The sequence below is a fragment of the Pseudomonas sp. B10 genome (genome assembly GCF_900156235.1).
GTDB classification, from domain to species: domain Bacteria; phylum Pseudomonadota; class Gammaproteobacteria; order Pseudomonadales; family Pseudomonadaceae; genus Aquipseudomonas; species Aquipseudomonas siliginis.
Genome location: NZ_LT707063.1, coordinates 2,672,485 through 2,785,985, shown reverse-complemented (window position 1 = coordinate 2,785,985; position 113,501 = coordinate 2,672,485). Strand labels below are relative to the sequence as shown.

Here is a 113,501-nt window from a genome sequence, read left to right as displayed (position 1 = left end):
TTCCTACGCCGACGCCACGTACCAGAAGTCGTGCAGAGCTTAGTCGTGCGCCTGATAGACCGGGTCTGTGGCCTGAAGTTGCCGCAGTCTGCCCAACGGATCCTGCCGGTAGAAAAGCTGCAGTTGCAAGTAGACCTGTGGATAAGCCTCATGCAGCAGATCCGGGGCGCTGAAGAAGTATTCGCTGGTGACGGCGAAGAACTCCGCCGGGTTCTCGGCGGCATAGGGATCGATGGCGGTTTCGGTGTCGGGATTATGGTCGAGCTGGCGATTGAGGTCGTCGTAAGCGGCCTGCATCACCGTGGCCCAGTCGCTGACGCGCATGTCGGTGTGCAGTGGCGGCAGGCCGTTGGCGTCGCCGTTGAGCATATCGAGCTTGTGCGCCAGTTCGTGGATCACCAGGTTGTAGCCTTCCCAGCCACCGCTGGCCTGTACGCCGGGCCAGGCGAGAATCACCGGCCCCTGTTGCCAGGCTTCGCCGCTGTGTTCGCCGTCCCACTCATGCTCGACGCCGCTGGCATCGCGATGACGTTGCGGGCTGAGGAAGTCATCCGGGTACAGCACGATCTCGTGGAAACCCTGGTACCAGTTCAGATCACCGAGATGCAGCAACGGCAACTGTGCTTGCGCGGCGAGCAGCAGGCGCTGTTCCTGATGCAGTTCGACGCCGGGCAGGGCGGTCAGGTGTTTGTCGTCGAGAAACAGCACACAGGCTTCGCGCAACCACTGGTCTTCAGCAGCGCTGATGCCATCGAGGAAGGAGAGTTGATGGCGCACCCGTTGCCACAGGTCGTCGGCAATCGGGTGCCTGGCCAGGAGGCGCCGGCGTCGCCAGGCGCTCAGTGACCACATCGGATCAGTGCGATTGCACTTTGGTGCCGCCGAAACGGCTGCGCACCACGCCGATGATCATCGGCACCAGCGACAGCAGGATGATTGCCACCACCAGCAGCGAGAGGTTTTTCTTGATGAACGGCACGTTGCCGAAGAAGTAACCCAGAGTGACCAGACCGCCGACCCAGAGGATGGTGCCGAGCACGCTGAAGCCGAAGAAACGCGGGTACGGCATCCGCGCCACGCCCGCGACGAACGGCGCGAAGGTGCGGATGATCGGCAGGAAACGCGCCATGGTCACGGTCTTGCCGCCGTGCTTGTCGTAGAAGTCGTGGGTTTTTTGCAGGTAGTCGCGACGGAAGATTTTCGAGTTCGGGTTGCTGAACAGCTTCTCCCCGGCCGTGCGTCCGATCACGTAGTTGGTACTGTCGCCCATGATCGCCGCCAGCATCAGCAGGCCACCGAGCAGCACCGGATCCATGCCGCCGCCGGCCGCCACTGCGCCAGCGATGAACAGCAGCGAGTCACCCGGCAGGAACGGCATCACCACCAGACCGGTTTCACAGAAGATCACCAGAAACAGGATGGCGTAGATCCATGGCCCATAGTTGTTCACCAGCAAATCGAGATACACATCGAGATGCAGGATAAGGTCGAGCGGGTTGAAATCCATGGGGGCACCTGTATGACGGCCCGACTCGGCAGGCCTGTGCGGATGACTTCGTGTAAGCCTACAGCGGGGTGTAGTTTTTCTTACAAGCCGGAAAGATCGGGATTATACGGTCTGACCGTTGAAAAGCGCGCCGGTTTTGTAGCGGGGAGTGTCGCGAAGTGAGCAATTGTCAGGGAAGGGGCGGCCGTGGCGAGGGAGCGAACTCCCTCATCACCGAAGCCGTTGGAGTCAGAGCTCGTCGCTGATTGGCAGTACGTAGTTCTTGAACTCGGTGTCTTCCTTGAAGCCGATCGATTCGTAAGTTTTCTGCGCCACTTCGTTGTTCGCGCTGGTCGAGACGCGCATGCGCACGGCCTGGGTTTCCTTGGCCATTTTCTTTGCGGTGCGGATCAGGTTGTCGGCGACCAGTTGCCGGCGCGCATCTTCGGCGACGTAGATGTCGTTGAGAATCCACACGCGTTTGAGCGACAGCGACGAAAAGCTCGGATAGAGCTGGCAGAAGCCCATGAGTTTCTTGTCGTCATCGTCGGCCAGGGCCAGATAGATCACCGACTCTTTGCGGCGCAGGCGTTTTTCGAGAAACGCGCGAGAGGAATCCGGGTAAGGCAGGGAGCCGTAGAACTCGCGATATTTGACGAACAAAGGAGTCAGCAAATCCAGATGTTCGAGGGTCGCTTGAATAATCCGCATGATAGGTCTCGTCTTCAAGTGGCTGTCTTCAACTGCTCTGACGGCGATGGGAAACCCGGGCGGCCGTGCGTCGATCCTGCCTGAAAGCAGCGCAGAAAGGCAATGCGGAAACGGTTCAGGCTGGCGGTGGATCGAGCAGGAAATTGCCTTTCATGTCGACAGCGTCGTCCGCCTCCAATGTGTGCAACTGAGCTTCATCCTTCAGATTGACCCCCGACAGTTGCCGCCGACAGGCCTCGCGCATCAGATACAGCAAGCGATGCGCCGCCATGCCGTAGCTCAAACCTTCAAGCCGGACATTGGAAATGCAGTTGCGATACGCGTCGGTGAGGCCGACCTTCGGCGCGTAGGTGAAATACAGCCCGAGGCTGTCCGGTGAACTCAAGCCCGGGCGCTCGCCGATCAGCATCACCACCATTTTCGCCGCGAGCAACTGGCCGATTTCGTCTCCGATGGCCACTCGGCCCTGCTCGACCAGCACCACCGGCGCCACGGACCAGCCGTCGCCGCTCATCTGCTCTTCCAGGCGCGTTAGGAACGGCAGGGTGTGGCGGTGCACCGCCAGTGCCGACAGGCCATCAGCGACGACCATCACCAGATCGACGCCGCCCGGGTGTTTGCTGGCGTAGTCGCGCAAGGTCTGCGCCGATTCATCGCTGAGCTTGCGCCCCAGGTCCGGGCGTTGCAGGTAGGTGTGTCGGTCCGGCGCGGCGCTTTGCAGCGCCAGGGTTTCCCGCCCGCGCTCGCTCAGTTGTGCGCGGATTTCGCTGTGATCGAAGGCCAGGTGCACAGCATCGCGGGCCTGGGCGTGGGCAAACTGAAAATCCAGCTGCGCCCGCGTCGGCAGACTGGTGCCGGTGCGGCCCAGGGCAATGCGTGCCGGGGTCAGGCGGCGCAGTTCCAGCCAGGGGTTTTGCGGATCGACCGGTGGTTTTTCCATAAGACTCATCCCAAGTGCGCCAAGGCTTGGCGGAAGGCCGGCGGCAGGTTGTTGCCGAAGCGAACCTTGCCGTCCGCCTGGGTGAAGATGCCCATGTTGGCCAGCCATTGCTCGAACTCCGGTGCCGGTTTCAGGCCCAGGGTCTGGCGTGCGTACAAAGCGTCGTGAAACGAAGTGGTCTGGTAATTGAGCATGATGTCGTCGGAGCCGGGGATGCCCATGATGAAGTTGATCCCGGCGACGCCGAGCAACGTCAGCAGGGTGTCCATGTCATCCTGATCGGCTTCGGCGTGGTTGGTGTAGCAGATGTCGCAGCCCATCGGCACGCCGAGCAACTTGCCGCAGAAATGATCTTCAAGGCCGGCGCGGATGATCTGTTTGCCGTTGTAGAGGTATTCCGGGCCGATAAATCCTACGACGGTGTTCACCAGGAATGGCTTGAAATGTCGCGCCACGGCGTAGGCCCTTGTCTCGCAAGTCTGTTGATCGACGCCGTGGTGGGCGTTGGCCGATAGCGCGCTGCCCTGACCGGTTTCGAAATACATCAGGTTCTGCCCGAGGGTGCCGCGCTTGAGACTGAGCCCGGCGTCGTAACCTTCCTGCAGCACGTTGAGGTTGATGCCGAAACTGGCATTGGCAGCCTCAGTGCCGGCAATCGACTGGAACACCAGATCCAGCGGCACGCCACGGTTGATCGCCTCGATCGAGGTGGTGACGTGGGTCAGCACGCAGGCTTGGGTCGGGATGTCATAGCGCTGGATGATCGCGTCGAGCATCTCCAGCATCGCGCAGATCGAAGCAATGCTGTCAGTGGCCGGGTTGACGCCGATCATCGCATCGCCGTTGCCGTAGAGCAGACCGTCGAGAATGCTTGCGGCAATGCCGGACGGCTCGTCAGTCGGGTGGTTGGGTTGCAGGCGGGTCGACAGGCGGCCGCGTAAACCGAGGGTGCCGCGAAATCGGGTGACCACGCGGATTTTCTGCGCGACCAGCACCAGATCCTGCACGCGCATGATCTTCGACACAGCAGCGACCATTTCCGGGGTCAAACCCGGGGCGAGGGCGCGCAGGCTGGTTTCGTCCGCCGCATCACTGAGCAGCCAGTCGCGAAAGCCGCCAACGGTGAGGTGGCTGACCACGGCGAAGGCTTGCTTGTCGTGGGTGTCGATGATCAGTCGAGTGACTTCATCGGCTTCGTAGGGAATCAGCGCTTCTTGCAGGAAGTGGGTGAGCGGGATGTCCGCCAGGGCCATTTGCGCGGCCACCCGTTCGCCGTCGTTGAGCGCGGCGATCTCGGCGAGAAAGTCCCCCGAGCGGGCGGGGCTGGCCTTGGCCATGACGTCTTTGAGGCTGTCGAAGCGGTAAGTCTGCGCGCCGACCGTGTGAGCAAAACTGGCCATTCAGCGTTCTCCATGACGGCGCAGAATGCGTCTGCGCCGTGGTTTTCGACAATCAGTGCAAGGCTTGTTCAGCTTTTTGAATCGCCGCGAATTCTTCTTCCGGCGTGCCTGCTACCAAGTGATGCCGACTGTAGAAAGCAAAGTAAGCAATTAACACTCCATAGATGATCGCCGCGCCGATCACCACCCGTGGATCGACGAGGAAGCCCGCCACCACGGCGATGCACGCCAATACCAGCGCCACACCCGAGGTGAAAATGCCGCCCGGCGTGCGGTACGGCCGGTCCATTTTGGGGCGACGGATGCGCAGGGTGATGTGCGCGGCCATCATCAGCACATAAGAAATGGTCGCGCCGAACACCGCGACCAGAATCAGCAAATCGCCCTGGCCGGTCAGCGACAGACCAAAGCCGATGATGCCGGGAATCACCAGGGCCAGCACCGGCGCCTTGCTTTTGTTGGTCTGCGACAGTTTGCGCGGCAGGTAACCGGCCCGCGACAGCGCGAAGATCTGGCGCGAGTAGGCGTAGATGATCGAGAAGAAACTGGCAATCAGTCCAGCCAGACCGACAAGGTTGACGAAGCTGCCCATCCAGGTCGAGCCACCGTAGGCCTTGCTCAGTGCTTCGACCAGCGGGTTACCCGACGTCAGCAGCGAATTCGCACCGGCGCCGCCGGGACCGACGATCAGAATCAGCAGAGCGAACATCAGCAGCACCAGCATTGCCCCGATCAGGCCACGCGGCAGATCGCGCTTGGGGTTTTTGGTTTCTTCGGCGGCCAGCGGCACGCCTTCGACGGCGAGGAAAAACCAGATCGCATAGGGAATCGCCGCCCATACGCCGACATAGCCGAACGGCAGAAACGCACTGGCGCCGACCGCAGTGGTCACCGGGATGTCGAGCAGGTTGGCAACGTCGAAGTGCGGCACCATCGCCACCAGAAACACGCCCAGCGCCAGCGCGGCGACGGCGGTAATGATGAACATCAGCTTGAGCGCTTCGCCGACCCCGAAAATATGGATGGCGATGAAGATGATGTAGAACGCCAGATAGATCATCCAGCCGCCAATACCGAACAGCGACTCGCAGTAGGCGCCGATGAACACCGCGATGGCAGCGGGGGCAATGGCGTACTCGATGAGGATCGCGGTGCCGGTGAGAAACCCGCCCCACGGCCCGAACGCACTGCGGGCGAAACCGTAGCCGCCGCCGGCGGTGGGAATCATCGAGGACAATTCGGCCAGGGAAAAACACATGCACAGGTACATGGTCGCCATCAGCAGTGTGGCGAGAAACATCCCGCCCCAGCCACCCTGGGCGAGGCCGAAGTTCCAGCCGGCGTAATCTCCGGAAATCACATAAGCGACGCCGAGGCCCACCAGCAGTACCCAGCCGGCGGCGCCTTTTTTCAGTTCGCGTTGTTGGAAGTAGTCGGAGCCGACTTTTTCGAAGTCGACGGAGGAGCCGGTCGCCGGAGCGCCGGCCGGGGATTCGCTTGGCATAGGGTTCACCATTTTTATTGTTTTATTGGCCCGGCTACAGCCAGGAACCTGATCGTTCCCACGCTCTGCGTGGGAATGCAGCCAGGGACGCTCCGCGTCCCTTCGAAACCGAACGCGGAGCGTCCGTTGAGGCATTCCTTTGCTGCGCGTGGGAACGATCAGCGATCAACTCATGCAGAGTCAGAAAAAACCCAACGGATTGATGTCGTAGCTCACCAGCAGGTTCTTGGTCTGCTGGTAATGGTCGAGCATCATTTTGTGGGTTTCACGCCCGACGCCGGACTTCTTGTAACCGCCGAATGCTGCATGCGCCGGATACAGGTGGTAGCAGTTGGTCCACACGCGACCGGCCTTGATCGCCCGGCCCATGCGGTAGGCGCGGTTGATGTCGCGGGTCCACAGGCCGGCGCCGAGACCGAACTCGGTGTCGTTGGCAATCGCCAGGGCTTCGGCTTCGTCCTTGAAAGTGGTGATGCTCACCACCGGGCCGAAGATTTCTTCCTGGAACACGCGCATCTTGTTGGTGCCCTTGAGCAGGGTCGGCTGGATGTAATATCCGGTGGCCAGGCTGCCCTCGAGTTTTTCCACCTTGCCGCCGGTCAGCAGTTCCGCGCCTTCGCCCTTGGCGATTTCCAGGTACGAGAGGATCTTGTCGAATTGCTGCTCCGACGCCTGAGCGCCGACCATGGTATCGGTGTCCAGCGGGTCGCCGCGTTTGATCTGGCTGACTTTCTTCATCACTGCCTGCATGAATTCGTCGTAGATCGACTCCTGTACCAGTGCGCGGGAAGGGCAGGTGCACACTTCGCCCTGGTTGAAGAACGCCAGCACCAGGCCTTCGGCGGCTTTTTCGATGAAGCTCGGCTCAGCCTGCATGATGTCTTCGAAGAAGATGTTCGGCGACTTGCCGCCCAGTTCCACGGTGGATGGGATGATGTTTTCCGCCGCGCATTTCATGATGTGCGAGCCGACCGGGGTCGAGCCGGTGAAGGCAATTTTGGCGATGCGCTTGCTGGTCGCCAGCGCTTCGCCGGCTTCTTTGCCGAAGCCTTGCACGACGTTGAGCACGCCCGGCGGCAGCAGGTCGCCGATCAGTTCCATCAGCACGCAGATGCCCAGCGGGGTTTGCTCGGCAGGCTTGAGCACCACGCAGTTACCGGCGGCCAGCGCTGGCGCGAGTTTCCACGCGGCCATCAGCAGCGGGAAGTTCCACGGAATGATCTGGCCGACCACGCCCAGCGGTTCATGGATGTGATAGGCCACGGTGTTGCCGTCGATTTCCGCAGCACTGCCTTCCTGAGCGCGCAGGCAACCGGCGAAATAACGGAAATGGTCGGCGGCGAGCGGGATGTCGGCGTTGAGGGTTTCGCGGATGGCTTTACCGTTGTCCCAGGTTTCGGTGATTGCCAGCAGTTCGAGATTCTCTTCGATGCGGTCGGCGATTTTCAGCAGGATCAGCGAGCGCGCCTGCACGGAAGTGGCGCCCCACGCATCGGCGGCGGCGTGGGCAGCGTCCAGCGCCTTGTCGATGTCTTCGGCGGTGGAGCGGGGGAATTCGGCAATTGGCTGGCCATTGACTGGCGAGGTATTGGTGAAGTACTGACCTTTGACCGGCGCGACGAACTCGCCGCCGATGTAGTTGCCGTACTTGCTCTTGAACGAGACTTTGGCGCCGTCAGTACCGGGGTGGGCGTAACGCATGATGATATTCTCCTTGGCTTTGTACTTATTAGAGAAACGCGCAAGTGCGCTTGCTATAAGCGTAGAGCAAGGCTCGGGCCACTGCCGTGCAGGTCAGGCAAATCAAGGGCTTGGCCGGTTTGTCTCGGACGAATGGATGGGCGCTGTGACGGTTTCGGTACAGCACGGGTGACAGTTTGTACCGCTTGCGGCACAGCCCGTGACCGGACGGTCTTGCCAGCATTGCAATGCCGGAGCCGCTGGAGGATGCTGGGCGTCACCTCATGCTTTGGGCCGTCGCGCCCCGGGGAGAACAATAAGAAATGCACGACAACCATTTGAGTCGCCATGCCCGCCAGGTTCTCACCGTCACCCAGGGCAAGCCGCACCTGCACGGCCCCGGCGCCGATCCGTCGATCGCCCGTTCGTGGCTGCGTTGCCTTGAGGACTATCACCTCGATCCTTCTGTGACCATGGCGCCGACCGTGCTCGAGCATGGCCGAGTGCTGGAAAGTCGCGAACGTCTGCAACAGGTGCTGCAAATCGCCGGCACCGAGATGAGCAGCCTGCATCAGCAACTGTCCGGCGCCGGCCATGCGGTGCTGCTGACTGACGCGCGCGGTGTGATCCTCAATTGCGTCACCGCGCCGGCCGAACGGAAGATTTTCGAGCGTGCCGGGCTCTGGCTCGGTGCTGACTGGAGCGAAGCCTGCGAAGGCACCAACGGCATCGGCACCTGTCTGGTCGAGCGTCAGGCGCTGACCATTCACCAGGACGAACACTTTCGCGGCCGCCACACCGGGCTGACCTGCTCGGCGAGCCCGGTGTTCGATCCCCATGGTGAATTGCTGGCGGTACTCGATGTGTCCTCGGCAAGGCCAGACGTTTCACGGCAAAGTCAGTTCCACACCATGGCGCTGGTCAATCTGTCGGCGAAGATGATCGAGAGCTGCTACTTCCTGCGCTGTTTCGATAATCAATGGTTGCTGCGTTTTCATCTGCAGGCCGAGTCCGTGGGCCTGTTCAGCGAAGGGCTGCTGGCGTTTGACGGCGAAGGGCGGATCAGCGCAGTCAACCAGAGCGCGCTGAACCTGCTCGGGCATGTTCGCGGTGGTTTGCTCGGTAAACCGGTGGAAGCGTTTTTCGATTGTTCGCTGGATGACCTGCTAGGGCGGGCGAGTGCCAACGCCAGCGCCAGTTGGCCGCTGCGCACCCGTGATGGCCGGCATCTGTTTGCCGTGTTGCGCGGCGAATCGCGCAAGCCGATGGCCATCGTTCCAACGCCAATCGCTGCTCCAGCGCCACGCCTGTCCGGCATCTGCCTCGGCGATGAAGCGTTGCAGGCGGAATTTCGCAAAGCCCTGCGCGTGTTCGAGCGCGACGTGCCGCTGTTGATCAACGGCGAAACCGGCTCGGGCAAAGAGGCGTTCGCCAAGGCTGTGCACCAGGCCAGCCAGCGCTGCGGCAATGCTTTCGTCGCACTCAATTGCGCGGCCATTCCGGAAAGCCTGATCGAGAGCGAACTGTTCGGCTATCGCGGCGGCAGCTTCACCGGCGCGCGCAAGGACGGCATGCGCGGCAAGCTGCAACAGGCCGATGGCGGCACCTTGTTCCTCGACGAAATCGGCGACATGCCACTGGCGTTGCAAACGCGTTTGCTGCGAGTGCTGGAGGATCGGCAAGTAGTGCCGATTGGCGGTGAACCGCAAGCGGTAGACGTGCGCATCATCAGTGCGACGCACCGCAATTTGCTCGAACGAGTCGAGGACGGCAGTTTCCGTGAAGACCTGTATTACCGCTTGAACGGGCTGGAAGTGGCGTTGCCGGCGTTGCGTGAGCGCAGTGATAAATCGCAGTTGCTGGATTTTCTCCTGGCCGAGGAGGCGGGAGGCGAAACGATTCTGATCGACGAAGCGGCGCGGCAGGCGTTGTTGGCATTCAACTGGCCGGGCAATGTGCGGCAGTTGCGCAATGTCCTGCGCACCCTGGCGGCGTTGTGTGATGGCGGCCGGATCGGGGTTGAGGATTTGCCGGTGATGATTCGGCAGGCGCGGCCGGTGGTTGTGGCGGCGCAGCCATTGGAAGATGCCGAACGACTGGCCTTGCTCAGTGCGCTTGAGCAGACGCGCTGGCATATGACCCATACCGCTGAACAGCTGGGCGTCAGCCGCAATACGCTGTACAGAAAGCTTCGCAAGCACGGCATCGCCCGCTCTGCCTGACCGACCTGATCGTTCCCAGCTCCGCGTGGTAACGCCTCCCCGGACGCTCCGCGTCCGCTTTGGGACGCAGAGCGTCCCGAGCTGCATTCCCACGCAGAGCGTGGGAACGATCAGGTCGAACAGGCCCGCCCCTCAGCTAAAGAGTGCCATTTCCCCCTCCCTACGCTAACCTGCGGCCATGTTTTACGAGGTCGACTATGCACATTCATATTCTGGGTATCTGCGGGACTTTCATGGGCTCGATGGCGGTGTTGGCCAAAGAGCTGGGCCATCACGTCACCGGCTCCGACGCCAACGTCTATCCGCCGATGAGCACGCAGCTCGAGGCCCAGGGCATTCAGCTGACGCAGGGTTATGACCCGGCGCAGCTCGATCCGGCGCCGGATCTGGTGGTAATCGGCAATGCCATGTCCCGTGGCAACCCGGCGGTGGAATATGTGCTGAACAAAGGCCTGCCGTACGTCTCCGGCCCGCAGTGGCTGGCTGACCACGTGCTGCAAGGTCGCTGGGTATTGGCCGTGGCCGGTACGCATGGCAAAACCACCACGAGCAGCATGCTTGCCTGGGTGCTGGAACATGCCGGCATGAGCCCGGGTTTCCTCATCGGCGGCGTGCCGCAGAATTTCTCGGTGTCGGCACGCCTGGGCGGTACGCCGTTTTTTGTGATCGAGGCTGACGAATACGACAGCGCGTTCTTCGACAAGCGCTCGAAGTTCGTCCACTACCGTCCGCGCACCGCGATCCTGAACAACCTTGAATTCGATCACGCAGACATCTTCCCCGATCTGCCGGCCATCGAACGTCAGTTCCACCACTTGGTGCGAACCATCCCGAGCGAAGGGCTGGTCATCCACCCGACCACCGAGCCAGCGTTGCAGCGCGTGATCGAAATGGGCTGCTGGACGCCGGTGCAAACCACCGGCGCCGGCGGTCAGTGGCAGGTCAAGCTGCTGAGCGAGGACGGCTCGGCGTTCGAAGTGATGTTCGAAGGCGTGTCCCAGGGCACCGTCGAGTGGGAATTGACCGGTCAACACAACGTCGCCAATGCCTTGGCTGCTCTGGCCGCAGCGCGTCACGTTGGCGTGGTGCCGTCCATGGGCATCGCCGGTTTGAGCGCGTTCAAGAACGTCAAACGACGCATGGAGAAAGTCGCCGAGGTGCGCGGCATCACCATTTACGACGACTTCGCTCACCACCCGACCGCCATCGCCACCACGCTTGATGGCCTGCGCAAACGCATCGGCGACGCGCCACTGATTGCGATCATCGAGCCGCGCTCCAATTCGATGAAGCTCGGCGCCCACCGTGACGGTTTGCCGGACAGCGTGGTCGATGCCGATCAGGTGATCTGGTACGCCCCGGCCAACCTCGGTTGGGACCTCGGCGCCACCGCCGCATTGTGCACGGTGCCGTCGATTGTCAGCGATTCCCTGGAAGGCATCATCGAACGCGTGAAGAGCCAGGCGCAGCCCGGCACTCACGTGGTGATCATGAGCAACGGCGGCTTCGGCGGCCTGCACGGCAAGCTCGCCGAGGCACTGCAATGAACACTTTTTCCCAGGCCGGCGGACCGGAACGCATCACCCTGGCGATGACCGGCGCCTCGGGCGCGCAGTACGGTTTGCGCCTGCTCGATTGCCTGGTGCGCGAGGATCGCGAAGTGCACTTCCTGATCTCCAAGGCGGCGCAACTGGTAATGGCCACCGAGACCGACGTGTCCCTGCCGAACAAGCCGCAGATGATGCAGGCGTTTCTGACCGAATACACCGGCGCCGCTGCCGGGCAGATTCGCGTGTATGGCAAGGAAGACTGGATGTCGCCGGTGGCTTCGGGCTCCGGCTCGCCGGCAGCCATGGTGGTGGTGCCGTGCTCGACCGGCACGCTGTCGGCGATTGCCACCGGCGCCTGCAACAACCTGATCGAACGCGCGGCGGACGTTACGCTGAAAGAGCGCCGCCAGTTGATTCTGGTGCCGCGCGAGGCGCCGTACTCGAGCATTCATCTGGAGCACATGCTCAAGCTGTCGAATCTGGGCGTGACGATTCTGCCGGCCTCCCCGGGCTTCTATCACCAGCCGCAGACCATCGATGATCTGATCGACTTCGTTGTGGCGCGGATTCTCAATCTGCTCGGCATCCCGCAGGACATGCTGCCGCGTTGGGGCGAGCATCACCTGAGCAGCGATGAATAAGCTGCTGGTGCTGGTGCTGGTGCTGGTGCTGGTGCTGGTGCTTGTGCTGGCGCTGCAATTGGGCGGATGCGCTACCGTACGCACGCTGGATGCGGCCAAACCCGGCGCGCCGGTGGTGTATGCCGGGACGCGGCTGGATTTATATGCGTTGAACGGCGGGTGTTGTGCGATGGACCGGTTCGGTGCCGAGGCGCCGAGCTATCCGGGAGTGGACCTGCCGGCCAGCGCGTTGCTCGATACGCTGTTGTTGCCGTTGTCATTGCTCACCGTGATTGGCGTAGGTTTTCAAGCGACTGGTGGATTGTAGCGACTGATCGTTCCCACGCTCTGCGTGGTAACGCATCCTGTGACGCTCCGCGTCACGCTTTTTAGGACGCAGAGCGTCCATAGCTGCATTCCCACGCAGAGCGTGGGAACGATCATCATGGGCGGATGGATTATTTGCCTAACTTGCGCAGTTCATCCGACTCGATCACCCGCACCCCATCCTGTTCTTCCAGCGCCAGGCGCCACATCGCTCGGGCCAACTGGCACGCTTCGATGCCGTGGTATTTCCCCGGAATCAGCTTCGATAACGGCCCGGCGAGTTGCTCGACCAGACGCGGTTCGGTGCGTTCGCCAAGCAACAGCGAAGGTCGGCAAATGGTCAGCTGCGGCCAGTTCTGTGCGCGCAGGGCCTGTTCCATTTCACCTTTGACCCGGTTGTAGAACACCGAGGAATTCGGATCGGCGCCAATCGCACTGATCACGATCAGATGCCGCGCGCCCATCTCCCGCGCGCGCTTGGCAAACGCCACGACCATGTCCAGATCCACAGCGCGAAAGGCTTCTTCGGAGCCGGCCTGCTTGATCGTGGTGCCGAGGCAGCAGTAGGCGATATCGACCCGGCCACTGAGTTGCGGCAGAAACGCTTGCGGGTCGCCGACCGGGTTTTCCAGATGGGGATGCTCGGCCAGCGGCCGGCGCGAAGGGGCGAGGACACGGGTAATGGTTGGTTCGTTGAGCAAACGGTCGAGCAGATGTTCACCGGTCAGTCCGGTGGCTCCGGCAAGCAATACGTGCTGAGGCGTCAAGTACATAGTGTCTCTCCCTTGATACTGTTCAGCTTAGTTGCCTTTTTTCGCCGCGTCGTTCAATGCGCTGCTTTGCAAAGCTTTGCGCGCTTGCTGTTTGCGTAGCAGTTGCCAGTGCGACAGCACGGTTTTCGGCGCCCAGATCTGCGGCTCCGAGGCTTCGAAACCGTCGGCCAGCTCACGTTCGGCGACGGTGGCCTTGGCCAGTTTGAATGCCTGCTCAAGGTCGTCGGTCTGGTTCAGTGCCTGGGCAAACAGCGCATCGCCGAAATAAGTGAAGTTGGCTTCTTCCGAGCAACCGAACGACACCCGATCGGCGCGCGAGGCAGTCATGATCAGCGTGCGTTCGTCTTTGAGCGCCGGGATGAAGCCGCCGGAATAGCACGAAGAAATCACGATGACCTTGTCGCGATGCTTCAGCGGCGCGAGCACAGCGGCGAGCTCATCGGCGGGCAGGTCGGCCAGTTCCATGCGCGGCTGATCGAGCACCAGTTCATGCTCGGCGGTGCCGTGGCTGGTCAGATAAATGAACAGCAGATCTTCCGGCCCGCTGCGTTCGGCAAGGGCTTGCGCGGCGCGGCGCAGATTTTCGCGGGTGGCCATCGGCCGGTCACCGAGATGATCGCGATGATTGACCAGGCGGATCTGGCCGAAGGCGCCGAAGCGCGTGTTGAGCATGTTGGCGACGTAGTCGGATTCACGCAGGAACACGCTTTGCTTGCCGTCGCCACCTAGGGTCAGGGTGTACAACTCGACTGCCGGAGTCGAAGCGGGGATCGCCGCCAGTGCGTCGTCCAGCAACCGGCCTTGGGCGAGCAAACCGAGTTCGAGGGTGTCGGGGAGCAATTTGCCGTCGGCGTCGCGCACGCGTTGGCCGTTGATCCAGGTGCCGCTGAGCACGCTGCCATCGGTCAGCACCAGAGTACCGCGTCCTGAATAGCTGTCGTTGTCGAAGCCGCCGATGTAGAAGCTGCCATCGGCGAGGTTCAAACGGCCCTGGCCGGTGAAGCGCCAGTCATTGAATACACCGATGTAATGGCTGCCATCAGCGCCGATCAATTCGCCCTTGCCGGTCAGCGCGCCTTCCTTGAACTGGCCGAGCCAGACGTCGCCGTCGGCGTTCTCGTAGCGGCCTTTGCCGTGCAGTTGATTGTTCTTGAAACCGCCGACGTAGATATCGCCGTCGGCGCTGTTGTAGGTGCCGTTGCCTTCCAGTTGGCCGTTGACGAAATGCCCGCTGAACGAATTGCCGCTGGCATCGCCGCGCTGGCCTTCGCCGTTGGGTTTGCCGTGGGCGAACTGGCCTTGATAGGAGCTGCCGTCGTCCATTTCCAGACGGCCGAGGCCGGAATACTGGTCAGCCTTGAACTCGCCGCGATAGGTCATGCCGTTTTCTTTCAGCGTGCCTTCGCCATCGCGCCGGCCCTGCTTGAAGCCACCGGTGTAACTGCTGGCATTGGTGCTCAGGCTGCCCTGACCATCGAACAGCCCTTGCTGAAACTGGCCGCGATAGACCTCGCCGTTGCTGCCATGCCATTCGCCTTGCCCGTGCCACTGACCCTTGTCGAACTCTCCGGCGTACCAGCTGCCGTTAGGGTAGTCGACGCGGCCCTGACCTTGCAGCAAGCCGTCGACCAGTTCACCGCGATAGCGACCGCCATCGGGCAGGCGCGCATCCGGCGGCAACAGCGATTCGCCGTCGCCGCAAGCGGTGAGCATCAGGGTCAGGGCAAGGGGTGCAAGTCGAGCGATTGAGCGCATAGCGGGATCCGGGCAATTAGGCGACCGAGTATGCCGCAGCTATGCGTCGCATATATACAGACGTGACGCGAAACAGCGTGCGCTGCTTCGCATCCGGGATGATCAGACGAAGCAGAGTGACAGCGGCTCGGCGATGTAGGCCGGTTTGTCCGAGCCTTCTATCTCCAGTGTCGCGGTAGCCTTGAGCAACCACTGGCCGGGTTTTTTCTCGGTGACTTCGACCATGTCGACCTTCAGTCGGACTTTCGAGTTGACCTTGACCGGCTGGATGAAACGCACGCTGTCCAGGCCATAGTTGACGACCATCTTCACGCCTTCGGGCAGCACGAGGATGTCTTCCATCAATTTCGGCATCAGCGACAGCGACAGGAAACCATGGGCAATCGTGCTGCCAAACGGCGTTTGCGCAGCCTTGACCGGATCGACGTGAATGAACTGAAAATCACCGGTGGCTTCGGCGAACAGGTTGATGCGCTCCTGATCGATGGTGAGCCATTCGGAACGTCCAAGTTCCTTGCCGACATAATCTTTGAGCTCTGCAACGGGAACATAGGGCATTGAGACTCTCCTTGGGTTCATCGGTTTTATAGTTTTTCAGGGGGCGGATTTGACCGGCCTGCGAACCACTGTAGATCATCATGGCGATTTGCTCAGGTCAACCGACCATGCTTTTGGCGAATGCCGGTCCATAGCGCCGGCATGCTTATAATGCCGAGCCCCTGCTGGGTGAAATAGAAGACGGAGATGTCAGATGTTGTTACGTGGCCTGACCCTGCTGGTGCTGTTCCAATTGCTCGGCACCGCGCTCAATCATTTGCTGTTGCCGATATTGCCGGGGCCGATCATCGGGCTGCTGCTGTTGCTGGTGTTCCTGATCATTCGCGGTGAAGTCGGCGAGCCGCTGAATCAGGCAGCGGGCAGCCTGCTGCGTTATCTGCCGTTGCTGCTAGTGCCGCCAGCGGTGGGCGTGATGGTGTACGCCACGGCGATTGCCGCCGATTTCTGGGCGATTGTCGGCGCGCTGGTGGTCTCGCTGATCCTGTCGATGGCCTTTGCCGGCGTGCTCATGCAGCGGCTGGTCAAACGTCACGCGCCGCCGGCGGAGGAATCCTGATGCTGTTCGACTGGCAAGGCGCGTGGGCGTCGGTGATTCATCATCCGCTGTTCGGCATCGGCATCACCCTCGGCGCCTATCAACTGGTGCTGGCGGCGTTCGAGAAAACCCGCTGGATCTTTCTGCAACCGGTGCTGGTCTCCATGTTGTTGGTGATCGGTGTGCTGGTCGGCTGCGGCCTGACCTACGCGGAGTACCGCAAGAGCACCGAAATCCTCAGCATTCTGCTGGGACCGGCCACGGTGGCGCTGGCGGTGCCGCTCTACCTGAATCTGCGGCGCATCCGCCAATTGTTCTGGCCGATTTTTACTACGCTGGTGATAGGCGGGGTGGTCGCAACGGGCATGGGCGTGGCGCTGGGCTGGTGGTTCGGTGCCGATCACATGATCCTGATGACCATGGCGCCTAAATCGGTGACCTCGCCGATCGCCATGCTGGTCGCCGAGCAGATCGGTGGCGTGGCGGCGCTGGCCGCGGTGTTCGTGCTGATCACCGGGGTGATTGGCGCGATCTTCGGCCCGGCGCTGCTGACCCGCCTCGGCGTGCACAGCCCCGAAGCGCGCGGCATGGCGCTGGGCATGACCGCGCATGCGGTCGGCACGGCGGTGGCGATGCAGGAAAACGAAGAGTGCGGCGCGTTCGCCGCGCTGGCAATGAGTCTGATGGGCGTGGCCACGGCGGTGTTCCTGCCGTTGGCGGTGTCGATGGTGGTGTAAGGAAATGTCTATGAGTCTGCCGCTTTTTCCGCTGAACACGGTGCTGTTCCCTGGCTGCAACCTCGATCTGCAGATCTTCGAGGCGCGCTACCTCGACATGATCGGCCGCTGCATGAAACAGGGCGTCGGCTTCGGGGTGGTGTGCATCCTTGAGGGCAGCGAAGTCGGCGTCGCGCCGGAAGGTTTTGCGCTGGTTGGCTGCGAAGCGCGGATCACCGATTTCCAGCAACAGGACAACGGCCTGCTCGGCATTCGCGTCCAGGGCGGGCGGCGTTTCACGGTGTTGCGCACCGAAGTGCAGCGCGATCAGTTGATTGTCGCCGACGTCGAATGGCTGGACGATGAGCCCGAGCAACCGTTGCAGGACGAGGACGCCGATCTGGTCGCGCTGCTCAAGGCGCTGGCCGAACACCCGATGGTCGAAGCGTTGGACATGGGCACTGGAGCCGCCGGGCAACAGGCGCTGGCCAATCAGCTTGCCTACCTGTTGCCCTTCGCCGAGGAAGACAAGATCGATCTGCTGCAACTCGACGACCCACAGCAACGGCTGGATGCGATCCAGGCGTTACTCGACGAGTTGCAGGGCGAACTGTTCGCCTAGTTTCACTTGGAAAACGCATGACTCAACGCGCAAACGAAGATCAGCACAGGCCCACCCTGGCACGATGTTGAAACCGGCAGCGCACCGTCAGCTCATGTTGACCGGGATGAACAGACCTTCGCGGTCGACGCGCTCTTGCAGATCATTCAGCAGGCTCCATTGATTGCTCACCGAGTTGTAAACCAGCGTGCCCGCTGTGTCGGGTTTGTAACCGATGTGGGTGACGTAGACCCGTGCGGCCAGTTCGTGGCGTTGTTTGTGCTTGTCGATATCTGCCAGCAATGCCTCGACACTGGCGTAGCCACGAGCATCGATCACATACAGCTGCAACACCTCAAACAGCAGCGAGACTTCATAAATGTTGCCGGCTGACGTCACCACACAGATGGACTCCACCGGGGTGTCATCCAAGATGTCCGGCAACTCCACCGTGACGCTGGCAATGCGCAGGCGGTTGCCCTGGAGCTGAATGTCGGCGCGCGTGACGGTTTCTGTCAGGGCACGGGTGAACAGATTCCATCTCGATGCATTGGCCGTTTTTGCCGCAGCGCCCGGTGTGGCCAGACGCAGGATGCTGTTGCTGGCGAGATAAACGTCGTAGGTCGCGCTTTTGCCTTCGAGCAGATAAATCCCGGTGTGCGGCCGCGATTCGATGACCACTTTGCTGTTCTGGGCGCCCAGTGATGGTCTCTCGCTGACCAGCGGACGGATGAATGGATATTTTCCGTTGCGCCGCTTCAACCAGCTCCGCGAGCTGAGCACACGGATGCCGGGATTTCTGGCGTCGTCCCGGTAATCGAACGCGGGCACCTGCACGCGGTATGAAACGTCATTCTGCATGACCAGCACGATGTCCCGGGCCAGAAGCGGTGTCGTGACCTTCAGGCTGTTTTGGCCGCTGTAGCCCGTCGCGGCGGCAATCGTCTGGATCACGCCTTTGAAGGCCAGCACTCTGGAGGGCAGCAGAATCGACAGGCTGATGTAGTTGTAGGTCAGGTGCGTATTGCCCGAAACACCTCGGCGCACTTCCACGCCATAGCTGACCACCACGTCGACAATCTCGCTGTCCTGGTAATCCAGGTAAATGGTACGGGCGCCGGTAGCGTTGCCTGTGGCGACGAATTCGACCCTGTGCTCGGTACGTGCGACGAAGTGGCGCTGCACGCCCTGACCGTCCAGCGCCACGGTGCCACCGTTGACGATTGCCGGGGCGGGTGCTGGCCGTCCGCTGACAGTGACGGCAACCTCGATGTCCTGACTCAATGCTTCACCAGGTCGAGTGGGCAGTTGCGCGCGCAGTTCATAGCCATCGAGAGTGCGGAACACCCACCGAGCATTGTTCAATTGGCGCTGACCGTTGACTGTCTGGTAAACGTTTTCGAGGGTCAGCACATGGTCGGGGTCGCTGCCGTCCCTGCCGCGCAAAGAATTGACCACCAGTGAGGTGCCGATGATTTGCCAGCGTTGAATGACCGCCATCGACCAGCCGAATTCGATCAGGCTCGAATGGTCGCCACACTCGATGATCGTTGTACGTGCATTGGTGTCGGCGATGTAATAGCGATCTTCGCCGCCGCCGCCCTCCACCGTGCACTCGGTACCAGAGATTGCGATCGTGTCGTTGCCGTCGCCGGCGCTGATGCGGTCGTAACCGTTGGCGGAAATCTGGTTGGGCTGGTCATTGCCCGTGATAGTGCTCGTGCCTTTGCGCAAGGTCGCAACGTTTTCAATGGAGGTCAGATGGGCGACTTCTAGGGTGTCGCTGGCAGAGTCCGGGCCGCGAAGTGAGACCTTGCCGGTCTGCAGGTTGACGTCGTGACCGATGTAACGCGTGTCGGTAATCGGGCGGACGCCTTCGAACGCCACCAGGTCGTTGCCCGAGCCGCCATCCAGCACATTGATGTGCGGCGGTGTGCTCGATCGATCCAGTTCCTGATCAGAGACTTCCTGATAGAACGCATCATTTGTGTCGCCGCCCGTCAGTGCCTTATGGCCGTCGCGGTAGGTGAAGAGGTTGGGCCGCGCCTTGACGCCAACCACGCGGTCGTTGCCATCACCCAGACGCCAGAACACGCCTTTGCCTTTGCCTTCGCCTGGGCTGCCACTGACCATGCCCTTGAGGTTGTCGGGTAATCCGAGGCTTGCGTCGACTGCATCGTCGCCGCCGACGATCACCGCCTGGCTGTCGAGTCTGAACGGCAACTGCCCGGCGCTTTCGTCCCACTGGTAACGCCACAGTTCGACAGGGCGTAGTTCAGCGCGAAACGCGCCATTGACGACCTGTGCGATGGAGTCCTTGTAAGCACCGGCCAGCATGTCTTGCGCCGACAGTTCGAGCTGTTTTCCATAGTCACTGTAAAGCCTGGACAGTTTGAAGCGATCCATCACCTCGGTGTCCAGTTCCTTGCCGGTGAAGGCGAACCATCCCGAGCGCAGACGCTCGAGTGTCGTCAGTTCGATGTAGTCGTCGATATCGTCGACGACCCTTGCGGCCTGATAAATCATCGATCCGCCGATGAGCAGCGCAGCGGCCGCAAGGCCGAGCGGGCCGGCAACGCTGCCGAAGCCGGCCAGCGCGGCGGCGCCCAGCACGAGGCTGATGCCTGCGCCCGCTACACTCAGGGCACCGCTGAAATAATGATCCTGAGCTTGTTTGCCCGATGTCGCGGCGGCGGCGTTGAAGGATTTGATCGCGTCAACGATGTCGAACGGCAAGGTAATCGCGCTGGCGAACAGTCCCGCACCACGGCTCATGTATTTGCCGATTGAGGTCAGCGCAAAACCCTTCAGTACGTTGCTGCCCTGAGTGAGCATCGCCTGGCCTGTTCTGGTCAGGCCCTGCTCGATGATCAGCGAGCCGAGTTCTGCAGCGATGGATCCGCCGTAGTACAGCATTTCCAGTGCCTCGCCTTTCTTGATCGCATCGGTCAGCGCCATGTAGCTGCTGTAGATGCCGAAGGCTTGCATGCCGACGCCTGCGCCGCTCATCAGATAGCTTTTGCTCTTGTTGATCCAGCCCGGTGTGTTTTCAAACGCGTCCGCACGGTGGATTTCCAGCTTTTGCGCAGCCTTGCCCAGCTTGTTGAGACGATCCATGGCGCTGCCGGAAACCAGTGGTGTATCACTGATGAACAGTGGGCCGGCATCAATCGAGCGCTTGCAGGCAATTTCGTAGAACAGCATTGCCGCTATGTCATTGGCGGGGAAATCCACGGCCTGCAAGCGCGACTGCACCTGCGCCGATTGAAAATTGAGTCCGTCGAGAAATGCCTGATCCACGCTCTTCATGTGGGCGTTCGCCGCACTGACCGGTTGACCGTCAATGGTCGCCCCCAGTGCCTGCAATTCGACCCGACTGATCATGATCTCACCGATGCGTAGCGGGCCAAGGTGCTTGTCCAGGGCTTTGAGGGTCTTGCGAAGCGACGGATCAATGTCAGGCGCCTGCGTCTGATTGCGCATATGGGTGGGCGGCGCATGGGGATTCGCCGAGACGTCGATGGGGGTAACTTCAAGTGCGCGAACGTGGGCGATATGGGTCGCAGGGACGATGAGTTTCGACACGTATTAATCCTTTAATGGTGTGCATGAGGGTGCCGGTCTCCTGTCCGGCGTTGTATGGCGTGCCCGGTTCAGGGCCAGGCGATGTCGTATGCAAACTCGTTTTTATTGCCCGACAGCTTGAGGATTGGCAGTCCTGCCGCTTCCACTTTGTCGATCAGTCGGTCGTATTGGAATTTGTTGGCGTGCCCGGCATGGGTCGCCGCCTCAATGCGCTCAGCGTCCGCGCCGGCCTGTTCTTTGATGTCTGCGACCCTGGCGCCTTTGCTCAGGTCTGTGTTCAGTAACCAGATACGCTCGGCTGGAACTCCGCTGCGGGTGACCGAAATCAGCCCCTCGAAATCGTCGGAGGGAAACCAGGTCGGCGGGTTCTCACGCGCAGCGGAATTGAACGCCATGTTCTCTTCGTGCGGGACGACTTCCAGATTGCGCGTGTCGAGGGCGTACATGAACATTTCTGTCTGCCGCGTGCGCGAGGACCGATAACCCCGCTCGTGATCCCAGGCGACGGGACTCTCAGGATCAGACCAGTCGGATGAGGAACTGCTTGAATGATCGGCGTCGCTTGCGCCGCTGTCTGAGCTGCTGCCACCCGCGTCGCGCCCCGGATATTTGTGGGTCTGGCTGTTGAAGCGCAGATATGCGGGATCGGGGGCGCTGGCATACATCTGGCCCTGCTCGAGACTGAACGTCGCGCTGATCGGCTTGTGCGTGGTGGCGCCGGGTTCGTGGTGGTAGCGGGGCAGCATGGTGCCGTCATTCGCCAGCTCGAACGGCGTGCGCTCGTCACCGCGAAACAGTGCCGGGATGTCCGTGCGATACAGGCAATTGTGTTTGTTGCGCAGGTAACCGAGCTGTTTCAACAGCGCCTCGCGGACCTCGGGGGTCAGGCCTTGTTCTGCGTCGTACCAGTCGTGGCGGGCATTGCGCTTGAGGTTGAGCTGCTCGACCGCATCCTTGGCCAATTGCTCGAAGCGTCGCGGGTGGGTAACGTCATCCAACAGGCGCTTGTGCGCCAGTACCCATGCTGGAATCGCCAGATGGCCGCGCATTTCCTGCTGCAAGCGGGTCAATTGCCTGGGCAGCAGATTGAACGATTGCAGAAAGGCTTCGCGCTCTGCACGGCTCATCTGCGGATGCAGCCAGCGCAGTGAGTCGCGCAGCAGATCGGTCAGCGGATTTCCGGTGGTTGTGGGATGTGCCCACTGTGGCGGCATGCCGCTGGCCTGGGCTTCGACACGAAAGCGCGCGATGTCCTGGCCCTGCAAGCCATATAGCTGCCAGATCTCATGATCGGTCCACTGTTTGAGGTGGGTCGGCGACGCCGCGAATCCCTCCGACGGAGGATCTACCGGAATGAAATTGCCAAATGAATCCCTGAAGGCGAACAGGGGGGTGTCTGTGCGCGCTGCAAAAAGCGGATGCATTTCGTAGTAACCCTGAGCATCCGGCGAACGCCCCGATGGACTGTAACGGCTTCGATTGATGGGCGTTGTCACGGGGGCGAGCCGCGCTCGCTTCGGCGTTGGATGTTCGGTCAGGCGCCAGGTGGGGCTGTCTGCGTTTTTATACAAAAGCGGTCCGGAGGGCACGCGCTCGGTCAGCAACTTGCTGCGCCATGTGCCGGTTTCATCCACCCCGACGTGAGTGGTTTGCAAAACGCCCTGATATTCGACGTCGACGAACTTTCTGCCAACGACCCAGCGAAATCCATCGGGGTCAGCGGGCTTCATCCCACGCAGAAAAGCTTCCGACAACCAGTAATCGTTTATTGAAGTGGAATGTTCCGAACGATAAGCGCCATGTGCCGGTAACTGGAAGATTTCGATCGCCGGAAGTCTCGGGTTTGCATCGGCGAGGGGGCTGCCGGAAGTTGTTGGGGGCAGCGTCTGATCGTGGCTACCGGTCCTTCTCGATATTTCAACGGCGCTGGCATCGATCAAGGGGCGATGTGGTGTCGGTGCGTGCGGATCAGTTTGATGCGGCGTTGTAACAGGCGTCTTGCGGGGTATCTTTGGACTCATGAATAACTCGACAAAAAATGAATTGATAAATGCCTCGGCAGAACTTCAATGCCGGGTCCGGATAAATATTGATTGTTGGCAAGTGCTCAAGCCGGGCGGATTGAACTCACGGTTTTTTCATAGCGCGAAATACTTCGCGACCGTGTTCCGGCTGGACTATATAACGCTAGTTTCGCGTTGGTTGGGAATGCGGAAATGTCGGTTTTATAACCAGGAAAGTTAACCGCAGGAGGGGAAGTTTGCGTAGGTTATCAACGCCGCTCTTGTCGGAATATTCCGAAAGAGCGACGTATAAAACATCTGGCTTGTAAGTTGTCTGGTTTAGTAGGCGTAACGCAACAATGTATGTGGCAAGTGGCGCAGTACGAAGAAGCCGAACAGAGCAACCATCGATGGCAGGATCAGCCACCAGATCTTGAACGGCATCGCATTAAGGGACGCCTGCCGTTGGCTCAACCACAGCATCGCAGCACACACGCAACTGGCGAGCATCGCCCCGGCCAATATGTCGGTTGGCCAGTGCGCGCCGAGATAGACCCGCGACAGGGCGATAGAGAGTGCCGGGATGCAGGCAATCAGCAGCCAGGTCAGGCGCATGCGCGGCGGCTGACCGCGCCCGGCCAGCACGCCCAGCGTCAGGAACAGAGCGAACGCGCCAGAAGCGTGGCCGCTGGGCATGCTGTAGGTGGTCAATGGATCGCTGAGCACTTCCGGGCGCACCCGGGCGAAAAAATACTTGGTTCCGGTATTGGCCATTGCGGTGACCAACATGGTGGCGCCCGCGAACATTGCCTGGCGCCACTGCTTGCACAGCACCAGCAGAATGACGAGCAGGGCACTGAACAGCAGCATGTTGCGGAATTCGCCGATCAGGGTCAGCGTCACGGCGATTTCGTCCAGCGCTGGCTGGCGGTGCTCCTGCACCAGGGTCATCACGCCGTTGTCGAGCGCGGTGAGGTATGGATAGCCGATGAACAGACCGATCAGGATCAGCAGGCTCATGCTGCCAATCCAGATCGTCGCGCGACGATGGCGGCGCACGCTGCTGTTGACGCTCAGGCCGACCATCACCGCGATGCTGGCGGCGACAATCCCGGCCTCCAGCCAGAACCCTTCAGGCAATGGCAGACGGAACGCCGCGCCGGTGGCCCAGCCCGGCAGCAGATAAGCCAGGCTCCAGCCAGCAGCGGCCAGCAGACTGACGGCGAAGAAACGCGGGAAGGGCATGTCGCACATCCCGGCGACCATCGGCAGCATGGGTCGTAGCGGGCCGATGAAACGCCCGACCAGCAAGCTGGCGATGCCATAGCGCTGGAAGTACGACTCGGCGCCGGCCATCCATTCCGGGTGATGGCGCAGCCCGGGAAGGCGGCGGATGTTCTGGTGAAAATGGCGTCCGAGGAAATACGACATCAGATCGCCAAGAATGCCGCCAAGAAAGCCCAGCAACAGTGTTTCGCTCAATGACAGCGCGCCACTGCCGGCCAATACCGCCACGCCGAACAACAGCACCGTGCCCGGCACGATCAGCCCGGCAATCGCCAGACATTCCACGCACGCAACGATGAACACCGCTGCGGCCAGCCACTGCGGATTGGCGCCGAGCCATCCGGTGATGCTATCGAGCCATGGGCCCATACAGAAAAACTCCATTCATTCTTTAAGTAATTGTTACGCGTTTCACTGCTGATCCGTGGGAGCGAGCCTGCTCGCGAACGCGCTGTGTCAGGCGGTAGAAGCGTTGGCTGGCACAACCTCTTCGCGAGCAGGCTCGCTCCCACAGGGGGACATCATTTATTTGCGGATTCGGCTTCAGCGCCGGGAAGCAGGCAATAATCCCGGCCTTCGACCTGACCCCGTCGCAGCGGGTTCCGTGTGCACCATTGCGCATACGCAGCGTCAACGAAGCGATACATCAAGTGTTCATCGCGGCCCAGCGGGATGCCCAGCCGAGTGGTTTGAATGATCTGCGCGGGTGGCGGTCCCGGGTCCTCGACCAGCAACAGTTCATGATCGAAACGCTTGGCGTCCCACATCGGCACTTTCAAACCCAGCGCCTTGCACAGCAGGGTCTGTCCGGCGCAGAGCTTCTGTGTCGGACGCGGTCGGCCCTGGGCATCGGGATTGTTCAGCAGCATCTGCGCCAGGCTCGCCGGGCCGCTGACTTCGTCGACCCACGGATAGGCGGATTTGATCAGCACCGCGTTGCCCGGCCCCTGCGCACTGAAGTTCAGCGAATCACCGCCGCGTGCGTAGTACATATAGATGTGGCCGCCATCCAGAAACAAAGCCTTACGCTTTTCTGTATAGCCGAGCGAGGCGTGGCTGCCTTTTTCCGCGCAGTAATAGGCTTCGGTTTCGATGATTCGCGCACTCAGCCACAGATCGCCGACGCGATGGCGGATGACTTTGCCGAGCAGCGCCTGCGCCAGAACCTGGGCGTCGCGGTCGAAAAAACTGTCCGGCAGGCCCACGGGCAGGCGCGCGGACTCGGGGCAAAGGGGCACGTTGGTCATGATGGGCAAGGTTGATCCAGGCTCAAGAGGTCGTGATGATAACAACGCTGAGCTTAATTACGTCTGAACGACGGGCAAACGCCGCTCATTTCGACCATCCGCCCGTCACCGCTGTTAGTCCCGGGACGCGGCAGCTATAATCTGCCGCTTTCCTCTTTGCCAAGACCCCAGCAGACCATGACTGAGTCCGTTCTTGACTACATGACCCGATTGGGTCGCGCCGCCCGCGCTGCCTCCAAGGTCATCGGTCGCGCCAGCACCGCGCAGAAAAACCGCGCCTTGCAGGCTGCCGCCAATGCTCTGGACGCTGCGCGCGCCGAGCTGGCCGCAGCCAATGAGCTGGATTTGGCTGCCGGTCGCGCCAGCGGTCTTGAGCCGGCGCTGCTGGAGCGTCTGGAACTGACCCCGGCACGCATCGACGGCATGATCGTCGGCTTGCGTCAGGTTGCTGCACTGGCGGATCCGGTGGGCGCGATCCGCGACATGAGCTTCCGTCCGTCGGGCATTCAGGTCGGCAAGATGCGCGTGCCGCTGGGCGTGATCGGGATCATCTACGAATCCCGTCCGAACGTGACCATCGATGCCGCCAGCCTGTGCCTGAAATCGGGTAACGCGACCATTCTGCGCGGTGGCTCCGAGGCGATTCATTCCAATCGCGCGATTGCCGCGTGCATCCAGCGCGGTCTGGCCGAGGCCGAACTGCCCGCCGCCGTGGTGCAAGTGGTCGAAACCACCGACCGTGCCGCCGTCGGCGCGCTGATCAGCATGCCGGAATACGTCGACGTCATCGTACCCCGTGGCGGTCGTGGCCTGATTGAACGCATCAGCCGCGATGCCCGCGTGCCGGTGATCAAGCATCTGGACGGCATCTGCCACGTTTACGTCAGCGAACACGCCGATCTGGCCAAAGCCCAGCGCATCGCCTTCAACGCCAAGACCTATCGTTATGGCATCTGCGGCGCGATGGAAACCCTGCTGGTCGATCAGGCTGTTGCCAGGGATTTTCTGCCGTCGATGGCCGCGCAGTTCCGCGACAAAGGCGTCGAACTGCGCGGTTGCGAGCGCACCCGGGCGATCATCGAAGCGGTCGCGGCCAGCGAAGACGACTGGCACACCGAGTACCTGGCGCCGATTCTGTCGATCCGCGTGGTCGACGGTCTGGAGCAGGCGATCGAACACATCAACCATTACGGCTCCCATCACACCGACTCGATTGTCAGCGAAAACCTCGCTGACACCCGCCGGTTCGTGGCGGAAGTCGACTCGGCCTCGGTGATGATCAACACGCCGACCTGCTTTGCCGATGGATTTGAATACGGATTGGGTGCCGAGATCGGCATTTCTACTGATAAGCTGCACGCCCGCGGCCCGGTCGGGCTCGAGGGGCTGACCTGCGAGAAGTACATCGTGGTCGGCGATGGCCAGTTGCGCGGCCAGGCGACGGTCTGACTTGACCGACCTCGACCTGACAGCGCCGCACACCGGCAGCGAGTCGCGCCCGCAACGCATTGGCGTGCTGGGCGGTACGTTCGACCCGGTGCACATCGGCCATTTGCGTGGCGCGCTGGAAGTCGTCGAAGCGCTGGCGCTGGACGAGTTGCGCCTGATGCCGAACGCGCGCCCGCCACATCGCGGGACGCCGCAGGTATCGGCGCAGGACCGGCTGGCGATGGTCGAGTGCGCGGTGGCCGGATTGCCGCCGCTGGTGGTGGACGCCCGCGAATTGCAGCGGGACAAACCGTCCTGGACCATCGATACCCTGGAGTCGCTGCGCGCAGAGATGCCCGCCGAGACCCAGGTTTTTCTGCTTTTGGGCTGGGACGCATTTTGCGGCCTGCCCACTTGGCACCGCTGGGAAGAGTTGCTCCAGCATTGCCACATCCTGGTGCTACAGCGCCCGGACGCCGACAGCGAACCGCCGGATGCCTTGCGCAACCTGCTGGCAGCGCGTTCGGTGAGCGACCCGCTGGCCCTGAAAGGGCCGAGCGGACAGATTGCATTCGTCTGGCAGACACCGCTCGCGGTTTCCGCCACCCAGATCCGTCAACTGCTGGCCAGCGGTAAGTCGGTACGTTTCCTGGTGCCCGACGCGGTCCTGGCCTACATCGATGCGCACGGTCTGTACCGTGCGTCGAACTGAACAAGGCGCGCTTCACCGATACGGATCACCGTATCCCCAAGCCGCCGAATACATGAGCAAAACGAGTTACATATGACTGATAAAGATCTACCGAAAGTAAAGCGCAAAGGCACGTTCAAGAGCGCACCACTGCCGGAAGCCGTCAACACCAACGAGCCGCTCAAGGGCGACGAACTGGTCAAGATTGCCGTCGCTGCGCTGGAAGACGTCAAGGCCCAGGATATCCAGATCATCGATGTGCGCGACAAGCAGAGCATCACTGACTACATGATCATCGCCACCGGTACCTCCAATCGCCAGATCAACGCGATGCTGGACAAGGTCCGTGAGGAAGTGAAGAAGCAGGGCGCCAAGCCGCTGGGCGAAGAAGGCAAGGGCGACAGCGACTGGGTACTGCTCGACCTCGATCTGGTGATCGTGCATATGATGACTGCCTCGGCGCGTCAGTTCTACGACCTGGAGCGCCTGTGGGCCGGTGCCGAGCAAAGCCGTGCGGCCGATGCAAAGCACCACAGCCCGGAAAACACTCACGAGCATTTCACCAAGCTCAACAAAGACCAGTTCTAAGGGATTGCTGTGCGACTGCGCCTGATCGCCGTCGGTTCACGCATGCCCAAGTGGGTGGAAGAAGGCTGGCATGAATATGCCAAGCGTCTTCCGTCCGAGCTGGCGCTGGAACTGGTGGAAATTCCGCTCAACACCCGTGGCAAGAATGCCGACGTGGCCCGTTTCATCCGCCAGGAAGGCGAAGCCATGCTGGCCAAGGTCGGGCACAACGAGCGGATCGTCACGCTGGAGGTTCACGGCAAGCCGTGGAGCACCGAGCAACTGGCGGTCGAACTCGATCGCTGGCGCCTGGATTCGCGCACGGTCAACTTCATGGTCGGCGGCCCGGAAGGGCTGGCACCGGAAGTCTGTGCCCGCGCTGACCAGCGCTGGTCGTTGTCGCCGCTGACCTTGCCGCACCCGCTGGTGCGGATCCTGATCGGCGAACAGTTGTACCGTGCCTGGACCGTGTTGTCCGGCCACCCTTACCACAAGTAAGCCTGCCCTCATGTCTCAGCCGATCCGCATCAAAGACCACGAAAAGGACGCCCGTCTGGTGCGCAGCCGTGTCGTGTTCGGTGCGATCGTAATCGTGGCGCTAATCTGTGTGCTGATCGCGCGTCTGTATTACCTGCAGGTCATCCAGTACGAGTACCACTCGACCCTGTCGGAAAACAACCGCGTCCACGTGCAGCCGATTCCGCCGACGCGCGGGCTGATTTTCGACCGCAACGGCGTGGTCGTGGCCGACAACCGGCCGAGCTTCAGCCTGAGCATGACCCGCGAGCGCTCCGGCGACTGGCAACAGGTGCTCGACGTCATCGTCGAGGTGCTGGAGCTGACGCCCGAGGACCGGGTGATCTTCGAGAAACGCATGCGGCAGGGGCGTCGGCCGTTCGAGCCGGTGCCGATCCTGTTCGAGCTGACCGAAGAGCAGATCGCCCGCATCGCGGTGAATCAGTTCCGCCTGCCCGGGGTGGAAGTGGTCGCGCAACTGGTCCGGCATTACCCGCAGGGCGCGCACTTTGCGCACTCGGTGGGCTACATGGGGCGGATCAACGAGAAAGAGCTGAAGTCGCTGGATCCGGTCAACTACAGCGGCACCCACCATATCGGCAAGACTGGCATCGAGCGTTTCTACGAGCCGGAATTGCACGGTCAGGTCGGTTACGAGGAAGTCGAGACCAACGCCCGTGGCCGCGTATTGCGCGTGCTCAAGCGCACCGATCCGATTCCCGGCAAGGACATCGTCCTGAGCCTCGATATCAAGTTGCAGGAAGCCGCCGAGGCCGCGCTGGGCGGGCGACGTGGCGCGGTGGTGGCGCTCGATCCGAAAACCGGCGAAGTGCTGGCGATGGTCAGTCAGCCGAGTTTCGACCCTAACCTGTTCGTCACCGGGATCAGCTTCAAGGCCTACGCCGAGTTGCGTGATTCCATCGACCGGCCGCTGTTCAACCGCGTGCTGCGCGGTCTGTATCCGCCGGGCTCGACGATCAAACCGGCGGTGGCAATTGCCGGTCTCGACGCTGGCGTAGTCACGGCTTCGAGCCGGGTGTTCGACCCGGGCTATTACATGCTGCCCAACTACGACCACAAGTATCGCAACTGGAACCGCACTGGTGACGGCTTCGTCGACCTCGACACGGCAATCATGCGTTCCAACGACACCTACTTCTATGACCTGGCGCACAAGCTCGGCATCGATCGGCTGTCGACCTATATGAACAAGTTCGGCATCGGCCAGAAGGTCTCGCTGGACATGTTCGAAGAATCCCCGGGCCTGATGCCGTCTCGCGAATGGAAACGGGCGACGCGTAAACAGGCGTGGTTCCCCGGCGAAACCCTGATTCTCGGGATCGGCCAAGGCTACATGCAGTCGACGCCGCTGCAACTGGCCCAGGCCACGGCGCTGGTGGCCAACAAAGGCATCTGGAACCGTCCGCACCTGGCCAAGTCCCTCGACGGGGTGAAGCCGGTGGATGAAAACCCGATGCCGAACATCGTCCTGCGCGACCCGTCCGACTGGAACAAGGTCAACCACGGCATGCAGCAGGTGATGCACGGTGCCCGTGGTACCGCGCGCAAAGCGGCGATCGGCGCGCAATACCGCATCGCCGGCAAGTCCGGTACTGCGCAGGTGGTGGCGATCAAGCAGGGCGAGAAATACGACCGCTCCAAGGTCCAGGAACGCCACCGCGACCACGCCTTGTTCGTCGGCTTCGCCCCGGCCGATGATCCGAAAATCGTCGTGTCGGTGATGGTCGAGAACGGTGAGTCCGGCTCCGGCGTTGCCGCGCCGGTGGTGCGCCAGGTCATGGACGCCTGGTTGCTCGACCAGGACGGCCACCTGAAAGCCGAGTACGCCAGCCCTAACACTGCGGAGGCCCCGGCCCGTGATGAATAACTTCGATCGCATGCTCTCCAGCGAGGATGTGATGCGTCGCCGCGCGACGTTGCTGCAAAGACTGCATATCGATGGCCCGCTGTTGATCCTGCTGCTGATACTCGCCGCCGGCAGCCTGTTCGTGCTGTATTCGGCCAGCGGCAAGAGCTGGGACCTGCTCGGCAAGCAGGCCACGTCGTTCGGCATCGGCCTGGTGGCGATGATTGTCATCGCCCAGTTCGAACCGCGTTTCATGGCGCGCTGGGTGCCGCTCGGTTACGTGATCGGCGTGATATTGCTGATCGTCGTCGACATCATGGGCCACAACGCCATGGGCGCCACGCGCTGGATCAACATCCCCGGGGTGATCCGCTTCCAGCCCTCGGAGTTCATGAAAATCCTCATGCCGGCGACCATCGCCTGGTATCTGTCCAAACGCACCTTGCCGCCGCAGCTCAAGCACGTCGGCATCAGCCTGATGCTGATTGGCGTGCCGTTCATTCTGATCGTGCGCCAGCCGGATCTCGGTACCTCGTTGCTGATTCTCGCGGGTGGCGCCTTCGTCCTGTTCATGGGCGGCCTGCGCTGGCGCTGGATTCTCAGCGTATTGGCGGCGGCGGTGCCGGTGTCGGTGGCGATGTGGTTCTTCGTCATGCACGACTATCAGAAGCAACGGGTCCTGACCTTTCTCGACCCGGAAAGCGATCCGCTCGGCACCGGCTGGAACATCATCCAGTCCAAAGCCGCGATCGGTTCCGGTGGCGTATTCGGCAAAGGCTGGCTGCTCGGCACCCAGTCACACCTGGACTTTCTCCCGGAAAGCCACACCGACTTCATCATTGCCGTGCTTGGCGAAGAGTTCGGTCTGGTGGGGATTTGCGCGCTGCTGCTGATCTATCTGTTGTTGATCGGTCGCGGGCTGGTGATCACCGCTCAGGCGCAAACGCTGTTCGGCAAATTGCTCGCCGGCGCGTTGACCATGACTTTTTTTGTTTACGTTTTCGTCAACATCGGTATGGTCAGTGGCCTGTTGCCGGTCGTGGGGGTGCCGTTGCCGTTCATTAGCTACGGAGGAACTTCGCTGGTGACACTGCTGTCAGCGTTTGGGGTTTTGATGTCGATCCATACCCATCGCAAGTGGATCGCACAGGTTTGAATAAGGTGAAGAGTGCAATGCAAGTAATGCGTGGCTGGGCGACTCGATGCGCGCCGCTGGTTGGCCTGGTGGGCCTGCTGGGGAGCGTGCAGGAAGCGCTGGCCGGCGACTATGAAGGCTCGCCGCAGGTGGCCGAATTCGTCGGCGAAATGACCCGCGACTACGGTTTCGCCGGTGAACAACTGATGGGTGTGTTCCGCGAGGCGCAACGCAAGCAGTCGATTCTCGACGCCATCTCCAGACCCGCCGAACGGGTCAAGCAGTGGAACGAATATCGTCCGATGTTCATCACCGACGCGCGCATCGCCCGTGGTGTCGACTTCTGGCGTCAGCACGAGGCGACCCTGGCCCGTGCCGAGCAGGAATACGGCGTGCCGGCACAAGTGATCGTGTCGATCATCGGGGTCGAGACCTTTTTCGGACGTAATACCGGTAATTTCCGGGTGATCGACGCATTGTCGACCCTCGGCTTCGACTATCCTCCCCGTGCCGAATTTTTCCGCAAGGAACTGCGTGAGTTCCTGCTGCTGGCCCGTGAAGAGCAGGTCGACCCGCTGACCCTGAAAGGCTCGTACGCCGGGGCCATGGGCCTGCCGCAGTTCATGCCGAGCAGCTTTCGCGCCTACGCGGTGGATTTCGACGGTGATGGCCACATCAATATCTGGAACAATCCGGACGATGCCATTGGCAGCGTCGCCAGTTATTTCAAGCGCCACGGCTGGGTCGCCGGCGAACCGGTGGTCAGCCGTGCCGATGTACGCGGCGAGCAGGTTGATGAAGGCCTGACTACTGGTATCGAGCCGGTGAAGACGGTCGCAGAGTTGCGGGCGCTGGGCTGGTCAAGTCATGATGCGCTGCGCGATGATATGCCGGTTACCGCATTTCGCCTCGAAGGCGACAACGGCCCTGAATACTGGATGGGCCTGCAGAATTTCTACGCGATCACGCGTTATAACCGCAGCGTGATGTACGCCATGGCCGTACATCAACTGTCTGAACAGCTGGTACAAGCACGGGGCGTCAAGTAATGCAGGCATTGCCTAACAATAAACCCCTGAAGCTGGTGGCTTTCGCTGCGTTGGCAGTCCTGGTCGCCAGTTGCACGACCAGCCGTACGCCGACGCAGAAAACCCCGTCCACCGCTGTCCGCGCCCAACCGGGCCTGGACATCAACCGCGCGCACAAAGACGGCGCGCCGTGGTGGGATGTCGATGTTTCGCGCATCCCTGATGCGACACCGACCCTGCACACCGGCCCGTACAAGGCCAACCCGTACACCGTGCTGGGCAAGACCTACTTTCCGTTGCAGGAATCCAAGACCTACGTGGCTTCGGGTACAGCGTCCTGGTACGGCACCAAGTTCCATGGCCAGAACACCGCCAACGGCGAAGTGTATGACCTGTACGGCATGAGTGCCGCGCACAAGACCTTGCCGCTGCCAAGTTACGTCCGGGTGACCAACCTGGACAACAACAAGACCGTGATCCTGCGCGTCAACGACCGTGGGCCGTTCTACTCCGATCGCATCATCGACTTGTCCTACGCAGCGGCGAAGAAGCTCGGCTATGCCGAAACCGGCACCGCGCGGGTCAAGGTCGAAGGCATCGATCCGCAGCAGTGGTGGGCGGCCAAGGGCCGTCCGGCGCCGCTGATGCTCAACGAGCCGCAAGTGGCGCAGAATAGCGCGCCAGTGATTACGGCCTCGGCCGGCACCGTCGAGCAATGGACGCCGCCGCCGCAGCAACACGCCGCGGCCGTGGTGCCCGTGCAGATCGATGCAAAAAAAAACGCTTCTGCACCAGCGTCTGGCCAGTATCTGCAGGTGGGCGCGTTCGCCAACCCGGACGCTGCCGAACTGCTGAGGTCGAAGCTCAGCGGGATGGTGAGCGCGCCGGTGTTCATCAGCTCGATCGTGCGCAATCAGCAGACCCTGCACCGGGTACGCCTGGGGCCGATCGGCTCGCCGGGTGAGATCGCCCAGGTGCAGAACAGTGTGCGGCTGGCCAATCTGGGTTCGCCCAGCGTGGTCACCGAGTAACACGTAGACCTTGATTGACGGTTCACTTGCGGTATTCGGGGGGTGAACCAGGTTGTTGGCTCGTCGAAGAACAAAAGCCCGGCAATGGTGACTGGAGTGAGCAACTGAACACGCGATGGCCCGTTAGAAGGCTGTCTGAATAAGTTTTGCCTTCGGGCAAGTTTCCATTAGCGATTTCGAGAGACGGATGAACATCACCACCTTTGCCAAACGCCTGTGTCTGCTAGTCCCGCTGCTCCTCTCGCCAGCCGCCTTCGCGGCCGAGATGATGCCGTCGCCACCACAACTGGCCGCCAAGGCCTACGTTCTGATGGACGCCAGCAGCGGCAACGTGCTGGTCGAAAACAACGGCGACCAGCGTCTGCCACCGGCCAGCCTGACCAAGCTGATGACCGCCTATATCGCGACCCTGGAAATCCGTCGCGGCCAGATCGGTGAAAACGACCCGGTGACCGTCAGCGAAAACGCTTGGCGCACCGGCGGTTCGCGGATGTTCATCAAGGTCGGTTCGCAGGTGACTGTCAGCGACCTGCTGCACGGCATCATCATCCAGTCGGGTAACGACGCCAGTGTCGCCCTGGCCGAGCACATCGCCGGCAGCGAAGACGCCTTCGCCGACCTGATGAACAAGACCGTCACCGAACTGGGCATGACCAATACCCACTTCATGAACCCGACCGGTCTGCCAAACCCTGAGCACTACTCGTCGGCGCACGACATGGCGATTCTGGCCCGTGCGATCATCCACGAAGACCCGGCTCACTATGCGATCTACTCGCAGAAAGAGTTCTTCTGGAACGGCATCAAGCAGCCTAACCGCAACCTGCTGCTGTGGCGCGACAAGACCGTTGACGGTCTGAAAACCGGCCACACCGATGAAGCCGGCTACTGCATGGTGTCCTCGGCGGTACGTGACGGCCAGCGCCTGATCGCCGTGGTGTTCGGCACCAACAGCGAAGTGGCTCGCGCCGCTGAAACCCAGAAGTTGCTGACCTATGGTTTCCGCTTCTTCGAAACCCAGACCTTCTACCAGAAGGGCACCGAACTGGCGCAGGCGCCGGTATGGAAAGGCACCACCAGCCAGGTCAAGGCCGGTCTGGCGCAAGACCTGACCATGACTCTGCCAAAAGGCCAGCTGAAGAAGCTCGCTGCCAGCATGACCATGAACCCGCAACTGGTTGCGCCAATTGCCAAGGGCGACGTGATCGGTAAAGTCGAAGTCAAACTGGAAGACAAGGTGGTGCACAGCGCCGACCTGATCGCTCTGGATGGCGTCGAGGAGGGTGGTATCTTCCGCCGCATGTGGGATAGCATCCGTCTATTCTTCTACGGCTTGTTCAACTGATTTTGTGTTGACCTGCATGGCCCCGCCCCGATCCGGTGCGGGGCCATGTGCGTTACCACGGCTTGCGCTATAGAGGCCGTTACGCCATGACCGATACCGAAGTACAGGCGCCAAAGATCGAATTTCCCCAGACTGATTATCCGATCAAAGTAATTAGTGATACGGGCGTCGGCCGCAAGGACGAGATCATCGAGATCGTCAAGAAACATGCGACCATCAATGACGAGCGCATCGACGAGCGTCAGAGCAGCACCGGCAAATACACCACCATCCAGCTTCACATCGTCGCTACCGACCAGGATCAGCTGTACAACATTAACAGCGAACTGCGGGCGACCGGCTTCGTGCACATGGTGTTGTGATGCACGGCACGCTGGGCTTTCGCGAGCTGGGCCAGATGGCTTACGAGCCGGTCTGGCATGCCATGCAGCGCTTTACCAACGAACGCGGCAATGCTGCCGCCGACGAAATCTGGCTCGTCGAACACCCGCCGGTGTTCACTCAGGGCCAGGCCGGCAAGGCCGAACACCTGTTGCTGCCGGGAGATATTCCGGTGGTGCAGGTCGATCGTGGCGGCCAAGTGACTTATCATGGCCCCGGGCAACTGGTGGCTTATCTGTTACTGGATGTGCGCAAGCTGGGTTTCGGCGTGCGTGATCTGGTCAGCCGCATGGAAGCCTGCCTGATCGAACTGCTGGCCAGCTACGGCGTTAGCGCCGCCGCCAAGCCAGATGCTCCCGGCGTATACGTCGATGGAGCGAAAATCGCTTCTCTGGGTTTGCGCATTCGCCACGGTTGTTCCTTTCATGGCCTGGCCCTGAACGTGGATATGAACCTGGAACCGTTTCGACGGATTAATCCCTGCGGCTACGCCGGGCTGGCCATGACCCAGCTGAGCGATCATGCAGGATCGATTGAATTTGCCGAGGTAAGTGCCCGGCTGCGCGCGCAGCTCGTCAAACACCTCGACTATGCTGAGCAGACGACCCTCACGGGCGGAATCGACTGATATGACTACTGATGCAGTGCAAACCATGATCCCGACGCTCGACGTGACCGAGCGCCCGGCCCCGCGTCCCAAGGTTGAAGCCGGCGTCAAGCTGCGCGGCGCCGAGAAGGTTGCACGCATCCCGGTCAAGATCATCCCGACCACCGAACTGCCGAAGAAACCCGACTGGATCCGCGTGCGCATCCCGGTTTCGCCGGAAGTCGACCGCATCAAGAGCCTGCTGCGCAAGCACAAGCTGCACAGTGTCTGCGAAGAAGCGTCCTGCCCGAACCTCGGCGAATGCTTCTCCGGCGGCACTGCAACCTTCATGATCATGGGCGACATCTGCACCCGTCGCTGCCCGTTCTGCGACGTTGGCCACGGTCGTCCGAAGCCATTGGACGTCAACGAGCCGGAAAGCCTGGCCATCGCCATCGCCGACCTCAAGCTAAAATACGTGGTGATCACGTCGGTTGACCGCGATGACCTGCGTGACGGCGGTGCCCAGCACTTCGCCGACTGCATCCGCGAAATCCGCAAACTGTCGCCGAACGTTCAGCTCGAGACCCTGGTCCCGGACTACCGTGGCCGCATGGACATCGCCCTGGAAATCACCGCTGCCGAGCCGCCGGATGTGTTCAACCACAACCTGGAAACCGTGCCGCGTCTGTACAAGGCTGCGCGTCCGGGCTCGGATTACCAGTGGTCGCTGACCCTGCTGCAACGCTTCAAGCAGATGATGCCGCATATCCCGACCAAGTCCGGCCTGATGCTGGGTCTGGGCGAGACCGACGAGGAAGTCATCGAAGTCATGAAGCGCATGCGCGAACACGACATCGACATGCTGACCCTCGGTCAATACCTGCAACCGTCGCGTAGCCACTTGCCGGTGCAGCGTTTCGTGCACCCGGACACCTTCGCCTGGTTCGCCGAAGAAGGTTACAAGATGGGCTTCAAGAACGTTGCGTCTGGGCCGCTGGTACGTTCCTCGTACCACGCCGACGAGCAAGCGAAGCTGGTCAAGGCCGAGCTGCTGGGTTCCTGATTCACTGCTGATGTAAAAATGCCCGCCGAGGACGGTTCCTCGGCGGGCATTTTTTTGCCTGAGACAAGGGGCTTTTGTTTGTCTCTACAGCTGACTACTGTGTGCGCATGACTTTACCGCTGGAGCCCAAGGATGACCGTTCGACCGAGCCACACCCTGATTGCCCACCGAGCCGTACCGGCGCTGCCCTCCGAAGGGACGATCGGCGTCATCGCGCCTGCCGGTCCCGGCGCCCTCGACACTGAAAAAGCGCTGCAATGGATGCGCGCGCGCGGCTATGGGCTGAAGGTGTTTCCGGGTGTCTATGAGAAGGACGGCTATCTGGCTGGCAGTGACGACGTACGCCTGCGCGATCTGCACGCGGCATTCGCTGATCCTGAAGTCGACGCGATCATTTGCCTGCGCGGCGGCTACGGCACGCCGCGCCTGCTCGACCGAATCGATTACGACCTGCTCAGTCGGCATGCCAAGCCGTTTGTCGGCTACAGCGATATTACCGCGCTGCACCTGGCCATCAGTCGCTACGCCGGGTTTGTGACCTTTCACGGCCCGCTGCTCAATGCCGACCTGCTAGGCGACAAGGAGCCGCCGACCGTCACGTCATTCTTCGCCATGCTGCGCGGGCAAATGAAGTCAGGGAGTGTGCTGAGCCATCCGGCGGCTTATCCATTATCAACCGTCGAACCGGGCATCGCTCACGGGCGGTTGCTTGGCGGCAACCTGGCGATGATTGCTGCAACCCTCGGCACGCCCTACGAGATTGATATCGAAGGGCTGATTCTGTTTATCGAAGACATCAACGAGCCGTTGTATCGGATTGATCGGCTGCTGACCCAGATGCGTCTGGCCGGCAAGCTGGCCAGACTGCGCGGTGTGCTGGTCGGTGATATCGCCGGGGTGGATGTCGACGCGCTGAATCGCCTGCTCAAGCAAACCTTTGAGCCGTTGCGAATTCCGGTGTTGTCGGGTTGGCGCAGTGGCCATTGCGACCCGAACCTGACACTGCCGTTGGGCGCGCTGGTGCGCCTGGATGCAGGGAAGCAGGAGTTGCTGCTGGAGCAGGATGTGGTAATCAAGGCTGAAACGGTTATTGCCTGACAGTCAGTTTTCGCGAGCAGGCTCGCTCCCACATTGGAATACGGTCAACTGTGGGAGCGAGCCTGCTCGCGAAAGCGATACCCGCCATACGGCAGTCTTTCTATTGGGCGCGCAGGCTCTCAAGCAACTTGTGCGTCGGATAACCATCCGCCGGCCAGCCCAGCGCCTGCTGGGCACTGCGAATGGCCTTGCGCGTGTTGGCGCCGATAATTCCGTCGGCCGTGCCGGCGTCATAATTACGCGCGCTCAATAGCGTCTGCAGTTCGATGCGCTCGGTGCGGCTCAGCGGCAGATCATCTTTCGGCCAGTCGCCATTGATCAGGCCCGCGCCTTCAAAGCGCTCGGACAACAGGCTCACCGCCAGCGCATACGACGACGAATTGTTGTACTTGAGAATCGCCCGGAAGTTGTCGAGGATCAGGAACGCCGGGCCGCGATAACCGGCCGGCAGCAGCAGGGCGGCGGACAGTTGTTCGGAACCGGCTGGCACCTGCGCGCCATTGGGCAGGTTCACGCCCAGTTGCCGCCATTCGGCGACGCTTTTGCGAATCGCGCCATCGGCCAGCGTGTAGTTGAAACCGCTCGGCAATTGCACTTCGAAACCCCACGGCTGGCCGCGTTGCCAGCCCGAGCTTTGCAGGTAATGCGCGGTCGAGGCCAGCGCATCGGCCGGGCTGCCCCAGATGTCGCGGCGACCGTCACCGTCAAAATCCACGGCGTGAGTGTTGTAAGTGGTCGGAATGAACTGGGTCTGGCCCATCGCGCCGGCCCAGGAACCAAGCATTTTCTCCGGGGTGATATCGCCCTGTTGCAGAATCTGCAGGGCGGCGATCAGTTGCGCGTGAGCAAAGCCCGGACGACGCCCCTCGTAGGCGAGGGTGGCCAGCGAATTGATCACCGACTTGCTGCCCTGGAACTGGCCGAAATTGCTTTCCATGCCCCACACCGACACCAGCGCCTGGCGATCAACGCCATAGCGCTGCTCGATGCTTTGCAGAATGTCAGCGTACTGGTTGATCAACGCCTGGCCCCTGCGGACGCGCAGTGGTGACAGCGCACCATCGAGGTATTCCCACACCGGGCGGGAAAACTCCGGCTGACTGCGATCGGCACGGATCACGCTGGCGTCGAAGCTGATGTTGGCAAATGCCTGATCGAACAGCTCGGGGCGAATCCCGGCGGCGAGAGCGTCCTTGCGGAAGCCCGCCTGCCATTCGGCAAAGGTCTGGGTCGGTTGAATATCGAGCGGATCAGCGGACGGCACTACCGGCGGAATGATCGCTGGGGCCGTGGTCACCGGGGCGGCTTGAAGCGGTTGTGCATCGGCGGCGGTGGGTTTTTCCGCGCAGGCGACAAGCAGAATGAAGCTGGAGGCAGCGATCAATTGGCGCACGGGCCAACGACGGGAAAGACTTGGGGGCATGCACAGTTCCAGGGGAAACGAATCAGGTGCAGACCTTAACATGAGCGAGGGGTAGTGCGCTTCAGGCAGCCAGAAAGTAAAAAGCCTCCCGGTTGTCAGACCGGAAGGCTTCGCGGCGGTAGCTGCCTTTGCCCTTGGCGGGTCGTTCCTGGCGGCTGCGGAACAAGGGCTGGGCGACGATGGATTTGGCCTTGTTGGGGCCATGCTTTGCTGGCTTTTTGCTCATGAGGGTTCTCTCGGTGTGGTGGTTTTGCGCCGGGAATAATCTGCCGATGTGGCGCATCTGTCCAGCAGCTCATGCGTAGGAATATTCTGGCGCTTTCGCGAGCAGGCTCGCTCCCACATGGGTACGCGGTCACCTGTGGGAGCGAGCCTGCCCGCGAATGGACGCTGCGCGGTCGACTGCCTTATTCGGCAGGCAAGGACAATCGCTGGCCAGCCATCAACAACGCCAGACGACTCAAGCTCATCCACGGCGAACCCGCCGCCTGGCCCTTGATCTGCGCATCGATACGCTGCGCTTCGAGCAGCAATTGCGCCCAGCGTTGCGCCGAGTAGCGTTGCAGCGCCTTGCTCATCAGCGGCTTGCGCTTGTCCCAGACCGGCGGTTTCGACTGGCTGAAGCATTTGTCCAGTGGCGTGCCTTGGCTGTATTGCAGGGAGATGTTGGCCAGCAGGCGCAACTCTCGCGCCAATGCCCAGAGGATCACCGGCGGCTCGACGCCTTCGCCGCGCAAACCCTCAAGCATGCGCAAGGCGTGGGCCGGTTCGCCGTTGAGTACCGCGTCGGTCAGGCCGAATACGTCGAACCGGGCACTGTCGGCCACAGCGGCCTGCACGGTTTCAACGGTGATCTGCCCACCTTCGGCCATCAACTTGAGCTTTTCGATTTCCTGGGCGGCGGCGAGCAGGTTGCCTTCGACACGCGCGGCAATCAATTCGACCGCGTCCTGACTGGCCGACAGACCGGCTTGGGACAGGCGCTGACGAATCCAGCTCGGCAGCTGATTGGCATCCACCGGCCAGATCTGCACAAACTGGGTCTGTTGGCCTTCGACCAGTGCCTTGCCCCACTTGGTTTTCTGCGCGCTGCCATCGAGCTTCGGCAAGCTGATCAGCAGGACCGTGTCTTCAGCGGGGCGTGAGCAGTATTCGATCAGCGCGGCGGCGCCTTTGTCGCCAGGTTTACCGGACGGCAGGCGCAGTTCCAGCAGGCGTTTTTCGGCGAACAGCGACATGCTTGCGCCGGCCTGCAACAACGTACCCCAATCGAAATTGGCGTCGGCGGCGAACACCTGGCGTTCGTCGAAACCTTGCTGGCGGGCAGCGGTGCGGATGGCGTCGGCGGCTTCCTGACACAGCAACGGATCATCGCCGCTGATGATGTAGACCGGCGCAAGTGCGCCTTGCAGGTGTTTACCGAGTTGCGCGGGAGCGAGCTTCATAAGGAGGGCGAGCGGGGCGCTTGGGCGCCCCGGCCGTCTTACTGCTGCGGGATTTCGAGCGGCGACTGACGCGGGGTTTCCGCTTCAGCCTTTTGCGCCGCTTCCAGCGCATCGGCTTCAGCCTTGGCGCGGTCATTGGCGGTTTGCTGCAGTTGCTGCAACTGGCCCGGGGTCAGCTGCGACAGGCGCAGCATCATGCGCTGCACCAGCTCGCGACGGATTTCATGACGGGCGTCGTTGGCTTCCTGATCGGAGCCGACGAGGTTGTTGCCGTCGTGAATGAACACCTTCTGAACTTCGAGCTTGTCGCTGATCAGCGACAGGTTTTTCTCGCCGCGAATGTCATAGCTCAGCACAGTGTTGACCTGATACTCGCCTGTGCGCCCGGCCCCGGCATAGCTGAGGATGCGCTGGCTTTCCTGCTCGTCAGCCAGATACAGCTTGTACGGCGCGCCGCTGTAAACCTTGACGCCGCTGGACTCCAGCGTCTGACGCAGCTGTGTCACGGTTTCGCCGTAAGCGTTACGCGCGCTCAGGTCGATTTCCTTGATCGACAGTTCGTTGGTGCCGGTACCACGCAACTGGAAACCGCAGGCGCTCAGCAGAACGGCGAGGCCCATCACCAGCAGATTGCGTTTGATCATTGTGTTGCTCCCCTTGAAACCAGGTGAGCCGACTCTGCGGCCCGAAAGGTTTTACTGGCTGCCAGGCGAGCCTGGCAGCCGATCCAATTTAGCTGGCGACGATGTTGACCAGTTTGCCCGGTACCACGATCACTTTGCGAATGGTCAGGCCGTCGACGAAACGCAGCACGTTTTCGTTGACGCGCGCGGCGGCTTCGATCTCTTCGCGGGTGGCGCTGGCCGGCATTTCGATCTGCCCGCGCAGCTTGCCGTTGACCTGAATGACCAGGGTCAGGTTGTCCTGCACCAAGGCACTTTCGTCCACGGCCGGCCAGCCTGCATCGATCACCGCATCGGCGTGACCCAACTGCTTCCACAGTTCGTGGCTGATGTGCGGGGTGATCGGCGCCAGCAGCAGGGTCACCGCTTCCAGACCCTCGTGCAGCAGCGCGCGCTCCTGTTCGGTGCCTTGGGCGGCTTTTTCCAGCACGTTCATCAGTGTCATCACCTGAGCGATGGCGGTGTTGAATTTGTGGTTCTGGCCGACGTCATGGCTGGCCTGCTTGATCGCCAGGTGAATCGCACGACGCACGGTTTTCTGCTCGTCGTTCAGGGCGGCGATATCCAGTTTGCCCGGCAGGCCCTGGGTCACGTGGGCTTGCGCCAGACGCCAGACGCGCTTGAGGAAACGGTGCGAACCTTCAACGCCGGAATCGGACCATTCCGCGCTCATGTCAGGCGGCGAGGCGAACATCATGAACAGACGGCAGGTGTCGGCACCGAACTGGTCGATCATCGACTGCGGGTCGACGCCGTTGTTCTTCGACTTGGCCATCTTCTCGGTACCGCCGATTTCCACCGGCAGGCCGTCGGATTTCAGCTTGGCGCTGATGACCTTGGCTTTGCTGTCACGCTCAAGCTCCACGTCCGCCGGGTTGAACCAGGTGTAGGCACCATTGGCTTCGCGACGATAGTAAGTCTCGGCGATCACCATGCCCTGGGTCAGCAGGTTCTTGAACGGCTCATTGGAGCTGACCAGACCTTCGTCACGCATCAGCTTGTGGAAGAAGCGCGCGTAAAGCAGGTGGAGAATGGCGTGTTCGATACCACCGATGTACTGATCCACCGGCAGCCAGTGATCGGCTGCGGATTTTTCTACCAGGCCACCTTCAAAATGCGGCGAGGCGTAACGGGCGTAGTACCACGACGACTCGACGAAGGTGTCCATCGTGTCGGTTTCACGCTTGGCCGGCGCGCCGCATTTCGGGCAGCTGCATTCGTAGAACTCGGGCATGCGCGCCAGCGGCGAACCGGCGCCGTCCGGCACCACGTCTTCCGGCAACACAACCGGCAGTTGATCTTCCGGCACTGGCACGTCACCGCACGCCGCGCAGTGGATGATCGGGATCGGGCAGCCCCAGTAGCGCTGGCGGCTGATGCCCCAGTCGCGCAGGCGGAACTGGGTGCGCGAGGCGCCGAGTTCTTTCTTGATAAGCGCCACTTCCATGGCGTCGAACGCGCCGGCGAAGTCGAGGCCGTCGAACTCACCGGAGTTGATCAGCGTGCCGTGCTCGCCGTAAGCGTCTTGCCACGGCGCCGGGTTGGTGTCACCGGAGCTGGTGCGCACCACCGATTTCACCGGCAGGTTGTATTTGTGAGCGAACTCGAAATCGCGCTCGTCGTGCGCCGGAACAGCCATGACCGCGCCGTCGCCGTAGTGCATCAGCACGTAGTTGGCGACCCACACCGGCAGTTTCTCGCCGGTCAGCGGGTGCTCGACGAACAGGCCGGTCGGCAGGCCTTTCTTTTCCTGGGTGGCGACATCGGCTTCAGCGACGCTGCCGCCCTTGCATTCAGCGATGAACGCTTGCAGCTCAGGATTGTTCTGCGCGGCCAGGGTGGCCAGCGGGTGCTCGGCAGCGACGGCGACATAGGTCGCGCCCATCAGGGTATCCGGACGGGTAGTGAAGACTTTCAGGGTGCCGGCTTCGCCGATCGAGTCGACGTTGTACGGGAACTGCACTTCCATGCCACGGGACTTGCCGATCCAGTTGCGCTGCATGGTCTTGACCTGTTCCGGCCAGCCAGTCAGTTCGTCGAGGCTTTCCAGCAGCTCATCGGCGTAAGCGGTGATCTTGAAGTAGTACATCGGGATTTCGCGCTTTTCGATCAGCGCCCCGGAGCGCCAGCCACGGCCGTCGATGACTTGCTCGTTAGCCAGAACGGTCTGGTCGACCGGGTCCCAGTTCACGGTGCCGTTCTTGCGGTATATCACGCCTTTTTCGAACAGGCGCGTGAACAGCCATTGTTCCCAGCGGTAGTAGTCCGGCTTGCAGGTGGTCACTTCACGGGACCAGTCCACCGCGAGGCCGAGGCTGCGCAGCTGCGACTTCATGTAGGCGATGTTCTCGTAGGTCCACTTGGCGGGCGCTACGTTGTTTTTCATTGCGGCGTTTTCCGCCGGCATGCCGAACGCATCCCAACCCATTGGCTGCAGAACATTCTTGCCCTGCATGCGCTGGTAGCGCGAGATCACATCGCCAATGGTGTAGTTGCGCACGTGGCCCATGTGCAGCTTGCCGCTGGGGTAAGGGAACATCGACAGGCAGTAGTAGGTTTCCTTGCCTGGCTGTTCACTGACTTCAAAGGACTTTTGCTCATCCCAGAACGACTGGGCGGCGGCTTCGATCTCACGTGGCTGATATTGTTCGTGCATGGCTACTTTTGTACTGGATAGGGGTGGCCTAATCCTCTTCGACGGCAGCATCCGGGATGGCCCGGGTGCGCTGGAAGTGGAATGACAGGAAGCGCCGTAGCATACATGACCGCGCTTGGCCGAGGGAAACCCTGATTACAGCTGTTTGCCAGAGCTTTTGGGCGACGAGGGCCGTTGGTCGCGGCGTGTAGCCGGTTCGTGCAGCGAAGCTAAGCTCTAATTGGGGAGTGAGTCTTATCTTCAATGAGGTGAGGGATGGTGGAGCAACGGAAAAAGAACGTAACGAAACCCGAGTTGTATGAAAGGTTGATCGATCGTCTGGGCATGGCGCTGGACGCCGTGAAAACCGCTGACCGGCTGCGCGACGAGCGCCCCCTGGAACTGGAATTGCGTGGCTTGAGTCCCGCCGAGTTCAAACTGGTCAAGGCCTATCTGGATCGCAGTGAACGTGAAACGCAGGGATGCCTGTCTCAAGCAGTGAAGCAGCTCGATGCAGCACATTCGGCCAAGGTCATCTGGCTCAAGGACAAGGCGCCGCGCAGAGACACCGGCAAGGTGCGTTCTGTGCAGGCCAAGTAAGCGCATGGCAGGTCATGAAACGGATCTTTTGCAACCGGATCCGGCCTACTGGTTGTAACGCGTAATCAACACTCTTAGGCTTCGGGCATCTTTGGAGATGCCCGATGCCCTTTCGCTATTTCATCAAACAACTTTTACTGCCGCCCGGCATTCTTTTGCTGCTGTTGCTGGCGGCCTGGTGGCTGCGCCGCTCGCGGCCGCGTCTGGCGGGTGTGTGTTTTGCCCTCGGCTTTGGCGGCCTGTGGTTGATGAGCCTGCCGGTGGTCGTGCAGTGGAGCGCCAAGGCGCTGGAACGAGAGCCGCCGCTGGCGCGGTCAGAGTGGACGAACCTGGCGCAACGCGCCGATGCGATTGTGGTGCTGGGCTCGGGACGCGAGCGCGGTGATCTGGCCTGGGGCGAAGACCAGCCGACCGGCATCGGGCTCGAGCGGCAGCGTTACGCGGCGCGCCTGGCCAAGGCCTCGGGCCTGCCGATTCTGACCAGCGGTGGCCTGCATTACGGCACGCCGCCGACCGAAGCGAAGTTGATGGCAGATTCGTTGCGTGATGATTTCGACGTAACGGTGCGCTGGCAGGAAGGCGAGAGTCGCACCACATGGGAGAACGCGAAGATGACGGCAGATATCCTCTTGCCGCAGGAGATCAAGCGGGTCGTCGTGGTGACGCAGGCGTGGCACATGCCGCGCGCGGTGTGGAGCTTTGAGCAGGCCGGATTCGAAGTGGTGCCGGCACCGGTGGGCTTTTTAGGTACTGACAACGCCCGGCCTTTTGGCGGCTGGTTGCCGGAATTCAAGTCGATCTGGCAGAGCGGGCAATTGCTCAATGAAGCGGTGGGGCAGGTGGGGTATTCGTTGTTTTACCGCTGAAAATCATTTTGGCGAGGGGATTTATCCCCGATGGGGCGTGTAGCGGCCCCTCTCTTACCTTCAGAAGAGGGGACTGCTGCGCACTCCAGCGGGGATAAATCCCCTCGCCACATTTCTCAGAGGGTCTTCGACATCCGGCTCGCCATCAACGCCCAGCCAAACAGCAGCAGGCACAACACGATCAGCGGCCACGAGCGCCATTGCAGGTACGGCGTGAGGTCGTGCATCGGTACCACTTCGCCATACAACACGCCTTGTTCGAACTGCGGAATCTGCTCGGTGATCTGCCCGAACGGATTGATCAGGCCGGTGACGCCGTTGTTGGTCGCGCGGATCATCCAGCGTCCGGCCTCCAGCGCGCGCATCTGCGCCATCTGCAAATGCTGCAGCGGGCCGATCGACGTGCCGAACCAGGTGTCGTTGCTGATCGTCAGCAGCAGATCACTGCGTGCCGACAGGCCGGCGGCGAATTCCGGATAGACCACTTCGTAGCAGATAAACGGTGCGATCTGGTAACCCTTGGCCTGTAGCAGTGCCTGATCAGACGGGCCGCGAGCGAAGTCCGACATCGGCAGGTCGAAGAACGCGATCAAACCGCGCAACACATCCTGCAACGGCACGTATTCGCCGAACGGCACCAGTTTCTGCTTCAGGTAAGTGCCGTCGCCTTCGCCGACCACGGTGATGCCGTTGAAGAAGCGCCGTTCGTGATGCACGGTCTGGCGGATCGGCACGCCGGTGATCAACGCTGATTTACGCTCGGCGGCGAAGTTGCCCATCATCGTCAGGTAGCCCTCGGCGGACTCCTTCAACACCGGCACGGCGGTTTCCGGCCAGATCAGCAGATCGACCGGTTTCGAGCGGAAGCTCAGATCACGGTACAGCGCCAGTTGCGCGTCGAGCTCGGCCGGGTCCCATTTCATGCTTTGCGCGACATTGCCCTGAATCGCGGCGACCGTCAGCGGTGCGCCGGACGGGCTGGTCCACGCGTGGCCCTTGAGGGCAATGCCCGCCACCCAAGGCCCCGCCAGAAGTACCAGACCGGCCGCGATGAAAACCTTGCGACGAGCGTGCAACAAGCGCGGCGCGTTGTAGATCAGCGCTGCTGTAAGTGCCAGGACAAACGACACCAGCCACATGCCGCCCACCGGCGCGAGCCCGGCCAGCGGGCCGTCGAGCTGGCTGTAACCGGAATAAAGCCATGGGAAACCGGTGAGGAACCAGCCGCGAAAGGCTTCCTGGCCGACCCACAACGCCGCAAACGCCAAGGCATCCGCCAACGGTGCTTCGTTACGCCGCAACCAGCGTGCCCACAGCCACGCGGGCAGGGCGAAGAACCAGGCAATCGCCGCGGTGAACAGCAGCATCAGGAACCCGGCGAGCAACACCGAAGCGCCACCAAAGTGGTGGATGCTGTAATAGATCCAACTGGTGCCGGCACCGAACAGGCCGAAGCCGAAGCACCAGCCACGGCCGAGCGCCTGACGCGGGCTCAGCTCACGCAAACCGGCATAGAACAGACCAACCGCCAGCAATGCCAGCGGCCAGATGTCGAACGGTGCGAGAGCGAATGTGGTGATTGCACCGGCCGCCACGGCCAGCAGGTTACCGGGCCAGCCGGGGCGGGTTGTCCAGCGCATTTCAGTCCTTAGAATTAACGAGCGATAGGCGTCAGTCGCAGCAAGTGAATCCGACGGCTGTCGGCGTTCAGGATGCGGAAACGATAAGCGCCGATTTCAGTGGTTTCGTTGCGTTTTGGCAAGTGCCCGAACGCGCTCATCACCAGGCCGCCGACGGTGTCGAACTCGTCGTCGGAGAACTCGCTGTCGAAGAACTCGTTGAAGTTCTCGATCGGCGTCAGCGCCTTGATCAGGAAATCACCGCTGGGCAGCGGCTTGATGTAGCTGTCTTCTTCGACGTCGTGCTCGTCCTCGATGTCGCCGACGATCTGCTCGAGCACGTCTTCGATGGTCACCAGACCGGCCACACCGCCGTATTCGTCGATGACGATGGCCATGTGGTTGTGGTTGGCGCGGAACTCACGCAGCAACACGTTCAGACGCTTGGACTCCGGCACGAAGGTGGCCGGGCGCAGCAGGTCCTTGATGTTGAAGCTGTCGCCGTTCTCCTTGAGGATCAGCGGCAGCAGATCCTTGGCCAGCAGCACGCCCATCACGTCGTCATGGCTTTCGCCGATGACCGGATAGCGCGAGTGGGCCGAGTCGACCACGGCGGGGAGGAATTCGCGGGGTGTCTGGGTCGCCTTGATGCTGACCATCTGCGAGCGCGGCACCATGATGTCGCGCACTTGCAGGTCAGCCACCTGGATGGCGCCTTCGACGATGGCCAGCGCTTCGCTGTCCAGCAGTTTGTTCTGATGTGCATCACGCAGCAGCTCGAGGAGCTCCTGACGGTTCTTCGGCTCGTGGGCAAAAGCCTGGGTCAGCTTACCCAGCCATGACTTCTGCCCGTTGCTCGATCGATCTTCGCTCATAGCGATTACTCTGAATCCTTTGTTGTAACGATGGGGGAGTGTTCGGTTTCGTCGTCCGCGTACGGATCGGGATAGCCCAGTTCAGCAAGCAACTCGCGTTCCAGTGCTTCCATTTCTTCGGCTTCGTCGTCATCTATATGGTCGTAACCCAGCAGATGCAAGCAGCCGTGAATGACCAGATGTGCCCAGTGGGCCTTTAGTTCCTTGCCCTGCTCGGCGGCTTCGCGTTCGACTACGGCCACGCAGATGACCAGATCGCCGAGCAGCGGGATATCGAGAAACTCGTCAGGCACTTCCGCCGGGAACGACAACACGTTGGTCGCGTAGTCCTTGTGGCGCCAGGTGTGATTGAGCTCGCGGCCTTCTTCCTCGTCGACCAGACGAATGGTCATTTCCGAATCAGCGCTGCGCTGGCGCAGGGCCAGTTCGCACCACTGGCGGAACTCGGCTTCACTCGGCGCGCTGGCCTCGGTGGCGATTTGCAGATCCAGCTCAAGCATCGCGCGAGGCTTCCTTCGCGGCTTCGGCACGGGTTTCGAAGCGCTCGTAGGCCTCGACGATCCGCTGCACCAACGGGTGGCGCACGACGTCTTTGGGCTGGAAGTGGGTGAAGCTGATGCCCGGCACGTCTTTGAGCACTTCTATCACATGGTGCAAGCCGGACTTGGTGCCGCGCGGCAGGTCGACCTGGGTGATGTCGCCGGTGATCACGGCGGTGGAGCCGAAGCCGATCCGCGTGAGGAACATCTTCATCTGCTCGACGGTGGTGTTCTGGCTTTCGTCGAGAATGATGAAGCTGTTGTTCAGCGTACGACCGCGCATGTAGGCCAGCGGCGCGACTTCGATCACCTGTTTCTCGATCAGCTTGGCGACGTATTCGAAACCGAGCATTTCGTACAGCGCGTCGTAGAGCGGGCGCAGGTACGGGTCGATCTTCTGCGACAGGTCGCCGGGCAGGAAACCGAGTTTTTCCCCCGCTTCGACCGCCGGACGCACCAGCAGGATGCGGCGGATCTGCTCGCGCTCCAGCGCATCCACCGCGCAGGCCACGGCCAGATAGGTCTTGCCGGTACCGGCCGGGCCGATGCCGAAGTTGATGTCGTTGCCGAGGATTTCCTTCACGTAGCGTTGCTGATTCAAGCCGCGCGGGCGAATCATGCCTTTCTTGGTGCGCAGCGCGACGGTCGCTTCGGCGGGGGCCGGGTTGTCGATATCTGCTGATTCCTGAATGAACAGGTGCACCAGGTCTGGCGACAGCTCGGTACCCTTGGTTTCCCGGTACAGGCGGCGCAGCAGGTTTTCCGCGGACGTGGTGAGTTTTGGATCGCCAATCAACTCGAACTGGTTTCCGCGGTTGCGGATCTCGATGGCCAGGCGCTGTTCGATCAAGCGCAAATGCTCGTCGAATTGCCCGCACAGATTGGCGAAGCGGCGAGCCTCAAAAGGCTCGAGGAGAAAACGATGTGGTTCGATGGGTGCGTTCAAGGTCGTATTTAGCCGCCCTGGGGCAATTAGGATGAAATCAAGGATAACGCCAGTGGCGTGGGTGCGAAAGCTCTTAAATGAGCCCGCCCGATTCATGCCTCTGACGCTGTACCTGTGGGAGCGAGCCTGCTCGCGAAGGCGGCGACACATTCAACATTGATGTGTCTGACAGGCCGCCTTCGCGAGCAGGCTCGCTCCCACAGGAGAAATGCAGTGTTATTGAACCAGCGAACCACGCAGTGAGTGCGGTTGCGCGGCGTCGATGTGCACGTCGGCGAACTGGCCGATCAGCGTGGGATTGTCGCAGCGGAAGTTGACGATACGGTTATTCTCGGTACGGCCCTGCAGTTCGCCCGGGTCTTTCTTCGAATAATCGGTCACCAGAATCCGCTGGATCGAACCGACCATTTGTCGGCTGATCTCGAAGCCCTGCTGATTCAAACGATGTTGCAGCGCGTTCAGACGTTCTTTCTTCAATTCTTCCGGGGTGTCGTCGGCCAGATCGGCAGCGGGCGTGCCCGGGCGCTGGCTGTAAACGAACGAGTAGGAGAAATCGAAGCCGACATCGGCAATCAGCTTCATGGTCTGTTCGAAGTCCTTCTCGGTTTCGCCGGGGAAACCGACGATAAAGTCCGAGCTGATGCAGATTCCTGGCACCGCAGCGCGCAGTTTGCGCAGTTTGGATTTGTACTCCAGTGCCGTGTGGTTGCGCTTCATCGCCGCGAGAATCCGGTCGGAGCCCGACTGCACCGGCAAGTGCAGGTGCTTGACCAGTTCCGGCACTTCGGCGTGGGCCTGGATCAGGCTGTCGGAGAACTCCAGCGGGTGCGACGTGGTGTAGCGGATGCGGTCGATGCCATCGACAGCGGCGACCACGCGGATCAGTTCGGCCAGGTCGGCCAGGCGACCGTCGTGGGTCTGGCCGCGATAGCCGTTGACGTTCTGCCCGAGCAACGTCACTTCACGCACGCCGTGTTCGGCGAGGTGAATGATTTCCGCGATCACGTCGTCGAACGGTCGGCTGACCTCTTCGCCACGGGTGTACGGCACCACGCAGAACGTGCAGTACTTGCTGCAACCTTCCATCACTGACACATAAGCGCTCGGACCGTCGATGCGCGGCTCGGGCAGGTGGTCGAATTTTTCGATTTCCGGGAACGAGACGTCGACTTGCGGCAGCTTGCTGCTGCGCGCGGCGTCGATCATTTCCGGCAGACGGTGCAGGGTCTGCGGGCCGAACACCACGTCGACGTACGGAGCGCGATCACGGATCGCTGCGCCTTCCTGACTGGCCACGCAACCGCCGACGGCGATGACCATGTCCGGGTTGGCCAGCTTCAGTTCGCGCCAGCGGCCGAGCTGCGAATACACGCGGTCTTGCGCGCGCTCGCGGATCGAGCAGGTGTTGAGCAGAATCACGTCGGCGTCTTCCGCGCGAGCGGTGACTTCCAGGGCCTGATGTTCGCCCAGCAGATCGACCATGCGCGAGCTGTCGTACTCGTTCATCTGGCAACCGTGGGTTTCGATGTAAAGCTTCTTGGCCATGGATTCGGGTCGTCACGTGATTCAAAGAACCGCGCATTATAGGGAACAAGCCGTCAGGTTCCTACCGCTGTGCGTCCGGTGGCTATGCTATAGTTCGCGCCCTCATTTTTACCCCGATGTTATCCGCCCGCCATGACCAAACGCGAAGCTCCAATCTACAAGGTGATTTTCCTCAACCAGGGCCAGGTGTTCGAAATGTACGCCAAGCAGATCTATCAAAGTGATCTGTGGGGTTTCCTGGAAGTTGAAGAATTCGTCTTTGGCGAGCGTACGCAAATGGTCGTCGATCCGAGCGAAGAAAAGCTCAAGGCGCAGTTCGAAGGCGTGGTGCGCAGTTTTGTGCCGATGCATTCGATCGTGCGCATCGACGAAGTGGAACGTCTGGGCACGCCGAAAATCAGCGAGGCCCGGGGCGCGGTCGGCAATGTCATGCCGTTTCCGATGCCGATGCCTGAAAAGTAACAGCAGATTCTGGATTGGAATGAGTTTGTGGTGAGGGGATTTATCCCCGCTGGGCTGCGAAGCGGCCCTAGACACTACAATCCGGTTCTGTCTGACACATCTCGCTGAATGGATTTGCGTCTGCTTCGCAGCCGAACGGGGATAAATCCCCTCGCCACAGGTAATCTCCACAGCCTTTAGGGCAGTGGTGAAAACGGCGTACGCCCATCGGCGTTCTGCAGTTCCATCAGGTATTTGCGGAAAATTTGCCCGAGCACCTGAGTGGCGGTTTCGAGATCTTCGCGGGACATCTTTTCCGAGACTTCGTCGGCCGTGTCCAGCGCCTCTTCGGCACCGTTGACCGCTGCCATCTTCAGCACGATGTAGGCCTGGATATTGTTGGCCTGCACACCTTCACCGTGGAAGAACATGCTGCCGAGCTTGTATTGCGCCTGGGCGTGGCCTTGCAACGAGGCCTTTTCGAAATAGCTCAGGGCTTGATTGAGGTCGCGCGGCGCGTTCTTGCCGTCGTAGTAGAACTCACCCAACTCGTATTGCGCTTGCGCGTCCCCTTCGTCCGCCGCTTTCTGGCAGGCGGCCAGTGCCTGCGTGACGTCTTGCGGCTGAGTATTGAGGGTGCAACGACCCATCGCCGGGATCAACAACGAGTTGCCGCCTGCTTGTGCATGCGCGAGCAGGGGCTGAAGGAGCAACAGGCAGCCCAATGCAAGGGTGCGGCCGGTGCGGTTCATGGGAATCGACTTACCTCTGAAGGGCACGCGGACCCGTCGAGGGATCCAATAAGCGCGCATTATGAAATAAGCAGGGCCAACCTTACAAAGTCTTTACTCGTTTTTCTGCTGCGTGGGGAATATATCGCCCGATTCGGGCAGGATTTTCGCAGGCACGTCGGAAAAACCGAGCGGATGTAGGCGAAAGCTGACGCTGGCCATAGCCAACGTCAGCGGTACGGCGATTATTTCAATGCGGCGAAGGCGCGCTCGGCAGCGTCCAGCGTCAGTTGCAACTCGGCTTCGCCGTGGGCGATCGAGGTGAAACCGGCTTCGAAAGCGCTCGGCGCCAGGTACACGCCACCTTCCAGCATCAGGTGGAAGAAGCGACCGAACATTGCTGCGTCGCTGGCCATCACGTCGTCGAAGGTGACGATGTCGTCGGCGCCGCTGAAGTACAGACCGAACATGCCACCGGCCTGAGTGGTCACGAACGGGATGCCCGCAGCATCGGCACGCTGCTGCAGACCGTCGAGCATGCGCGCGGTGTAGTCGGTCAATTCGGCGTGGAAACCCGGGCGGCTGATCAGACGCAAGGTCGTCAGGCCGGCAGCCATCGCCAGCGGATTACCCGACAACGTACCTGCCTGATACACCGGACCGAGCGGGGCGATGCGCTGCATGATCTCGCGCTTGCCACCGAAGCAGCCCACCGGCATGCCGCCGCCGATGATCTTGCCGAACGTGGTCAGGTCCGGCGTCACGCCGTAGTGCGCTTGGGCACCGCCGAGGGCGACGCGGAAACCGGTCATCACTTCGTCGAAAATCAACACCACGCCGTGCTTGTCACACAGCGAACGCAGGCCTTCGAGGAAGCCCGGCGCTGGCGGCACGCAGTTCATGTTGCCGGCCACCGGTTCGACGATGATGCACGCCACCTCTTCGCCCACTTCGGCGAGCATCGCTTCAACCGCGTCGATGTCGTTGAACGGCAGGGTCAGGGTGTGTTTGGCGAACGCTGCCGGCACGCCGGCCGAGCTTGGTACGCCCTGGGTCAGAGCGCCGGAACCGGCCTTGACCAGCAGGCTGTCGGAGTGGCCGTGGTAGCAGCCTTCGAATTTGATGATGCTGTCGCGACCGGTGTAACCACGGGCCAGACGGATCGCGCTCATGGTGGCTTCGGTGCCGGAGCTGACCATGCGCACCATGTCTATCGACGGCACCAGCGAGCAGACCAGATCGGCCATCTCGGTTTCCATCGACGTCGGTGCGCCGTAGGACAGGCCGTGTTGCAGTTGATTGCGCACCGCGTCGAGCACGTCCGGATGGCTGTGGCCAAGGATCATCGGACCCCACGAACCCACGTAATCGACATAACGCTTGTCATCTTCGTCGGTGACGTAAGCGCCTTCGGCGTGTTTGAAGAACAGCGGGGTGCCGCCGACGCTCTTGAACGCGCGCACCGGCGAGTTGACGCCGCCGGGGATGTGTTTCTGAGCATTGGCAAACAGGGTTTCGGAACGAGACATGATCGGGCTCTCAAATCAGATTTTCAGAAGTTCGTTGAAGGCGCGGGCGCGGCGGGTCACTTCGGCGCTGCTCTCGGCGCCGAACAAACCGTGGATCACGGCGAGCAGATCGACACCGTGCTCGACCAGTGGCGCGGCGTTATCGAGGGTGATGCCGCCGATCGCGCAGATCGGCAAGTGCAGCGTGCGTTTGGCTTCGTCGAGCAAGTCGAGGCTGCAACTCGGCGCACCGGGTTTGGTGGTGGAATTGAAGAAGCGGCCGAAGGCGACATAGCTCGCACCTTCTTTGGCGGCTTGTTCGGCCAGAGCTATTTGCCCGTGACAAGTGGAACCGATGATCGCTTTCGAACCGAGCAGGGCGCGGGTCGGCGACAGCGGGCCGTCGGTCTGGCCCAAGTGCACGCCGACGTTGAGGCGCGCGGCCAGTTCGGCGTCATCGTTGATGATCAGCTGCGTCTTGTAGCGCTCGCACAGGTTGCGCAACGCCTCGGCCTCGCGCAGACGGCGGGCCTCGTCGCTGCTCTTGTCGCGGTATTGCAGCAGGGTGACGCCGCCGTCGAGCGCCGCCTCCACGTAAGACAGAAACTTGCCGGCCAGCAACTGGCTGTCGGTAATGGCATACAGGCCACGTAGTTTCATCGGGCAGACCTCACGACGTTACGAGCAGAAATCCAGCGGCAGGCGACGCGGCACGAACTGGCCTTTGCCCAGTTGTTCGGCATCGCGCAAAGTGCGCCAGGTGTAATCCAGCGCACTGCGCACGGCACTGGCCAGGTGTTCGCCCTGAGCCAAGCGACCGGCGAGGGCGCTGGCCAGCGTACAACCGGAGCCGTGATAGCTGCCCGGCAGGCGCTGGCAGATGAAGGTTTCGCGCAGGCCGTCGCGGCTGTAAACGCGGTTGTGGATTTCAGTTTCGTCGCCATGGCCGCCGGTGATCAGCAGGTTTTTGACGAATGGCAGGAGTTTTTCTGCGCACTCGTCGGCCGTGCCTTCGGGCAGTTCGGCGAGGATGCGCGCTTCAGGAAGATTGGGCGTGGCGATAATCGACAGCGGCAGCAGACGCTCGCGCATCGCGTAGCCGACCTCGTCCTTGCCCAGGCGTCCGCCGCCGCCGGCACGCAGCACCGGGTCGCAGACCACTGGCAGGTGCGGGTGCGCCGAGAGCAGTTCGACGACCGTGTCGACCATCTCCAGCGACCCGAGCATGCCCAGTTTCACTGCGGCGACTTCGGAGTCGTTGAGCACGGCGTTGGCCTGGGCCAATACCCACTCACGGTCGAGGACGCGGAAGTCAGTGACGTTGACGGTGTCTTGCACGGTCAGGGCGGTGACGGCTGGAGCCGCATGGCAACCTTGCGCGAGCAAGGCTTCGATATCTGCCTGCAAGCCGGCGCCACCACTGGGGTCGTGGCCGGAGAGACAGAGGACAACGGGGCGGGAGCTGTAGATATTCATGGTGCGCGAGCTTACCACCAAAGCTGATTTTGGGGTTCAGTACTCACGGTGTTTGCGAGCAGATTGTCGGACAACCCCGCAGTCTTTATTTGGAGCACATTTGTGGCGAGGGGATTTATCCCCGTTGGGCTGCGAAGCGGCCCCAAACCCTGCAATCCGGTTCTTTCTGACACACCTCGCTGGATGGACTTGCGACTGCTTCGCAGCCGAACGGGGATAAATCCCCTCGCCACAATTGGTCATCTATCAAGGAGGCTGTCGTCGCGAGTTGACCAACCCAACAGCTCTATCTCGGTGCTTTGCCCTGGAACGCCCGTTCTAGAGCCGTTGTAGGAAAAATTTCCATGGTGCTCAATGGCCATCAACGGCTATGCTAGGCTGGATCCAAACAATCACAGGTAATACCGGTTTTACGTCTACTCAAAGGGAATGGGGGGCTTCCTGACACAACCGGACGAGCCACGCTGGGGCTTCAATGCGCTATTTGCTGATGTTGCTGTTCTGCTTGCCCCTTATGGCGAGCGCCGTCGAATTCGACGAATTCACCCAGAGCCTGCCACTGGGCCGATCGCTGCAAGTGTTCGAAGACCCGAGCGGTCAGGCGACGATTGCCGACGTCCGCGCGCAAGATGCCGCCGGCCAGTTCAAAGCCCACGACAAAGCCACGCTCAACGCCGGTTACTCGCGCTCGGCGTTCTGGCTGAAGATCGACCTGCATTACCGCCCGAGCAACCCGGCCGCCCAGCGCACCTGGCTGCTGGAACTGGCGTATCCGCCGCTTGATCACCTCGACCTGTACTTGCCTGACACCAGCGGCGAATACCGACTGGTGCGCCAGACCGGCGATGCCTTGCCTTTCGCCAGTCGCGAGATCCGCCAGAACAACTACCTGTTCGACCTTCCCTTCAAACCGGATCAACAGCAGACGCTGTACCTGCGCCTGGCCAGCGAAGGCTCGATCCAGGCGCCGGTGACGTTGTGGTCGAGCAGCGCATACCTTGAAGACCAGCCGGTGCGCCTGTATGTACTCGGCATCATTTATGGCGTGCTGCTGGGGATGCTGGTTTACAACCTGTTCATCTACCTGAGCGTGCGCGACACCAGTTACCTCTATTACATCTTCTATATCGGCTCGTTCGGCCTCTATCAATTGTCGGTGAATGGCGCGGCGGTCGAGTATTTCTGGCCGGACAACCCATGGTGGGCCAACGCCGCGACGCCGTTCTTCATCGGTTGCGCCGGACTGTTCGGCAGCCAGTTCGCCCGCAGTTTCCTGCAGACCAAGACCCACAGCCCCTGGCTGGATCGCTTGCTGATCGGCCTGATTGCCTTCAGTGCGCTGGTGATCGGCCTGTCGCTGATGACCAGTTACGCCCTGGCCCTGCGCCTGGCGACCACACTGGCGCTGACCTTCACCGTGGTGATCTTTGCCGCCGGGATTCTTGCCTGGTGGCGCGGCTTGCGCGTGGCGCGTTACTTCATCATCGCCTGGTCGGCGTTCCTGCTCGGCGGCATCGTCAATACGCTGATGGTGCTGGGCCTGCTGCCCAACGTGTTCCTGACCATGTACGCCAGCCAGATCGGCTCGGCCATCGAAGTGGCGCTGCTGTCGCTGGCGCTGGCCGACCGCATCAACGCGATGCGCGAACAACAGGCGCAGACCTTGTTCGACGCCGGGCAGAAACTCGAAGTGCTCAACCAGCAACTGGCCCACAGCAACAAGCTCAAGGATGAATTCCTCGCGACGTTGACCCACGAACTGCGCACGCCGATGAACGGCGTGATCGGTTCGCTGGAGCTGATGCAGACCGTCGACCTCGATCCCGAGCTTGAGCAATATCAACAAACCGCCGCCGGTTCTGCTCGCGACATGATGCGCATGGTCAATGGCATCCTCACGCTCACTGAATTGCAGGCCGGCAAACTCAAGGCGACGCCGGGCAGTTTCAGCCTGCGCGCAGTGGTCGAGGCGTTGCGCGTGCAGTTCGAAGGTAATGCAGCGAGCAAGTCGCTGGACTTCAAAGTCGAAGTGATGCCGACCCTGCCGGATCGCTTGCTCGGCGACAGCGCGAAACTGGCGCAGTGCCTGGAATGCCTGCTGGACAATGCGATCAAGTTCACCCGCGTCGGCGGGCTGGCGTTGCGCGTTACCGGTCGGCCGTCGGCGGATGAGCGCATGGCGCTGTCGTTTGCGGTGATCGACACCGGCATCGGTTTCACTGATCTGGGCGAGGCGACCCTGTATCAGCGTTTCTTCCAGCTCGATGGTTCGATGACTCGCGAATACGGCGGCCTCGGTGTTGGTCTGGCGATCTGTCGGCAACTGGTCGAGTTGCTCGGCGGCAAACTCACCCATCGTTCCGAGCCGGGACGCGGCAGCCGCTTCCAGCTCGATGTCGAATTCGAACTGCCGGTGATCGAAGCGCCTGCGGATCAGCCGACCCGCGATTGCATTCGTGCGCCGCAGGACTGCACGGTGCTGCTGGTGGATGACAACAGCGTCAATCAACTGGTGATGCGTGGCATGTTGCTCAAGCTCGGTTTTCGCGTGCGCAGCGCTGACAACGGCGCCGCCGCGCTGGACTGCCTGCAACGGGAAAATTTCGATGCGGTGCTGATCGATTGCCAGTTGCCCCGCCACGAAGGCGCATCGCTGTGCTGCCAGATCCATGCATTGCCGGGCTGTGCGCACTTGCCGGTATTCATGCTGGCGCTGGGTGCGGATCGCGAGCAATGCGCCCCGGGCGCGCCCATCGACTATCTGCCCAAACCGGTGAAGTTCGAGGATCTGCAGGCTGCTTTACAGCGCCGCGTGCTCAGTTGCTGATGGGGTAAAAGCGCCGCAAAAACGGCGTCTATGACACTTTGTTCAAAAAAGCACCAGTGCTTAACTGGTGCCATTGCTGAACACGGAGCGCCGTCATGAACCTGCATCAGTTCGCCGAAACCCACGAAGTCACCAATCAGCCACCGTCGCTGGACGGCACCAACCTGTACCGCATCGATCTGCCGTTACAGGAGTGGTCGCGGCGTTTTGGCGCCGGTTGGGCCGAGTCGCGGATCGATGCCTATGGCGCACTGGCGGGCGGGCCGCTGATGGAAGCGGGGTTTCTCGCCAACCAGAACAAACCGGTGTTTGCCAGCCATGATCGCTACGGCCATCGCATTGATCTGGTCGAATTTCACCCGGCCTACCACGAGCTGATGCGCACGGCGATCGAACATGGCCTGACCTCGCTGCCTTGGGCACACCCGCAGGACGGCGCACATGTCGCCCGCGCGTCGATGACCTATCTGCACAGCCAGGCCGAGGCCGGCAGTGGTTGCCCGTTGACCATGACTTTCGCCAGCGTGCCGGCCCTGCGCTTGCAGCCGGACCTGGCCGAACAGTGGCTGCCGAAAGTCCTCGCCACCGAATACGATCCGCGCAACGTCGGCATGGCGCACAAGGCCGGCGTGACCATCGGCATGGCGATGACCGAGAAGCAGGGCGGCACCGACGTTCGCGCCAACACCACCAAAGCCTATCCGGTCGGCGCCAGCGGCCCGGGTCAGGCCTATGAACTGGTCGGGCACAAGTGGTTCTGCTCGGCGCCGATGTGCGATGCCTTCCTGACATTGGCGCAAACCGACAAGGGCTTGAGTTGCTTCCTGCTGCCGCGCCATCGCCCGGACGACACGCGCAATCAGTTCTACATCCAGCGTCTGAAAAACAAACTCGGCAACCAGTCCAACGCCTCCAGCGAAGTGGAGTTTCGTGGGGCGCTGGCGTGGATGATCGGCGAAGAAGGGCGCGGCGTACCAACCATTATCGAGATGGTGGCGATGACCCGTTTCGATTGCATGGTCGGCTCCAGTTCGCTGATGCGTCAGGCGCTGACCCAGGCCAGTCATCACTGCGCGCACCGCAAGGTCGGTGGCAAACTGCTCAGCGAGCAGCCGCTGATGCAAAACGTGCTGGCCGATCTGGCCCTGGAGAGCGAAGCGGCGCTGGCCCTGAGTCTGCGCATGGGCAAGGCGCTCGATCATCTGGATGATCGCCACGAAGCGCAATTCGCGCGGCTGGTGACGGCGGTGGGCAAATACTGGATCTGCAAACGTGCGCCAGGAATGATCAACGAAGCCGCCGAATGCATGGGCGGCGCCGGTTATGTCGAAGACAGCATCCTGCCGCGCCTTTACCGCGAAGCGCCGGTGAACTCGACGTGGGAAGGCTCGGGGAATGTGCAATGTCTGGATGTGCTGCGCGCATTGTCGAAGGAGCCGGGTGTGTTGGATGTGCTGTTCAGCGAATTGGGCGATGGCCATGGCGACAAGCGTCTCGCCGCGCATATCCAGCAGTTGCAGGCGCAGTTCAAGGACACCAGTGATATTCAGTATCGGGCGCGGCAGTTGACCGAAGACATCGCCCTTGGATTGCAGGCCAGGCTTCTTTTGGAAGCGGGGAATTCAGCCGTAAGCGATGCTTTCATCGCCAGCCGTCTGAGCGGTGGCGGTCGCGTCTACGGCGGGTTGCCGCGTGGGCTGGACGTCGAAGCCATCGTCGCGCGCTCGACTCCACAGCTTTTCTGACCGCAATTTTCCCGACACCACAAAACCCTGTGGGAGCTGGCTTGCCAGCGATGGCGGTCTGTCAGTCAACATCGATGTTGAATGTGACGGCCTCATCGCTGGCAAGCCAGCTCCCACAGGGATTCGGGTTACCTGAAAGATTTCGGTACACCCACAACGCCACTGTTCCCGTGCGTCCACGATGCAGGCAAGATGAAGCTCTGCAAGTCAGAACACAGGAAGCTGATCGTGACCGAAGCGTTTATTGTCGTTCAAACCGCCGAACAAGCCGTGGATCGTCTGGCCGAGCTGCATGAGCGGGCCACCACTGCGCTGAATTCTGCCCTCAAGCGTTACCTCAAGGACCGCGTCGAACCCGACGCCGAACAGCGTGCCCTGTTTCGTTATCCCGAACTGCGTCTGACCTACCACTGCCAGGGCGAAGTGCCGCAGACCACCCGCGCTTACGCCAAGGTGCAGTTGCCCGGTACTTACAGCGTCACCGTCACCCACCCGGCGGCGTTTCGCAAATACCTGCTTGAACAACTGACGCCGTTGATGCACGACTTCACCGTGACCGTCGAAGTCGGCGTCAGCCAGCAGAACATTCCGTATCCGTACGTGGTCGAGCAAGGCGATGAACTGGCCGGTTCCGGCGTCACTGCGGCGGTGCTGGCGCGGGTGTTCCCGAGTACCGATCTGTCCGCCGCTACCGATGGCATTGCCGACGGTCTCTACGACTGGGAAAACACCGATCCGCTGCCACTGGCACTGTTCGACGCCGCGCGCGTGGACTTCTCGCTGCGCCGGCTGGTGCATTACACCGGCAGTGACTGGCGCCATGTGCAGCCGTGGATTCTGCTGACCAACTATCACCGCTACGTCGACCAGTTCATCGTTCATGGTCTGGAGCAGTTGCGCCGCGACCCGCGTTTCGTGCGCATGGTCCTGCCGGGCAACGTGATCATCGAGAAGAGCATGGACCACGGCGAAGCCTCGGCGATTGCCGCCGGTGTGGTCTGGCACCGTTACCAGATGCCGGCCTATCACCTGATCGCCAACGACGGCCACGGCGTCACGCTGGTGAACATCGGTGTCGGCCCTTCCAACGCCAAGAACATCACCGATCACCTGGCCGTGCTGCGCCCGCATTGCTGGCTGATGATCGGCCACTGCGGCGGCCTGCGTCAGTCGCAGACCATCGGCGATTACGTGCTGGCCCACGCCTACATGCGTCGCGACGGCATTCTTGATCGCGTGGTGCCGCCAAATATTCCCATCCCGGCACTGGCCGAAGTGCAGCTTGCGCTTCAACAGGCAGCGGCGAATGTCACTGGCGAGAAGGGCGACGATCTGAAGAAGCGCCTGCGCACCGGCACGGTTCTGACCTACGACGACCGTAACTGGGAACTGCGCTGGGCTCAGGAACGGCCGCTGATCAACCTGTCCCGCGCGGTTGCGGTGGACATGGAAAGCGGCACGATTGCAGCGCAGGGTTATCGCCTGCGTGTGCCTTACGGCACGTTGCTCTGCGTTTCGGACAAGCCGCTGCACAGCGAAATCAAACTGCCGGGCTCGGCCAACGCCTTCTATGAGCGCGCGGTCAGCCAGCATTTGAAAATCGGCATCGAAGCGGTGGATCTGCTGCGTACCGAACTCAACTCGCTGCACTCGCGCAAGTTGCGCAGCTTCGACGAGCCGCCATTCCGTTAACGGTTAGTCGTGGTCATTTGGCGGTCGGGGCACTAGCATTGTCAGCCCTGATCGCTAAATGTTCTGTCTCTTATGTCCCGTCCCCCGCGTCCACCTTCCCGCCGCCCCGGCGTGAAGCCTCAGTCTTCTGCCCCGCGCCGTGTTGCCAAGGCACCACCGGCCGAGCCGAAACTGATCCTGTTCAACAAACCCTTCGATGTGCTGACGCAATTCAGCGACGGTGAAGGGCGGGCGACGCTCAAGGATTACATCGATGTGCCGGGGATTTATCCGGCCGGACGTCTGGATCGTGACAGCGAAGGTTTGTTGCTGCTGACCAACGACGGCCAGTTGCAGGCGCGCATCGCCGATCCGAAACACAAACTGGCGAAGACCTATTGGGTGCAGGTGGAGGGCGAGCCGACTGCCGAGCAGTTGCAGCGCCTGCGTGATGGCGTCGAGCTGAATGACGGCATGACCCTGCCCGCTGAAGCGCGGCAACTGGCTGAGCCGCAGTTGTGGCCGCGCAATCCGCCGGTACGCTTTCGCGCGACCATACCGACTTCATGGCTGGAACTGGTGATTCGCGAAGGGCGCAACCGTCAGGTGCGGCGCATGACGGCGGCGGTCGGGCTGCCGACTTTGCGTCTGGTGCGGGTCAGGATTGGCGACTGGACCCTTGAAGGGCTGGATCAGGGCCAGTGGCGGGAAGTGCCGGCGCGCTTATAAGGCGCCGGATTCGATCAGGCCGATCACCACACTCTTGATGATGAACGCGGCCACGCCCAGGCCCAGCACGAAAAACAGAATGAACGAGCCGAACCGCCCGGCCTTGGACTTCTTCGCCAGATCCCAGACGATGAAACCCATGAAAATGATCAGGATGCTGACCAGACCGGTCATCATCCACTCTTCGAACAGTGCTGGATCCATTGGCGATCTCCGGCGCGGACAGGGCTGAAAGGGCGGCGGCGAGTATACGCCAAGGGCGGATGGCGGGGCATTGATCTGCGTCGCCTGTGCCGGCCCCTTCGCGAGCAGGCTCGCTCCCACAGGTTGAAATGCATTCCAAATGTGGGAGCGAGCCTGCTCGCGAAAGGGATATCAGCTACGCAAATGAGTCAGCGGCAATTCAGTACTGTTCAAAACCTGATTCAGCACAAAACTCGACCGCACGCTGGTGACCCCCTCGATCCGGGTCAGATGCCCCAACAGCAACTTTTGATAGTGATCCATATCCGGCACCACCACTTTCAACTGGTAGTCGGCATCCACTCCGGTTACCAGGCTGCACTCCAGCACTTGCGGCAATGTGCGGATTGCCGCTTCGAAATTCTCGAAGCGTTCCGGCGTGTGCCGGTCCATGCCGATCAGCACATACGCGGTCAGGCTCAAGCCGAGCATCTTGCGATCGAGCAGCGCCACCTGGCGCGAGATATAGCCATCGTCTTCCAGTTGCTTGACCCGGCGCGAGCAAGGCGATGGCGACAGACCGATGCGCTCGGCCAGTTCCTGGTTGGAGATACGGGCGTCGCGCTGCAATTCCGCCAAAATACTCAGGTCATACCGGTCGAGTTTGCTCATCAATCTGTCCTTGGTCGTAACTATTGCGGCAGATTATCTATCCAGGGTTAAAAATTGCGCAAGCGGTGTTTAATTGAGCAATTTTCGCAATCCTCTGTCGCAGCCTCAGGCTTATTCTTAACACCAGAATCACTGCTCGGTAACACAGTCCACGCGGCCCGCCCAATCAGGCCCGCCGCGGCCGCCACCCCCACCGGGGATGTGCCGGCCCCCGAGCTGCACACTGTCCAGAAGACGGCGTGAGGTGAGCCGACGTCAAAAGCGTCGAGCCAGGACGAAGTTCTCCAGAAGGGAGGCCGACGGGTCTCCCTTTTTTCTTGCCTGCGATTTCATGTTGGCGCCTCAATAAATAAGTCGCGCGACTGATAACCTGTTGCAGAACCCGGTGGGGCTGTTTCGAGTCTCAGCAACAAGCCCTGCCAACGACAGGCTCCCGCAGTGAGGAAAAGCATGAATTCGCGCATCTGGCGTCTGGCCGGTGTTGGTTTGCTGTGTGTGGGTGTCAGTGCGCAAGCGCTGGCCGATGAGCCGCAGAATCGTGGGCCGGGCAACGGGCCGCAGAACGACGGGATCATCCGTGGCGACAACAGCCGTCAGTTCGAGCACAACGGCCAGCCGCACAACAATGACGGTCAATGGCAGAACCGCAACCGTGTCGATGATCGTCCAGAACCGCCTCGCCAGCCGGGCAACAACCTGCCGATCCAGCCGCGACCCGACGCCGTGCACCAGACTCAGGAGCCGCGTCAGGGTTACTACCGCGACGAGCGCCCGCAGAACGGTTACCACAATCAACAGTGGCAGACGCGGCCGCGTCCCGATGACAACCGCTGGCCGGGACGGCCGAACGGTCATGGCAATGGCTGGGGGCCTAGCCCGCAATATCGTCCGGGCCATGTGATCGATCGTTTTCCGGATCGTGATTACCGCGTGCCGTATCGCGGTCAGGATTACTTCTATTCCGGCGGCTACTGGTATCGCCCGCAAGGCCCGCGCTACATCGTCGTGCAGCCACCGCGCGGGATCCGCATCCAGTATTTGCCGGATTACGCCCGTGAAGTGTGGATCGGCGGCTCGCTGCTGTTCCTCGCCGCCGGCTCGTATTACGCCTATCAGGAGGCGACGCAGGATTACGTGGTGGTCGAGCCGCCGCTGCAGCAACCGCCGCAACCGCAAGCTCAGGGCTATGACGTCGAAGCCTATCCGGCCAACGGCCAGTCGCCGCAGCAGGTGCAACAGGACGGTTACCAGTGCTCGCAGTACGCGGTGCAGCAAAGCGGTTTCGACCCGCGCACCGCGACCTACCAACCGGCACCCGAAGTGGTTCAGGCCTATCGCCAGGCGCAGGGCAATTGCCTGAGCAGTCGCGGTTATCAGGTCAGATAGGGGCAGCTACAAGCTGCAAGCTACGAGCTACGAGCTACGAGCTACAAGCTTGAAGCTAGAGGCTTGTCGCTTGTGGCTGCTTTTACAGGGTCAGCGTGCACCAGCACTTCGGCCTTCGGATAGGCCTTATGAATCGCCGCCGCCGCTTGATCGCTGATGCCATGGGCGACTGACAGGGTCAGTTCGCCCGGCAGTTCCAGGTGCAATTGCACGAACCAGTGATTGCCAGAAATCCGCGTGCGCAGGTCATGCGCACCGAGCACCCCCGGCACGCTGCAGGCCAGTTCGAGCATGTGCTGGCTGACATCGGTCGGCAGTTCCTCGTCCATCAACACCGAAAAACTTTCCCGGGCGATCTGGATCGCACTCCAGAAAATGTACACGGCGATGCCCAAACCGAACCACGCATCCAGTTGCGCAAAACCCATCCCGGCCAACACCAGCGCGATCAGGATGCTGCCGTTGAGCAGCAGGTCCGAACGGTAATGCAGTGAGTCGGCGCGTACGGCGTTGGAGCCGGTCTGCTTGATCACCCCGTGCTGCAACATCAGCAGTGCCGCGGTCAGCAGCAGGGAAAAAACGATCACACCGATGCTCAGCCACGGCGCGCCAAGCGGCTCTGGTTTCTGCAAGCGCTCGTAGGCCTGAAACGCGATCAACACCGCGCTGCCACCAATGAACAACGCCTGCGCCATGCCCGCCAGCGATTCGGCTTTGCCATGGCCATAACGGTGATCGTCATCCGCCGGACGCAGTGCGTAATGCACCGCCAGCAGATTGAGCATCGAGGTGACGCCATCCAGCGCCGAGTCGGTGAGGCCGGCGAGCATGCTCACCGATCCGCTGAGCCACCAGGCAATCGCTTTGGCGACGATCAGCGTGCACGCGACCGCCACCGAGGCGCGGGTCGCCAGCCGCAGCAGGCGGGCGTGTTCGGGGCTGGAGGTCATTGAACGTCCTTATTCAAGCGGCGGGTTGCAGGCCGAACATCGCCAGTTGCTGAGTGCTGCCCTTGTGCTGGATCAGGCGCGGGTCGTCGAGAGGAAAGTCTTTACCCAGTTCGCTCTCGAGAATCGCCTGCAACTTGTGATTGTCGACCTGTCCATCCGGGCCAATGGCTTGCTTGAGCTTGGCCGGATCGATCTGCGCGGTGTGGCCCGGTTCGAAATAGATCGCCCCGGTGGCGAAGTCGACGGCAAACGCGATCAGCCCGGGAATGATGTAGAACAGCAGGCCGACGGCATCAAGCACGGCAATCGCCGGGTCGATCTTGCCGTCGATCTGGCCACGGCGGTCCGGGTAGAAAATCGAACCGCACGCCGACAGTTGCGTGAGCAGAGTGGCAACCAGAACACCGCCGATCAGGCGAGAGGGTAAGCGCATGGAAATGTCTCCTGAGTCATCAAATAACGAAGCTTCGTCTTGTGAAGTTAAGACCCTGACGAACGTCAGACAGTTCGTCGTTATACTCGCGGCGGGCAGGGCGTACCCACAGTAAATTGCGGCCTCGTCTCACCCCTACTGAAATACGTTGAGGATTGAAGTTGTTTTCTCCAGATCGACACCGCGTGAAGGCTGATGAATTCTATCGGGGTTCGGCCCTCCGGGCTAAAGCTGTGAACGCGCCATGCTGCGTTGCGGGACTTGGCAAGGAAACGACCCTTGCCCGCGTCCGGCGCCTTGCCTGGCACGCTCACAGCTTTAACGCGACTCGCAATTTACTGTGGGCACGCCCTGGGGAGCCAGCATGATTTCTTTGCCAATCGACGATGTTTTACCCGCCCTGCGTGAAGCCCTCGCGTCACGCCACGAAGCCGTGCTCGAAGCACCGCCCGGCGCCGGTAAAACCACCCGCGTGCCTTTGGCCTTGCTCAACGAAGCCTGGCTGGCCGGGCAGACCATCGTCATGCTCGAACCTCGGCGTCTGGCTGCGCGGGCGGCGGCGGAACGTTTGGCCAGCGAGCTCGGCGAGCAGGTCGGTGAAACCGTCGGCTATCGCATCCGCCTCGACAGCAAGGTTGGCCCGAAGACGCGTATCGAAGTGGTCACCGAAGGCATCCTCACCCGGCGCTTGCAGGACGACCCGGCGCTGGACGGTGTGGGCTTACTGATCTTCGACGAATTTCATGTTTTCCCACAATCCCTGAAACCACCTATTTCTTGTCAAGCTGCGTAGCCCCAGTCGACGCCTCTGCCTTGGCTTTGAAGTCAAAGCCCAAAAGGCTTTGATGCTCCTGCTCCTGCTCCTGCTCCTGCTCCTGCCTGGAAGAGCCTTAGCCGTGCATCTGATGGGGAGTGGATGGAGGCCGGTCTATCTGACACAGCGCGATTGATGACCTCCCGTTGTACTGATCCAACGTGCTAGCCGCCAAGTTTCCATGTAGTAGCGTCGCGTGAACTTCTTAACAATGAGTCGAGCTGATGGGTCGGCAACCCGAACAGGCTAAGCCGTGGGGGAAGGCACTTGTGGATGTCGCTCAGCGGCAGCTCAATCACCTACGTGAGTGCTCTCTCGTTGGTTTGCCCAACCGCATTTCGCAGTAAAAGAACCCCTACTCAAGGAGGGCGTCGAGACGTTGGCTCAAGGAAAGCCAATCGCGGGTATCAAAGTCCTGGTGACGGAGATTGAGGGCATATTGAACGGGGCGTACCGAGCTCACAATGGCAAGGCCGGAAGACCAAAGCGCTTCTCGGCCTTGCCATTGAGAGCGCAGAAAAACGAACTGGTGGCCCCGGTACCCTGTTCCTAACCACCGAATTCAACCGCTACCTGTTGAACTACATGTTCGCCTACTATGACCCGGACGACCTCACGCAAGGCTCGGTTTCCCGGCACCTCGTGGGGCATGGAGATGCAGGTATTGGGAGCTACACGATGGTCAGGGCGCACCAGGTAATCCTGACCCTAGATCAATTGGCCTTCTACACGTGATACAGACGGTCAGTGGACATCAATGCCAATGGCGCTGAACGGTCGTCCTTGGAATCCCCAATTCCTTCGCGACATCGACTTGTCTGAGCCCTTGGCTCTTCAGTCCTTGGACTTGAGCGCGAGTTGCGGCAGCTCGAACGCTGGTCGGATGCGTTGTATCCATTGCCTGAGCTGAGAGCTGCGGAATCTTATCAGCCAGTCCAAGGTTTTCGAGCTCACTAATCGCCCTCAGCAATACCTCTTTGGGGGTGACCTCGGAATCAGCGGCTACCGCAACGGCCAACAAGGCCGACGGCGTGATGCCGAGCGCCTGGGCCAGCTCTCCCGCCGCTTTGACTGTAGGACTGGTTTTGCCGCTTTCCAGTTGACTCACGTGCGATCCAGTTACCCGGCCCGTTAGATCTTTTTGGGTCAGGCTCTTGGTCGCACGGATCAGCCGCAGCGCTGCGGCGAAGCCTTCCTGAATCGACATTGCGGCATCTCAAAAGCAGACGGTATGCCGTGTTTGCTTGAGTCCGAACAAATCTATATATTTAATCGTGTGGGCTTTTTGCCAGTATTGGTGTTGCGGATTGCACCCCGTGCGAGAGGGGAATTCCGCTTTGGTTGCCCGCGAAGCCCTGCGTCTGAGCTGACCATCAAGGATGGCCATGCGGATGGCTAGGTTAGTCAAAATTTTTGCTGTACAGGATAGGGCCTAAAGGAAGTCAGGATGTCAGAGCTGAAGAAAGTCACTGTTACGGTTAAAAATTTTGAATCCAGCTCAGCTGACGACTATGCGCGTCTCTATAAAAAAGTACGCCTATTAGATGAGTCTGGTAAGAACATCTACTTTAAGAATTTGATCATTCCTAAATACTTGGAGCGCCGTGGTGCATTTGCCCCTGACACTCCGAGAACGTGGTTTGTAAAAAACGTTCATAGATCGGCAGTGGTCTTGGTAGCGTTTGAAATCCAAAGCGGCACAATTGAGTATGATCTGGATGAAGTTCGCGGGTTGTCCCGAAGGGGCTTTTGGAGCGGGGTTCTGATCGGTATCGCCGCAATTCCTGCTGGAGTCATTGTGGCAATTGCAACGTATGGGCTCGGATTGGCCTTGATCCCATTTATGTTGTATCAAGCCTATTCGCAAGTCTTCAGAATTCCAGCCAGGCTGAGCCGCAAACAACTGCTTCAAGACTTTTCCCACCACGGGATCAGCGTCGGAGAGGGCTGGTCACGATAGTTGCGAGGCGCCGCTGGAGCAGCGGCGCACCTTGGCTGAGGTGTGCCACCTAACGCTCGTGACGCGTCCGTATGCTTGCTGAAGGTTATACAAGCAGGAGTTCCACCGCATGCCCATCGCAGCCGCGATTTTCGACGCATTCGGAACAGTCGTTCAGATTGGACGCAAGCGCCATCCGTATAGGCAGCTCCTTCGCCTAGGCGCTCTCCAAGGACGCAGGCCAAGTGCTGCTGACCTCCATCGTTTGATGACTTCCAGCCTCGACCTGGACGCTGCTGCCGAAACGTTCGGTATTTGTGTGAGCCCTGCGCAAATGATGTCCTTGCAGCATGACCTGACGGATGAGCTCGACTCCATCACTGTGTATCCCGACGCAATCGATGCGCTTCGGTTGCTCAAGGCCGAGGGAATAGCTACAGGTATCTGCTCGAACTTGGCCGCGCCCTACGGCCCTGTTCTCCGCCAGCTTTTCAGCGACGTCCATGGCTTTGCCTTGAGTTACAAGGTCGGCGAGATGAAACCGCACCCAGGCATCTACCGCGATATCTGTCATCAGCTTGGAGTCAATCCAGCGCGGGGCATGCCGCCATCAGGCGAGCGTGTTGTGATGATTGGTGACTCCATGCAGTGCGATCGGCACGGCCCTGAAGCTATCGGGATTACTGGGTTCTATCTGGATAGGAAGGGGGGTGGGGCTATCTCATCCTTGGTGCAGTTCACTGAGCATGTGATCGAGATCAATCGAGCCGGTTAAAGCACCGGCGTAAGCGTCCGGCGAACTCGCTTTCCGAACTCCAGCTTTAGGGGCGATGGTGTCCGCGTATTTTTAAGCGGATTCGATCACCCTTATCACCAGGATTTCCATGCGCCAACGAAGCTCTTATCCCAAACCATTCAAGGCCCAGGTCGTTCAGGAATGCCTGCAACCGTGTCCAGCGTTGCCATCAGCCACGGCATCAACGCTAATGTCATCCGCAAATGGCTGCCGCTCTATCGAGACCAATCCGCAACACTTTCGCTGCCGGCATTTGTCCCGCTGAAGTCTGCACCTAAAAGGCCCGCCGAAATGTCAGTGACAATTGAAGGCTATTCGGATTTGCGTGTGTAGAAGCAGCCCAACGCTGATGGCTGAGCGTGTGGAATCCCATTTTCCGTGAACGCGAGTAACACCAACAGGCCGGGGCTACCTCCGGCCTTTTTGTTGACGTACTATGTCAGGATTGATGTCAAATCAGCATTTAGAGTGAAACATGCCCAAGGCGATTGTTATCGAAGATGAGCAGCTTGAACACGCTGTGAGAGTCGCCAAAGTGAGCAGCCAAGAGAACGGCGGTCGAGATGCGGCGTTGCTGCTTACCTGCTTTGGCACCGGAATGACCGTGACGGAGATTTGCCGCCTGCGTGTGAGCGACTACCTCACCGAGTCAGGCGCTGTGCTGATCGATTCCCAGGTGCGTGCAGAAATCGCCTACAACCATCGTTCTAGGCCTTTGTGCTGGACCAGCAAGAAGTTGACCAATGCTATAGACGCGCACTTGGCCGAACGGCTCGCTCGCGGTCACGGCGTTACGACCAGGTTGATGGCTTTTCGTGGTCTCGATCCAGACTCGCCGTTGTTCGTGTCCGGTCGCACTGGCGAAGGATTGAAGATCAGCGCTCAACGGCGCGACGGTAAAACGTACTACAGCGCGAACCAACTCAGCCGACTCTATACGCGGTTGTTTGGTCTTGCTGGCATTGAGGGAGCCAGCGCGCAGTCAGGGCGGAGGACATTGGCGGTCAAGCTTAAGCGTAGAGGGATCGATCTGCGGCACATCAGCGAGATACTTGGTATCGAGAGCCTAGAGGCAGTGAAAAAACTCTGTGCGGGCGATCCAGCGCGCTTGGGCGATATTGTACGGAGAATCATTTGATGAACACCAGGATGTCACCCGATGAGTTCAAAGCTGAGTACCGACGCAAGGGATGGACGGGGCGAATGCTTTCGGAACGTTGGGAGAAATCGGTCGCATGGATCAGCAAAATCGGCAATGACCCAGAGCGGGAACCTCACTGGGATGATGCAGTGCGAGGTCTTCCAGATGATAGATTGAACTACAGTTCAATATTCCTGTTGCCAGAAGTTGAAGCATGGTTCAACATGGATGCTGAAGACCAACTCAGCAGGAATGACGAAATGAATGATTTCATTGCATTGATGGATGCTTTTAACAAGTCCACCGAAACAGAAGTGAACCTCGTGAAGCGAGTTTCGATTGAGCTGCTGCATTACTTTCGTCTTGCGGAGGCTTACAGCTGGCTCGCAGTGAAGGATCAAATTGATCGGGCAGCCTCTAAATCGGGCGTAGCGTCCGGGCACATTGCTTTGAAATGGATTAAAGCCGCTCAGGATAAACGGTTGACTGCTGCGATCGACCAGCACCGCAACCTGGTGATTACAGAAACTCGCTAGCACGGAAAATCGCTTCCAGAACTTTTCCGATGTGCAAAAAGAGATCACAGGTAGGTCATGGATGAAAGCCTGTTGCATCAACAGCCCGCCCAGTGCGGGTTTTGCCAGTACCAGAGGGCGGCTTTCGCACCTCACTTGCGACGGAATGAAAGGCACCATGGATTACCTCGGCCCCATCGATTTGACCCTGATCTACAGCAGCCCAGGGCTGGAAACTACAACCTGCCACCCTGGCGTCACCGCTACCCTGTTCTACAACGAGCCGCAACGTACCTGGTCGGTTATGGTTGACCATCAGGACAACCTTGTCCGCGATGGGCTGATCCGCGCAGAAGTAGTTCTGTCTGATGGCCGCAAGCTTGTCGGTGCTGCGCGCCGCCCGTCCATCTTGGGCAACTGCTTCGACCTGGTTGAAGACGGCCGCCAGTAACTAGGAAAGAAATGCCTTTTGGCGTCCAGCGCATCAGGGACTGACATGATCATGGAAAAAGAAACGCCTTCGGGCTACAAGCCTGTACAGGACGATGTGTTGAAGACACTGGGCCTTGCTGTGATCGCGGGGCAGGGTGTTGAGCGCCTATTGAGCAGTTGCCTTACGTTTCCTTTGCACGACGAGCCACTGCAAACTGTGGAACAGGTACAGCACCTACTAGAGCGACATTCAAAACAAACATTGGGGCAAATGCTCAAATCGTTAAGGAGTCGGGTAGATCTACATCGCACCTTCGACGATAAATTGGCTAGCTTTCTCCAACATCGCAACATCATCGCGCATCGGCTACATGACGTTCCCGGAGGCTATGACCTGCATTCCGATGAGGGAAGGAAGAGGCTAAAAGCTTTCCTGCTCCAGTACATGGAAGATGGTCACGTTGTCAGCATGGTCCTGGTAGGCGTTTTGCGGGAATGGACGCGTCAAGTGGGCATAGAAACTCCCACCGAGCACCATCTGAGTCCGCGTATGCGGGATCACCTCGACGCCAATGTAATACCAAATTTGGAAGACTTAATCAGGTCTAAAAAAACCATCTGAATCCACGGAAAAGTCGCTGCCCATCCACCCCGCCGCCGTGCGGGCTTTGGCAGTACTAGGGCGCGACTCTCGCGGCCGTAAACCGATCTGGACGTAGCATGGCAAAAAACTGGGAACAGGCGCTAATCGCCGTTGTTGAGCGAGAACTCGCCCAGCTCGAATGGCTCATCAAATCTGAACGTGCGGGTGAGGAAGATATTGAGCGTGGGGATGTTCATGCTCAGATCGACCGTTTGTGCAGCCTGACCGACTTGGCTCAGCCTGAAGGATTGCCAGTGAGCGAAACGACAGGTGCCAAGCTGCATCAGTTGAATGAAGCCGCCATGAGCATGGTTCGTTCAAGGCTTTCTAACATCTAGGAATTCGCTCAGCTGCACCCTCAAGCCCTGGCCTAAAAAACCGGGGCCGAGGACGTAGAGATAGGCGCGATACCCGCGCCCAGGATCGAGCAGGGAAAACCCGCCATGCCCATGATCGACAGTGACACCTTCAAAGCTGAACTGGATGCCGCGAATCTTGCCCGCGAGGCTCTGATCGACCATCAGATTCTGCCAAAACCTTACGATCGTGATTGGCATCAAGCCGAGTCAGCGCGCTTGTTGGAGGCCTATCAAGCGGCGACCAACTCGCTGGCCCATCAGATGAAAAAGGTGGTCGGGCTGGCCGAAACCGTTGCCCTCATCGGGTAGCAACTGATCCGTTCAAGGAAAAATCGACTATGCCGTCACCAACTCCACTTGTGCTCTACGTGTACCGCTGTGCCGCATGCGGCCATGCCGGCGAGTTGCGCCTTGCCGAATCCGCGCTTGAAGTAACCACTGCCTGCACTACTTGCGGTGCCGAGGTGGTGGCTGGTATTCATTTCCTAGTCTCAGGAAGCATACGAGACTGAGCTTTGAGATTCCTCAAAAAACAAGGTTGAAGCTAGACTTCGCTTCCACCGCTTCGGGCTTTATGCACGTTACGTCTCTCCACCTAGAGTTTCGTTAGCTGCAGCTTCCGATCCTGGCCTCTATGACGTGGCTCTGTTGCCCGGCGACGTTAATATCAAGGTCGGAGCTTTGAGTGAGCAAGCGATCACTTCGATAAACCCGTAATCCTGGTTGCCGGAAATCATGAATTGTATGGATCGGCATGTGGCAAGGCTTTCGGATGCCTGAAGTCGGAGGCCAAGCCAAATCTCCACTTTTTTGGAACGAAGAAGCGTCGAGCTCGACGGAGTGAGATTCGTGGGTTGCTCGTGTTGGACGGACTTTGAGAGCACCAGAAACTCCGGGCTCGCGATGTTCGACGCCCGGATGATCTAGACGCTGTAGGGCAGATGACGTGGAAACCATCGCCCTTATCGTTGAGATCTGGAAGGTGTGTTCGCCGGATGCTTACGTACCGGCTGCACGTGTGGAGCGTTGAGAAATTGAAGGGCAAGGTGATTTAGTTGGGGGCGCGTTCTGATCGAAAGGTGAGGCCATTTGTGAATGCTTTGGGGGATTCAGTGGTTAGTCACGGCGAAGGGGCGGGGACAGGCCCAAAGCAGCGATCAGAACAGGGCTCCAAATAGGCGGGGCGAGCGCGGGTTCAAGTATGTACGGGTTCGGCCAATTGACCTTCGTAAGCGTCATCAATGCCCCGAAGCAATCGCAATCTGGATTGTCATATACACCATATTGGCGAGCGTATAGGGTAAGACGCTGACAGCCAAAATTGAGGTGCGGAATGTATCAAGTCATGGGGATCACCAAGACCCTAGGGTACTTCGCTACCACCTGTGTGGTGGTCTTCCTGGTCATGAACCATAGCGACATCTCGGCATTGGTAGCGGGGCCGCTTATGGATCTACGACGACCCATTACGTCAGCAGTCACGATCGCAGCTGGCATTTTCTGGGTGCTAGGTCAGACCCCTGTATTCGTTTTGATCTGCAGGCTCCCTTTTGTTCGATCGTATCTACCCCCCATTGATGGGGAGTGGGACATGGAGCTGAAGTCCAATTGGGGGATCATGCAGAAATGGCTCGGCCAAGGCGATGGGGCTTCTCTGATCACCGTTCCTGGCAAAGTCAAAATCAAAGCGCGTCTGTTCAGCGTCAAATTGGAATTCGCATCAGCCGATGGCTATTCAGAATCTAAGACCATTAGCGTCTCTGTGCGGCCCAGCGATCAGACTGGTCTGTTGGAGCTGAATTATATGTTCATCAACTACACACAAATTCCCGTGGCTACCGATACCAGTACCCACACCGGCGCTGCCCGAGTGTTTGTGAAGGAGTCAGGTGGTGAGCTGTACATGGAAGGCACCTACTTTACAGATCGCAAGTGGACTGAAGGGCTGAACACCGCAGGCTTGGTGACCTTCACAAGGTCTAAAGCCGCCTGATCATCATGGCAGAGGTATTGATCAGGTACCGGTTTGTACTAGATGTAGTATCAGTGGCGACATGTTGATCTACATGTTGTGGTATGGCACTATGTCATCTCACGTGTCATCTCACGTGTCATCTCACGTGTCATCGAGCATGGTAGCTGACAAACCGGGAAAGACTGCACCCTCTGGAATTACGTGGTTGGCGTAGGGTGGCAGTGACGAGATTCAGGGGTGCATCGCGCGCTCGGTAGTCTCGATGTGATAGTCAGCAGTTGCTGGAGGCACCGTTCATTTAGCGCCTGAGCGGAGGCTTCATGCCCAATTTCAGTCCCTTGCTGTTCACTACCACTGGGGAAGCTTGCTTCCTTGACGAGCTTAATCTCGCCCCCGAAGAGTTGGCCCAGATCGATGGTGCCCGTAAAGATATCCGGGAGGCCCTGAAGGCCGAGCTTCCTGGCGCCCTTCGTGATAAAGGTTTGGAAGGCGACATCTGCGAACCACGATTTTATATCCAGGGATCGCGCGCCTACAAAACGCTGAACAGCCCCTGTACAACCCCACCTCAGCAGTCGGATATCGATGACGGTGTCTACCTTCCGCTGAGTGTCATGCGCGAAGAGAGCAGCCCCAAGCTCGCTATCGCTTTGTTCTTTGACGCAGTTATCGATGTGCTCGGCCCTATGTGCGCTGAAAGGGGTTGGCATACCCAGGCTAAAGACACTTGCGTGCGGGTCACTATTTCACCTTCCGCACACATCGATCTCCCGCTGTACGTGATCCCTGACACCTTGTTTGAGTTGATCAAAGCCAACATGGAGAGCCGTGGCCGTGCGGTCTTCGATAGCGCGATAAATTCTGAACGAGACAGCTGGAAGACATTGCCCTCGGACAAAATTCTGCTGGCTGACCGCAAGCAGGGGTGGCGTAAGTCTGATCCTATGGCGATGAAGAACTGGTTCAAGCGTGAGTGCCTTGAAAAAGGTGACCAGCTCATACGCGTCGTGCGCTACCTGAAGGCATTTCGGGATAAGAGATGGGAGGACAAGGGCCCGAGCTCGATTCTGCTCATGGCTGCAGCCTGTCCGTTGTTCCAATTCTTCGACAAGCGCGATGACCGCGCGTTGTTAAACGTGGTCAAGGGCATTCCAGACGCTCTGCGCAACGGGGTCGCAAGTCCAATCGATCCAGACGCATCGCTCACTGCTCCTATGGCAAAGGAAGCCCTTGCAGATGCCGTAGAGTTTTTTGAAGAGTTTGCTCGCTACCTTGAAGGCGCAATTGACGCAACCGATGCCCATACCGCCAATAATTGGTTGCACCAGATGCTCGGTGACCGATTCCCCTATGCCCCCTATCGTATGAAGTCGAACCCTGAGAGCATGCCGGCCTCAATGGCTGCGATCGCACCTCTGGCCGGGCCTGCGGAGCCAGTGAAGCGTACTAAGGCGGGCTGATCCATGAGCGCGATGCCGGAGGTGCTGCGTCACATGAAGGAGTGGGGGTTCACCAAGGTGGAACCTCAGCCGAGTACGGGCTGGCTCGCGATGGCGGGTGAGCTGGTCACGGCCACTCAGGGAACAGTCCAGTGTGAGGTATGGCTAGACCCATCCTTCGAAAGGCCGCTCCAGCTCTGGCTCACTGGGCTTCCGAAGGCCCTTCCTCGTGTTGTGCCCCACCTCTCGCCTGACGGCTATCTGTGCTATTCGGCGCCGGGCACCGAGGTCATCGATATCTTTGACCCGGTCACTCAAACCCGTACATCCCTGCTTCAGGCGACGGAGGTTATTGAACAGATTCTGGCCGGGAAGATGAAAGAAGATCTGCAAGAGGAGTTCTTTGTCTACTGGAACGGTGATTACTGCTTCCATGATATCGAGAGGCGCGAATCCGGCATGGTTGAGCTTCTTCAGCTCTCGGACAGCACGATGTACGTGCTGACTGACGATGCTGAGCGAAGTCGGGCCAAATTTGCGCGTCCAGGGCGGGCGATTGACAGAATCACATCGAAGGTCGCGATGATCACGTCCAGCGCAGCCCCTAGACCTCTGCAGGACAACTGGCCTCCTAAAACGCTGGATGAGATTCTTGACTGGCAGCACGAACTTGACGATGCCTGCAGGCGCAAGATTCGCGACAGAGTTACCGCAGCTTACCGTGAAGGAACTCGCGCTCTGATGATCGTCATCGAGTCTGAGAAAACGATATACAGCTACGGGTTCATCGTGCACGACCTGCAGCGTAACCGACCTCCTGGTCAGCGATCGGTCGACCAACGCCTCCCCATTTTCGAATGTCCTATAAAACCCTTAAAGATGCTTCGTCTCGATGATAAATACCTGGCGGAACGCAACATCCCCGGCCAGACCACGTTTGCAGGTAAGCGGATCGGTTTGATCGGCTGCGGCACTATCGGGGGGTTCTTGGCTGAGATGCTGGTTAAGGCGGGCGCTGGAATCGGAGGTGGCGAGCTGTCGTTGATCGATAATGACTACTTGATGCCTCAAAATCTGGGTCGCCACCGGCTTGGCTTCAATTATCTGTTCCGTTCTAAATCTGAAGCGCTTGCGGACGAGTTGAAGATCATCATGCCCAGTGTCCAGGTGCGAGGCTTCAACAATGACGCCAAAGACGTCAATTTGGCTGACTTAGATCTCATCATCGATGCCACCGGTGAGGAGTCATTCGGGCACTGGCTCGCTAAGTCGACGTCCTGTTCTACTTTGCACGTTTGGATAGAGGGGGCAGGGGTAGCAGTGCGCTCGCTGATCAAGCACCGCGATGAGCAAGGGTGCTACCGCTGCGTAACTGAAGCCAATAAACAGGGAGAGTTGTTATCCGTGATAGGTGGAGTTGAGCCAATCTTTGCCGGGCAGGGGTGTGAAGGCCTTTATGTGCCATTCCCTGCATCGGTGTCGATTCAGGCAGCGGCCCTTGGATTGGACTCTGCATTGGCGTGGGTAGCTGACAACCCTTGGCCTTCGCTCTGCACGCGGCTGACCGATCACAGTTATGAGTCGGCGACGCCAGATTGCTCGCCACTCCCGCACATCGGTTGCCCAGTATGCCGCACATAGCGACGTGGGTCGTACCTGGTACTCAACAGCTGGTGTATCTGCGTGAGCAACCGCTAGAGGTATTCAAACGGTACATCCAGGAAGGCATCAACTTGAACGAGGCGGGTGGGATTCTGCTTGGCCATGTGCGTGGCGAGCACTTGGAGATTATCGAGGCGACAGAGCCCTCTTTCTGGGACAGGCGGTTCAGGTTCCTTTTTGAGCGAATGCCCTATATTCACCACAAGCTCGCGATGAAGCGCTGGAAGGAGAGCAGAGGACTGGTGCGCTATGTTGGAGAGTGGCATACCCATCCGCAAAACTATCCAGCGCCGTCCTCGATCGATTTAACTGAGTGGCAGATCCTAGCTGCTGACCGGCGCGACGCCCGTCCTTTGCTGGCCTTGATCGTTGGGTGTAAGGGGCTGCATGTTGAGTACATGTTCAGCACTGGCAAGCGATGTATCCTTGCCCCGTTCGACGCGCCTATTGAACCTGTCTGGCGTTGAAATGCCAGCCGCTACAGTCCAGCCCTTTGGTTGTCCCTCGGAAACGGTGTAAACCTATTTTTTAACGTGTAAACCGTTGGATTTACACGTTAAAAAATAGGTTTACACCATCAGTGGTCAGACGCATGAAAAGTCAGGTTCAATGGCTGACTTAGCTGTACGCGTGCGATCGTCTAGCTGAAGATAGGGGTAGCCTAAGCAGCCAAGATCCTCAGTCCCGCAGATACAAGAAAGCCACCTTTCGGTGGCCTTCTGCGGGGCGAGTAACAGGGGAGCCTTACCGGTGCTCTACCACGGTCACCATGTCGAGGGATCCGATGCCCTTCTCAACAACATCTTTCGCCTTGGCAATCATGGACGCCCTCAATTCATCGCGGGACATCCGACCGCTGTATATCTTAGCGAAAGCTTTGTTCTTCAGAGCAACGGAGGCATCAACTCCAGCGTCAGCTGGATTCTCAGCTCGCACTGCAGCAGGAGCAAATTCAGTCATTGTCGTTTGCCTCCGTGTCAATAAAAGTACGGTATAATGATATCATATCGTGTAGATACGCGCAAATAGGCTGCAATAGCTGAACAAACTGTGCATTGCGACTATCGCCCATTAAGATGTTTGCTTTATTGTTATAAATGTTAAGGCATGCGACCGGAAACTTATCTCCATTGTCTTTGCTTCCCATATTCCTGGGCAGTAGAGGAATGGACAGAATGGAGGTTGCGTAGCGGTGGCTGCTGTAATAACTGGCAATGGTTGACTTGTAGTGCTCGGTTAAATGTTTATTCTCTACTGCCTCTTGGTCGAGCCACTCTTTAAAGTGAGTGCGAGAGTCTTGGATATACTGTGACTGACCCGACGCCACGGCCACCGGGCCGCCCGGAATGTTGGGGTGTGATTTTGCATGATCTTTAGCGTCCATGCAGAAAGGGAAGCAGATTGGCAGGATATCGGTGTCTGGTTTCGCAAACTCTTCACCACCCACATAAGTGGATAATTCGAGATCGCTGATATGTAAGATTCCATCCGCGTTATCTAGCCGTGCGTCAATGTTTGATCCGAACAGAAAGAAAGGACTATTGTTGACTTCCTGTGTGTACTGCCGGCGAATCAGGTCTTTATCACGCTCAACCAACATGATGTTGGCGCGATAGGTTTCCTTCGGCGCGCTGTCCCAGTTCTGAGCGAGGATAAGGATTTTCGTCAGGTATAGTCGAATATCAGCCGCAACGGTCTGCTTGGATACTGGAGTTGAATTGTCCTGCGCAAGGTTTTCGAAGTGGAACCTGATATCAATCATGGTGTCGCTGTACGCAGCCAGGAATTGCTTTGGCGGCATGGTGGTCAGGCGATCTTGAAGTTCTTTCTCCTTGGCTCTCGTTGTTGTGATCACCCCAATCTCTCGAAGGAAGACCGCGAACACGGCTGCGATGGAAAACTCGATGGAAGGCCAGAGATAGCTGGTCGCGAAAAAGTCATCCCACGTTTGGGTCGCGGTGTACTCGGCTTTGATGTCACCACTCATGACCGAAATCATGGCGGCGCTTCCGATGGTCAGCAACGCGATGATCAGCGACCCCCAGCTCGTGCCGATGAGCTGGCACACGCCAAGGAAGAGTTTTTTTGTCCAGAACCATGTGGTGGCCCCGCCGTTTTTCAGTCGTCCGAGCCCTTTCCGTGGTTTTGCTTGCCGGTTATCCAAAATCAAATTCCATGTCAGTTATTACTCAAACCGGCCAATTCGGCGGTGTCGGTCAGTAGCCATACTTCCAGACAAGCCCAGACCGCTACCACCCAAAGGGCCGAGCGCCCGGCGTGCCGTTGTGCACAGAAATGATCGCCCACGACGCATTCTCTGTAGTTGGGTACCAGTTCCCGCTGCGGGCGAAATCATTAACGTCGACGCGATATCGCCGACCAGAGACCGGTTGACGACGTTCAACTCTGTAATACCATGAGTGATATTTAATTGCCTTCACAAGGAAAAGTACATGGCAACTCGTTGCGTAGCATTGGCTGTGGTTGCAAATGAGGTAACGGTAGTCGATACCACCATCCCGGATGACCCGGAAGCCCCCATCACCCTGATTCGAGACGAAACCTGGAAGCTGCCTTCGGGCGACCGCTCCAAGGCCTACGACACGATCCTCCATCGCTGCAAGGATTTCCTTGAAGGGAACAACGTTGACCAGGTAGTGATTAAGGGCAGCGCGCCATCGCAAGGCGGGGCGAGCAAGGGCCTGCTCGAAGGTGCAGAGCTTCGCGGGATAATCATGTGTGCGGCAGCCTCGACCTGTGAGACCAGAGTGCTCAAGAAAGACGTGATCAGCCGAACCTATGGCCGGAAGGTTGATGACTGCGTTAAAGACGATGCTTTCTGGGATGAGCACCTCGAAGGCGCGAACCTTCGCAAGGGCAGTCGTGAGGCTGCCATGCTGGTAGTGGCTCACAGGGCTCGTCCATGAGCAGCGTAGTTCCGGAACTGGAGATCATCAGGCATCTAGGGAGCGGTGCCTTTGGCGATGTGTATCTGGCGCGAGACGGTGTTCATGGTGAGGTGGCGGTCAAGGTCATGTCACGCAAACCGGAAGAGACCGACGAACAGTGGGTGGATACCAAAAGGGAATTTCTCGCCGAGGCGCGGCATCTGTCAACTGCGACCCACCGCAACGTTGTGCAGGTCTTTGGTATTGAGGATCTCGGTGACTCGATTCGCTTCACCATGACTTACTGCCCTGGGGGGTCTTTGCACACCCGATATCAGGCAGGGCCGATGACTCTTGCAGCGGTGCGTAAGGCGGCAACGGATGTCCTCATTGGCTTGGGATCGCTTCACGGACGGGCAATGCTGCACAGGGATATCAAGCCCGGCAACGTTCTGCTTGATCACACAGGGATGGCGAAGCTCGGTGATTTCGGGCTGGTCACGGATAGATTACTTCTGGGATATGGCTCGGCTGCCGGGTACGCCGATCACATCGCATTCGAGGTCTGGCAGGGCGGGCCGACGAGCATCAGGACAGACATATGGGCGCTGGGGATGACGCTCTTCAGGCTGTTACATGGTGAAGTCTGGTACATCCTGCAGAACGAAGCTCCTGCAGATATCGTGGCCCAAGGCGGTCTCGCTGATCGCTTGCGCTGGCTTCCCCATGTCCCTAAGCGCTGGCGTAGGGTTATTCGCAAGATGCTGGCGGACGATCCTGCTGCCCGCTACGTTTCCAGTCACGAAGCCTTGAACGCCATTGCAGACCTTCCCATCGAACCCTTGTGGACGGTGCCCAACATCACTCCAGACTTGGTGCGTTGGGAGCTGCAGTCCCCCAAGCGACTGAACGTGGTGGAATGGACGATGCACGCTGAGCGGCGCCATGAGTGGAGAGCGTGGAGTCAGCCGCTGGGCGACGGGCGTAACAAAACCTTGGGCGCGTCGCAGGGTGTGATAGGCCGCAAACAGGTTGATCGGGAGCTGGAAAAGTACTTCGGGTAACGTGCGATGCTAGCCAGCGGCAGTACGCATGCGGCGGGGCAGAAGGTACCCGTCGACAAAGTCTGCAGCGCTCAGGGGTTTGAGCTGGAAATGAGCCTGAGCGGCTGCACGGCGAGTATCGGCGCAGCTGGGGCAATAATTGGCGAGCGCATCAACGCCTTCCGCAGGCTGCCATGTGGCGCCGCAGAACGTGCATCGAGGCGGTGAGAGCCTCAGATTGTGATGCCGCTTACTCATGTGAATCCTACCTGTCGCTTAACGACGGACGTTGGACATTGACGGACGTGGAAGTTTTTCGGGCGGCAAAGCTTATACGAGTTTTGCCTGCCTGGGCGATTCGATTCCTTAAACGGTCATGCGGTCGACGCCCTTGCTTATCTATACTGTATGTATGAACAGTTCGTGTGGCAAGTGGTAAATTTCTGTGCTTGGAGATCAACCTCTCCCCGGTGACTGCCTAGGACTGTCGAACGGTGGCAGTCTCGCTTCCTCAGCGTACGTATACCCAAGAGGTGTAGCAGATAGTTGCGGTTTCGTCTCTCCTGCCTCCGTTTTGCTCTGATCCTGAACCCAAATACCTCACGCTGTGCCAGCACCAATAGCGCCCAGGCTTGGTTGCAGCTAGGGTTTCGCCAAGGCATTGACTTTGATATTGGATTGATATGAAAGCGGCGCTTAGGGCCTGGCTGCGTATAGTGAACAACAGCCCAGTATTCTCGCCTGCGCGTCCGGCAGCGTTCTGATCGGATTCGAGAAAACGACTATTGGTTTTGGCTTGCGACGTCGAGGCTTGAAGTAGAAGCTGACTCAGCTCAGCCCCACTTTCAGCTGAGTCGACTACTGCCACTAGGAGCTTCAATGAATCGACTGCGTCGCATTTTTAGCCAAGCGTTTGCCACTCCTCCTACCAACCAGGCCCTGTTTGCGATTGCCATGTGGCCGGTTTTGTACGCCGCTGCATGCTACAAGACACCGCAACTCGCGGAGTATCTGAGCGCGTTTGTTGGCATTCACATCAGCATGATGAAGGTGTTCTTGGTGGGATGTAGCGCCTACTGCCTGATGCTGAGTCGGCATCGTCTGCTCAATAATCGCTACTTTGTGCGCTTCGCTGCGGACATCGACCGTCACCGTAAACTGACCATGATGCAGCAGGGCATGATTGTTGCGGGTTTGACTCACCGGGCTGAGTACATGGCATTGGTCAGCGAGAGAAACGAAATTGGTGGGCGTCTCGGCTTCTTGGTTGATGCCGACAACTTTTACCGCAAGCTAAATTGGCTAATTGACGTCATGCGCAGCGGGGTACGACAGCTCGGACGATATGCCCACTGAGGGTTGAGGATGCTCTGCAAGATGTCACGAGGGCTGACTTGATCTGATATGGAACGAGGGGTTGGTCTCGCAGGTACGACGAGGCCAGCCTAAAACTGTATAGCTCAGGAGTGGTTGGACGAAATGAGCGTAGTGGCTTACTCAGACGCAGAGCTGGAGAAACGAATCTCAAACGCTCAGGCCGATCTCAGGGCGTGGGCAGTGTCTCACGATATCTGGTACGAGAGTGGCTTTACTACCTACGCGCAGCGGGTCGATGGTGAGCCTGGCCAAGATGCGGTGACCTTTGTTTTACACAGTTCTGGCCCTTTAGCACAAATGCTGGATGGCGACCTGAGTCCCCCTTCGCGGACTCAGTTTGATCAGATCGCCGACAGGCATGGTTTCTGGTACGAGAACTATGACGGTATTTCCTACTATTTCTACGCGATAACCGAGGAGCTCCAAGCCGCCTATGACGCGTACTTTCAGTGGAAATGGGTGTGCAGCCTTATCGTCGAGGATTTTGGAGACTTGTATGCCGAGCTTTATCAGTACTTTCAAACTCGCCCGGAGCGCCTTCACAATCTCCACCACAGGGAGTTTGAGATATTTTTGTACCGGCTTTTTCAAAGCCAAGGCTACGAATCGGAAGTGGGGCCTGGTTCAGGAGATGGCGGGGTCGATGTAAAACTGCTTCAGCGCGGGCCTTTGGGAGATACGCTCGCCTATGTCCAGGCCAAGCGCTATTCGCCATCGAACCCCATTGGGCTGGAGGCTGTGGCTGCGCTCCGGGGTGTCATGGCCAATGATGGAGTGGGTCGCGGTATCTTTGTCACCACCTCGCGGTACTTGCCGAGCGCCGAAGCCTTCGCACGACGATCGTCTGGCGTTCTTGAGCTCAAAACATCGGATGATGTTGTCCAATGGTGCAAGGATGCTGAAGGTGGGGTGGTTAAGGACAAGTCGACGCTGATATCAAACGCTCATGTCCTATCTGTTTTGCATAAGGTTGAGCGGGGACAGCACGTCAGCGTTGTTCATGCCCATTCGGGCCATTACACCATCGGAAACGTGTTTGCACTTGTTCTTAAGGAAACCCGGCATGCCGCTCTGCTAATGATTCTTCCAAGAGTTAACGTGGGTGGGGGCCCTGGCGGGCTTGACGGGCATGAGATTCCGAGGCTCGACGACAGAGTGCTCGGCTTTAAGAATTCAAACACGGTTTTCAGAGCGAAACGAAAAGTCGATGATCGTGGAGCCGTAAGTTACTGGGATGGCCGGAATCTATTCCATATATGGGATAGACGCCCCTGTTACTTTAATCATCTGGATTGAGGTTGCCCTACAGACCGCTACCCTCCGCGTCGGCAATCTTCTTCTTCAGCCCTTGGGCGCTGGCCTCACATAGCATGATGAATATGAGAAAAAAGATGCAGGCGACTGCTGCCCCGAAAGCGCTCATTCCAATCGCAAACTGTTCACCAATAATGTCTTCGATTTTCTGGTTGTAATTGCCTAGCACCAGGCTGCAGACGACATCCTTATCCCACTGCTCCTTGAAAGGCTCCAAGTCGTCGGAAAACAGGCAATATTGATTGTCCACCGCCCACTGGTCTGACTGGGCCCATGGCAACCAATTGCCACTGCCATTGAATGCGCTATTTGGTTGAACCCAGAACGTCGTATGGGTTTTTTTAACCGTTAGCCACGCATACCGTGTCTCGGTAAAGACATAGGCCACAGTTATAAGAAGCATTATCGCGAGCAGCATCGAGGATCGAACCGTCCTTCGCCGCAGCTTCGAGGGGATTTTGAACTCAAGTTCGTTGGCGTCGAAGTAGCGTCGAGCTCGACACAACTCTTCGATTGTCAGTTCATGGCGATTCAACCAGGAAAGCAGCTTTGCCATGTGTTTAGAGGTGCTGAGGTTCAGGCCGAACCAAAGGTTGAAGCGCTGGAGGTCTTCGTGGTCAGCCCACACACGCTGCGCAAATTTATTGTGGAAGCCTTTCGTAGCGCCCAGGAGTTGGTGCCAACGGTAAACGACGTAAAACATCGCGTTGGTTCTGAATACCACATAAAGCATCAGCGCGATCGCCCCCACATATGGCAGTAGCTTGATGATTGCGTCGATCCAATCCAAGGGTGACTTAACGAGCTGTTCAGACAAGGGCGAGCTTCCAACAATGTAATGAAAACGGCGAGTAAGATCTTTGCAAGAGGTGCTACAGCTGCCTTAAGTACATCTGTTTGGTTCGAGCCATGTTGATGATGTAACTGTCAGCGTGCAGGCCATTTGTTTCAAGGGTGATCTCATTCTTCTTAACGCTGCGGATGTCGTACTGCTGTGACTGGGCCAGCAGCAGCCCTTGTTCCAACTCGGTCTTCAAGGCGCTCTGGGCGTAGGCTGTGGGGTACACAGGGATGGGCTGGCCAGCGACGGATACGCCGATCAGTCCTGTTTTTACGTTAAGCAACTTGGTGAGAAGCTCATCGTCCGTAGCTTGCCATTCGCCGTTGCCATTGAAATCGTAACTGACGACGTCCGGCGAGGGTGAGCCAGGTTTGAATTCTGTGATCTTCAACAGTCCCCTGACGGTATACGTTTTGTTAGCAAAAAACTGCGTCGTGCCTTCAAATCCTACAAGCCCATTCCGATCTGGATACTCATATTTTTCCTGCCACATGCCTATGAATTTAGGGTTCAGTCCATCTGGCGATTCGGGCGGGTAGAGGTAGGTTAGCCAGGGCCCAGCGATCGTCGATATGGTTTCGCAGACCGCTATGAGAAGTGTACATAGGGCAAATATCTTCGCGCGACGACTAAAGCGGCCTTCATTCCCGTTCATCGAGTGTTTTCCGTGGTTGGTATTGACAAGGCAGCGAAACGCGCGAGCCCAAGAAACACCAGTGCGAGCAAACGCGTGTGGTCGCTGAAGTACCGTGCGCAGGCGCCGAAATCTTGAGGCAGAAAGGGTGGGGGCTCGGAGAAAGTGGCAGCAACCGCGAGGGTCGCGATCAGCATCCAAAACAGGGACAGGATTCGTTCGGATTGCATGGCAGGGTATTTGGCGTAGACGGATGAATGCGCTGTCATATGATTCTCAATTTGGCAATGGGTTAGGGGTGAGCAGGTTCAGAAAGGAACATCCCCAAACACCCTCAGCCTGTGCCACTCAACCTGATGCTTTTACTACACACCTGCGTCCTCGACGTACTTTTCCGGCTTTGCGCCAGCCACCAGTCTTCGCCGTGTGCCAGGAACATCCGAGCGTGGACACTGATAGATCGCCAACTTCCAGCAGGCTAGCCAGCATCACCCAAACCCAAACTTCAGGCCAGAGGACGGTTCCAGTGGCGTCTGACAGTAGGCTCCGACACGCCCAGCATTCGCGCAACTTCAGCACGCGTGTGCCCTGCGTCTTTGAGTTCTTGAACCGCGCGAGTGACTTTTTCGGCGTCTGCAACTCGCGGGTGAGCTCTTTTCACAGGGGCAGGTTTGACTGGCACATACAGCAACGCCATTTTGGAAAGATCGGCGTGCGCCGACGTGATGACGTCAGCGGCGGATCTCTGCTCCTGCGCTGCATACACGAGCGCAAGGAAGGCTACTGGATGCAGTTGAAGGGATTTGCAGAGCTCGTCGAGGGAGTCTGTGGTCAGTGACGTTTTGGCGTTCTCTACGGCACTGACGTGCGATTTAGTGATATTGACGCTCAGGTCTTGCTGAGACATTCCGCGCTCCGTCCGCAGGAGCTGCGTCACCGACGCCAAGGCGTTACGCAAAGACATTACTGGGCCTACCTTCAAAATCGATGGTATGCCGTGTTTGCTTTGCGTCTCTCAACTCTATATATTTGATCGAGTGACGATTCTGATTCCGGGTGAGATTCACGGTGAGGCAATCCGTATCTGCACTTGTGGATGCTGAGCGCGGCTGATTGTGCACGGGTATCAATATATCGCTAAACCGACGAATTGCTGGCATGGCTTCTCGCCACGGCAAGCACTCCGCTTTCGCCTAGGCAAGCGGGTCAATTGAGCGGTAATTCGAGTAGATGACGGGGTACGTTTGGACACTCAAGCGGGATGTATCGCCACCGAGTTCGACGATGGGTCTAGGCGAATGGCACGCTCGGCTGTGGGGGCGTTTAGTGATTTTGCTTCGCCGACAAGAGCGGCGAGGCGACCGGTGATTCCGGCCAAGCTCAATCAAGGGGGTCAAGTGACCAGGTATCGAGTTCTTGGGCTTTGTGTTCATGAACTCGGATGAGATTTCGCAACCAAAGCGCACTCGCTTCTACATCAAGAGCTTCGGCACCACGCGCGCTGACTTCCATTTCAACAAGTTGCCAGAGGTTGTCCGCAAGGCTCAGCTGGACTTGGCCGGCGAGGATGTTTTGGGGGGCTTCATCTGTGCACTGGATCGCCCACCGCGCATGACCGGGTTGTTGTTCTTGCGGGATTCATCCGATTTGCCCTTTGGTCTACCAGCGCACACGACTACGGTCGTACGCCGATACGAGCGAGCCGGGTATTGCATCGTCGAATGGCAGACGGGTGATTTGTTCGCAGTCGCCCATTGGTATTTTCAAAATGGTGCACTGGCGCCTTTTCACGATGTGCGCTGACTGGTTACGGGTGACGAGAACATGTTGAACAGTGAAGTCCTTCACGATGCTCAGGGGCACGATGGCATTCCGACGATTGTCGCTACAGCCATGAAGATTGACTTTGGCGCCCAGATTTCGGGGTATCTCATCTGTGTAGTTCCAGATCCGCTGGGGATGATTGGCGTCATCTACGGCGATGATCGGGGACGATTTGCAGATGGCAGGAGCATCCGCACCTCACGGAAGGTAGCTTCTTCAACTATCGAGGGCTATGAGGTCGTCCAAACGTTGAACAGCCGCTATGTGATTTGCAGCTGGTCGGGATACAGCAGAGACCTTTACTTGGGGGTGCGCCATTGAAAACCGCTGACACGCTGGGGAAACAGGGCGATCAATTTGCTAGTGGGATCAAGCCTCGCCGCGCTGAAGCAATCGAGAGTTGAGCATGGCTGAGAGTCCGATGAGTGACACCTTAAGAGACGTCGCAGAGCTGCTGAACGGCGAGGGTGAATCGCTGGCAGGATTTGCTGGAGATGTCGCCAAAGCTGAGGCGATGGTGATCCTTCGTCCGTCCTGGAAGCCTTACTGCATCGTCAGAGACTGGATGCTCATAGAGATCGCGGTGACTGACGAATTTCGAGAGTCGCTTGCCGGCGACGGCTTACAGCCCTACGTTCTGTATGCATCGAATGTGCTGAGCCACAGCTGTAATAAGCGCTTAACTGGCGATTGGGTTAGATCAACTTTCCAGTGCTCGTTTGATGGCTCCGTATTTGAAACGCGTAACACCGTTTACATCCTGTTGGGGGAAGGGCTGCTAAAAAAAGCCCGCATTGAGACGGTCATGTCAATTGTCGGGCTGTACTGAATGTCATGGCCAGGTGGCGGATTCAATTAGCGAAGCAGAAGTTTTCTCGTGGATAGCGCGGCGTTTCTATCTCGATGCTACTGCGCTGCATCCGAGGTGCGCGTCAACATTCCACTACGGGGTAAATCATGCGACTTCTCGTAATGTCAGATCTACATGTTGAGTTCAGGCCCATCCAGTTGCCTGACCCATCGCTGTATGACGTCGCGGTCTTGGCCGGTGACATTAACATCAAAGGCAGGAGCTCCAACTGGGCCGGTGAGCACTTCGTGAAGGACACGATTCTCGTAGCTGGCAACCACGAGTTCTACAAAGCCAGCTGGCACAAAACGCTCGGTCAGTTGGAGAACCATCAGGCTCCCCATGTCCATTTTCTGGAGCAGCGTACTCTTGTCTTGGACGGCATTCGTTTCTTGGGATGCACCTGTTGGACTGATTTTGAAGGCACCGGCAATGCGCCCCTCGCGATGATGGAGGCCCGTGCGCTGATGAACGATTACAAGGTCATTCGAATGGAGCCACAGTATCGAACATTGGTGCCCCAGCAAACCCGTAAAGTCGCGCAAGAGTCTCGTAAGTGGCTCCGCCGTGAGCTGGAGCAGCCGTTCGAGGGGAAAACGGTGGTGGTAACTCACTTCCCGCCGTTGATGCACTTCGCTCCCGACTACGGTAAGCATCCGCATTTACGTGCCGCTTATAGCAACGACTGGCATGAGTTTTTGGGTATGAAGATTGATCTCTGGATCTTTGGTCACACGCACGTGCCAGTCGATGAAACCATCGACGGAATCAGATTCCTCTCGAATCCACGAGGTTATCCAGGCGAAGAAGTCGATTTCAACCATCAGTGTGTGATCACGCTTTGAACCACCTAAAGAGTAGTGAGTAGAGGATCTTGTCAGTTTATTTCCCAGCCTTGTTGATCCAGGCGACAAAAGTGGCCTTTCAAGGGCGGATCAGCGGCTATCTGCTTGATGCTCGCCCAGTCGGCGCAGCATTCAAAGCGGCGATGTTTTTCGACATTCATCAGCGATCAGAAAACGGCGACACGGTCGTGACAGACGACCTCGCGGCGATTGAGGAAGAACACGGTTATTCGATTGCGCTGACCGTGAGAGGGGAGCGATATGTGATCGTCAGCTTCCTGATGTTCATGACCGAGAACATTGGCGGCGCCGAAGAGACCGTTGTTCTCTCTATGAGCCGAGGCCCCCAACTGGTTTCGTGATGCGCTTCAGCCCTATTTATTTGATGGTCATGGAAGCATCTATGTCATACGCCGAAATTGAGCACCTCCTCGGCCCCAGCGCTGTAATGGGAGGGGCTGACATCGATCTCGAACAGGCCATTCATGCCGCCCAGGAGCGATTGCCCGGCAGGAGTTTTTGCGTCGTCGATGGGCCTTCAGGACTCGCTCGGCTCAGCGCTGACCTTGCCCTTGCGCCTAGCTGCCACAGCCAAAGGGTGGTTTGAAAAATGCTGCCGGTAGGTTTTGAGTAGAGGTTTGTTCCCTGAATTCGCGACCATGTCCAAAAGCTCAGGCCCCTGCCGGCACACCACCGTGTATCGAGAGGTCTTGGCATTCTCCGCTTCGATCAACGTCTGCGAGGCAGGGCTGATAGCCGCATTCGTCCATAGCTCAAAGGTCTGTTTGAGTTGCCGGATGTCTTCGTTGCTTTTTGCGAAATCGCGCAGAACAGGCAGACGTTTTTTCAGCCATTTCTCGACCTCGGCATCATCCACTTGACCCATGGGCAAGTGCCCTTTGCATTCGATGAAGATGGCTTCCTTGCGCGTCTCCACCAGCACGTCGATTTCGGCTCGGGCCCCATCTGAGCCGCGCACCAACTTATTGATGGTAATGTCTGGACTGAGGTAATGGTCGTTGGCAAGTTCAGCGCACAAGTACTCGAACAAGCAGCCACGAAGGTTGCCTTCAGCTCCGTCAATCTTTCCGAGGGCATCGAACAGAGCATCGATTTTTTCAGGGTTGACCAAGCTTCGGGCGGTAGCTTTCAGTACTGACGCCAGTTCGTGCAGAGCCTTAGCCACGTCTGTGCCCAACAGCGAGTCCAGTGTGGCGGCAATCGCACCGTGCGCACGGATCAGGTGCACCGCCTCCTTTTCATAAGACTCGGCCAGAAACATCTGTAGCACTGGCGAGACTTTGTTGAAGCCCCGCACGTTCAGGCACTTTTTGATGAACGCCTTCGCAGCCTCCTCGGTCAGCCTCTCACCCAAGTAGATGTCGCACACAAATGAGCCGGGTTTGGGTCTCGACTTGGAGCTTGGGGGGCCGGCAACGCCGGGTACCCCGAGCAAGGGATGCAGATAGGAGGGTGCTGAAAGATCCCAGTAGTTGGGGCCCGCTGTCGGAAGAAGGCCTTCATCCCGGACGCGCACCTTGTTCCAGCTCCCGATGCCTAGACGCTTGACCCAATCCCTGACTGCATTCAAAGCCATGGCCTCAACCTTCAGGCGTGCATTGAGGTCGAGGAACGCAATTTGCTCGTCCTCCTCGTCAAAGCTGGCGAGGGCTAGCGATTCTCCGACTCCAGCTAGATCGACACGTTTGACTAAGTTAGCGGCAATCAACTGCTCTGCGACATTTTCCGCGCTGACTTGCTTGGCTTGCATCTTGGGCGCGCCGCACGCGATCTTGAAGTGATCGATGGGCAAAACTCCCCCGCGATCTTTGAGAGCAGCCAACCCATAACCGCAGGCGTGCTTTGTGTGCTTGAGCGCATACACAAGGCGGTCGAAAAAAAGCATTGACCCATATTGGCTCGGCAGATAAACGAAGGAGGCGCGGTGAGGAAAGCTGATACCCTTCAAACGTTTGGCGGTTGATCGCACGATCAATTGTCGGGCGTTCGGCCTGCTTACCCGAAACCGCCTGACTAGCTCATCTGCCAGCTCGTTGCTAAGACAGGGGCCCCAGTGTTCCAGGATGGCTTCGACTCGGTCTTTCTTCACCCGGCTCCCTCCTCAAAACAAGATCAACAAAACGGATTTTGTCACACTGCGCTATTTATAAGCCTGAATTACAGGCTCGCGGTTGGAATAAACAAAGCCGTGGCGATCAGGGCCCATCCTACGCGGGTTGCAGAGGTACTTCTCTCGGTTTTTTATACCTGTTGTCACAATAGGTCAGAAATCTTGTTTTTGGTGATGCATTTCAAAGGAGGGGAGCGTTCATTTGCTGGCCTCTTCCTACCCTTCAGGGAACCCTTGCAGAAAGCCTTTCGGAAGGCCCCCATGGAAACCTTCCAGGAAGGCATCGCCACAGTGTTTGGTCTGTACCGAGGGGTAGTGACAAGTAAGCCCAGGTTCACGGCCCATGGTTGGGAGCGAACCGCAGGCAGCTGTATAATCGAAGCACTATCGCTGGAGAGAACATGAATTCGTTGCCGATCGACGCTGCTCTGCCAGCGCTTCTTCAAGCCTTGCGTGATCGCAATGAGGTCGTCCTCCAAGCACCGCCTGGTGCAGGTAAAACCACCCGTGTTCCTTTGGCGCTACTTGGTGAAGATTGGCTGGCTGGCCAGACGTTAGTCATGCTTGAGCCCCGTCGACTGGCTGCACGTGCCGCAGCCGAGCGCATGGCCAGTGAGCTACGTGAGCAGGTCGGTGAAACAGTTGGTTATCGAATTCGCCTTGAAAGCCGGATCGGGCCCAAAACCCGAATCGAAGTCGTCACTGAAGGCATCCTTGCGCGCCGGCTGCAGGACGATCCCTCGTTAGAGGGCGTTGGCCTGATTATCTTTGACGAATTCCATGTTTTGCCGATTGCACGAGAATCATCAATTTCCTGTCAAAAACTCCGATCCCTCTCTTCGCAGTCGTTGGGCTGAATCACCTCTCTACAGGGCCCGTCGTATAATGCTTCTCTGATTTGGGAGCCTTGATGATTTCTCTACCTATTGATCTCGTATTGCCTGACCTACGAGACGCCCTGTCCAACCGCCACGAAGTAATCCTTGAAGCGCCACCTGGTGCGGGTAAGACCACCCGAGTGCCTCTGGCGTTGCTGAACGAACCTTGGCTTGGTGACCAGAAAATCATCATGCTCGAGCCTCGGCGGTTGGCTGCTCGGGCGGCAGCTGAGCGCTTGGCAAGTGAACTGGGTGAGAAGGTTGGTGAGACCGTCGGCTATCGAATTCGCCTTGAAAGCAAGGTGGGCCCGCGCACCCAGATTGAGGTGGTCACAGAAGGTATCTTGGCTCGCCGGCTTCAGGATGACCCTGCGCTTGATGGTGTGGGCGTGGTTATCTTCGATGAATATCACCTGCGCAATTTAGACTCTGACCTGGCACTGGCCTTGTGCGTGAGTGCTCGTGAGCTGCTGCGTGATGAGACCCCACTGAAGTTACTTCTGATGTCCGCAACGCTGGAAGGCGCTCGGCTTTCAAAACTTCTAAATGACGCGCCAGTGATCACGAGTGAGGGGCGGATGTATCCGGTCTCTACGGTTTGGGGTAGCCCATATCAGCCGGGGGAGCGTATTGATGCGCGAGTCACTGACACCTGTTTGGCTGCCATCAACGAGCAACCGGGAAGCGTCCTAGTTTTCCTTCCTGGGCAGGCAGAGATTCGGCGGGTGGCTGAGGCGCTCAAGGAGCAGTTGAGTGGTCGTCCAGAGGTGATCGTATGCCCGCTGTACGGCGACCTCGACCTGAACGCCCAGCGTGCTGCTATTGACCCAGCACCCAAGGGCTCCCGGAAGATCGTTCTGGCCACGAACATCGCTGAAACCAGCTTGACCATTGAAGGCGTCAGGGTGGTGGTGGACAGTGGTCTCGAGCGAGTGCCGAAGTTCGATCCTCGCAGCGGGATGACTCGACTCGACACACAGCGTATCTCGAAGGCCAGCGCTACTCAGCGAGCAGGGCGGGCAGGGCGATTGGAGCCAGGTGTCTGCTATCGCCTATGGTCGGAATCGCAGCACGAGCAAATGGCAGGCTACAGCACCCCAGAGATCTTGCAGGCTGATCTTGCAGCCCTGGCTCTCCAATTGGCCCGGTGGGGAATGAAGCCGGAAGAGATGACCTGGCTCGACCAACCTCCGTCAGCCCCTTTCGGCCAAGCCAGAGACCTGCTGAAGCGGCTGAGTGCACTCAACGATGCTGGACAGCTCACACCACACGGTTCGGCCATGAGCGAGCTCCCAGCACATCCACGGATCGCTCACATGCTCATCAAAGGTAACGCGATGGGACTGGATGATTTGGCTTGCAACGTCGCCGCGCTGCTGGGTGAGAAAGACGTCCTGCGTGGAGAAGGTGCCGACCTTCACACTAGGCTGAATGCATTGTCAGGAGAGCAACATTCGCGCCGAGGCGGTGGCTCTTTTCAGCGAGTAAAGCAGTCTGCTCGGCAGTACCGATCCCTGCTCCGAGGAAGGGCCTCTAGCCCCGCCAGCGAGCCCGATCACCCACGATGGGTAGGATGCCTACTGGCGTTCGCCTACCCTGACCGAATTGCCCTCCAGAGGCGTGCAAGTGCATCCGAGTACCGTCTCTCCAACGGACGGGCTGCCGTATTCTCAGAGCCTGATGCTCTCACCAAGCACGAGTGGCTGGTGGTAGCCGATCTGGGTAGCCGGCAAGGCCAGCGTGAGGAGCGGATCTACCTCGCGAGTGACCTCGATCCGGCCCTGTTCGATGACGAGCTGGCTGATCTTGTGAGGTCTGTCGATGAGGTCGACTGGGATGAAAGGGAAGGAGTGCTCAAGGCTGAGCGGCAGTTGAAGGTTGGGCAACTCATCTTGTCGACGACAGCCCTGCCAAGTCTCGATGAGCAAACCCGTTCGCTGGCCTTGGTCAACCTCGTGAGGCGCAAGGGCATCGAACTCCTGCCCTGGAGCCCTGAGCTGCGGCAGTGGCAAGCTCGGGTCGACCTGCTGCGTCAGTTGGATATCCAGAATGGCCAGACAGAAAGCAAGTGGCCCGATCTTACCGATGCCAATCTGCTGGATACGCTTGAAGATTGGCTCACGCCGTACTTGGGCAAAGTCACGAGGCTCAGCCACTTCAGTCATCTGGATCTGGCTTCGATTGTCAGAAATCTTCTGCCTTGGCCGCTTCCACAGGAACTAGAGGTTCAAGCACCGCAGACGATTCAGGTGCCGTCAGGGTCGAACATTCGCATCGACTACAGCGAACAGCCACCTATTCTGGCCGTACGACTGCAGGAGCTGTTTGGGATGGCAGAAACGCCCCGCATAGCCCACGGCAAGCAACCTCTGGTTCTGCATCTTTTATCGCCGGCCCGCAGGCCTGTGCAGGTGACCCAGGATCTAGCCAATTTTTGGCGTAGCACCTATGCGGAGGTGAAGAAGGATCTTAAAGGTAGATATCCGAAGCATTTTTGGCCTGAAGACCCATTGGTGGCAGAAGCGACTGCAAGAGCGAAGCCTAGGAAGCCCTGAGGGACTAGCAGCTTTTTGGGCGTGCCCTGTCGGTCGGCTGTCGTGAACCAAGCCGCCAGAGGCGTCTTGGCCCGTAGGGCTTACATCCTCACGCTTTTGGCCCTTCGGGCCGGCGCGCTCCGCTTGCTCTGCAGCATGGTTCTTAGACTAGGCAGCTAACCATTACGAACTAGCTGCTCACGTAGCTCCATGACCGGGATAGGCGGGTCACTAAATGCCCATCTTCCGGGGCAGGGCCAACTCTTCTGGCGCTTCACCTTCTCTGAATCCAATCAGGTAAAGCACATCTCCTACAGGGAGTGCTTCCACATGCGAATCCGAGGTGCCGTTGTGTACCACTGGGCAGGTTGCATAGCGCAGAGTAACGCTCAGTTCTTCAAGTCGTTCGATCATGGCCTGGAGTTCTTCAAACACCTCTAATCGCGCTGTGCTTGAATAAAGCTCGGCGCAGTCGCGATAGTCGCGTAGGTAATCAGTCAGCTCTGCGAACGCCGACGCTTGGTCACTTGAGGGCTCGAAGGCGGGCTCGATGTAATCACCAATGCTCTCAGATGCAAGCTTGGCCAAGCCCCTGCCTGATTCGGGCTTCAATGCCTTCGTCAGGACATACTTCTGATCGAACTGCTCACGAGCATCGCGCAGTTGCTCCTCCGTGGGAATCCCCATCGGTTTCGAGAATGCGTCGATGTCCTGAAACTCAAAAGCAGAGGCGAGAGAGCGAAGCGTATTGAGGCTCGCCCCGGCGCCTGCTTCAACACGCTGGATGGTTCTGGGCGTAGTCCTTGCGAGCACTGCCAGCGTCTCCTGAGACCACTGACGCAATTCGCGCAGATACCTGATCACTTGGCCCAGTTCACCTTTGCTCAGTACGCGGGTTTCAACGGTGTCAAAATTACTCATCTCGTGTCCCCTGTCTCAGTTGCTGTTCAGATGGTTCTAGTATGAGTCGGAGGCGATCCGGGCGACACGACACGAACCTGACAGTGAAATAGTGGCCAGCACTGGCGATCTGATGAGTGCAATCGGACGGAGATATCAACGCCTTCGCCCAAGAAGAAAGCGGCGAACTCATTTACGCCTAGGCTGAGGGTCACGCTCATGGTTGGGAACGAGTTTGAAGGGAAAATGATCGAGTTGGTTCACGACGCTGATACGTTGAGCTCGTTGCTTGCTGAGCAAGAGGCTGTGAAGACGGCTAGGAAGAAATACAAGTATGTTGAGGTCGTATCGGTTAAATCGATGTAGACGCGCCAACTGGCCTAGTTATGCAAAGAGTCGGCCCGTACCTGGATCATTGATCAAACATCTTGCCTAGCCAAAGGGGCCTTCAGAACGCAAGCTTGCAGCTGCTCTTGATGCCACTGGCGCTGATGCTATAGGATCAGAACAGGAGATGGCATTCCTCCTTAAACCGCCCTCGTGCTGATGATGCCTACGTGAACCCTGGACAGGGTGCGTAGGTGTGTCTCCCTGTCCTCCAATTTAGGACAGGATATGAATTTGCCCTTCGATTTTTTCTTCACTTCCCGCCTCCGTGCGAGCCGTTTGCCCGTTAGCCCACTCATATGTGATGAGGAGGGCTCTCCGTGCTGAAGTCATTAATCGTCATTGCCGTTGGCGCTTCACTTGGAGCCTGGTTGCGTTGGCTCTTGGGGATGAAACTGAATGCTCTGTTCCCGACGATTCCTCCAGGTACTGTGGTTGCGAACATGGTTGGTGGTTACATCATCGGCTTGGCCATCGCCTTCTTGGCCGCATCTCCTTCCCTTAGCCCAGAGTGGCGCCTCCTGATCATCACGGGGTTCTGTGGCGGTCTCACCACCTTTTCTACATTTTCAGCCGAAACGGTTGCCTTGATTCAGGAAGGCAGACTGCTCTGGGCGCTTGGCTCAATTTCGTTGCACGTCGTAGGTTCGTTAGCGATGACCGCTGCCGGGCTTGTGTCCTACCAAATGATTGGTACTCGCTGAGGAGATAGAAATGAAAGGCTATATGGTCGTTTTCTTCACCCAACAAAACCGTCGTTATCAGGGAAAAATGCTAGGCGAATGGATAGTCGACGTGGCTAAAGAAATGGGATTACGCGGCGCCACGCTCTGCACCGGAATCGAAGGGTTTGGGCACACTGGGAAACTGCATTCATCGCACTTTTTTGAGCTGGCGGATCAACCCACAGAAATTCGCTTGGCAATCACGGAAGATGAGGCAGAACGGCTGTTCACACGACTGGAATCCGAGGAAATATCGGTGTTTTTCACGAAGACGCCAATCGAGATGGGCACCCTTGGAAAAACGTCTTCCAGTGCAGCCCCTTCCAAAACTTCGGAGCTATGAACATGAGTTACACGGACATTCCAGCTGGTAACGCGATCCCCGATGACTTCTTCACCGTTATCGAGATTCCTGCAAACCACTCGCCGATCAAGTACGAGGTGGACAAGCCAAGTGGGCAGATCTTTGTCGACCGCTTCCTCAGCACACCGATGTTCTATCCGGCCAATTACGGGTTCATTCCAAATACGTTGAGTGATGACGGCGACCCCTTGGACGTTCTGGTGATTTGCCCTTACCCGGTATCGCCTGGTGTTGTCATTCGCAGTCGCCCGGTGGGTGTGATGTACATGACGGACGAAGCTGGAGCGGATGCGAAGGTGATCGCAGTGCCTCATGACAAACTCAGTTCTATGTACAGCGACGTAAAGGAGTGCGCCGACCTCCCTGCGTTACTCCTCGCACAGATCCAGCACTTCTTCGAAAACTACAAAGCATTGGAGCCGGGTAAGTGGGTGAAGATGGGCCGTTGGGGGAGCGCGGACGAAGCGCGGGAAGAGATTCGCAAGTCGGTAGCTGCGTATATCCCCAAATAGGCCTACGCCAGATTGAAATGCATCTGTCGGAGGGTCGCGCTGAGGTGCTTGCATTTATGCTGCGCCTCAGTTGCTCTGATCATCAAATATCCGGGAACCACACGCTTGGAAAGAAGGATCGATGTTCGCTCGCTTAGTGGCTATGCGCTTGGAGCGTGCTCCTGAGTCTCGTGAACGAGCCCGTGCCGGTGAACAGACTGGATGCCGATTAGGGCTTGGTGTGAATCGTTACAGGCTATGTGCCCTGCCGCGTTGGTAAACCCCTGATGTTAAAATAATCGTTTTGGATCAAAGCGCAAGGACACTGATGACTCACAGTAAAACTCCCGCAGAAACCCCCAGAGCAGCCGCAATTCTGGCTCGCTTCCTATCGTCGGAATCCGCTGGCGGCCTTGTACTGATGGGGGCAGCACTCGCGGCTCTGATCGTGGCCAATTCGCCTCTCTCGCAAGGTTATTTTGCAGCCTTGCACAGTGTCTGGCTGGGCATGTCTGTGGAGCATTGGGTCAATGATGGCCTGATGGCTATCTTCTTCCTGATGGTCGGCCTTGAGATCAAAAGAGAGGTTCTGGCAGGTGGGCTTTCCACTTGGGGCCAGCGTGCCTTACCGGGATTTGGTGCAATAGGCGGCATGGTTGTGCCTGCGCTGATCTACATCGCAATCAACTGGGATAATTCTGAGACCTTGAAGGGCTGGGCCATCCCAGCCGCTACCGATATCGCATTCGCCCTGGGCGTCTTGTCGCTGCTGGGTAAGCGAGTCCCGACTTCGTTAAAGGTTTTCCTCGCCGCCTTGGCGATCATTGACGACCTGGGCGCTGTGGTCATCATCGCCTTTTTCTACACCACTGGTCTTTCCATGCCGATGTTGCTGGCATCGCTCGCAACCCTGGTCATTCTGATCGCAATGAATCGATTGGGCGTCAGACGATTATTCCCATATTTGCTGGTCGGTGGTGTGCTGTGGTTCTTCGTGCTGCAGTCGGGAGTGCATGCCACCCTTGCGGGTGTTGCCGTTGCACTGTGCGTCCCAATGGGCAAACCTGAAGAGGAGGCCCGGTCTCCACTGCTGTTCCTGGAAGAAAAGCTGCACATGTGGGTAGCGTTCGCTGTGGTGCCGATTTTCGGCTTCGCCAATGCGGGTGTTTCACTGGCCGATATTTCTATGGAGAATCTAGTCGATCCGGTTCCGCTGGGCGTAGCTCTGGGTCTGTTGGTGGGCAAGCAGATTGGCATTTTCCTATTGGCTGCTCTGGCCATTCGTATGGGCTTGGCCAAACTACCGGAAGGCAGCAATTGGGCACAGCTTTACGGCGTTGCGCTCTTGTGTGGCATCGGCTTCACGATGAGCCTGTTCATCGGCAACCTGGCGTTTGCTGGATCGGCTCACCTGATTGACGAAGTAAAGGTCGGTGTGTTGATCGGTTCGACCCTGGCTGCAATCGGTGGTGTCCTGATTTTACGGCGCAGCGCTGCTCCTGCCGCTTCGCCCGCCACGATTTCCAGTTAAGCGTAAGGTCGCCGGCCACAGAATTTCTCCCTGATTGAAATTCAGTGGCCGGGAGCTACCGAGGTATCCTTTCAACTGCGGATCGGCACCAACAACTCGGACGCGACTTTTTTCAGCATGAAAGTTTCGCGCTGGATGGACTGCCCCATCGATGATTCCTGACGCTGCATCACGGCTTCATTGTGCGTTATGGCCTCATGCAGGTTGATCCAGGCAGGCCGCATTCCATTAGCGATTTCGTGACTTTCCATTCTGACTGGCTCTAGCTGGGACGCCACTTCGCATACATAAAAATGCGACGTCATGTGCATCAGGTCATATTCTGGTTTCCAGTATGGCCGGTACTCCTCGATGTAACCGTAGTGCTGGAGCACCCGAATCTCGCGAGCACCTGTCTCTTCCTCAAGCTCACGCTTAAGACCTACGATAATGTCCTCGCCAGCATCAAGGCCGCCCCCAGGAAAGCTAAAGTCGTTATAGCGCTCAGTGAACAGCAACAGGATCTGTTCGTTCCGCAACACGATTCCGCGTGCCGCATGACGACGGAATACTTTCCCTTGTATAGATTTCAGATCCGGGTGAAGGATTTCAGTTATGAGTTGCATGAGGTCTCAACAGGACGTGTTCAGATATTCATTAACTAGGATGACCGCAGTGTTTCCAGAGTGTTGGAAACACTGCGGTCAGGCGAGTCAATTCAGCGGAGCAGCAATACCGGCATGTTAGCTGTGCGGAGCATGGTTGTAGTTGTGCTACCTACCAGAAATTGTCTGATGCGCGAGTGGCCGTAGGCCCCCATGACTAGCAGATCAATTCCGTGCTCGGCCTGATACACGTGGAGCGCCGTTTCCACTTCCCCCTTTACGATCTGAGCTTGGACGACAAAGCCAGCACTCATGAGCGTGCTCTGGGCTTTCTCCAACGCTTCTCGGTTGCCTTCCGAGTCAGCGCCAACCATAACGAGATGAATTGGTAGATTTTTGCAGAGCGGGCTGGCGGCAAGCAGCTCAACGGTTTTGTGGGCTGTGGGGCTGCCGTCAAAAGCGAGCATTACTTTTTCTGGCTTTTTATAGCTGCTGCTCGTGATCAAAATTGGACGGTGAATTGTGCGCACGACAGCTTCAATTTGGCTGCCAAGGCTGTGCACTCCACGTGTGCTGTCTTCACCCACTCGTCCAATGACCAAGAGTCGAATATCGTCCTGAAGATCAACCAGGCTTTCTATCAAGTGTCCGTGGCGCTGCTTTAGCTCAGGAAATGCAGCTCCGCAAATGACCGTTCGCTCCCTGGCCTTTTCAAGCATGTGTTGACCTTGTTCCAGAGCAAGCCTGGCGCGCTGGGCATCCAATGTAGCCAGCTCCTCCAGCAGATGCTCTCGACTGCCAAGGCCGATATTACCGCTCAGGTCTGCAGACGCGGGATATTTCTCCTCATCCAATACATGCAGCAAGGTAAGGGGCGCGTTAAGTTGTTGCGACGCCCATGCTGCGTAGTCGCAGACCGCCAATGAGGATTGTGAGTTATCAATGCAGGCCATTACGTGGGTCATTGTCGTTCTCCTTAGTGGCTCATGAGCTTGTCGATGGCATCGGGTTTGTCATGCACGCCGAAGCGGTCGACGATTGTTGCACTGGCTTCATTGAGACCGAGCACTTCAACCTCGGCGCCTTCGCGGCGGAATTTGATAACAACCTTGTCCAGCGCTGCAACCGAAGTGATATCCCAGAAATGGGCTTGGGTCAGGTCGATGGTGACTTTGTTCAGGGCTTCCTTGAAGTCAAAAACGTTGGTGAATTTGTCTGCTGAGCTGAAGAACACTTGGCCCACAACATGGTAAGTGCGATGCGATTCCGTCTCTTCCAGAGTGCTCTTGATATCCAGGTAGTGCCCGACCTTGTTGGCAAAGAACAGCGAGGCCAGCAGCACACCTACCAGTACGCCGTATGCCAGGTTGTGAGTGGCCACGACAACCACGACGGTCGCCACCATGACGAGGTTGGTCGACAGCGGATGCTCTTTCAGATTGCGCAAGGAATCCCAGCTGAAGGTGCCGATGGACACCATTATCATCACAGCGACGAGTGCCGCCATGGGAATTTTGGAGAGCCATTCGCCAAGGAACACCACCATCAGAAGCAGAAAAACGCCGGCACACAATGTCGAGAGACGGGTGCGGCCACCAGACTTCACGTTGATGATCGACTGGCCAATCATGGCGCAGCCGGCCATACCACCGAGCATCCCTGCTGCGATATTGGCAACGCCCTGGCCTTTGCACTCCCGGTTTTTGTTACTGGTGGTATCGGTCAGGTCATCGACGATGGTCGCGGTCATCATGGACTCCAGTAGGCCTACAACGGCAAGCGCTGCTGAGTACGGGAAGATGATCCGCAGAGTCTCAAAGTTCAGCGGGACTTCAGGCCACAGGAAAATCGGCAGCGTGTCCGGCAGTTGTCCCATGTCACCTACGGTGCGGATATCCAACCCCAGGTAAATCGCGATAGCGGTCAGTGTCAGGATGCACACCAGCGGGGAAGGAATCAGCTTGCCGATCTTCGGTATATACGGAAACAGGTAGATGATTCCCAGGCCTGCTGCGGTCATGGCGTAGACGTGCCAGGTGACGTTGGTGAGTTCGGGCAGCTGCGCCATGAAAATCAGAATCGCCAGTGCATTCACAAAGCCTGTGACTACTGAGCGCGAGACAAAGCGCATCAATGAGCCAAGCTTCAGGTAACCAGCGAGAATTTGGAGAACTCCACAAAGCAAAGTGGCTGCCAGCAAATATTGAAGCCCATGCTCTTTAACCAGTGTGACCATGAGTAGCGCCATGGCACCGGTTGCCGCTGAGATCATGCCAGGCCGACCGCCGACGAAGGCGATAACGGCGCAGATACAGAAGGAGGCGTAGAGGCCGACTTTGGGGTCGACGCCAGCGATGATAGAGAAGGCAATGGCTTCCGGGATCAACGCCAAGGCGACAACAAGACCCGCGAGCACGTCTCCACGGACGTTGGAAAGCCACGTTTGTTTGAATGATTGCAGCATTAGAATATCCAAGGCAATGCACCGCACGCACACCAGGCGAATGGCGAGCGCGTCGATACGAATTCAAATTTTGAGGATTATTTGACTGTATGCTTTAGGTGTAAGAACCGGACATACAGCAGTACGCACCGCGAGCAAAAAGGCGGGTGCGAGGTATTGCGAGGGGGCGTAGCGCTAAGGCGGCGTAGGCTGCCAGTAGATCGTTTGGAGTACAGTCATTCTATTGTTCCTGTAGCTCAAGGGGGATGCAGAGCCGGCATTATACAGCGAATCAGCCGTAGATCGCGACCAGATGTCGAGCACTGTAGATTATCAATCCTTATTAAGCTGAGTTGAGCATGCTTGGCGGCGGGCCTTTGCTCTCCATTCTGTTTTGATAGATCACTGGTGATTTATGGCAATTACAGTCTCAGGCTCGCTCAAGATCAGCCAGCCTATGACGGTCTCAAAGATGGCCAAATCTTCATAATTTGATCACCCCCAAAGGTGATCCAAAGAGGTTAATGTTCAGTTTTTAAATCAGGGACGACCTACATGCCTTTGAAGATTCGTACTGCGGTGCTAGCAGATGCGGAAGCCATCCAGTGCATTTACGCCCCGGTTGTTTTAACCACGGCGATCTCATTCGAAGAGACTCCGCCAAGCGTTTCGGAAATTGCTCAGCGGATTGCGACGACGCTTCAAACATATCCATACCTAGTGGCCGAAGAAGGTGGGGAGATCAAGGGCTACGCCTATGCCAGCCAGCACCGCGCACGTCCGGCCTACCGGTGGGCGGTGGACGTGACGGTTTACATAGCTGAATCGGCTCGCCGACAGGGCGTTGGCCGTGAGCTCTATGAGGCTTTGCTTCCGATCCTTGAAAAACAGTGCTTTCGCGCAGCTTACGCCGGAGTTGCTCAGCCCAATGAAGGCAGTGTGGGTTTGCACGAGTCGCTGGGATTCGTCCATATCGGGACATATCCGGAGGTGGGCTTCAAGCTTGGAAAATGGCACGACGTCGGTTACTGGCGGCTCGGGCTGTGCCAGACAACTCCTCCACTGGAGCCAATTCTCTTCCCTGAGCTTGCAGTCACACCACAGTAGGCGCACTCGTTTTGCGTCGCGAGCCATCAGGCTTCGCTTGTGAGATAGGTTTGGACTTGGTTGACTACATCCCGAGCGGTGCGGGTTACCCCGATTAATGTAGCGGAGGCAAGTCCCGTCCAATCGCCGTAGCCCACCAGCCACAGATTAGGTGAAGCAACACTCCGGTTTTCATTAACGGCGACTTTACCGTCATCGTCAACGATCCCCAGGTTGGCCAGGTGGTTGAGCGCTGGAGAAAATCCAGTACACCAGATGACGGCATCGATCTTTGTCTCAGCCCCCGATGGCCACACAACACCTGTTGAGGTGAAGTGCGTAAATGGCCGCACGGTGTTCAGCACGCCGCGTTCGCGAGCTTCCTTTACCGGTGGCACCATCACAATGTCTCCCAGCCCTCCAACGGGCTGTTGAGGCTCCATCCCATCTTGTTGTGCCTTCAATCTAGCAGTGGCCCGCTCGAACAGGACGCGACCATCGACCTCGTCTGGAAGATACTTAGGCGATTGCTGAGTCACCCAGATTGCGTGAGCCACCTCCGAAACTTCGGCGTAAATCTGGGCACCCGAGTTACCACCGCCGACGACCAGCACTGCCTTCCCCTCGAACTCACTCGGCCCAACGTAGTGAGCGGAATGGATTTGCTGCCCCTCGAATAGCTCCTTCCCTGGATAGGTGGGAATAACCGGACTGTTCCACGTGCCTGTTGCACTGATGACCGCTTTGGCATCCCAGAAAGTATCCCCGGAAAAAACGCGCAACCCGCCTTCGATGTTTTCGACATGGGTCACCCGCGTGGAACGGATGATGGGGAAGTCATATCGGCGTTCGTACTGAGTTAGATAGTCGACAACATCGTCCCGCCCAGGAGTCCCCTCGGATACTGCTGGCATGGGCCAGCCGGCAATTGAGCTCCAAGCAGACGGCGAGAATAGTCTCAGAGAATCCCACCCATGCGGCCAGGCCCCTCCCGGTGCCGACTCGGCGTCGAGTAATACGTAGGAAAGGCCTGTACGCCTCAAAAAATAGGCTACGGTGAGCGCGGATTGGCCACCGCCGATGACCACTACATCAAATTTCGAGTTTTGATTCACCAGCATCTCTCCAGGCCCATCTGCTTTACATCGGTTTAAACCCTGCGGCCATTCTCATCAATGACGACTTGTCCGTCTTCTTTGACGAAGCTGCCGCGCTGCTCCTGCGGTAGAAGGTCGAGGACTGCCTCTGACGGACGACACAAGCGTGTGCCCAAAGGCGTCACGACGATGGGGCGATTGATCAAGATGGGATGAACCATCATGGCATCGATGAGCTGGTCATCAGTCAGTGACGCATCGCCGAGTCCTAGCTCCTCGTAGGGAGTGCCTTTAATACGAAGCAGGGCCCGCACCTCAATACCCATATCCTTGATCAACCTGACAAGCGTGGTGCGGTCAGGTGGGGTCTGTAGGTACTCAATAACAGTCGGCTCTTCTCCGCTGTTGCGGATCAGCTCCAAGGTGTTGCGAGAGGTGCCACATTGCGGGTTGTGATAGATCGTGATCTGACTCATACCGTTTCCTCGCGGTGAGTTAAATGGAGCGCTGGTTGACGCGCTTGGACAGCTCTTCAGCTGACTCTTTACGCTCGGAGTAGCGATCAACCAAGTAGTCCTGGCGACCCCGCAACAGCAGCGTGAACTTCATCAGCTCTTCCATCACGTCCACCAGTCGGTCGTAGTACGAGGACGGTTTCATACGGCCTGCCTCGTCGAACTCGGTGAACGCCTTGGCCACCGAAGATTGATTTGGGATGGTGAACATCCGCATCCATCGGCCCAGTACGCGCAGCTGATTGACCACGTTGAAAGATTGCGAGCCACCGCAGACTTGCATCACTGCAAGCGTCTTCCCTTGCGTAGGTCGTACAGCACCTATCGCCAGCGGAACCCAGTCGATCTGGGCCTTGAATACTGCGCTCATGGAGCCGTGCCGCTCAGGCGAACACCACACCTGTCCTTCAGACCATTGCATGAGTTCGCGCAATTCCGCGACTTTGGGATGTGTATCCGGAGCATCATCCGGCAGCGGCAAACCCGAGGGATCGAAGATTTTGGTTTCGGCGCCAAACTCCTCCAACAAGCGGGCTGCTTCCTGAGTCACCAACCGGCTGAAAGAGCGCTCTCGCGTCGATCCATACAGAAGCAAGATTCGAGGCTTATGGAGTGACGGTTTACGCGGCTCCAGTTGCTCCAACGACGGAATGTCGATCAGGTCGGCGTGTACGTTCGGCAATGTATCTTGCATAAAAACTCCTACGGCGGCGCCAGGTTGGGCACCGCCTCGGTTGATCTTTAAAGCGAACCGATGCGATTCAGTTCAGCTTTCAACTGTTCAGCGCTGATGGTCTTCAGTGGCAGCGCAAGAAATGCGCTCACGCGCTCGTGAATTTTGGCGAGTGTGGTTTCAAACGCTGCGGTGATCTCGGCTTCCGACCCGCTAGCGTCAGACGGGTCGGCCAGACCCCAATGCGCCTTCAAAGCTGGCCCAAAGAAGATTGGGCATGCCTCACCCGCTGCCCGGTCACAGACAGTGATCACGATGTCTGGAGGCGAACCTTCAAAAGCATCCGAAGCCTTGCTGCTCAAGCCCGCAGTGGAGATACCCGCCGCCTCCAGCGTTTGCAATGCCCGTTGATTCACCCGGCCACTGGGAAAGCTTCCTGAGCTGACGGCTTCTACACCCTCGGGCGCCAAGTGGTTGAAAAGCGCCTCGGACAGAATGCTGCGGCAGCTGTTGTGGGTGCACATGAACAAGACTTTCATCAGACGATTCCTTGATTCAAAAACTGAGGCGCAGTGCCAGGGCGGACAATGTGGCGACGAGGATGGGCACGGTCAGCACGATCCCGGTCTTGAAGTAGTAACCCCAGCTGATCGTTATGTTTTTCCGTGCGAGCACATGCAGCCACAACAGAGTTGCCAAGCTCCCAATTGGGGTGATCTTCGGGCCCAAGTCGCAGCCGATGATGTTGGCGTAAATCATCGCTTGCTGGACTACACCATCGACTTCGGCGGCATGAATGGATAAGGCGCCTACCAGAACGGTGGGCATGTTGTTCATGATCGAAGACAGCAACGCTGTTAGCAGTCCTGTACCTAGGGACGCGCCCCAAACGCCATAACCGGCGAACACGTTCAGGATCTGCGCGATGTGGTCGGTCAGGCCGGCGTTCTTCAGGCCATAAACAACCAGATACATACCCAAAGAAAAAATCACCACCTGCCATGGTGCCTCTTTGAGCACCTTGCTTGTGTTGATGGCGTGACCACGAGCCGCGATGACGTAAAGAATGAATGCACAGACCGCTGCAATGGCGCTGATTGGTACCCCCAATGGCTCAATGACAAAGAAGCCGATCAGGAGTAGTGCCAGCACCCACCAGCCGGCAACAAAAGTGGCACGGTCGTGGATTGCCTCGTCCGGATTATCCAGTTGGTTGAGGTCATAGGTTTTTGGTAAATCTTTGCGGAAAAACCACAGCAGCATAGCTAATGTCGCCGCCACGCTGACGATGTTTACCGGCACCATGATCGAAGCATATTCGTTGAAGCCGATATCGAAATAGTCGGCAGAAACGATGTTGACCAGGTTGGAAACCACCAGCGGTAAGCTCGCCGTATCGGCGATAAAACCGGCTGCCATAACGAATGCCAACGTAGCAGCAGGCGAAAAACGCAACGCCAGCAACATCGCGATCACAATGGGTGTGAGGATCAATGCTGCTCCGTCATTGGCGAACAGGGCCGACACCGCTGCGCCCAGCAGGACGATAAATGCGAACAGCTTGCGGGTGCTCCCGCCTCCCCACCGGGCCACATGCAGCGCAGCCCATTTGAAAAAGCCTGCCTCATCAAGCAGCAGACTAATGATGATGACCGCGATGAAAGTCCCAGTGGCATTCCAGACGATGCGCCAAACCTCGGGTATGTCTGCGAGGGTAACGACGCCTGCCAGCAACGCCACGATGGCACCGAACATCGCACTCCAGCCCACCCCAAGCCCCTTGGGCTGCCAGATGACAAGGACGATGGTGGCGATAAAGATCAATACTGCAATCAGCATTTCATTAATCCGGTTGGGCGTGAATCAGCTACACACGGCTTGGTTGATCGGACGGTCGTTCATGCCGCAGAGGCGCTTAGCCTCGGTTTCCAGCCATTGCTGATTGGCGTCTACCACTTCCTTCAAAACTGCAGTCACCCACGTGGGCAAATCAGGATTCAGCCGGTAGTACACCCATTGGCCTTGGCGACGATCCAACAGCAAACCGGCAGAGCGCAGCAGCGCCAAATGGCGAGAAATCTTTGGCTGACTCAGGTCGAGTGCTGCCGTTAGCTCGCAAACACACAGCTCACCTTCACTCACGACAAGCAGCGAAATTTTTGCTCGGGTGTCATCCGCCAGGCACTTGAATAAGGTGGTGGGGTTCATGGGTTCTGTCACAGATCCTCCAGGTGTTTGGTCTTGACCAAAACGAAGAGCTTGATGCGCTCGTGGATGTCGTGGAGCGTGTGGCGAAATGCGCCAGGATCATCGCTGGTTACTGGGTCAGGAAAATCCCAGGCAATGACTTCACCTGCACTGGGCATTGGTAGGCACTCGCTTGCGGATTTATCACAAAGAGTAATTACGTAATCGAATCGATCAGCTTGAAACTCGCTGATGGACTTGCTGCGCAGGCCCGTTGCATCGACTCCAACTGCCTCCAATGCCTGAATCGTGCGCGGATCAACCTCAGACGGTTCGGAACCGGCGCTGAAGGCCTCGAAGCTCGGGTCAGTGTGCCGCAGCAAAGCCTCCGCAAGCAGGGAGCGGACTGAGTTGGCAACGCACACGAAAAGCACTTTGATAGCAGGGCTCATGGTTGAACTCGATGCATATGGAAAATCGAATATACGATTTTTCGAATATTCGGTAAAGCGAATATGATGACTGCTGCTTCGGCTTGAGCGGTGACGGCCCATACAAAGCGGCACAAAGGAGATAAAGGGATGAGCAAGGAGATGAGGATCCAGGCAAAGGAAATAGCCGGAGGACAGTGGCAGCGCTTTCGCGATGCGCTGAAATCTGCTGACCTTCCAGCAGACGATATTGATCTTCCAGGCCGAACCTTTTTTGAGTTCACCATGGACGGAAAGAGTGTCGGATGGGGTGGGTTTGAAACATATGGAGCAGATGGATTGCTGCGCTCCATGGTCGTAGCGCCGGCATACAGATCGAAAGGGGTCGGTGTCGCGGTGCTTCGGGTCATTGAAGCGATAGCCGTCGAGCAGGGAATCGCTCGATTTCATTTGCTGACAACAACTGCGTCAGGCTTTTTTGAGCAGCAGGGCTATGCAGTAAATCAACGAGGTTCTGCGCCGCCTATGATTTCTCAGACAGAGCAGTTCAGAGGGCTTTGCCCTGGCTCGGCTTGCTACATGTGCAAGGCGTTATCTGGGGCGGCGGGAAGTTAATCGTCGAGATAATGACGTACTTTTTGGTGCAGATTTCGCCAACTCGAGGACGCTTTGCTGGGCAAGCATGACGGCCTGCTTTTGATCTTTGGGTGATAGACGGGGTGCCACTGACCCCAGCGCTACCAGATTGGCAATCAGATCTGCCGGGGGCTTACGTTCACGGGAGGGATAAAGCTCGGGGGCCGCTTTGTACTGAAGCCCCGTGTAGCAAACAAGTTTTTGTCGGCAGCTATATCTCGCTGATGCCGCTGGGGATATCGTTATCGCAGCGCTTAAATCCGAGTCATTCTGCAACGCCGTGGTGCTTTTATCGGAGAACCAGAAAATCCGGCAAAACATGTCATGGAGGGTGGCGAACTCGTGATCTGGGTGGTGAAGTACAGCGTCCGTGATCATGACAACACGTGAACCTGTCTTCGCCCTGATAGACTGCAACTCGTTTTATGAGAGCTGCGAGCGCGTTTTCAGACCTGACTTGGCGAGGACGCCAATCGTGGTGCTGTCCTACAGCGATCTGAGGGATGGAAGCCGTTAGTAAGTCATGTACAGTCCGCACCACCTCCTGAACTACTCTGGAACAGTCGTTTACAGCCACCAAAAGGCAATCCATTCTTTGTGGTTTACCTGAGGCTCAATCCAGCCGCCTTCGAGAGAATTCTTCTTATGAGGGATGCCACCTACGCCAGAAGGCAATACCAATATTGAGAACAATCCAAGCATAGAGGGCCGCCATAACATCATCCAGAACAATGCCAAGGCCTCCACCAATAGCTTCGATATGGTTGATGGGGGGTAGCTTGGTTGCATCGAAGAAACGAAACAGCAAGAAAGCCACCCCTAACATCCACGGGCGGCGAATCATGCTCAGTCCGACCACTGAGATGGGGAACGCCAAATACTCGTCAGCAACTATGTTGGGTACATCTCCACCTCCCAGCCACAGGGAAGCCCAGTGACACAGCGGCACGGCCATCACCAACAGGATTGCCAAGATGAAAATCTGCCGTCTCGGGGAATAACCGAGCAGCCACCAAGCCAGTGGAAGTCCGAGTAATGAGCCGAATGTTCCAGGCGCCCAAGGCACCCAGCCCAAGCCGAAACCGGTAGCCACTACTGAAAGTGTATGTTCAATCATCAATTCTTGTGCTCCACCTTGTTAGCTGTGAGACCACCCTCAATGCTGACCACTTGGGTGTACCCCATCTTCTGCGTAAGGGGCCGGCGAACACACCTTCCGAGCCCACCCGATAAATGCGATTGTGCCCGCGTAATTTAATCGGACGCCAAACCCGGTATTTGCGTAGCGGCTATCGCGAAGAGGCAAGGTATCAACGCCAATGTCGCTCGCCGGTGGATACCGCTTTCCGGCGGCGCGATCACAATGCTTTAGGCTTTGCCTATGACGAATTTGCTGCATGCCTCAATGGGTTCGCGAAAGGGCCTGCCATCTTCGATATGTCCGAAAATCGATGGGAAAATTTATCGACCTACGCACGAACTACGTGATGAGAGAAATCAAATCGTTGGACTAAGCGTCATAAATCGACAAAACGCAATTTACGTTTGATCACATCGGTTGAACCTAGGCCAATACCCGACGTTCGGATACTAAAACCCACAATAGGTGATGACATGGCAATCGAGGATACGCTTCTGCGCCAGCGCAAAGTGCTCGCCAAATTTGGCGAGCTAGCCTTGGCGTCAGATGACTTAGAGCACATCCTTGATGAAGCATGTCGCTTGGTCGGCGATGCCCTCGAAACCAACATGGCCAAATTCATGCTGCTGTATGAAGACGGCATCACGTTCCTGGTGCGAAACGGTGTGGGTTGGGCGCCTGATGTGGTGGGGAGGGTTCGCGTTCAAGCCTGTGAAGGGAGTCCGGAGCGTTATTCATTAGACACGAAGAGCCCGGTCATTTCGACGGACATATCAACAGAGACTCGATTCCGCTATCACGATTTTCAAATAGAAAATGGGGTGAAAGCCTTCGTCAACGTTTTAGTCCACGGCTCCGAAGGAGAACGTCCTTTCGGGATTTTTGAGGTGGACAGCCAAAATCCTCGTCAGTTTACAGATAGCGATATCGATTTTCTTCGTGGATACAGCAACCTGCTTGGCGCAGCTCTAAATCGTTCCAGAACCTTAAAAGCCATGCGGTTAACCGAAAAAAAATTGCGTGAAAGTGAAAGGCACTACCGCATAGCAGCTGAGTTGAATCCGCTTTGGCCTTGGACGGCAGACAAGAACGGTGACCTTATTTCGATTGATCAGCGTTGGTACGAATATACCGGCCTGACACCTGGCGAGACATTAGGGCGTGAATGGGCCATCGCTGTTCACCCAGAAGATCGGGAGTCATTAACTCTACTTTGGGATCAATCCCTGGCTACGTTGCAGCCTTTCGACTCGCAAATCCGGATACGTAAACATGCGGGAGATCACCGTTGGTTTAGAGTCAGCGCCTTGTGCAGTCTCGACCCCGAAGGACGGTGTGAACAATGGTACGGCACGATTGAAGATATCGAAGATCGCGTGCAGTTAGAAAGCGCGCTGCGGGATTGGAATGATTTACTCGAAGAGCGTATTACTCAACGCACCCAGCAGCTTGAGGCCGAACAGTACGAACGCGCCGTGGCTGAATCCAAGCTTCGGCAAAGTCAAAAAATGGAAGCCGTCGGACAACTCACTGGCGGAATAGCCCATGACTTCAATAATTTGTTAGCTGGCATCCTCGGTAGCTTGGAACTAATGCAACGGCGCATCGATGCTGGACGCTATAGCGAACTGTCCCGTTACAATACAGTGGCTATGACCTCCGCATCTCGGGCAGCAGCTTTAACGCAACGTCTACTGGCATTTTCGAGACAGCAATCACTCGAACCTGAGCTTCTCGAACCTCGGAAGGTGGTTGCGGATCTTGAGGAGATTATCCAGCGCTCGGTCGGGCCGAGCATCGCAGTGGAGTGCTCATTCAAGGTAAATGACCGTATCAAGTGTGACCTTAATCAGCTGGAAAATGCCCTGCTTAACCTCGCCATCAATGCACGAGACGCAATGCCCAATGGCGGCACGATGGATCTTCAGGTCGACCGTTGCATTATAGATCAAGCATTGTCATCTGAAAAAATGCTCCCGTCCGGTTCGTATGTAAGCATTTCCGTCACCGACTCCGGCACCGGAATCAGCTCTGAAATCCTGCCGCGCATTTTCGATCCTTTTTTTACAACCAAGAAGATTGGCGAAGGCACCGGATTAGGCCTGTCGATGATTTATGGCTTCACTCAGCAATCCGGCGGGCAAGTTAGAGTTCATAGCAGCCTCGGTGTAGGCACTACCGTAACCATGTATTTTCCAGTCGATGATTCGAAGCCAGGTGAAATTGAACCCGATTTAGAAATTCCCGATGAAGCCGAGCTATCCGGTCACAACAAAACCATTTTGCTTGTGGACGACGAAGCGGCTATACGTCAAATGGTCGCGGAACTATTATCCGATAGTGGTTACCGGGTTGTTGAAGCAGTGGATAGTGTTTCTGCCATGAAGCAGGCTGAAAAGTTGGAGCATCTAGATTTATTGCTCACCGATATAGGTTTGCCTGGAATGATGAACGGGATCAGCCTAGCGGCCCAATTCAAGCTGAAATACCCACAACTAAAGGTGCTCTTTGTTACCGGATTCGCAGGCGGGTCTAATTTGGTTTCGGTCGATGCGACTACGCGCATACTGACCAAACCTTTCAGCCTGAATGAACTCAGCTCACGAGTACACTCACTGACACAGATAGACACGTCGGGTAGTCGCAATATTAAAAAGGATCTGCCTGATTAACAACGGCTCAGCCCCCATTGATGTCGGTAACGCAATGAGCTAGTACAACGCCTTTAGGCGGGCCTTGTGAAAATTGACCTATAAGCATGGTTGTGCATTACACCGTGACGCGCACGGCATCGACGATCACCACCGAGCCCCCTCGCAACGAACGCCTCTTTGGACAAGCCTGCCTTCAGCAGAAACGCCGACCGTAACGCGCCTTGATTGCCCGACAATCCTCCGAAGAAGCCTGAGATTGCCCCGCCAATTGGAAGCCAGCTGGGAGGAAAGGCCAGCACCTAGACGCGCGGGGACAGTTCTAGCAGTGCGAACAATACGATCAAACTGCCTATGACGGCTCTAACCGCTGTGGTCTCGAGATCCGTGCCTGCGATGGTGTAATGCCAAAGGAGTGGTAGCTGGTCGAAGAACGTCAGGGAACCTGCGCCAAGGATTGCCATGATGGCTCCCGGCACGGCACATCTCACTATGACCGACCAGTTTGCCTGCCGCGCCATAAGGTCAAACTTGAAGAGGTCGTCTGCGAAATGCACTACGGCAGTTGCCGCGATGGCGAGCGGCAGCGGGAAGAACAGGGCGAAGATCGGCATCGGG

General features: G+C 58.5%; 111 protein-coding genes, 5 pseudogenes and 1 riboswitch (1 of these 117 running past the window's edge). Of the genes and pseudogenes, 63 read left to right on the top strand and 53 right to left on the bottom strand.

The features are described 5' to 3' along the window. Positions 1–39: 39 nt before the first annotated feature. The 7 genes from BXA01_RS12570 to exaC form a co-directional block, all read right to left on the bottom strand. Positions 40–852, bottom strand: coding sequence for a zinc-dependent peptidase (locus tag BXA01_RS12570; protein ID WP_076564287.1), 813 nt, complete (start codon positions 850–852; stop codon positions 40–42). Positions 853–856: 4 nt separating this feature from the next. Beyond that, positions 857–1,507, bottom strand: coding sequence for a DedA family protein (locus BXA01_RS12565; protein ID WP_016773001.1), 651 nt, complete (start codon positions 1,505–1,507; stop codon positions 857–859). 228 nt (positions 1,508–1,735) lie between these two features. Beyond that, positions 1,736–2,197, bottom strand: a complete 462-nt coding sequence (locus BXA01_RS12560) for a GNAT family N-acetyltransferase (RefSeq protein ID WP_016773002.1) — start codon at positions 2,195–2,197, stop codon at positions 1,736–1,738. A gap of 115 nt (positions 2,198–2,312) precedes the next feature. Next, positions 2,313–3,137, bottom strand: coding sequence for an ethanolamine ammonia-lyase subunit EutC (gene eutC, locus BXA01_RS12555; RefSeq protein ID WP_076564286.1), 825 nt, complete (start codon positions 3,135–3,137; stop codon positions 2,313–2,315). A 5-nt stretch (positions 3,138–3,142) separates the two neighbouring features. Then, a complete protein-coding gene (locus BXA01_RS12550) occupies positions 3,143–4,537 on the bottom strand; it encodes an ethanolamine ammonia-lyase subunit EutB (RefSeq protein WP_076564285.1) in 1,395 nt (464 codons plus the stop codon). Positions 4,538–4,589: 52 nt separating this feature from the next. Beyond that, positions 4,590–6,041, bottom strand: coding sequence for an ethanolamine permease (gene eat / locus BXA01_RS12545; RefSeq protein WP_076564284.1), 1,452 nt, complete (start codon positions 6,039–6,041; stop codon positions 4,590–4,592). 180 nt (positions 6,042–6,221) lie between these two features. Then, on the bottom strand, positions 6,222–7,742 hold the full coding sequence (exaC, locus tag BXA01_RS12540) for an acetaldehyde dehydrogenase ExaC (RefSeq protein WP_024014465.1): 1,521 nt from the start codon (positions 7,740–7,742) through the stop codon (positions 6,222–6,224). A 302-nt stretch (positions 7,743–8,044) separates the two neighbouring features. Between exaC and BXA01_RS12535 the strand changes: the two genes are divergently transcribed. The 4 genes from BXA01_RS12535 (at position 8,045) to BXA01_RS12520 (ending at position 12,441) form a co-directional block, all read left to right on the top strand. Next, entirely contained in the window at positions 8,045–9,943 is a 1,899-nt protein-coding gene (locus BXA01_RS12535) for a sigma-54-dependent Fis family transcriptional regulator (RefSeq protein WP_076564283.1), read from the top strand. A gap of 197 nt (positions 9,944–10,140) precedes the next feature. Beyond that, positions 10,141–11,490 (top strand): UDP-N-acetylmuramate:L-alanyl-gamma-D-glutamyl-meso-diaminopimelate ligase, encoded by a 1,350-nt coding sequence (mpl, locus tag BXA01_RS12530; RefSeq protein ID WP_016773007.1) that lies wholly within the window; start codon positions 10,141–10,143, stop codon positions 11,488–11,490. Further along, complete coding sequence (gene ubiX, locus BXA01_RS12525) at positions 11,487–12,134, top strand: flavin prenyltransferase UbiX (protein WP_041477713.1); 648 nt, start codon at positions 11,487–11,489, stop codon at positions 12,132–12,134. Before mpl ends, ubiX begins: the two co-directional genes overlap by 4 nt. After that, entirely contained in the window at positions 12,127–12,441 is a 315-nt protein-coding gene (locus tag BXA01_RS12520; protein WP_076564282.1) for a YceK/YidQ family lipoprotein, read from the top strand. The genes ubiX and BXA01_RS12520 overlap by 8 nt, the downstream gene beginning before the upstream one ends. A gap of 130 nt (positions 12,442–12,571) precedes the next feature. Here the strand turns inward: BXA01_RS12520 and BXA01_RS12515 are convergent, their stop codons facing one another. From BXA01_RS12515 to BXA01_RS12505, 3 genes are all read right to left on the bottom strand, one after another. Further along, positions 12,572–13,213 carry an oxidoreductase gene (locus BXA01_RS12515; RefSeq protein WP_016773010.1) on the bottom strand — a complete coding sequence of 214 codons (642 nt, stop codon included), beginning with the start codon at positions 13,211–13,213 and terminating at the stop codon, positions 12,572–12,574. 27 nt (positions 13,214–13,240) lie between these two features. After that, entirely contained in the window at positions 13,241–14,968 is a 1,728-nt protein-coding gene (locus BXA01_RS12510; protein ID WP_071173707.1) for a C13 family peptidase, read from the bottom strand. Between the two features lie 102 nt (positions 14,969–15,070). Beyond that, complete coding sequence (locus BXA01_RS12505) at positions 15,071–15,526, bottom strand: MaoC family dehydratase (protein ID WP_016773011.1); 456 nt, start codon at positions 15,524–15,526, stop codon at positions 15,071–15,073. A 193-nt stretch (positions 15,527–15,719) separates the two neighbouring features. On the opposite strand from BXA01_RS12505, the gene BXA01_RS12500 reads away from it, so the two are divergent. From BXA01_RS12500 to BXA01_RS12490, 3 genes are read left to right on the top strand one after another with little or no spacing between them, the layout of a single operon-like run. Next, complete coding sequence (locus BXA01_RS12500; RefSeq protein WP_016773012.1) at positions 15,720–16,082, top strand: CidA/LrgA family protein; 363 nt, start codon at positions 15,720–15,722, stop codon at positions 16,080–16,082. Beyond that, complete coding sequence (locus tag BXA01_RS12495) at positions 16,082–16,798, top strand: LrgB family protein (protein ID WP_076564281.1); 717 nt, start codon at positions 16,082–16,084, stop codon at positions 16,796–16,798. The genes BXA01_RS12500 and BXA01_RS12495 overlap by 1 nt, the downstream gene beginning before the upstream one ends. A gap of 10 nt (positions 16,799–16,808) precedes the next feature. Beyond that, positions 16,809–17,399 (top strand): LON peptidase substrate-binding domain-containing protein, encoded by a 591-nt coding sequence (locus BXA01_RS12490; RefSeq protein ID WP_076564280.1) that lies wholly within the window; start codon positions 16,809–16,811, stop codon positions 17,397–17,399. An 87-nt stretch (positions 17,400–17,486) separates the two neighbouring features. Here BXA01_RS12490 and BXA01_RS12485 read toward each other — a convergent pair whose 3' ends face one another. The 4 genes from BXA01_RS12485 to BXA01_RS12470 form a co-directional block, all read right to left on the bottom strand. Next, positions 17,487–20,963, bottom strand: a complete 3,477-nt coding sequence (locus BXA01_RS12485) for a calcium-binding protein (RefSeq protein WP_231991034.1) — start codon at positions 20,961–20,963, stop codon at positions 17,487–17,489. Between the two features lie 68 nt (positions 20,964–21,031). Beyond that, entirely contained in the window at positions 21,032–22,984 is a 1,953-nt protein-coding gene (locus tag BXA01_RS12480; protein ID WP_076564279.1) for a hypothetical protein, read from the bottom strand. Between the two features lie 321 nt (positions 22,985–23,305). Then, positions 23,306–24,622 (bottom strand): bifunctional DedA family/phosphatase PAP2 family protein, encoded by a 1,317-nt coding sequence (locus BXA01_RS12475; RefSeq protein WP_076564278.1) that lies wholly within the window; start codon positions 24,620–24,622, stop codon positions 23,306–23,308. Positions 24,623–24,774: 152 nt separating this feature from the next. Then, positions 24,775–25,500: a DNA-3-methyladenine glycosylase gene (locus BXA01_RS12470; protein WP_076564277.1), complete on the bottom strand. Its 726-nt coding sequence runs from the start codon at positions 25,498–25,500 to the stop codon at positions 24,775–24,777. Between the two features lie 177 nt (positions 25,501–25,677). Here BXA01_RS12470 and BXA01_RS12465 point away from each other — a divergent pair, with 177 nt between their 5' ends. From BXA01_RS12465 to BXA01_RS12405, 13 genes are all read left to right on the top strand, one after another. Then, complete coding sequence (locus BXA01_RS12465; protein WP_076564276.1) at positions 25,678–26,949, top strand: glutamate-5-semialdehyde dehydrogenase; 1,272 nt, start codon at positions 25,678–25,680, stop codon at positions 26,947–26,949. Next, a complete protein-coding gene (gene nadD, locus BXA01_RS12460; RefSeq protein ID WP_024014451.1) occupies positions 26,918–27,640 on the top strand; it encodes a nicotinate-nucleotide adenylyltransferase in 723 nt (240 codons plus the stop codon). Before BXA01_RS12465 ends, nadD begins: the two co-directional genes overlap by 32 nt. A 72-nt stretch (positions 27,641–27,712) precedes the next feature. Then, positions 27,713–28,207, top strand: coding sequence for a ribosome silencing factor (gene rsfS, locus BXA01_RS12455; protein ID WP_016773024.1), 495 nt, complete (start codon positions 27,713–27,715; stop codon positions 28,205–28,207). Positions 28,208–28,216: 9 nt separating this feature from the next. Beyond that, the gene (gene rlmH, locus BXA01_RS12450) at positions 28,217–28,684 is read left to right on the top strand and encodes a 23S rRNA (pseudouridine(1915)-N(3))-methyltransferase RlmH (RefSeq protein ID WP_011063671.1); all 468 of its coding nucleotides are present in this window, start codon (positions 28,217–28,219) and stop codon (positions 28,682–28,684) included. A 10-nt stretch (positions 28,685–28,694) separates the two neighbouring features. Next, entirely contained in the window at positions 28,695–30,590 is a 1,896-nt protein-coding gene (mrdA, locus tag BXA01_RS12445; protein WP_076564275.1) for a penicillin-binding protein 2, read from the top strand. Between the two features lie 31 nt (positions 30,591–30,621). Beyond that, a complete protein-coding gene (gene rodA, locus BXA01_RS12440) occupies positions 30,622–31,725 on the top strand; it encodes a rod shape-determining protein RodA (protein WP_050977864.1) in 1,104 nt (367 codons plus the stop codon). Positions 31,726–31,742: 17 nt separating this feature from the next. After that, positions 31,743–32,753 carry a lytic murein transglycosylase B gene (gene mltB, locus BXA01_RS12435; RefSeq protein WP_041477722.1) on the top strand — a complete coding sequence of 337 codons (1,011 nt, stop codon included), beginning with the start codon at positions 31,743–31,745 and terminating at the stop codon, positions 32,751–32,753. After that, positions 32,753–33,763, top strand: coding sequence for a septal ring lytic transglycosylase RlpA family protein (locus tag BXA01_RS12430; RefSeq protein WP_016773027.1), 1,011 nt, complete (start codon positions 32,753–32,755; stop codon positions 33,761–33,763). Before mltB ends, BXA01_RS12430 begins: the two co-directional genes overlap by 1 nt. Positions 33,764–33,950: 187 nt before the next feature. Beyond that, positions 33,951–35,108, top strand: coding sequence for a D-alanyl-D-alanine carboxypeptidase family protein (locus BXA01_RS12425; protein WP_016773028.1), 1,158 nt, complete (start codon positions 33,951–33,953; stop codon positions 35,106–35,108). A gap of 86 nt (positions 35,109–35,194) precedes the next feature. Next, positions 35,195–35,470, top strand: coding sequence for a DUF493 domain-containing protein (locus BXA01_RS12420; RefSeq protein ID WP_076564274.1), 276 nt, complete (start codon positions 35,195–35,197; stop codon positions 35,468–35,470). Continuing rightward, on the top strand, positions 35,470–36,117 hold the full coding sequence (lipB, locus tag BXA01_RS12415; RefSeq protein WP_076564273.1) for a lipoyl(octanoyl) transferase LipB: 648 nt from the start codon (positions 35,470–35,472) through the stop codon (positions 36,115–36,117). Before BXA01_RS12420 ends, lipB begins: the two co-directional genes overlap by 1 nt. Positions 36,118–36,142: 25 nt before the next feature. Beyond that, complete coding sequence (lipA, locus tag BXA01_RS12410; protein ID WP_160768663.1) at positions 36,143–37,141, top strand: lipoyl synthase; 999 nt, start codon at positions 36,143–36,145, stop codon at positions 37,139–37,141. A 132-nt stretch (positions 37,142–37,273) separates the two neighbouring features. Beyond that, on the top strand, positions 37,274–38,239 hold the full coding sequence (locus BXA01_RS12405; RefSeq protein WP_076564272.1) for a S66 peptidase family protein: 966 nt from the start codon (positions 37,274–37,276) through the stop codon (positions 38,237–38,239). Between the two features lie 100 nt (positions 38,240–38,339). Here the strand turns inward: BXA01_RS12405 and BXA01_RS12400 are convergent, their stop codons facing one another. From BXA01_RS12400 to leuS, 5 genes are all read right to left on the bottom strand, one after another. Beyond that, entirely contained in the window at positions 38,340–39,662 is a 1,323-nt protein-coding gene (locus BXA01_RS12400) for a lytic murein transglycosylase (RefSeq protein ID WP_076564271.1), read from the bottom strand. Between the two features lie 61 nt (positions 39,663–39,723). Continuing rightward, positions 39,724–39,888: an alternative ribosome rescue factor ArfA gene (arfA, locus tag BXA01_RS12395; RefSeq protein WP_016773035.1), complete on the bottom strand. Its 165-nt coding sequence runs from the start codon at positions 39,886–39,888 to the stop codon at positions 39,724–39,726. A 181-nt stretch (positions 39,889–40,069) separates the two neighbouring features. After that, entirely contained in the window at positions 40,070–41,107 is a 1,038-nt protein-coding gene (gene holA / locus BXA01_RS12390) for a DNA polymerase III subunit delta (RefSeq protein WP_041477726.1), read from the bottom strand. Positions 41,108–41,145: 38 nt separating this feature from the next. After that, the gene (locus tag BXA01_RS12385) at positions 41,146–41,751 is read right to left on the bottom strand and encodes an LPS-assembly lipoprotein LptE (protein ID WP_071173693.1); all 606 of its coding nucleotides are present in this window, start codon (positions 41,749–41,751) and stop codon (positions 41,146–41,148) included. 88 nt (positions 41,752–41,839) lie between these two features. Then, positions 41,840–44,446 carry a leucine--tRNA ligase gene (gene leuS, locus BXA01_RS12380; protein ID WP_076564270.1) on the bottom strand — a complete coding sequence of 869 codons (2,607 nt, stop codon included), beginning with the start codon at positions 44,444–44,446 and terminating at the stop codon, positions 41,840–41,842. Positions 44,447–44,701: 255 nt separating this feature from the next. Here leuS and BXA01_RS12375 point away from each other — a divergent pair, with 255 nt between their 5' ends. Together BXA01_RS12375 and BXA01_RS12370 are read left to right on the top strand one after the other, a co-directional pair. Then, a complete protein-coding gene (locus tag BXA01_RS12375; protein WP_024014441.1) occupies positions 44,702–45,025 on the top strand; it encodes a hypothetical protein in 324 nt (107 codons plus the stop codon). Between the two features lie 104 nt (positions 45,026–45,129). Further along, positions 45,130–45,891, top strand: a complete 762-nt coding sequence (locus BXA01_RS12370; protein ID WP_076564269.1) for a YdcF family protein — start codon at positions 45,130–45,132, stop codon at positions 45,889–45,891. A gap of 116 nt (positions 45,892–46,007) precedes the next feature. Here the strand turns inward: BXA01_RS12370 and lnt are convergent, their stop codons facing one another. The 5 genes from lnt to miaB all read right to left on the bottom strand — a co-directional run bounded on the left by lnt (position 46,008) and on the right by miaB (position 51,415). Continuing rightward, on the bottom strand, positions 46,008–47,531 hold the full coding sequence (lnt, locus tag BXA01_RS12365) for an apolipoprotein N-acyltransferase (RefSeq protein WP_076564268.1): 1,524 nt from the start codon (positions 47,529–47,531) through the stop codon (positions 46,008–46,010). 14 nt (positions 47,532–47,545) lie between these two features. Then, on the bottom strand, positions 47,546–48,385 hold the full coding sequence (locus BXA01_RS12360) for an HlyC/CorC family transporter (RefSeq protein WP_024014438.1): 840 nt from the start codon (positions 48,383–48,385) through the stop codon (positions 47,546–47,548). Between the two features lie 5 nt (positions 48,386–48,390). Further along, positions 48,391–48,885, bottom strand: coding sequence for an rRNA maturation RNase YbeY (ybeY, locus tag BXA01_RS12355; RefSeq protein WP_016773042.1), 495 nt, complete (start codon positions 48,883–48,885; stop codon positions 48,391–48,393). Then, a complete protein-coding gene (locus BXA01_RS12350; protein WP_016773043.1) occupies positions 48,878–49,870 on the bottom strand; it encodes a PhoH family protein in 993 nt (330 codons plus the stop codon). Before BXA01_RS12350 ends, ybeY begins: the two co-directional genes overlap by 8 nt. Positions 49,871–50,086: 216 nt before the next feature. Continuing rightward, positions 50,087–51,415: a tRNA (N6-isopentenyl adenosine(37)-C2)-methylthiotransferase MiaB gene (gene miaB / locus BXA01_RS12345; protein WP_041477732.1), complete on the bottom strand. Its 1,329-nt coding sequence runs from the start codon at positions 51,413–51,415 to the stop codon at positions 50,087–50,089. 132 nt (positions 51,416–51,547) lie between these two features. Here miaB and BXA01_RS12340 point away from each other — a divergent pair, with 132 nt between their 5' ends. Continuing rightward, positions 51,548–51,877 carry a DUF1820 family protein gene (locus tag BXA01_RS12340; protein WP_016773045.1) on the top strand — a complete coding sequence of 110 codons (330 nt, stop codon included), beginning with the start codon at positions 51,548–51,550 and terminating at the stop codon, positions 51,875–51,877. Positions 51,878–52,053: 176 nt separating this feature from the next. Here BXA01_RS12340 and BXA01_RS12335 read toward each other — a convergent pair whose 3' ends face one another. The 4 genes from BXA01_RS12335 to BXA01_RS12320 form a co-directional block, all read right to left on the bottom strand. Next, positions 52,054–52,608, bottom strand: a complete 555-nt coding sequence (locus BXA01_RS12335; RefSeq protein WP_041477733.1) for a tetratricopeptide repeat protein — start codon at positions 52,606–52,608, stop codon at positions 52,054–52,056. Between the two features lie 224 nt (positions 52,609–52,832). Next, complete coding sequence (hemL, locus tag BXA01_RS12330) at positions 52,833–54,116, bottom strand: glutamate-1-semialdehyde 2,1-aminomutase (RefSeq protein ID WP_076564267.1); 1,284 nt, start codon at positions 54,114–54,116, stop codon at positions 52,833–52,835. 15 nt (positions 54,117–54,131) lie between these two features. Then, positions 54,132–54,755, bottom strand: coding sequence for a thiamine phosphate synthase (gene thiE / locus BXA01_RS12325; RefSeq protein ID WP_076564266.1), 624 nt, complete (start codon positions 54,753–54,755; stop codon positions 54,132–54,134). Between the two features lie 18 nt (positions 54,756–54,773). Further along, the gene (locus BXA01_RS12320) at positions 54,774–55,571 is read right to left on the bottom strand and encodes a hydroxymethylpyrimidine/phosphomethylpyrimidine kinase (RefSeq protein ID WP_007909650.1); all 798 of its coding nucleotides are present in this window, start codon (positions 55,569–55,571) and stop codon (positions 54,774–54,776) included. A 475-nt stretch (positions 55,572–56,046) separates the two neighbouring features. Between BXA01_RS12320 and BXA01_RS12315 the strand changes: the two genes are divergently transcribed. The 4 genes from BXA01_RS12315 to BXA01_RS12300 all read left to right on the top strand — a co-directional run bounded on the left by BXA01_RS12315 (position 56,047) and on the right by BXA01_RS12300 (position 62,543). Further along, on the top strand, positions 56,047–58,398 hold the full coding sequence (locus BXA01_RS12315) for a hybrid sensor histidine kinase/response regulator (protein WP_076564265.1): 2,352 nt from the start codon (positions 56,047–56,049) through the stop codon (positions 58,396–58,398). Between the two features lie 95 nt (positions 58,399–58,493). Then, positions 58,494–60,143, top strand: coding sequence for an acyl-CoA dehydrogenase family protein (locus BXA01_RS12310; RefSeq protein WP_076564264.1), 1,650 nt, complete (start codon positions 58,494–58,496; stop codon positions 60,141–60,143). A 192-nt stretch (positions 60,144–60,335) separates the two neighbouring features. Next, entirely contained in the window at positions 60,336–61,835 is a 1,500-nt protein-coding gene (gene amn / locus BXA01_RS12305; RefSeq protein ID WP_167351308.1) for an AMP nucleosidase, read from the top strand. 72 nt (positions 61,836–61,907) lie between these two features. Further along, positions 61,908–62,543, top strand: a complete 636-nt coding sequence (locus BXA01_RS12300; RefSeq protein WP_076564263.1) for a pseudouridine synthase — start codon at positions 61,908–61,910, stop codon at positions 62,541–62,543. On the opposite strand, the gene BXA01_RS12295 is transcribed toward BXA01_RS12300, so the two are convergent. Together BXA01_RS12295 and BXA01_RS12290 are read right to left on the bottom strand one after the other, a co-directional pair. Next, positions 62,538–62,747: a DUF2788 domain-containing protein gene (locus tag BXA01_RS12295; RefSeq protein ID WP_016773053.1), complete on the bottom strand. Its 210-nt coding sequence runs from the start codon at positions 62,745–62,747 to the stop codon at positions 62,538–62,540. The two genes, BXA01_RS12300 and BXA01_RS12295, sit on opposite strands and share 6 nt — an antisense overlap. A gap of 171 nt (positions 62,748–62,918) precedes the next feature. Further along, positions 62,919–63,398 (bottom strand): Lrp/AsnC family transcriptional regulator, encoded by a 480-nt coding sequence (locus BXA01_RS12290; protein WP_007909658.1) that lies wholly within the window; start codon positions 63,396–63,398, stop codon positions 62,919–62,921. Positions 63,399–63,848: 450 nt separating this feature from the next. Here BXA01_RS12290 and BXA01_RS12285 point away from each other — a divergent pair, with 450 nt between their 5' ends. Continuing rightward, positions 63,849–64,784 carry a DUF6515 family protein gene (locus BXA01_RS12285; RefSeq protein ID WP_076564262.1) on the top strand — a complete coding sequence of 312 codons (936 nt, stop codon included), beginning with the start codon at positions 63,849–63,851 and terminating at the stop codon, positions 64,782–64,784. A gap of 41 nt (positions 64,785–64,825) precedes the next feature. On the opposite strand, the gene BXA01_RS12280 is transcribed toward BXA01_RS12285, so the two are convergent. Both BXA01_RS12280 and BXA01_RS12275 read right to left on the bottom strand, forming a co-directional pair. Then, positions 64,826–65,734 carry a cation diffusion facilitator family transporter gene (locus BXA01_RS12280; protein ID WP_076564261.1) on the bottom strand — a complete coding sequence of 303 codons (909 nt, stop codon included), beginning with the start codon at positions 65,732–65,734 and terminating at the stop codon, positions 64,826–64,828. Between the two features lie 13 nt (positions 65,735–65,747). Beyond that, positions 65,748–66,167, bottom strand: coding sequence for a hypothetical protein (locus BXA01_RS12275; RefSeq protein ID WP_042610556.1), 420 nt, complete (start codon positions 66,165–66,167; stop codon positions 65,748–65,750). A 364-nt stretch (positions 66,168–66,531) separates the two neighbouring features. On the opposite strand from BXA01_RS12275, the pseudogene BXA01_RS12270 reads away from it, so the two are divergent. Continuing rightward, positions 66,532–66,912 (top strand): annotated as a pseudogene (locus tag BXA01_RS12270) (DEAD/DEAH box helicase); the annotation flags it as partial. Between the two features lie 823 nt (positions 66,913–67,735). Here the strand turns inward: BXA01_RS12270 and BXA01_RS12260 are convergent. Further along, positions 67,736–68,188 carry a helix-turn-helix domain-containing protein gene (locus tag BXA01_RS12260; RefSeq protein WP_076564259.1) on the bottom strand — a complete coding sequence of 151 codons (453 nt, stop codon included), beginning with the start codon at positions 68,186–68,188 and terminating at the stop codon, positions 67,736–67,738. Between the two features lie 240 nt (positions 68,189–68,428). On the opposite strand from BXA01_RS12260, the gene BXA01_RS12255 reads away from it, so the two are divergent. The 9 genes from BXA01_RS12255 to BXA01_RS12220 all read left to right on the top strand — a co-directional run bounded on the left by BXA01_RS12255 (position 68,429) and on the right by BXA01_RS12220 (position 73,115). Then, positions 68,429–68,941 carry a hypothetical protein gene (locus BXA01_RS12255; protein WP_076564258.1) on the top strand — a complete coding sequence of 171 codons (513 nt, stop codon included), beginning with the start codon at positions 68,429–68,431 and terminating at the stop codon, positions 68,939–68,941. A 109-nt stretch (positions 68,942–69,050) separates the two neighbouring features. Continuing rightward, the gene (locus BXA01_RS12250; protein ID WP_076564257.1) at positions 69,051–69,695 is read left to right on the top strand and encodes an HAD family hydrolase; all 645 of its coding nucleotides are present in this window, start codon (positions 69,051–69,053) and stop codon (positions 69,693–69,695) included. A gap of 174 nt (positions 69,696–69,869) precedes the next feature. Further along, on the top strand, positions 69,870–70,049 hold the full coding sequence (locus tag BXA01_RS26970; protein ID WP_157115966.1) for a hypothetical protein: 180 nt from the start codon (positions 69,870–69,872) through the stop codon (positions 70,047–70,049). A gap of 142 nt (positions 70,050–70,191) precedes the next feature. Next, positions 70,192–70,854: a tyrosine-type recombinase/integrase gene (locus tag BXA01_RS12245; RefSeq protein ID WP_076564256.1), complete on the top strand. Its 663-nt coding sequence runs from the start codon at positions 70,192–70,194 to the stop codon at positions 70,852–70,854. Then, positions 70,854–71,393 carry a hypothetical protein gene (locus BXA01_RS12240; RefSeq protein ID WP_076564255.1) on the top strand — a complete coding sequence of 180 codons (540 nt, stop codon included), beginning with the start codon at positions 70,854–70,856 and terminating at the stop codon, positions 71,391–71,393. Before BXA01_RS12245 ends, BXA01_RS12240 begins: the two co-directional genes overlap by 1 nt. A gap of 157 nt (positions 71,394–71,550) precedes the next feature. Beyond that, a complete protein-coding gene (locus BXA01_RS12235) occupies positions 71,551–71,823 on the top strand; it encodes a hypothetical protein (RefSeq protein ID WP_076564254.1) in 273 nt (90 codons plus the stop codon). A gap of 51 nt (positions 71,824–71,874) precedes the next feature. After that, positions 71,875–72,426: a hypothetical protein gene (locus tag BXA01_RS12230; RefSeq protein ID WP_076567720.1), complete on the top strand. Its 552-nt coding sequence runs from the start codon at positions 71,875–71,877 to the stop codon at positions 72,424–72,426. 98 nt (positions 72,427–72,524) lie between these two features. Continuing rightward, complete coding sequence (locus BXA01_RS12225) at positions 72,525–72,785, top strand: hypothetical protein (RefSeq protein WP_076564253.1); 261 nt, start codon at positions 72,525–72,527, stop codon at positions 72,783–72,785. Positions 72,786–72,890: 105 nt separating this feature from the next. Continuing rightward, positions 72,891–73,115: a hypothetical protein gene (locus tag BXA01_RS12220; protein WP_076564252.1), complete on the top strand. Its 225-nt coding sequence runs from the start codon at positions 72,891–72,893 to the stop codon at positions 73,113–73,115. A 35-nt stretch (positions 73,116–73,150) separates the two neighbouring features. Here the strand turns inward: BXA01_RS12220 and BXA01_RS26965 are convergent, their stop codons facing one another. Beyond that, positions 73,151–73,288, bottom strand: coding sequence for a hypothetical protein (locus BXA01_RS26965; RefSeq protein ID WP_157115965.1), 138 nt, complete (start codon positions 73,286–73,288; stop codon positions 73,151–73,153). 1,109 nt (positions 73,289–74,397) lie between these two features. Between BXA01_RS26965 and BXA01_RS27300 the strand changes: the two genes are divergently transcribed. The 4 genes from BXA01_RS27300 (at position 74,398) to BXA01_RS12200 (ending at position 78,349) form a co-directional block, all read left to right on the top strand. Beyond that, positions 74,398–74,799: a hypothetical protein gene (locus BXA01_RS27300; protein ID WP_231991033.1), complete on the top strand. Its 402-nt coding sequence runs from the start codon at positions 74,398–74,400 to the stop codon at positions 74,797–74,799. Between the two features lie 302 nt (positions 74,800–75,101). Then, entirely contained in the window at positions 75,102–76,241 is a 1,140-nt protein-coding gene (locus BXA01_RS12210; RefSeq protein WP_076564250.1) for a CBASS cGAMP synthase, read from the top strand. A 3-nt stretch (positions 76,242–76,244) separates the two neighbouring features. After that, positions 76,245–77,861: a ThiF family adenylyltransferase gene (locus tag BXA01_RS12205; RefSeq protein WP_076564249.1), complete on the top strand. Its 1,617-nt coding sequence runs from the start codon at positions 76,245–76,247 to the stop codon at positions 77,859–77,861. A gap of 92 nt (positions 77,862–77,953) precedes the next feature. Beyond that, a complete protein-coding gene (locus tag BXA01_RS12200) occupies positions 77,954–78,349 on the top strand; it encodes a Mov34/MPN/PAD-1 family protein (protein WP_231991032.1) in 396 nt (131 codons plus the stop codon). Positions 78,350–78,626: 277 nt separating this feature from the next. Here BXA01_RS12200 and BXA01_RS12195 read toward each other — a convergent pair whose 3' ends face one another. Further along, positions 78,627–78,842, bottom strand: coding sequence for a hypothetical protein (locus BXA01_RS12195; protein WP_076564247.1), 216 nt, complete (start codon positions 78,840–78,842; stop codon positions 78,627–78,629). After that, positions 78,835–80,046 carry a hypothetical protein gene (locus BXA01_RS12190; protein ID WP_076564246.1) on the bottom strand — a complete coding sequence of 404 codons (1,212 nt, stop codon included), beginning with the start codon at positions 80,044–80,046 and terminating at the stop codon, positions 78,835–78,837. The genes BXA01_RS12195 and BXA01_RS12190 overlap by 8 nt, the downstream gene beginning before the upstream one ends. A gap of 289 nt (positions 80,047–80,335) precedes the next feature. Here BXA01_RS12190 and BXA01_RS12185 point away from each other — a divergent pair, with 289 nt between their 5' ends. The 4 genes from BXA01_RS12185 to BXA01_RS12165 all read left to right on the top strand — a co-directional run bounded on the left by BXA01_RS12185 (position 80,336) and on the right by BXA01_RS12165 (position 84,486). After that, positions 80,336–80,809: a hypothetical protein gene (locus BXA01_RS12185; RefSeq protein ID WP_076564245.1), complete on the top strand. Its 474-nt coding sequence runs from the start codon at positions 80,336–80,338 to the stop codon at positions 80,807–80,809. Continuing rightward, positions 80,806–81,834 (top strand): serine/threonine-protein kinase, encoded by a 1,029-nt coding sequence (locus BXA01_RS12180; RefSeq protein ID WP_076564244.1) that lies wholly within the window; start codon positions 80,806–80,808, stop codon positions 81,832–81,834. Before BXA01_RS12185 ends, BXA01_RS12180 begins: the two co-directional genes overlap by 4 nt. A gap of 858 nt (positions 81,835–82,692) precedes the next feature. Then, complete coding sequence (locus tag BXA01_RS12170) at positions 82,693–83,169, top strand: hypothetical protein (RefSeq protein WP_076564242.1); 477 nt, start codon at positions 82,693–82,695, stop codon at positions 83,167–83,169. Between the two features lie 123 nt (positions 83,170–83,292). Next, complete coding sequence (locus tag BXA01_RS12165; protein ID WP_076564241.1) at positions 83,293–84,486, top strand: restriction endonuclease; 1,194 nt, start codon at positions 83,293–83,295, stop codon at positions 84,484–84,486. 7 nt (positions 84,487–84,493) lie between these two features. Here the strand turns inward: BXA01_RS12165 and BXA01_RS12160 are convergent, their stop codons facing one another. From BXA01_RS12160 to BXA01_RS12145, 3 genes are all read right to left on the bottom strand, one after another. Next, a complete protein-coding gene (locus BXA01_RS12160) occupies positions 84,494–85,321 on the bottom strand; it encodes a DUF6216 family protein (RefSeq protein WP_076564240.1) in 828 nt (275 codons plus the stop codon). Between the two features lie 55 nt (positions 85,322–85,376). Next, a complete protein-coding gene (locus BXA01_RS12155) occupies positions 85,377–86,000 on the bottom strand; it encodes a hypothetical protein (protein ID WP_076564239.1) in 624 nt (207 codons plus the stop codon). Positions 86,001–86,484: 484 nt separating this feature from the next. Beyond that, entirely contained in the window at positions 86,485–86,886 is a 402-nt protein-coding gene (locus BXA01_RS12145) for a helix-turn-helix domain-containing protein (protein ID WP_172834006.1), read from the bottom strand. A gap of 518 nt (positions 86,887–87,404) precedes the next feature. On the opposite strand from BXA01_RS12145, the gene BXA01_RS12140 reads away from it, so the two are divergent. The 5 genes from BXA01_RS12140 to BXA01_RS12120 all read left to right on the top strand — a co-directional run bounded on the left by BXA01_RS12140 (position 87,405) and on the right by BXA01_RS12120 (position 89,860). Further along, positions 87,405–87,782 carry a hypothetical protein gene (locus tag BXA01_RS12140; protein ID WP_231991045.1) on the top strand — a complete coding sequence of 126 codons (378 nt, stop codon included), beginning with the start codon at positions 87,405–87,407 and terminating at the stop codon, positions 87,780–87,782. 21 nt (positions 87,783–87,803) lie between these two features. Beyond that, entirely contained in the window at positions 87,804–88,124 is a 321-nt protein-coding gene (locus BXA01_RS12135; RefSeq protein WP_083957553.1) for a hypothetical protein, read from the top strand. Between the two features lie 100 nt (positions 88,125–88,224). Continuing rightward, positions 88,225–88,632 carry a DUF6957 family protein gene (locus BXA01_RS12130; protein WP_076567714.1) on the top strand — a complete coding sequence of 136 codons (408 nt, stop codon included), beginning with the start codon at positions 88,225–88,227 and terminating at the stop codon, positions 88,630–88,632. A 128-nt stretch (positions 88,633–88,760) separates the two neighbouring features. Further along, positions 88,761–89,498: a metallophosphoesterase gene (locus BXA01_RS12125; protein WP_076564236.1), complete on the top strand. Its 738-nt coding sequence runs from the start codon at positions 88,761–88,763 to the stop codon at positions 89,496–89,498. 29 nt (positions 89,499–89,527) lie between these two features. Continuing rightward, positions 89,528–89,860, top strand: a complete 333-nt coding sequence (locus tag BXA01_RS12120) for a hypothetical protein (RefSeq protein WP_076564235.1) — start codon at positions 89,528–89,530, stop codon at positions 89,858–89,860. A gap of 176 nt (positions 89,861–90,036) precedes the next feature. Here the strand turns inward: BXA01_RS12120 and BXA01_RS12115 are convergent, their stop codons facing one another. Beyond that, on the bottom strand, positions 90,037–91,608 hold the full coding sequence (locus tag BXA01_RS12115; protein WP_076564234.1) for a hypothetical protein: 1,572 nt from the start codon (positions 91,606–91,608) through the stop codon (positions 90,037–90,039). Positions 91,609–92,030: 422 nt separating this feature from the next. Here BXA01_RS12115 and BXA01_RS12110 point away from each other — a divergent pair. After that, positions 92,031–92,411 (top strand): annotated as a pseudogene (locus BXA01_RS12110) (DEAD/DEAH box helicase); the annotation flags it as partial. Positions 92,412–92,539: 128 nt separating this feature from the next. Next, the gene (hrpB, locus tag BXA01_RS12105; RefSeq protein ID WP_076564232.1) at positions 92,540–95,062 is read left to right on the top strand and encodes an ATP-dependent helicase HrpB; all 2,523 of its coding nucleotides are present in this window, start codon (positions 92,540–92,542) and stop codon (positions 95,060–95,062) included. Positions 95,063–95,272: 210 nt separating this feature from the next. Here the strand turns inward: hrpB and BXA01_RS12100 are convergent, their stop codons facing one another. Beyond that, positions 95,273–95,962 carry a helix-turn-helix domain-containing protein gene (locus BXA01_RS12100; RefSeq protein ID WP_076564231.1) on the bottom strand — a complete coding sequence of 230 codons (690 nt, stop codon included), beginning with the start codon at positions 95,960–95,962 and terminating at the stop codon, positions 95,273–95,275. A gap of 141 nt (positions 95,963–96,103) precedes the next feature. Here BXA01_RS12100 and BXA01_RS27295 point away from each other — a divergent pair. The 5 genes and pseudogenes from BXA01_RS27295 to nhaA form a co-directional block, all read left to right on the top strand. Then, positions 96,104–96,307: pseudogene (locus BXA01_RS27295) on the top strand (hypothetical protein); the annotation flags it as partial. A gap of 135 nt (positions 96,308–96,442) precedes the next feature. Next, positions 96,443–96,504: riboswitch (Fluoride riboswitch) on the top strand. A gap of 144 nt (positions 96,505–96,648) precedes the next feature. After that, positions 96,649–97,032, top strand: coding sequence for a fluoride efflux transporter CrcB (gene crcB / locus BXA01_RS12090; RefSeq protein ID WP_076564230.1), 384 nt, complete (start codon positions 96,649–96,651; stop codon positions 97,030–97,032). A gap of 10 nt (positions 97,033–97,042) precedes the next feature. Beyond that, positions 97,043–97,396, top strand: coding sequence for a DUF190 domain-containing protein (locus BXA01_RS12085; protein ID WP_076564229.1), 354 nt, complete (start codon positions 97,043–97,045; stop codon positions 97,394–97,396). Positions 97,397–97,398: 2 nt separating this feature from the next. Beyond that, positions 97,399–97,929 carry an inorganic diphosphatase gene (gene ppa, locus BXA01_RS12080; protein WP_076564228.1) on the top strand — a complete coding sequence of 177 codons (531 nt, stop codon included), beginning with the start codon at positions 97,399–97,401 and terminating at the stop codon, positions 97,927–97,929. A 307-nt stretch (positions 97,930–98,236) separates the two neighbouring features. Continuing rightward, a complete protein-coding gene (gene nhaA / locus BXA01_RS12075; protein ID WP_076564227.1) occupies positions 98,237–99,439 on the top strand; it encodes a Na+/H+ antiporter NhaA in 1,203 nt (400 codons plus the stop codon). Between the two features lie 71 nt (positions 99,440–99,510). Here nhaA and BXA01_RS12070 read toward each other — a convergent pair whose 3' ends face one another. The 3 genes from BXA01_RS12070 to BXA01_RS12060 all read right to left on the bottom strand — a co-directional run bounded on the left by BXA01_RS12070 (position 99,511) and on the right by BXA01_RS12060 (position 102,487). Continuing rightward, entirely contained in the window at positions 99,511–100,044 is a 534-nt protein-coding gene (locus tag BXA01_RS12070; RefSeq protein WP_076564226.1) for an NUDIX hydrolase, read from the bottom strand. Positions 100,045–100,136: 92 nt separating this feature from the next. Continuing rightward, the gene (locus BXA01_RS12065) at positions 100,137–100,988 is read right to left on the bottom strand and encodes a universal stress protein (protein WP_076564225.1); all 852 of its coding nucleotides are present in this window, start codon (positions 100,986–100,988) and stop codon (positions 100,137–100,139) included. Between the two features lie 11 nt (positions 100,989–100,999). Next, positions 101,000–102,487, bottom strand: coding sequence for a SulP family inorganic anion transporter (locus BXA01_RS12060; protein WP_076564224.1), 1,488 nt, complete (start codon positions 102,485–102,487; stop codon positions 101,000–101,002). 534 nt (positions 102,488–103,021) lie between these two features. Between BXA01_RS12060 and BXA01_RS12055 the strand changes: the two genes are divergently transcribed. Continuing rightward, complete coding sequence (locus tag BXA01_RS12055; protein ID WP_076564223.1) at positions 103,022–103,573, top strand: arsinothricin resistance N-acetyltransferase ArsN1 family B; 552 nt, start codon at positions 103,022–103,024, stop codon at positions 103,571–103,573. 26 nt (positions 103,574–103,599) lie between these two features. On the opposite strand, the gene BXA01_RS12050 is transcribed toward BXA01_RS12055, so the two are convergent. The 7 genes from BXA01_RS12050 to BXA01_RS12020 are packed head-to-tail and all read right to left on the bottom strand — an operon-like array spanning position 103,600 to position 108,476. After that, the gene (locus tag BXA01_RS12050) at positions 103,600–104,673 is read right to left on the bottom strand and encodes an ArsO family NAD(P)H-dependent flavin-containing monooxygenase (protein ID WP_076564222.1); all 1,074 of its coding nucleotides are present in this window, start codon (positions 104,671–104,673) and stop codon (positions 103,600–103,602) included. Positions 104,674–104,702: 29 nt separating this feature from the next. Next, positions 104,703–105,125 carry an arsenate reductase (glutaredoxin) gene (arsC, locus tag BXA01_RS12045; RefSeq protein WP_076564221.1) on the bottom strand — a complete coding sequence of 141 codons (423 nt, stop codon included), beginning with the start codon at positions 105,123–105,125 and terminating at the stop codon, positions 104,703–104,705. Positions 105,126–105,144: 19 nt separating this feature from the next. Next, the gene (gene arsH / locus BXA01_RS12040) at positions 105,145–105,858 is read right to left on the bottom strand and encodes an arsenical resistance protein ArsH (RefSeq protein ID WP_076564220.1); all 714 of its coding nucleotides are present in this window, start codon (positions 105,856–105,858) and stop codon (positions 105,145–105,147) included. A 47-nt stretch (positions 105,859–105,905) separates the two neighbouring features. Next, a complete protein-coding gene (locus tag BXA01_RS12035) occupies positions 105,906–106,376 on the bottom strand; it encodes an arsenate reductase ArsC (protein WP_003395039.1) in 471 nt (156 codons plus the stop codon). A 16-nt stretch (positions 106,377–106,392) separates the two neighbouring features. Continuing rightward, positions 106,393–107,676, bottom strand: a complete 1,284-nt coding sequence (locus BXA01_RS12030; protein ID WP_076564219.1) for an arsenic transporter — start codon at positions 107,674–107,676, stop codon at positions 106,393–106,395. Positions 107,677–107,700: 24 nt separating this feature from the next. Beyond that, entirely contained in the window at positions 107,701–108,045 is a 345-nt protein-coding gene (locus BXA01_RS12025) for a metalloregulator ArsR/SmtB family transcription factor (protein ID WP_007247283.1), read from the bottom strand. Between the two features lie 8 nt (positions 108,046–108,053). Continuing rightward, complete coding sequence (locus tag BXA01_RS12020; RefSeq protein WP_076564218.1) at positions 108,054–108,476, bottom strand: arsenate reductase ArsC; 423 nt, start codon at positions 108,474–108,476, stop codon at positions 108,054–108,056. Positions 108,477–108,605: 129 nt separating this feature from the next. On the opposite strand from BXA01_RS12020, the gene arsN2 reads away from it, so the two are divergent. The 3 genes and pseudogenes from arsN2 to BXA01_RS27705 all read left to right on the top strand — a co-directional run. Beyond that, positions 108,606–109,070 carry an arsenic resistance N-acetyltransferase ArsN2 gene (gene arsN2 / locus BXA01_RS12015; protein WP_076564217.1) on the top strand — a complete coding sequence of 155 codons (465 nt, stop codon included), beginning with the start codon at positions 108,606–108,608 and terminating at the stop codon, positions 109,068–109,070. A gap of 253 nt (positions 109,071–109,323) precedes the next feature. Then, positions 109,324–109,481 (top strand): annotated as a pseudogene (locus BXA01_RS27710) (peptidase S24); the annotation flags it as partial. After that, a pseudogene (locus BXA01_RS27705) lies at positions 109,468–109,587 on the top strand (Y-family DNA polymerase); the annotation flags it as partial. The pseudogenes BXA01_RS27710 and BXA01_RS27705, both read left to right, overlap by 14 nt. Before the next feature lie 147 nt (positions 109,588–109,734). Here the strand turns inward: BXA01_RS27705 and BXA01_RS12010 are convergent. Next, positions 109,735–110,208 (bottom strand): phosphatidylglycerophosphatase A family protein, encoded by a 474-nt coding sequence (locus BXA01_RS12010; RefSeq protein ID WP_076564216.1) that lies wholly within the window; start codon positions 110,206–110,208, stop codon positions 109,735–109,737. A gap of 497 nt (positions 110,209–110,705) precedes the next feature. On the opposite strand from BXA01_RS12010, the gene BXA01_RS12005 reads away from it, so the two are divergent. Further along, positions 110,706–112,904 (top strand): ATP-binding protein, encoded by a 2,199-nt coding sequence (locus tag BXA01_RS12005; RefSeq protein ID WP_076564215.1) that lies wholly within the window; start codon positions 110,706–110,708, stop codon positions 112,902–112,904. Positions 112,905–113,185: 281 nt separating this feature from the next. Here the strand turns inward: BXA01_RS12005 and BXA01_RS27115 are convergent, their stop codons facing one another. Beyond that, positions 113,186–113,501, bottom strand: the 3' portion of a protein-coding gene (locus tag BXA01_RS27115; RefSeq protein WP_177345029.1) for a hypothetical protein. Its footprint extends 80 nt past the window's final position; only the last 316 of its 396 coding nucleotides appear in the window; the start codon falls outside the window, past its right edge — the gene reads right to left on this strand; it ends in the stop codon at positions 113,186–113,188.

Coding starts and splice junctions, on each gene's coding strand:
- BXA01_RS12570 (WP_076564287.1), bottom strand. CDS start 852: ATGTGGTCACTGAGCGCCTGGCGACGCCGGCGCCTCCTGGCCAGGCAC.
- BXA01_RS12565 (WP_016773001.1), bottom strand. CDS start 1,507: ATGGATTTCAACCCGCTCGACCTTATCCTGCATCTCGATGTGTATCTC.
- BXA01_RS12560 (WP_016773002.1), bottom strand. CDS start 2,197: ATGCGGATTATTCAAGCGACCCTCGAACATCTGGATTTGCTGACTCCT.
- eutC (WP_076564286.1), bottom strand. CDS start 3,137: ATGGAAAAACCACCGGTCGATCCGCAAAACCCCTGGCTGGAACTGCGC.
- BXA01_RS12550 (WP_076564285.1), bottom strand. CDS start 4,537: ATGGCCAGTTTTGCTCACACGGTCGGCGCGCAGACTTACCGCTTCGAC.
- eat (WP_076564284.1), bottom strand. CDS start 6,041: ATGCCAAGCGAATCCCCGGCCGGCGCTCCGGCGACCGGCTCCTCCGTC.
- exaC (WP_024014465.1), bottom strand. CDS start 7,742: ATGCGTTACGCCCACCCCGGTACTGACGGCGCCAAAGTCTCGTTCAAG.
- BXA01_RS12535 (WP_076564283.1), top strand. CDS start 8,045: ATGCACGACAACCATTTGAGTCGCCATGCCCGCCAGGTTCTCACCGTC.
- mpl (WP_016773007.1), top strand. CDS start 10,141: ATGCACATTCATATTCTGGGTATCTGCGGGACTTTCATGGGCTCGATG.
- ubiX (WP_041477713.1), top strand. CDS start 11,487: ATGAACACTTTTTCCCAGGCCGGCGGACCGGAACGCATCACCCTGGCG.
- BXA01_RS12520 (WP_076564282.1), top strand. CDS start 12,127: ATGAATAAGCTGCTGGTGCTGGTGCTGGTGCTGGTGCTGGTGCTGGTG.
- BXA01_RS12515 (WP_016773010.1), bottom strand. CDS start 13,213: ATGTACTTGACGCCTCAGCACGTATTGCTTGCCGGAGCCACCGGACTG.
- BXA01_RS12510 (WP_071173707.1), bottom strand. CDS start 14,968: ATGCGCTCAATCGCTCGACTTGCACCCCTTGCCCTGACCCTGATGCTC.
- BXA01_RS12505 (WP_016773011.1), bottom strand. CDS start 15,526: ATGCCCTATGTTCCCGTTGCAGAGCTCAAAGATTATGTCGGCAAGGAA.
- BXA01_RS12500 (WP_016773012.1), top strand. CDS start 15,720: ATGTTGTTACGTGGCCTGACCCTGCTGGTGCTGTTCCAATTGCTCGGC.
- BXA01_RS12495 (WP_076564281.1), top strand. CDS start 16,082: ATGCTGTTCGACTGGCAAGGCGCGTGGGCGTCGGTGATTCATCATCCG.
- BXA01_RS12490 (WP_076564280.1), top strand. CDS start 16,809: ATGAGTCTGCCGCTTTTTCCGCTGAACACGGTGCTGTTCCCTGGCTGC.
- BXA01_RS12480 (WP_076564279.1), bottom strand. CDS start 22,984: ATGAGTCCAAAGATACCCCGCAAGACGCCTGTTACAACGCCGCATCAA.
- BXA01_RS12475 (WP_076564278.1), bottom strand. CDS start 24,622: ATGGGCCCATGGCTCGATAGCATCACCGGATGGCTCGGCGCCAATCCG.
- BXA01_RS12470 (WP_076564277.1), bottom strand. CDS start 25,500: ATGACCAACGTGCCCCTTTGCCCCGAGTCCGCGCGCCTGCCCGTGGGC.
- BXA01_RS12465 (WP_076564276.1), top strand. CDS start 25,678: ATGACTGAGTCCGTTCTTGACTACATGACCCGATTGGGTCGCGCCGCC.
- nadD (WP_024014451.1), top strand. CDS start 26,918: ATGGCCAGTTGCGCGGCCAGGCGACGGTCTGACTTGACCGACCTCGAC.
- rsfS (WP_016773024.1), top strand. CDS start 27,713: ATGACTGATAAAGATCTACCGAAAGTAAAGCGCAAAGGCACGTTCAAG.
- mrdA (WP_076564275.1), top strand. CDS start 28,695: ATGTCTCAGCCGATCCGCATCAAAGACCACGAAAAGGACGCCCGTCTG.
- rodA (WP_050977864.1), top strand. CDS start 30,622: ATGCGTCGCCGCGCGACGTTGCTGCAAAGACTGCATATCGATGGCCCG.
- mltB (WP_041477722.1), top strand. CDS start 31,743: ATGCAAGTAATGCGTGGCTGGGCGACTCGATGCGCGCCGCTGGTTGGC.
- BXA01_RS12430 (WP_016773027.1), top strand. CDS start 32,753: ATGCAGGCATTGCCTAACAATAAACCCCTGAAGCTGGTGGCTTTCGCT.
- BXA01_RS12425 (WP_016773028.1), top strand. CDS start 33,951: ATGAACATCACCACCTTTGCCAAACGCCTGTGTCTGCTAGTCCCGCTG.
- BXA01_RS12420 (WP_076564274.1), top strand. CDS start 35,195: ATGACCGATACCGAAGTACAGGCGCCAAAGATCGAATTTCCCCAGACT.
- lipB (WP_076564273.1), top strand. CDS start 35,470: ATGCACGGCACGCTGGGCTTTCGCGAGCTGGGCCAGATGGCTTACGAG.
- lipA (WP_160768663.1), top strand. CDS start 36,143: ATGATCCCGACGCTCGACGTGACCGAGCGCCCGGCCCCGCGTCCCAAG.
- BXA01_RS12405 (WP_076564272.1), top strand. CDS start 37,274: ATGACCGTTCGACCGAGCCACACCCTGATTGCCCACCGAGCCGTACCG.
- BXA01_RS12400 (WP_076564271.1), bottom strand. CDS start 39,662: ATGCCCCCAAGTCTTTCCCGTCGTTGGCCCGTGCGCCAATTGATCGCT.
- arfA (WP_016773035.1), bottom strand. CDS start 39,888: ATGAGCAAAAAGCCAGCAAAGCATGGCCCCAACAAGGCCAAATCCATC.
- holA (WP_041477726.1), bottom strand. CDS start 41,107: ATGAAGCTCGCTCCCGCGCAACTCGGTAAACACCTGCAAGGCGCACTT.
- BXA01_RS12385 (WP_071173693.1), bottom strand. CDS start 41,751: ATGATCAAACGCAATCTGCTGGTGATGGGCCTCGCCGTTCTGCTGAGC.
- leuS (WP_076564270.1), bottom strand. CDS start 44,446: ATGCACGAACAATATCAGCCACGTGAGATCGAAGCCGCCGCCCAGTCG.
- BXA01_RS12375 (WP_024014441.1), top strand. CDS start 44,702: ATGGTGGAGCAACGGAAAAAGAACGTAACGAAACCCGAGTTGTATGAA.
- BXA01_RS12370 (WP_076564269.1), top strand. CDS start 45,130: ATGCCCTTTCGCTATTTCATCAAACAACTTTTACTGCCGCCCGGCATT.
- lnt (WP_076564268.1), bottom strand. CDS start 47,531: ATGCGCTGGACAACCCGCCCCGGCTGGCCCGGTAACCTGCTGGCCGTG.
- BXA01_RS12360 (WP_024014438.1), bottom strand. CDS start 48,385: ATGAGCGAAGATCGATCGAGCAACGGGCAGAAGTCATGGCTGGGTAAG.
- ybeY (WP_016773042.1), bottom strand. CDS start 48,885: ATGCTTGAGCTGGATCTGCAAATCGCCACCGAGGCCAGCGCGCCGAGT.
- miaB (WP_041477732.1), bottom strand. CDS start 51,415: ATGGCCAAGAAGCTTTACATCGAAACCCACGGTTGCCAGATGAACGAG.
- BXA01_RS12340 (WP_016773045.1), top strand. CDS start 51,548: ATGACCAAACGCGAAGCTCCAATCTACAAGGTGATTTTCCTCAACCAG.
- BXA01_RS12335 (WP_041477733.1), bottom strand. CDS start 52,608: ATGAACCGCACCGGCCGCACCCTTGCATTGGGCTGCCTGTTGCTCCTT.
- hemL (WP_076564267.1), bottom strand. CDS start 54,116: ATGTCTCGTTCCGAAACCCTGTTTGCCAATGCTCAGAAACACATCCCC.
- thiE (WP_076564266.1), bottom strand. CDS start 54,755: ATGAAACTACGTGGCCTGTATGCCATTACCGACAGCCAGTTGCTGGCC.
- BXA01_RS12320 (WP_007909650.1), bottom strand. CDS start 55,571: ATGAATATCTACAGCTCCCGCCCCGTTGTCCTCTGTCTCTCCGGCCAC.
- BXA01_RS12315 (WP_076564265.1), top strand. CDS start 56,047: ATGCGCTATTTGCTGATGTTGCTGTTCTGCTTGCCCCTTATGGCGAGC.
- BXA01_RS12310 (WP_076564264.1), top strand. CDS start 58,494: ATGAACCTGCATCAGTTCGCCGAAACCCACGAAGTCACCAATCAGCCA.
- amn (WP_167351308.1), top strand. CDS start 60,336: ATGAAGCTCTGCAAGTCAGAACACAGGAAGCTGATCGTGACCGAAGCG.
- BXA01_RS12300 (WP_076564263.1), top strand. CDS start 61,908: ATGTCCCGTCCCCCGCGTCCACCTTCCCGCCGCCCCGGCGTGAAGCCT.
- BXA01_RS12295 (WP_016773053.1), bottom strand. CDS start 62,747: ATGGATCCAGCACTGTTCGAAGAGTGGATGATGACCGGTCTGGTCAGC.
- BXA01_RS12290 (WP_007909658.1), bottom strand. CDS start 63,398: ATGAGCAAACTCGACCGGTATGACCTGAGTATTTTGGCGGAATTGCAG.
- BXA01_RS12285 (WP_076564262.1), top strand. CDS start 63,849: ATGAATTCGCGCATCTGGCGTCTGGCCGGTGTTGGTTTGCTGTGTGTG.
- BXA01_RS12280 (WP_076564261.1), bottom strand. CDS start 65,734: ATGACCTCCAGCCCCGAACACGCCCGCCTGCTGCGGCTGGCGACCCGC.
- BXA01_RS12275 (WP_042610556.1), bottom strand. CDS start 66,167: ATGCGCTTACCCTCTCGCCTGATCGGCGGTGTTCTGGTTGCCACTCTG.
- BXA01_RS12260 (WP_076564259.1), bottom strand. CDS start 68,188: ATGTCGATTCAGGAAGGCTTCGCCGCAGCGCTGCGGCTGATCCGTGCG.
- BXA01_RS12255 (WP_076564258.1), top strand. CDS start 68,429: ATGTCAGAGCTGAAGAAAGTCACTGTTACGGTTAAAAATTTTGAATCC.
- BXA01_RS12250 (WP_076564257.1), top strand. CDS start 69,051: ATGCCCATCGCAGCCGCGATTTTCGACGCATTCGGAACAGTCGTTCAG.
- BXA01_RS12245 (WP_076564256.1), top strand. CDS start 70,192: ATGCCCAAGGCGATTGTTATCGAAGATGAGCAGCTTGAACACGCTGTG.
- BXA01_RS12240 (WP_076564255.1), top strand. CDS start 70,854: ATGAACACCAGGATGTCACCCGATGAGTTCAAAGCTGAGTACCGACGC.
- BXA01_RS12235 (WP_076564254.1), top strand. CDS start 71,551: ATGGATTACCTCGGCCCCATCGATTTGACCCTGATCTACAGCAGCCCA.
- BXA01_RS12230 (WP_076567720.1), top strand. CDS start 71,875: ATGGAAAAAGAAACGCCTTCGGGCTACAAGCCTGTACAGGACGATGTG.
- BXA01_RS12225 (WP_076564253.1), top strand. CDS start 72,525: ATGGCAAAAAACTGGGAACAGGCGCTAATCGCCGTTGTTGAGCGAGAA.
- BXA01_RS12220 (WP_076564252.1), top strand. CDS start 72,891: ATGCCCATGATCGACAGTGACACCTTCAAAGCTGAACTGGATGCCGCG.
- BXA01_RS26965 (WP_157115965.1), bottom strand. CDS start 73,288: ATGAATACCAGCCACCACCTCGGCACCGCAAGTAGTGCAGGCAGTGGT.
- BXA01_RS27300 (WP_231991033.1), top strand. CDS start 74,398: ATGGAGCTGAAGTCCAATTGGGGGATCATGCAGAAATGGCTCGGCCAA.
- BXA01_RS12210 (WP_076564250.1), top strand. CDS start 75,102: ATGCCCAATTTCAGTCCCTTGCTGTTCACTACCACTGGGGAAGCTTGC.
- BXA01_RS12205 (WP_076564249.1), top strand. CDS start 76,245: ATGAGCGCGATGCCGGAGGTGCTGCGTCACATGAAGGAGTGGGGGTTC.
- BXA01_RS12195 (WP_076564247.1), bottom strand. CDS start 78,842: ATGACTGAATTTGCTCCTGCTGCAGTGCGAGCTGAGAATCCAGCTGAC.
- BXA01_RS12185 (WP_076564245.1), top strand. CDS start 80,336: ATGGCAACTCGTTGCGTAGCATTGGCTGTGGTTGCAAATGAGGTAACG.
- BXA01_RS12180 (WP_076564244.1), top strand. CDS start 80,806: ATGAGCAGCGTAGTTCCGGAACTGGAGATCATCAGGCATCTAGGGAGC.
- BXA01_RS12170 (WP_076564242.1), top strand. CDS start 82,693: ATGAATCGACTGCGTCGCATTTTTAGCCAAGCGTTTGCCACTCCTCCT.
- BXA01_RS12165 (WP_076564241.1), top strand. CDS start 83,293: ATGAGCGTAGTGGCTTACTCAGACGCAGAGCTGGAGAAACGAATCTCA.
- BXA01_RS12155 (WP_076564239.1), bottom strand. CDS start 86,000: ATGAACGGGAATGAAGGCCGCTTTAGTCGTCGCGCGAAGATATTTGCC.
- BXA01_RS12145 (WP_172834006.1), bottom strand. CDS start 86,886: ATGTCTCAGCAAGACCTGAGCGTCAATATCACTAAATCGCACGTCAGT.
- BXA01_RS12135 (WP_083957553.1), top strand. CDS start 87,804: ATGTTGAACAGTGAAGTCCTTCACGATGCTCAGGGGCACGATGGCATT.
- BXA01_RS12130 (WP_076567714.1), top strand. CDS start 88,225: ATGAGTGACACCTTAAGAGACGTCGCAGAGCTGCTGAACGGCGAGGGT.
- BXA01_RS12125 (WP_076564236.1), top strand. CDS start 88,761: ATGCGACTTCTCGTAATGTCAGATCTACATGTTGAGTTCAGGCCCATC.
- hrpB (WP_076564232.1), top strand. CDS start 92,540: ATGATTTCTCTACCTATTGATCTCGTATTGCCTGACCTACGAGACGCC.
- BXA01_RS12100 (WP_076564231.1), bottom strand. CDS start 95,962: ATGAGTAATTTTGACACCGTTGAAACCCGCGTACTGAGCAAAGGTGAA.
- BXA01_RS12085 (WP_076564229.1), top strand. CDS start 97,043: ATGAAAGGCTATATGGTCGTTTTCTTCACCCAACAAAACCGTCGTTAT.
- ppa (WP_076564228.1), top strand. CDS start 97,399: ATGAGTTACACGGACATTCCAGCTGGTAACGCGATCCCCGATGACTTC.
- nhaA (WP_076564227.1), top strand. CDS start 98,237: ATGACTCACAGTAAAACTCCCGCAGAAACCCCCAGAGCAGCCGCAATT.
- BXA01_RS12070 (WP_076564226.1), bottom strand. CDS start 100,044: ATGCAACTCATAACTGAAATCCTTCACCCGGATCTGAAATCTATACAA.
- BXA01_RS12065 (WP_076564225.1), bottom strand. CDS start 100,988: ATGACCCACGTAATGGCCTGCATTGATAACTCACAATCCTCATTGGCG.
- BXA01_RS12060 (WP_076564224.1), bottom strand. CDS start 102,487: ATGCTGCAATCATTCAAACAAACGTGGCTTTCCAACGTCCGTGGAGAC.
- BXA01_RS12055 (WP_076564223.1), top strand. CDS start 103,022: ATGCCTTTGAAGATTCGTACTGCGGTGCTAGCAGATGCGGAAGCCATC.
- BXA01_RS12050 (WP_076564222.1), bottom strand. CDS start 104,673: ATGCTGGTGAATCAAAACTCGAAATTTGATGTAGTGGTCATCGGCGGT.
- arsC (WP_076564221.1), bottom strand. CDS start 105,125: ATGAGTCAGATCACGATCTATCACAACCCGCAATGTGGCACCTCTCGC.
- arsH (WP_076564220.1), bottom strand. CDS start 105,858: ATGCAAGATACATTGCCGAACGTACACGCCGACCTGATCGACATTCCG.
- BXA01_RS12035 (WP_003395039.1), bottom strand. CDS start 106,376: ATGAAAGTCTTGTTCATGTGCACCCACAACAGCTGCCGCAGCATTCTG.
- BXA01_RS12030 (WP_076564219.1), bottom strand. CDS start 107,676: ATGCTGATTGCAGTATTGATCTTTATCGCCACCATCGTCCTTGTCATC.
- BXA01_RS12025 (WP_007247283.1), bottom strand. CDS start 108,045: ATGAACCCCACCACCTTATTCAAGTGCCTGGCGGATGACACCCGAGCA.
- BXA01_RS12020 (WP_076564218.1), bottom strand. CDS start 108,476: ATGAGCCCTGCTATCAAAGTGCTTTTCGTGTGCGTTGCCAACTCAGTC.
- arsN2 (WP_076564217.1), top strand. CDS start 108,606: ATGAGCAAGGAGATGAGGATCCAGGCAAAGGAAATAGCCGGAGGACAG.
- BXA01_RS12010 (WP_076564216.1), bottom strand. CDS start 110,208: ATGATTGAACATACACTTTCAGTAGTGGCTACCGGTTTCGGCTTGGGC.
- BXA01_RS12005 (WP_076564215.1), top strand. CDS start 110,706: ATGGCAATCGAGGATACGCTTCTGCGCCAGCGCAAAGTGCTCGCCAAA.